The sequence below is a fragment of the Acidovorax sp. GW835-FHT14B10 genome (assembly GCF_058793725.1).
The window spans coordinates 1-93,302 of sequence record NZ_JBXAGC010000011.1; the positions used below are offsets into that span (position 1 = coordinate 1).

A 93,302-nucleotide genomic window follows, 5' to 3' on the forward strand; every position below is an offset into this window, starting at 1 on the left:
CCTTGGCCATCTGTCTGTCCTGCGCCGAGTGAAGGTCGGCTCAGGTTTGGAGTTTACTTAATTTACGGATAAATCCTTAGATCGTGAACACGTTCTGAGGGGCGGGGTGGCAAGTTGGTTCCCGGGCGTTTTCGGGGTAAAATCCCAGGTTGCGGTCGGGGGCACCACCAAAAGCAATAACACCCCAGCTCCCCCGGCTTTTCAACGACTACATCCTGAGAGATTGAAGTGCCATGGCGATCGTTGTCAACAAACCCCTCCCTGAATTTGAAGCCAACGCGACTGGTGGAATCAAGGTGTCCAACACCTCCCACCTCGGCCAGATTGTGATTCTGTACTTCTACCCCAAGGACAACACCCCTGGATGCACCACGGAAGCCATGCAGTTCCGTGACCGGTACAAGGACTTCGTCAAGGCGGGCGCAGCCGTTTTCGGCGTATCGCGCGACAACATGAAGTCGCACGACGAGTTCAAGGAAAAGCTGGAGCTGCCGTTTGAGCTGATCGCCGATACCGAAGAAAAGATGTGCCACATGTTCGGCGTGGTCAAGAACAAGATCATGTACGGCAAGAAGGTCAAGGGCATCGAGCGCAGCACCTTCCTGATCGGACCCGACGGCATTCTGCACAACGAATGGCGCGGTCTCAAGGTGCCGGGCCACGTGGACGAAGTGCTCAAGGCCGTCAAGACCATCAAGGCCCTGAAAAAGGCCGCCTGAAATCCACCGTTGCAAGCCCCCCCCAACACGGACTGCGGACGCCTTCCGCAATCCGACACGGTGAATGGGCATAATGGTTTGATGCTTCTGAAATCAGCAACGCTTTTTTCTTCCTCCAAAGCCGCCTTGGTCTCCAGGCGGCTTTTTGCTTTCTGAACACCCCACTGCCCGAGACCCCGCCACCATGCCCCTGCCCCCCGCCCCCAGCCGGCGCGCCGCCCTCCTCGCGCCTGAAGCCTACAAAGCAAGCGCCCGCCCCGTCGAAAACCAGCTTCCCGACGCAGAGACAACAGCCACCCCCGCCAGCCGGGGTGGACGCAAGAACCCACGCAACGATGCGGCGGCCATCGAAATGGGCACGGCCCCTGCCCTGATCCAGGTCGAGACCCGGTCACGCACGCTGGAACCTGCCCGCACGCCCGCCAAGGCCCCCGCACCCGCCGCGCGCAGCTCCGCCAGTACACGCGGCTCGCGCAGCCCCGGCAGCAAGACCACCGCCAGCGCGCCCGCAGCAGCCGGCGCTTCCCGCAGCAAAAAGGCAGCACCGCAGGGCCCTGCCAAGCTGTTCGTGCTGGACACCAACGTGCTGCTGCACGATCCGACCAGTCTGTTCCGCTTTGAGGAACACGACATCTTCCTGCCCATGATCGTGCTGGAAGAGCTGGATGGCCACAAGAAGGGCATGACCGAAGTGGCCCGCAACGGCCGCCAGACCAGCCGCACCCTGGATGCCCTGGCAGGCGTGCATGGCGCCGACATTGCGCACGGGCTCAAGCTCGACTCCACGGGCCAGCGCGCCGCAGGCGGCCACCTGTTCTTTCAGACGGCCCCGCTGGATTACAGCCTGCCCACCAGCCTGCCGCAAGGCAAGGCCGACAACCAGATCCTGGGCGTGGTGGAAGCGCTGCGCAAGCTGCACGCCCCGCGCGAAGTGGTGCTGGTATCCAAGGACATCAACATGCGCGTCAAGGCGCGCGCCCTGGGCCTGAACGCCGAGGACTACCAGAACGACAAGACGCTGGAAGACGGCGATCTGCTCTACTCTGGCGTACTGGCCCTGCCCCCCGACTTCTGGACCAAGAGCGGCAAGAACGTGGAAAGCTGGCAAAGCGGCGCGAACACCTATTACCGCATCGGCGGCCCCATCGTGCCGCAGTTGATGATCAACCAGTTTGTGTACTTCGAGGCTCCGGGCGAGCCCAGCATGTTTGCCCGGGTCAGCGAGATCCGCGAAAAAACAGCGGTGCTGCAGACGCTCAAGGACTATGGCTCGGCCAAGCATGCGGTGTGGGGCGTGACCACGCGCAACCGCGAGCAGAACTACGCCATGAATCTGCTCATGGACCCTGAGGTCGATTTCGTCACACTGACCGGCACGGCCGGCACCGGCAAGACCCTGCTGGCCCTGGCCGCGGGCCTCACGCAAGTGCTGGACGACCGCCGCTACACCGAAATCATCATGACCCGCGCCACCGTGAGCGTCGGTGAGGACATCGGCTTTCTGCCCGGCACCGAGGAAGAAAAGATGGGCCCCTGGATGGGCGCGCTCGACGACAACCTCGAATTCCTGGCCAAGGGCGATGGTGGCAACGCGGGAGAGTGGGGGCGCGCCGCCACCAACGAGCTCATCCGCAGCCGCATCAAGATCAAGAGCATGAACTTCATGCGCGGGCGCACCTTCCTGAACAAGTACGTGATCATCGACGAGGCGCAGAACCTGACGCCCAAGCAGATGAAGACGCTGATCACCCGTGCCGGCCCCGGCACCAAAATCATCTGCATGGGCAACCTTGCGCAGATCGACACGCCCTATCTCACCGAAGGCTCGTCGGGTCTGACCTACGCCGTGGACCGCTTCAAGGGCTGGCCGCACGGCGGCCACATCACGCTGGCGCGCGGCGAGCGCTCACGCCTGGCAGACTTTGCCAGCGAGGTGCTGTAGAGATGGCGGTGGGCTGGGTTGCCGCCCTCAAGCTGGTTCCCTGGGGCGACGTCCTGGAGGCAACGCCCCAGATTCTGCAGGCGGCCAAGAAGCTGCTGGGCACCACGCGCCAAAGCACTGCGGATGCCGCTGCAGGCAAACTGGCGGATGCGGACGGCGCAGCCGCTCCTCCGGTCGCCCTGCAACTGCAGCAATTGCGCGAGCGTGTGGTGCGGCTCGAACTGGAGCAGCAGGAATCGGCCCTGTTGATCCAGTCCCTGGCCGAACAGCATGCCCAGGTGGTGCAGGCGGTCGAGGCACTGCGCCTGCGCAACCGGCACCTCACGGCAGCCGTCGCAATACTGGGGACGTTGTGCGTGGGCCTGCTGGTGTGGGCACTGCGGCCATAGCATCGCCCGCAGCCGTAAATAGCTTCTATTTTGATAGCTGCTAGCGCTTACAGATCAAGTGCTAGCGGCTTTTTCATTAGAAGTCGTCGCCCGACCCCATCGCCAGGCTTTCGAAGCGCGTCTGCGACTTCTGGAAGAACAGCTTCACGGTGCCGGTGGGGCCATTGCGCTGCTTGCCGATGATGACCTCGGCCACGTTCGGCTCCTTGCTGTCCTTGTTGTAGTAGTCGTCGCGGTAGATGAACATGATGATGTCGGCATCCTGCTCGATGGCGCCCGACTCGCGCAAATCGCTCATCATGGGGCGCTTGTCGGTGCGCTGCTCCACCGAACGGTTGAGCTGCGACAGCGCGATCACCGGGCACTGCAGCTCCTTGGCCAGCATCTTCAGGCCGCGCGAGATTTCGCCCAGCTCGGTGGCCCGGTTCTCGCCCTGCGAGCCGCTGGAGCCGCTCATCAGCTGCAGATAGTCCACCACGATCAGGCCCAGCTTGCCGCACTGGCGCGCCAGGCGCCGCGCATTGGCGCGCAGCTCCGACGGCGTCAGGCCCGGTGTTTCGTCGATGTGCAGCGACACGGTGCGCAGTTTCTCGATGGCCTCGGTCAGGCGCGGCCATTCCTCATCCGAGAGCTTGCCGGTGCGCAGGTTGCCCTGGTTGATGCGGCCAATCGAGCCGACGATACGCACGGCCAGCTGCGCGGCGCCCATTTCCATCGAGAAAATGGCCACGGGCAGGCCTTCATTCAGCGCCACATGCTCGGCAATGTTCACGGCAAACGCCGTCTTGCCCATGGACGGGCGGGCCGCCAGCACCACCATGTCGCCCGCCTGCAGGCCCGAGGTCATGCGGTCGAGATCGATGAACCCGGTGGGCACGCCGGTGATGTCGTTCGGGTTGTCGGCCATCTCCTGCACCCGGTCGAGCAGATCCACCACCAGCGTGTCCATGGCCTGAAAGCCCTGCTTCATCCGCGAGCCTTCCTCGCCGATGTTGAAGATTTTCTGCTCGGCCTCGTCAAGGATCTTGTCGACCGGACGCCCCTGCGGGTTGAACGCATTGGTGGCGATCTCGTCGCTGGCGGTGACCAGCTTGCGCAGGATGGCGCGCTCGCGCACGATCTCGGCATAGCGGCGGATGTTGCTCGCGCTGGGCACATACTGCGCCAGATTGTTCAGGTACCCCAGGCCACCGATTTCCTCGGCCTTGCCCAGCCCCTGGAGCTGCTCGTACACCGTGATCACGTCGGCGGGCTTGCTGCCATTGATCAGGCCGCCGATGGCGGCATAGATCAGCTTGTGTTCGTAGCGATAAAAATCGCCGTCCTTGAGCAGATCGCCCACGCGGTCCCAGGCGTTGTTGTCCAGCAGCAGCCCGCCGAGCACACTCGATTCCGCCTCGATCGAGTGCGGTGGCACGCGCAACTGGGCAATTTCGCGATCCGGCAGGGGCGGAGCAAAACCGTGGTCTTCGAGCGGGGGAAAAACAGCGGACATGGGGTTCCTTGGGACAGGCGTTCAATGCTAGCGCAGAGCAGCCTGGCGGGATGGGGACAAGCCTGTGGATAACCAGGGGGCAGACTGTGGGTGGCCCTGTATGGGCGTACCGCACCAAAAACAAAAGCCGCCCAAGGGCGGCTTTTGCACAACGTCACGAAATGACGGTGGGGCGACGATCAGGCCGTTTCGCCGTAGACCGACACGTTGACTTCCACCACCACATCGGTGTGCAGAGCCACGCTGACAGCCGTTTCGCTGACAACCTTGATAGGGCCGTTGGGCAGACGAACCTGGGCCTTCACAACCTTGTAGCCTTGCTTGTTCAGCTCTTCGGCGATGTCGTGGTTGGTCACGGAACCAAACAGACGACCATCCACGCCCGCCTTTTGCGTCAGCTTGACGGTGGTACCGGCCAGCTTTTCGCCTTCAGCCTGGGCTTGTGCCAGCTTGGCAGCGGCTGCCTTTTCGAGTTCGGCGCGCTTGGCTTCGAACTCGGCCTTGTTGGCTTCGGTGGCGCGGCGTGCACGGCCCGAAGGGATCAGGAAGTTGCGGGCGTAGCCGTCTTTCACCTTGACGATTTCGCCGAGGTTGCCGAGGTTCACAACCTTGTCGAGCAGAATGATTTGCATGGGTTGTGCTCCTTAGATCTTGTGCTGGTCGCTGTAAGGCACCAGGGCCAGGAAGCGGGCGCGCTTGATGGCGGTGTTCAGCTGGCGCTGGAAAATGGCGCGCGTGCCGGTCAGGCGTGCGGGAATGATCTTGCCGTTTTCGGCGATGAAATCGCGCAGCGTATCGACATCCTTGTAGTCGATTTCTTCAACACCGGTCACCGTGAAGCGGCAAAAGCGCTTGCGCTTGAACAGCAGGGACTGGGTGTTGCGCTTTGGGCGCTTGTCTTTGTTGAACTTCTTGAACGTGGCCATTGCGGACCCCTTGAAAATTAATTTTGTTGAATATCCTGGATGTGGAGCACTGCGTTCTTGCCGTTGCGCGGTGTGGCCAGAAATCCATTGAAAGTCCAGAGACTTCCGATGTTTTGCCGGGCCAGACGCTCGGCCATTGCACCAAAGGCAACGGCTTTCATGGCAGCCTTGACGTCCCGGGGCTGGCCTGCTTCGGTTTGCTGGGACTCGTGTTCGAGTCGCAGGGTGATGGCAGGCAATCCAGCGGGTGTGTAGCGCAGGGCCTCGGCCTCAGCGATACAGGCGGTCAAGACAACGCGGTTTTCCACTCCCCTAGGGCTGGAAGATCAGCGGTCGTTGGCCGCTGCGTACTCGGCCTGGCTGACCTTGCGGGCTTCTTCGCGCTCGACGGTCTTCATCATCGAAGACGGGCTGGTCTCGGCCTTCTTCTTCTGAACCGTCAGATGGCGCAGCACGGCGTCGTTGAACTTGAAGGCGTGCTCCAGTTCAGCCATCACGGCCTGGTCGGCTTCGATGTTCACGCACAGGTAGTGGGCCTTGGCCAGCTTGTTGATCAGGTACGCCAGTTGACGGCGGCCCCAGTCTTCCACGCGGTGCACCTTGCCACCGCCAGCGGTGATCATGCCCTTGTAGCGCTCCAGCATGGCTGGAACTTGTTCGCTTTGATCCGGATGGATCAACAAAATGATTTCGTAATGACGCATGCATACTCCTTTTGGGTAAGACCACCCACTGCGTCTCGAAGTGGTGTGGCAAGGCAAAGCCGGCAATTATAACCAGCATGTTTGCGCTTGTACACTCCCGGCCTGATCCATGCGTTCCTTCGGTGTCCGTGGACACGGACAAAGCGTCCTGACGCTGCCGCAGGCCTTGAAATACGGCCCACCCGCCCCATCCTTGTCGCGTATCCGTACGTTTCATAAAAATTCCGACATGCCAGATAACAGCCAGCCATCTCCCCTCCCAAGCAATCCCGCTCCCGAAGAAGTCGAGGCCGCCATGGCCGCCAACGCTTCTGATGAAATGACCCGCCTGCAGGGCGAGCTGGCCGAACTCAAGGCCAAGAGCGCCGATCTGGCCGACCAGTTCCTGCGCGCCAAGGCCGAGGCAGAGAACGCCCGCCGCCGCGCGGAAGACGAAGTCTCCAAGGCCCGCAAGTTCGGCATCGAGAGCTTTGCCGAAAGCCTGCTGCCCGTCTGCGACAGCCTGGACGCCGCCCTAGCCATCCAGAACGCCACGGCCCAGCAACTGCGCGAAGGCTCCGACGCCACGCTGCGCCAGCTGCAAGCCGCCCTGGAACGCAACAAGGTGCAGGCCATCAACCCGGCCGCCGGCGACAAGTTCGATCCGCACCAGCACCAGGCCATCAGTGTGGTGCCGGCCGAGCAGGAGGCGAACACCGTGGTGGCCGTGCTGCAAAAAGGCTATGTGATCGCCGAGCGCGTGCTGCGCCCCGCCCTGGTGACCGTGGCCGCCGCCAAATAATTTCACGGAACCAACTTGAAGCCCTTCAAGTTATCCACAAGTTACTAGCTATCCAACCATTCCAACATTGCGGAGAAGAACATGGGAAAAATCATCGGTATCGACCTGGGCACCACCAACAGCTGCGTGTCCGTCATGGAAGGCAACACCACGCGCGTGATCGAGAACTCGGAAGGTGCCCGTACCACGCCGTCGATCGTTGCGTACCAGGAAGATGGTGAAGTGCTGGTGGGAGCCTCGGCCAAGCGCCAGGCCGTGACCAACCCCAAGAACACGCTGTACGCCATCAAGCGCCTGATCGGCCGCAAGTTCACCGAGAAGGAAGTGCAAAAGGACATCGACCTGATGCCCTACAAGATCACTGCCGCCGACAACGGCGATGCCTGGGTGGAAGTGCGCGGCAACAAGATCTCGGCCCAGCAGGTCAGCGCCGACATTCTGCGCAAGATGAAGAAGACCGCCGAAGATTACCTGGGTGAGCCCGTGACCGAGGCCGTGATCACCGTGCCCGCCTACTTCAACGACGCCCAGCGCCAGGCCACCAAGGACGCCGGCCGCATCGCCGGCCTGGAAGTCAAGCGCATCATCAACGAGCCCACCGCAGCAGCCCTGGCCTTCGGCCTGGACAAGCAGGAAAAGGGCGACCGCAAGATCGCCGTGTATGACCTCGGTGGCGGCACGTTCGACGTGTCCATCATCGAAATCGCTGACGTCGATGGCGAAAAGCAGTTCGAAGTGCTGTCGACCAACGGCGACACCTTCCTGGGTGGCGAGGACTTCGACCAGCGCATCATCGACTACATCATTGCCGAGTTCAAGAAAGAGCAAGGCGTTGACCTGTCCAAGGACGTGCTGGCCCTGCAGCGCCTGAAGGAAGCCGCCGAAAAGGCCAAGATCGAGCTGTCCAACAGCGCGCAGACCGACATCAACCTGCCCTACATCACGGCCGATGCCTCGGGCCCCAAGCACCTGAACATCAAGCTCACGCGTGCCAAGCTCGAAGCCCTGGTGGAAGAGCTGATCGAGCGCACCATCGCCCCCTGCCGCACCGCCATGAAGGACGCCGGCATCAGCGTTTCCGACATCAACGACGTGATCCTGGTCGGCGGCATGACGCGCATGCCCAAGGTGCAGGAGAAGGTCAAGGAATACTTCGGCAAGGAACCCCGCAAGGACGTGAACCCCGACGAGGCCGTGGCCGTGGGCGCGGCCATCCAGGGCCAGGTGCTGTCGGGCGACCGCAAGGACGTGCTGCTGCTGGACGTGACGCCATTGAGCCTGGGCATCGAGACCCTGGGCGGCGTGATGACCAAGATGATCACGAAGAACACGACCATCCCCACCAAGTTCGCGCAGACCTTCTCCACCGCCGACGACAACCAGCCGGCCGTGACCATCAAGGTCTACCAGGGCGAGCGCGAGATGGCCAGCGGCAACAAGCTGCTGGGCGAGTTCAACCTCGAAGGCATTCCACCTGCATCGCGCGGCACGCCGCAGATCGAGGTGTCGTTCGACATCGACGCCAACGGCATCCTGCACGTGGGCGCCAAGGACAAGGGCACGGGCAAGGAAAACAAGATCACCATCAAGGCCAACTCGGGCCTGTCGGAAGAAGAAATCCAGCAGATGGTCAAGGACGCCGAGCTCAACGCCGCCGACGACAAGAAAAAGCTCGAACTGATCCAGGCCCGCAACCAGGGCGAAGCCGCCGTGCACAGCGTGAACAAGAGCCTGGCCGAGCATGGCGACAAGCTCGATGCCGGCGAAAAGGAGGCGATCACCGCTGCGGTCAAGGCGCTGGAAGAAGTGCTCAAGGGCGAGGACAAGGACGCCATTGATGCCAAGACCACGGCGCTGATGGCCGCCAGCCAGAAGCTGGGCGAGAAAATGTACGCCGAATCCCAGGCGGGGCAGGCGGCCCAGGCAGCCGGTGGCGCGGACGCGGCAGGCGCATCGGCATCGTCGGACAAGCCCGCGGACGACGACAACGTGGTCGATGCCGAAGTGAAGGAAGTCAAGAAGGGCTAAAGCAGCCCTTGCTGAACCGAGCCGCCGCGCCGGCCCCTTTCCAGGGTGCCTGCGCGGCGTTCCTCTTCCAACCAGGCTGATTCATCCATGTCCAAAAGAGACTATTACGAGGTCCTCGGCGTTCCCAAGAACGCCTCCGAGGACGAAATCAAGAAGGCCTATCGCAAGCTGGCGATGAAGCACCACCCTGACCGCAACCAGGGGGATACCGCCAAGGGCGCCGAGGAGAAATTCAAGGAGGCCAAAGAAGCCTACGAGATGCTTTCCGATGCCCAGAAGCGCGCGGCCTACGACCAGTACGGCCATGCCGGCGTGGATCCGAACATGCGCGGCCCCGGCGGGCCTGGTGCGGAAGGGTTTGGCGGCTTTGCCGAGGCCTTCGGTGACATCTTCGGCGACATGTTCGGCCAGCAGGGCGGTCGCGGGCGTGGTGCGGGCGGCCGTCAGGTGTACCGCGGCAGCGATCTCAGCTACGCCATGGAAATCACCCTCGAAGAAGCCGCGCGCGGCAAGGATGCGCAGATCCGCATTCCGTCGTGGGAAAGCTGCGACACCTGCCATGGCAGCGGCGCCAAGCCTGGCACCAGCGCCAAGACCTGCACCACCTGCAGCGGAAGCGGCACAGTGCAGATGCGCCAGGGTTTCTTCAGCGTGCAGCAGACCTGCCCGCACTGCCGCGGCACGGGCAAGATCATTCCCGAGCCCTGCACGACCTGCCACGGCCAGGGCCAGCTCAAGAAGCAAAAGACGCTGGAAGTGAAGATCCCTGCCGGCATCGACGACGGCATGCGCATCCGCAGCACGGGCAACGGCGAGCCGGGCACCAACGGTGGGCCACCCGGTGACCTGTACATCGAGATCCGCCTGAAGAAGCACGACATCTTCGAGCGCGATGGCGACGACCTGCACTGCCAGGTTCCTGTGAGCTTCATCACGGCGGCACTCGGTGGCGAGATCGAGGTGCCCACCCTGGCCGGCAAGGCCGCCATCGACATCCCCGAAGGCACGCAGGCGGGCAAACAGTTCCGACTGCGCGGCAAGGGCATCAAGGGCGTGCGCGCCAGCTACCCCGGCGACCTGTACTGCCACATCGCGGTGGAAACACCCGTCAAGCTGACCGAGCACCAGCGCAAGCTGCTGCGCGAGCTGGAAGAATCGCTGAAGAAGGGTGGCGGCCGCCACTCGCCCAGCGGCGAGAGCTGGACCGACCGGTTGAAGAACTTCTTCAGCTGAACGCGTGGCGCCGCACCGGGCGCCGGCCATTGCACACCAGGCTGCCCCGCACCGCGCGGGGCAGCCTTTTTTCTGGCACCCGCGTTCCTGCTCGCGTCCCCGCAATCTTTGCCAGCGTACCTTGATCTGCATCACCTTCCGACCCGCTCCACCCCGAGAAGGCAGCCGCCGCAGGCCGCTACGATGGCAGCCATTGGCATGCATGGAGGATCGCAATGGAAGTCAACATCACCTTTCTGGGCGGCGCGGGCACCGTCACCGGCTCCAAATACCTGGTGCGCCACAACGGCCACAGCATGCTGGTCGATTGCGGCCTGTTCCAGGGCTACAAGCAGCTGCGCCTGCGCAACTGGCAACCCCTGCCCCTCACGCCCCACCAGATCGATGCGGTGGTGCTGACCCACGCGCACCTGGACCACAGCGGCTACCTGCCCCTGCTGGCACGCGATGGCTATACCAGGGCCATCCACTGCACGCCCGGCACGCGCGACCTGTGCGCCATCCTGCTGCCCGACAGCGGGCACCTGCAGGAAGAAGACGCCGCCTTCCTGAACCGCCACCAGCTCTCGCAGCACGCACCGGCGCTGCCGCTGTACACCCGGCTGGATGCGCAGCACTGCATGAAGCAGTTTCGCACCCACGCGTTCCACAAGGCCTTCGAGCCGATTCCCGGCTGGCGCGTGACCTTCACGCCGGCCGGGCATATCCTGGGCGCGGCCAGCGTGCTGCTGGAAGTGGGCGGGCGGCGCATCCTGTTCTCGGGCGATCTGGGCCGGCCCGATGACCTGCTCATGAACCCGCCCGAGGCTGCGCCACAGGCCGACACCGTGCTGGTCGAAGCCACCTACGGCGACCGCCAGCACCCGCAGGAAGACATCCTGCAAGAGCTGGCCCCCGCCCTGCAACGCCTGGCCCAGCGCGGTGGCGTGGCCGTGGTGCCGGTGTTTGCCGTGGGCCGGGCGCAGGCCGTGCTGCACGCCATCAACCTGCTCAAGAAGCAGGGGAGCGTTGCGCGGTCGCTGCCGGTGTTTCTGGACAGCCCCATGGCCGTGAGCACCACCGGGCTGTTCGCGCACCACACGGGTGAACACCGGCTGACCGCGCACGAGGCCGATGCCCTCGCGCACGGCGCCACCATGGTGCAGACCACCGACGAATCCAAGGCCCTGGCGCGCCGCCACGGGCCCATGGTGATCCTGTCGGCCAGCGGCATGGCCACGGGCGGGCGTGTGCTGCACCACCTGGCCCTGTATGCGGGCGACCACCGCAACATGGTCATCATCACCGGCTACCAGGCCCCGGGCACGCGCGGCGCGCGCATCGCCAGCGGCGAAAAGACCACGCGCATCCACGGGCAGGACATCGATGTGCGCGCCGAGGTGGTGCAGCTCACGTCTGCCTCGGCCCATGCCGACGCCAACCAGGCGCTGGCCTGGCTGCGCAGCATGGGGCACGCGCCCGACCGGGTGTTTGTGGTGCACGGCGAGATGGGCGCGGCCGACATGCTGCGCCAGCGCATTGAGCACGAGCTGCGCTGGCGCGCGACGGTGCCCGAGCATGGCAGCACGCTCCCGGCCTGAAGGCGTGGGATCAGCATCGCATCAAAAAGAGGGGCTGCCAGCTCCTCTTTTTGGTACAGCAGCCTTTTGCACGATGAATGCCATCGCATTCAGCGATGGCAGCAAACAATAATTGGGCTGAAAATACACAGTCTTCTCGAAACAAGAAGACTACACCCCCACCCCATGAAAAGCTCCGAGCGCAGTTTTGCGCGCCGTATCGACCTTACCTCGCTGCAACTGTTTGTGGCGGTGTGCGAGCTCGGCAGCATCGGCCGCGCGGCGGAGCGCGAGTTCATTGCCGCCTCGGCCGTCAGCAAGCGGCTGTCCGACCTGGAAACCGCCGTCGATACCGCCCTGCTCTACCGCCACAGCCGGGGTGTGACGCTCACGCCCGCCGGAGAAAGCCTGCTGCACCATGCGCGCACCGTGCTGTTTGGCCTGGAGCGCATGCAGGGCGAACTGAGCGAATACGCCGAAGGCGTGCGCGGCCATGTGCGCATGCACGCCAACATTTCGGCCATCGTGCAGTTTCTGCCCGAGGACCTGGGCGCTTTTGCGCGCGCCCACAGCCAGGTCAAGATTGACCTTCAGGAACACCTGAGCAGCGATGTGCTGCACGCCGTGCAGGAAGGCGCGGCCGACCTGGGCATTTGCAACACCGGTGGCCCCGCCGCCACCGATCTGCAAAGCCGCCCGTACCGCACCGACCGTCTGGTGCTGGTTGTGCCTGCAGCGCACGCCCTGTCTGGGCAAGAAGCTATCCATTTTGAAGATGTGCTGGACTGGGACATTGTCGGCCTGCATGCCAACAGCAGCATCAGCCTGGCCATGCGCGCTGCTGCTGCGTCGGCCGGCCGGCCCCTGCGCCAGCGCATCCAGGTCACCGGGCTCGACGCCATGTGCCGCATGATCGACAACGGCCTGGGCGTGGGCCTGCTGCCCGACCGGGCCTTTGCCCTCATGCAGGGGGTGGGCCGCCTGCAGGCCGTGCCCCTGGCCGACCCCTGGGCGCAGCGCGAACTGCGCCTGGTGGCCCGCGATTTCGACGCCCTGCCCGTGACGGCCCGGCTGCTCGTGGAGCATCTGACCCCCCCACGGGCGGCACTTTGACGCCCCCCTAAAATCCAACCACCCCACCCCGAGAAAAGAGACTGCCATGGGACGCACCCTGTATGACAAGATCTGGGACGAGCATGTCGTCCACACCGAAGAGGACGGCACCTCCATCCTCTATATCGACCGCCACCTGGTGCACGAAGTCACCAGCCCCCAGGCGTTTGAAGGCCTGCGCGAAGCGGGCCGCAAGGTGTGGCGCATGAGCTCCATCGTGGGCACGGCCGACCACAACACGCCCACCACGGGCTGGGAGCGTGGCTACGACGGCATTGCCGACCCCATCAGCAAGGAGCAGATCACCACGCTGAACGACAACATGGCGCAGATCACGCCAGCGGCGTTCTTCCCCTTCATGCACAAGCGCCAGGGCATCGTGCACGTCATCGGCCCCGAAAACGGCGCCACCCTGCCGGGCATGACCGTGGTCTGCGGCGACAGCCACACCAGCACGCATGGCGCGTTTGGTGCGCTGGCCCACGGCATCGGCACCAGCGAGGTCGAGCATGTAATGGCCACGCAGACACTGCTGGCCAAGAAGGCCAAGAACATGCTGGTGCAGGTGGACGGCAATTTGCCCAAGGGCGTGACCCCCAAGGACGTGGTGCTGGCCATCATCGGCAAGATCGGCACGGCGGGCGGCACGGGCTACACCATCGAGTTTGCAGGCTCGGTGTTCCGCGCCATGAGCATGGAAGGCCGCATGACCGTGTGCAACATGGCCATCGAAGGCGGCGCGCGCGCGGGCCTGGTGGCGGTGGACGACAAGACCATTGAATACGTCAAGGGCCGCCCCCTGTCGCCCACGGGCGTGGAATGGGACCAGGCCGTGGCCTACTGGAAGACGCTGCACTCGGATGCGGACGCGGTGTTCGACACCGTCATCAAGCTCGACGCCGCCACCATCGTGCCCCAAGTCACCTGGGGCACCTCGCCCGAGATGGTGCTGGGCGTGGACGCCCGCGTGCCCGATCCCGACAAGGAAAAAGACGCCAACAAGCGCGGCGCCATCGAGCGTGCGCTCACCTACATGGGCCTGCAACCGGGCAAGGCCATCAACGACATCACCATCGACAAGGTGTTCATCGGCTCGTGCACCAACAGCCGCATCGAAGACATGCGCGAAGCCGCCGCCGTGGTGAAGAACCTGGGCCGCAAGGTGGCCAGCAACGTCAAGCTGGCCATGGTGGTGCCCGGTTCGGGCCTGGTCAAGGAACAGGCAGAGCGCGAAGGCCTGGACAAGATCTTTGTCGCCGCAGGCTTTGAGTGGCGCGAGCCCGGCTGCAGCATGTGCTTGGCCATGAACGCCGACCGGCTGGAGCCCGGCGAGCGCTGCGCATCCACCAGCAACCGCAACTTCGAAGGCCGCCAGGGCGCCGGTGGCCGCACGCACCTGGTGAGCCCCGCCATGGCTGCAGCGGCTGCCGTGCACGGCCACTTCGTGGATATTCGCCAATTTGCCTGAAGGAGACCGCCATGAAGAAGATCGCCACCCTCATCGCCCTGTCCGCCGCTTTCCTGCTGGCCGGATGCAACACCGTCAAAGGCGTGGGCCAGGACATCGAACGCGCGGGCAGTGCCATCGAACGCGCCGCCAAGTAACAAAGAACGCCATGCAGAAATTCACTTTGCTCAAGGGGCTCGTCGCCCCCATGGACCGCGAGAACGTCGACACCGACGCCATCATCCCCAAGCAGTTCCTGAAGTCGATCAAGAAAACCGGCTTTGGCGTGAACCTGTTTGACGAATGGCGCTACCTGGACCACGGCGAGCCCGGCCAGGACCCCGCCAGCCGCCAACCCAACCCCGACTTCGTGCTGAACCAGCCGCGCTACCAAGGCGCCTCCATCCTGCTGGCGCGCAAGAATTTCGGCTGCGGATCCAGCCGCGAGCACGCGCCCTGGGCGCTGGACCAGTACGGCTTTCGCGCCGTGATCGCACCGAGCTTTGCCGACATCTTCTTCAACAACTGCTTCAAGAACGGCCTGCTGCCCATCGTGCTGCCCGAAGCCACGGTGGCCCAGCTGTTTGACGAAGTGGCCGCCTTCCCCGGCTACCAGCTCACCATCGACCTGGAGCGCCAGGTCATCGTGCGCCCCCAAGGCGAAGAGATCGCGTTCGAGGTGCAGGCCTTCCGCAAATACTGCCTGCTCAACGGTTTTGACGACATCGGCCTGACCCTGCGCCAGTCCGACAAGATCAAGGCCTTTGAAGCCCAGCGCCTGGCGACCAAGCCCTGGCTCGCACACACCATGGTGTCGTGATCCACCCAATTTCAACCCAATCGGCTGCTAGCGCTACATCCACATGCGCTAGCAGCCATCAAAAACAAAGCAAATTTCATGAAAATCGCAGTTCTACCGGGTGACGGCATTGGCACAGAAATCGTTTCTGAAGCCGTGAAGGTGCTCGAAGCCCTGGATCTCCCCTTCGAGATGGAATCCGCCCTGGTGGGCGGCGTGGCCTATGACGCCCACGGCCACCCCCTGCCCGAGTCCACCCTCCAGCTCGCCAAGGAAGCCGACGCCATCCTGTTCGGCGCCGTGGGCGACTGGAAATACGACAAGCTCGATCGCCCTCTGCGCCCCGAGCAGGCCATCCTGGGCCTGCGCAAGAACCTGGGTCTGTTTGCCAACTTCCGCCCCGCCATCTGCTATGAGCAGCTCGTGGGCGCATCGAGCCTCAAGCCCGAGCTGATTGCGGGCCTCGACATCCTCATCATCCGCGAACTGACCGGAGACATCTACTTCGGCCAGCCGCGCGGCCGCCGCACGGCGGTGGATGGCCACTTCCCCGGTGCCGAAGAAGCGTTTGACACCATGCGCTACAGCCGCCCCGAGATCGAGCGCATCGCCCACGTCGCCTTCCAGGCCGCGCGCAAGCGCAACAAGAAGGTCACCAGCGTGGACAAGGCCAATGTGCTGGAGACCTTCCAGTTCTGGAAGGACGTGATGACCGAAGTGGGCCAGCAATACCCCGACGTGGAACTGCAGCACATGTACGTGGACAACGCTGCCATGCAGCTCGTGAAGGCCCCCAAGGCGTTTGACGTGGTGGTCACCGGCAACATGTTTGGCGACATCCTGTCGGACGAAGCCTCCATGCTCACCGGTTCCATCGGCATGCTGCCCTCCGCATCGCTCAACAGCAAAAACCAGGGGCTGTACGAGCCCAGCCATGGCAGCGCCCCCGACATCGCGGGCAAGGGCGTGGCCAATCCGCTGGCCACCATCCTCTCGGCCGCGATGATGCTGCGCTTCAGCCTCAACCAGGAAGCCGCTGCCCAGCGCATCGAGGCGGCCGTGCAAAAGGTGCTGGCCCAGGGCCTGCGCACGCCCGACATCTACAGCGAAGGCACCACCAAGGTGGGCACGGCGCAAATGGGGGATGCGGTGGTGAAGGCACTGGACGACTGACGCACCGAGCGCAGTGCGCATCCGAAGAAAAAAGGCGGTCCTCAAAGACCGCTTTTTGCTTTCCGTCACTGCGCTATGGCTCTGGAAATTCAAAATGCGCCGCTTCAGCAGCCGACACCAGCGCCCGTGGCCATGGCGTCAGCCCCGCCCGAGGAAACGCGCTATGGTCTCATTGACAATCTGCGGGTGCGTGATCGGACCCATGTGCCCCAGGCCTTCGAACTCGACAACCTGTAGCTGCGGCAGGGTGTGCGTTAAAAGCCTTCCCACACCGCGGGACGATACCGGGGAATTCTTCCCGGTCATGTAGAGAACCGGAACATTCACCCTGGAAAATGCCGCAAGGGTTGTCGGCTCACAGAACAAGGCCTCGGCCCACCCGCGCACGTTGGCAACTGAAGCGGCAATGGGGCCTTTGCGTGGCTCAGGCGTCCGGGCCCAGGCGCCTTGCCCCATCCAGAAGTCGATAAAACATTCGGCTGCGCCGGCTGGATCATCCGCTTCAAGTGCCGCCGCAGCGTCGGCCACGGCACAGCGGATACCGTCGGCCTCATTGGGAGGAAGCGACTCGGCGTCGAGCAATGAAAACAGGGTCGGCTCATACAGGGCCAAGCGGCGGATTCGATGGGGTTGCGATACGGCCGCAACCAGCGCTACCGCAGCACCATACGAATGCGCAACCACGGAAAAGGGATCCCCCGCGCGCGCGAAGACCGGTTCGAGCAGCGCGACTTCGTCTTGAAGGCGAACGGGTTGGTTCGTGGGCCACGCGGGACTCTTGCCCGCACCGTACGAATCGGCGGCCAGCACGTGGAAACTCGGCGCAAGGGCTTCCATCAGAAGCCGCCACTGGTTCGAACTACTTGCGTTGGCGTGCAAACAGACGACCCCGGGGCCGGCGCCCGCCTCGCGAAAAAAGGGGGTTAGAGATGGCATGCCAACGCCTTAAGGGATGGAGGCTACCGCAAGGTTGACCACGAAACTGGCGGCGGGGTGCAACTTTCACGGGTGAGCGATTCTGGCACGAGACTCCACCGCGAGGCGCCCACCAGAAATGGCACGCCGCTCAAGGACGCCACACGCAGGGCCAGCCCGCCAGACCCTTTGTGCGCTGCGGCCGCGCGGAAGCCAGTCACGCGAAATCTGCTGTCCAGTACAATCTTGCGCTATGTTTGTCGCCCGCCCGTTCGCCCTGAACACAGCATCCGCCCCCCTGGCTGGTGTGGCTGCGCGCGCAATCACCACCAAAACCACGACCATTAAGGGCTGATCCAGCTCCGGTTCGTCGTGCGCCCTCCCTGGCCAGACGAGCCGGGGCAAAACAGCCAGGTCTGGCACTGTTTCTTACTTTGAAAGGGCGTTGAAATGAGCAAGTTGGTAGGTTTGGTCGGCTGGCGCGGCATGGTCGGCTCGGTGTTGATGGACCGCATGGTGCAGGAGAAGGATTTCGATCTGATCGAGCCCCTGTTCTTCTCCACCTCCAACGCCGGCGGCAAGGCCCCTGCACAAGCCAAGAACGAAGCCACGCTGCAGGATGCGTTCAACATCGACGCCCTCAAGCGCTGCGACATCATCCTCACCGCCCAGGGTGGCGACTACACCAACGCGGTGTATCCCAAGCTGCGCGCAGTCGGCTGGAATGGCCACTGGATCGACGCCGCATCCTCCCTGCGCATGGAGAAGAACGCGGTCATCGTGCTCGACCCGGTGAACATGCCCGTCATCAAGAACGCGCTGGCGAACGGCGGCAAGGACTGGATCGGCGGCAACTGCACCGTCAGCTGCATGCTGATGGGCGTGGGCGCGCTGTACAAGGCCGGCCTCGTCGAATGGATGAGCACCCAGACCTACCAGGCCGCCAGCGGCGGCGGCGCCCAGCACATGCGCGAGCTGCTCACGCAGTACGGCACGCTGAACGCCGAGGTCAAGGCCCTGCTGGACGACCCCAAGAGTGCCATCCTGGAGATCGACCGCAAGGTCATCGCCAAGCAGCGCAGCCTCACCGCCGCTGAAACCACCAATTTCGGCGTGCCGCTGGGTGGCAGCCTGATCCCCTGGATCGACAAGGACCTGGGCATCGGCAAGAGCCAGGACGAACCTGGCTGGGGTACATCCAAGGAAGAATGGAAGGGCATGGCCGAGACGAACAAGATCCTCGGCATGGGCGAAGGCTTCAACTCGGCCGCCATCCCGGTCGATGGCTTCTGCGTGCGCGTGGGCGCCATGCGCTGCCATAGCCAGGCCCTGACCTTCAAGCTCCGGAAGAACGTGCCCGTGGCCGACATCGAAGCCATGATTGCGGCCGACAACCAGTGGGTGAAGGTGGTACCCAACACCCGTGAGGCGACCATCCAGGACCTGACCCCCGTGGCCGTGACCGGCACCATGGCGATCCCCGTGGGCCGCATCCGCAAGCTGGCCATGGGCCCCGAGTACGTGGGCGCCTTCACTGTCGGCGATCAATTGCTGTGGGGCGCAGCAGAGCCTCTGCGCCGCATGTTGCGCATCCTCCTGAGCGCCTGACCAAGATCGATCCCGCAAGCGCGCACGGCCCTGCCGCTGCGCGCTTTTTCTTGTCCGCATGGCAAGAAACACCCGGTTACGCTACGTTGGCAATTGACAACAAGGGAATACGCCAAAACCGGGCACCAACACCCCGCACAAAGCTTCCACGCTACCCCAGCTTGTCAGTGCAAAACATTGATGCTATGGTGCTTTTTACATATTTGCACGCGCCGGGGCGGGATCAGACCATGCGAAGAACCACGCCGCTCGACCGGGCCGCACAACCACCACTTTTGATGGCACACATGCATCGTTGGAAATTTTCTGTCCTGGCCGCTGCGGCCGTCGCATTGACCGGCTTCTATGCCGACGATGCTTCTGCCTTCGCTCTGGGTCGCATCACGGTGCAGTCTGCTCTTGGTGAGCCGCTGCGCGCCGAAATCGAACTGCCCCAAATCACCCCGGAAGAGGCTGACACCCTGCGCGCCACCACCGCTTCGCCCGAAGTGTTTCGCGCCCAGGGCATGGAGTTCAATCCGGCGGTGACCAACCTGCGCGTGCAACTGCAGCGACGTGCCAATGGCACTGCCGTGTTGCGCCTGTCCAGTGACCGCCCCGTCAACGACCCCTTCGTTGACCTGGTTCTAGACGCCTCGTGGAGCAGTGGCCACATCGTGCGCAACTACACCATGCTGTTTGATCCCCCGGCATCGCGCCGCGCAGCACCCGCCGTGACCGCGGCAGCGCAAGCCTCGGCGCCCGCCGCTCAGGCGCAGGGCGGCTCTGCAGCGGCGACCGCACGCGCATCGGCTCCCGCTGCACCCCGCAGCACCGCTGCAACCGCCCCACGCCCAGCGCCTGCCAACGACGGTGTCACCGTTCAGGCGGGAGACACGGCTGGCCGCCTCGCCAATGCTTACCGCCCCGCCAGCGTATCGCTGGATCAGATGCTCGTGGCACTGCTGCGCGCCAACCCAGACGCCTTCATCCAGGGCAATGCCAACCGGCTCAAGGCCGGGGCTGTGCTGCAAATGCCTGACGAGGCTGCCGCACTGGCAACGCCGCCGGCCGAAGCCCGCCAGATTCTGGCGGCACAAAGCCGGGATTTCAACGCTTTCCGCCGCAGACTCGCTGCGGCAGCCCCCACGACCAAGGTGGCAGCCGCAGAGCGCTCTGCCAGCGGCACGGTCCAAACCCTCATCGAAGACAAGACACCCGCAACAGCAGCGCCTGACAAGCTGACCCTGTCCAAGGGGACCATCACGGGCCAGAAAGCGGCAGAAGACCAGCTGGCCAAGGACAAGCAAGCCAAGGAATCCTCGGCCCGGATGGCTGAACTGTCCAAGAACATCAACGAGTTGAACAAGCTCAGCGCGGCGTCTGCGCCAGCCGCCGAACCTGCAGCTGCTGCCTCCAGCACACCTGGCTCGGTTGCCGTGGCCACGCCGGCATCGCTGTCCAGCCAGCCAGCCGCCTCCGAGCCGGCGGCCAGCATGCCCGCTGCAGCCGAAGCGGCCGCCTCGGATCCGGCAGTGCCCGCAGAAACCGCCGCACCGGCCTCCGCTCCTGCACCAGCACCTGTGCCCAAACCCGCACCCGTGCCCATGCCAGCCGCCGAAACGAGCTTTCTTTCGGGCCTGATGGAAGACCCGCTGGTGCCTGCAGGGGGACTGCTCGCATTGATCGCCCTGGGGGGTTACGGTGCCTACCGCGTGGTCCAACGGCGCCGTGCCAATGCCGGTGTTGACAGCTCATTCATGGATAGCCGCGCACAACCCGACTCCTTTTTTGGCGCCACCGGCGGCCAGCAAGTGGACACGGCCAACAGCCAGATGACTACTGGCTCGTCCATGGCCTACTCCCCCAGCCAGCTGGATGCCGGCGGTGACGTGGATCCAGTGGCCGAAGCCGATGTGTACCTGGCATACGGCCGTGACCTCCAGGCCGAAGAAATCCTCAAGGAAGCGATTCGCCACAACCCGGCCCGCATATCGATACACGCCAAGCTGGCCGAGATTTACGCCAAACGGCAGGATCGCAAGGCCCTTGAGGCAGTGGCAGGTGACGTATTCAAGCTCACACAGGGCGAAGGCCCGGACTGGACGCGCGTGACCGAACTGGGGCGCGACCTGGACCAGGCAAACCCGCTGTACCAGCCTGGCGGTCGCCCTGGTGCACTAAATGGCAATGCCTTGGCCACGTCCGCTGCCACTGCGGCGAACACCGCGATGGCCGTTGCCTCCGCGGCAACAACGCTGCCACCCGATCTCGACCTGGACCTGGATCTGGATTTGCCCCAGGACGCACGGACCAAGGCACCAGCCGCCGCTGCCAACGAAATTGACACCGAATTGGCAGAATTTCCACAACTGGATCTGCCTACGTCCCCGCAGGCCGTTGAGTCAGCCGTGGCAGTAGCCCCTGCCATCGCGCCACCTCCCATGGCAGACCTGGATTTTCCAGCCACCGACGATGACCTCACCATGCTCACGTCCGGGGCCATACCGCCGACGACCAGCCTCCCGACAGACACCACCCCGCACATGGCCCCGATGGAGTTTGATCTGGGCGATCTGACGCTGGACTTGGGCGCACCGTCCAAACCCCTCACCGCCCCCGTGGCGGCAGCGGCACCCGCCTTGGCAGACAGCGGCGTCGACGCGGCTGCCGACGATCCCTTGACAACCAAACTGGCACTGGCACAGGAGTTCAATGCCATCGGCGATACCGACAGCGCCCGAACCCTGATCGAAGAAGTGGTCACCGAGTCCTCGGGAGCGCTCAAGGCCCGCGCCCAGCGGCTGCTGGCCGACCTGGGCTGATGCGCCCGGTCGATTCCACCGCACCGCATGACCCGGCCCCAGGCCACCTCTCCAGGGTGGCCATGGGAGTCGGCTACAACGGCCAGCGCTACAGCGGCTGGCAAAGCCAGCTGTCTGGCAACACCATCCAGGACCACCTCGAAGCGGCCCTGGGCCGCTTTGCTACGCAGCGGATCAGCACCCTGTGTGCGGGCCGCACCGATGCGGGGGTGCACGGTCTCATGCAGGTCGTCCACTTTGATACCCCTCTGCACCGCCCGGCGGCATCGTGGGTACGCGGCACCAACACCTTTCTGCCAGCGGATATCGCCGTGCAATGGGCCCAGCCAGTGCCCAATGGCTTTCATGCGCGCGGAAGCGCCATTGCACGGCGCTACGCCTATGTGCTGCTCCAGTCTCCCGTACGCCCCAGCGTCGATGCGGGCCGCGTGGGCTGGGTCTTTTACCCGCTCGACCACGCTGCCATGCAGCAGGCGGCGCAACAACTGCTAGGTGAACACGACTTCACCTCGTTCCGGGCTTCGGCTTGCCAGGCCAAGTCGCCCATCAAGACCCTGCAACGGATCGCCATCACCCGCACACCAGCCCACGGGGCAGAGCCGTCTGACGGCTTTGCGCCCTGCTACTGGCGTTTCGAGTTCGAAGCCAATGCTTTCCTGCACCACATGATCCGCAACATCATGGGCTGCCTGATCGCTGTGGGCCAGGGCAAGAAACCGCCGCAATGGATCGGTGCGGTGCTGCGCGCGCGCTCACGCAACGCGGCAGCGCCCACCTTTTCGCCCGACGGCCTGTATTTTCAAGGCCCGGTTTACGAACCCCATTGGGGCCTGCCCAGCCGCACGGCTGCGTATGATTGGCTGCCATGAGCAGTCTGCCGCCCGAAAAACCACCCATTCCCCCCTGCATTCGCACCCGCATCAAGATCTGCGGGCTGACACGCGAACAGGACGTTGACGCAGCGGTCGCCGCGGGGGTGGATGCCATCGGCTTCGTGATGTATCCAGCCAGTCCCCGGGCCGTCACCCCGCAAAGGGCTGCCGCGCTGGCCTCTCGCCTGCCCCCGTTCGTTACACCTGTGCTGCTGTTTGTCAACGATACTGCTTCCAATATCATAGCTACCAGCACTTTATTGGCGGGCGCCATCATTCAGTTTCATGGTGACGAATCCCCTGCGGATTGCCTGGCTGCCACCCTCGGGGGGGCCCGTCCGTTTCTGCGCGCTGCCCGCATTCCCCTTGGCGATGGTGCCGAACGCTTCGACCTCGTAAAATACGCACAGGATTTTTCACACGCCCAAGCCATCCTGCTCGACGCCCATGTCGACGGCTATGGCGGCGGCGGCAAGGCATTCAATTGGTCACTCCTTCCACCAAGCGTCAGCTCTCATCTCGTTTTGTCTGGTGGACTCACGCCTGCAAACGTGACCGATGGCATTTTGCAAGTCCGCCCGCGAGGCCTCTCGCTGGCGGTTGACGTCAGCTCCGGCGTCGAAGCCGATGGCCCCGATGGCAAACCCATCAAGGGCATCAAGGACGCCGAAAAAATCCAACGCTTCGTTGCCGCCGTGCGTGCGGCCGATGCCCAACTTGCAAAGATCCCCCCATGAGTTCCTACCAGCAACCTGATGCTTCCGGTCATTTCGGCCCCTACGGCGGCAGTTTTGTCAGCGAAACCCTGACCCATGCCATCCAGGAGCTGCGCGACGCCTACGCCCGCTACCAGAACGACCCCGAGTTTCTGGCCGAGTTCGAGTACGAACTCAAGCACTTCGTGGGCCGCCCCTCACCCATCTACCACGCAGCCCGCACCAGCCGCGAAATGGGCGGTGCGCAGATCTACCTCAAGCGCGAAGACCTGAACCACACCGGCGCGCACAAGATCAACAACGTGATCGGCCAGGCCATGCTGGCCAAGCGCATGGGCAAGCCGCGCGTGATTGCCGAAACGGGCGCCGGCCAGCACGGCGTGGCCACCGCCACCATCTGCGCGCGCTACGGCCTGGAATGCGTGGTGTACATGGGCAGCGAGGACGTCAAGCGCCAAAGCCCCAACGTCTACCGCATGAAGCTGCTGGGCGCCACCGTGGTGCCCGTGGAATCGGGCAGCAAGACACTGAAGGATGCACTGAACGAAGCCATGCGCGACTGGGTGGCCAATGTGGACAACACCTTCTACATCATCGGCACCGTGGCCGGGCCCCACCCCTACCCGATGATGGTGCGCGACTTTCAGAGCGTGATCGGCAAGGAATCCATCGAACAGATGCCCGCCATGCTGGCCGACCAGAAGCTGCCTGCCCGGCAACCCGATGTGGTGATTGCCTGCGTGGGCGGCGGCAGCAATGCCATGGGCATCTTCCACCCCTACATTCCGTTTGAGAACACCCGCCTGATTGGCGTGGAGGCGGCCGGAGAAGGACTGGAGTCGGGCAAGCACTCGGCCTCGCTGCAAAAAGGCAGCGCCGGGGTGCTGCATGGCAACCGCACCTTCATCCTGCAGGATGACAACGGCCAGATCACCGAAACCCACAGCATCAGCGCGGGCCTGGACTACCCCGGCGTGGGACCTGAGCACGCCTGGCTGCAGGAAATCGGCCGCGCCGAATATGTTGGCATCACCGACAAGGAAGCCCTGGAAGCGTTCCACTACCTGTGCCGCACCGAGGGCATCATCCCTGCGTTGGAGTCCAGCCATGCCGTGGCCTATGCCCTGAAGCTGGCCAAAACCATGCGCCCTGACCAATCCATCCTCGTGAACCTTTCGGGCCGGGGGGACAAGGACATCGGCACCGTGGCCGACCTGTCCGGCGAAGATTTTTATGACCGCCCCTCCATGCGCGGCCTGTCCGTCAAGGGCGCTGTGGGAGACGCCAAACCATGAGCCGCATCCAGACCACTTTCAACCAACTGCAAGCCCAGGGCCGCAAGGCGCTGATCCCCTACGTCACGGCCGGGTTCCCGTTTGCGGACATCACCCCCTCGCTCATGCACGGCATGGTGGAAGCCGGTGCCGACGTGATCGAGCTGGGCGTGCCGTTTTCCGACCCCATGGCCGACGGCCCGGTCATCCAGAAGGCGGGTGAAAAAGCCCTGGGCATGGGCGTTGGCATGGTACAGGTGCTGGACCATGTGCGCGAATTCCGCCAACGCAACACCACCACCCCCGTGGTGCTGATGGGCTACGCCAACCCGGTGGAGCGCTACGACCAAAAGCACGGCACGGCAGGGGCAGGAAGCGCCTTTGTGCGCGATGCCGCCGAGGCCGGGGTGGATGGCGTGCTCATCGTGGACTACCCGCCCGAGGAATGCGAGGCCTTTGCGGCCGATCTGCGCGCCCACGGCATGGACCTGATCTTTCTGCTGGCCCCCACCAGTACCGACGAGCGCATGGCCCAGGTGGCCCGCGTGGCCAGCGGCTATGTGTACTACGTCTCGCTGAAGGGTGTCACAGGCTCTGGCGCTTTGGACACGGCGGCCGTGGAGCAGATGCTGCCCCGCATCCGCCAGCATGTGCACATCCCGGTGGGTGTGGGCTTTGGCATCCGGGATGCCGCTACGGCGCAGGCGATCGGCCAAGTGGCCGATGCGGTAGTGATCGGCAGTCGCATCATCCAGCTGATTGAAGACCAGGAGCACGCCAAGGTGGTCCCCATCACGATCGACTTCCTGCGCGGTATCCGAAAAGCGCTCGACGCATAATAGAGGGCAACCCCCTGAGCGGCTTCGCCGCTTCCCCCTTCTCTCGCGCTGCGCGCGGGAAGGGGGACGCTCCCAGCGCTGCGGGGCGGCCCTTGCGCGGGAGCCCTGGTCTGGGCAGCGCCCGTTTCAAGGCCGCTCCGCAACTGGCCCATCTATACAGAGGAATACGCATGTCTTGGCTTGAAAAACTTCTGCCCTCCAAAATCCAGCAAACCGACCCCACCGAGCGCCGCCAGGTGCCCGAAGGGCTGTGGATCAAGTGCCCGAGCTGCGAAACGGTACTCTACAAGGCCGATCTGGAACAAAACCAGAACGTCTGCCTCCACTGCAGCCACCACCACCGCATCGGTGCACGCGCACGGCTGAATGCCTTCCTGGACCCCGAAGGCCGTTACGAAATCGGCCAGGAAGTTCTGCCGGTCGATGCACTCAAGTTCAAGGACAGCCGCAAATACCCCGAGCGCCTGAAAGAAGCGCTGGAACACACGGGCGAAACCGACGCCCTCATCGTCATGGGCGGTGCGGTCAAGAGCGTCAATGTGGTGGTCGCCTGCTTCGAGTTCGACTTCATGGGTGGCTCCATGGGCTCGGTGGTGGGGGAGCGCTTCGTGCGCGGCGTCGAAGCCGCCATTGAGCAAAAAGTGCCCTTCATCTGCTTTACCGCCACCGGGGGCGCGCGCATGCAGGAAGGCCTGCTCTCGCTCATGCAGATGGCCAAGACCAATGCGGCGCTGACCCACCTGGCCAAGAAAGGCCTGCCCTACATCAGCGTGCTGACCGATCCGACCATGGGCGGCGTGAGCGCCGGCTTCGCCTTCGTCGGCGACGTGGTGATCGCCGAGCCCAAGGCGCTGATCGGCTTTGCCGGCCCGCGCGTGATCGAGTCCACGGTGCGCGTGACCCTGCCCGAGGGCTTCCAGCGCGCAGAGTTCCTGCAGACCAAGGGCGCCGTCGATCTCATCTGCGACCGCCGCGAGCTGCGCAACACCGTGGCCAGCAGCCTGGCCATGCTGCAACGCCTGCCAGCCGACGCCGTTGTGTAAGCCGGCTCGGCGTCGGTTTTGCGTTGAAGCTATTAATTCAATAGCTTATAACGCTTACCCCGTCATCGCCAGCAGCCAATCATCTGCCAAAAAACCCGCTATTCACCCCTGCATGACGCCCGCCTGCAGGTGCCCCAGGACAATCATGGCAACCTGCAGCAGCACCAGCACGGCCAGCGGCGAAAGATCCACCCCACCGACCAGTGGAATGATGCGCTGAAACGGCCGCAGCACCGGTGCGCACAAACGCGCCACCACGCCGGCAATGGGCGAACGGGTCTGCATCCATGACATCACCGCATGGACAATCAGCAAACCGATCAGGCCCGAGATGGCCACCCGCACCAGGCCCAAAAGCGCCAGCCACGGCAGCCAGGCCCAGGCGGACCCCGCCCCCAAAATCAGCCACAGCAGAAAATACTGGACCAATTGCAACAACGCGGCCGCGACCAGGCTGGAGAGATCCCAGCGGCCCACCGGCGCAATCACGCGCCGCAGTGGCATGACCAGCCAGTCGGTGAGAGCAAACACCAGCCCGCCGATCGGATTCGAGAACGGGACCCGCTGCCACTGCATGTACAGACGCAACAGGCAGGCCCCGGTCAGCAGGCCACCGATGACATCGAGCAGGAAAGAGGCGATCTGGTAGAGCATGGATAGGACAAATTGGAGTGAATCGCGTGCGAAAGCGGACTGCGACATGGGATGATAGCGACCGCAGATCTCCGCCCATGACACAACCCCTCACCCTGTCATCCCTTCCGCTGTTTCCGCTCCATTCCGTGCTGTTTCCTGGCGGGGTGCTGGCGCTGCGCGTGTTCGAGGTGCGCTACCTTGACATGGTGCGCAAATGCCACCATGCCGGCGCCCCCTTTGGCGTCGTGGCGCTCACGCAGGGACACGAGGTCCGGCAGGCGGGTGCGCCAGAAGAAGGGTTCCACGACATCGGCACCCTGGCCGTGATCGAAAGAATCGACTCTCCACAGCCCGGGCTGATCACCCTGCTGTGCCGCGGCAGCCAGCGTTTTCGCATCACAGAGCGCAGCCATTTGCCCCATGGTCTGTGGATTGGCAATGTGGAGCAACTGGCCGCAGACCTGCCTGTGCCCATTCCCGACGATCTTCTGCCCACCGCGACCACTCTGGCCCAGGTGCTGGCATCCCTGCGCGAACGGGACACCGAGGCCGCCACGGCCATCCACCCCACCCCCGCACAGCTGGCCGACTGCGGCTGGGTTGCCAACCGCTGGTGCGAACTGCTGCCCATCCCCCTCCAACTCAAGCAGCAGCTGATGGAGCTGGATAATCCGCTGGTACGGCTGGAGCTGGTGGGGGATGTGCTGGAGCGCACCGGCATCGCCCCCCCATAGACGAATACCCGGGACCGCTGTTTATTGCGCCAAGTGAGGGAATGGTCACGCTCGGCAGCACACCATATACCGACATGATGTAACAGGCGTGTTGCCGGCACTGCCCGGATCCCGTCGATAGCCCATAAAATCAATGGTTTGGCTGGCATCGGCCCGTCCAGCCCTTTATTCACGCCCCGCATCCACGGCTCCTATGTCTGACCAGAACCACGCTCCAGCCCCCCAAGACGAAAACCAGCTCATCGCCGAGCGCCGCGACAAGCTGCGTGCCCTGCGCGAGGCCCATGCACAGGGCGGGGGCGTCACCTTCCCCAATGACTTCAAGCCGGCACACCACGCTGCCACGCTACAGGACCAGCACGCCAGCAAGGACGCGGCAGCGCTTGAAACCCACGCCGTTCATGTGAGCGTGGCCGGGCGCATGATGCTCAAGCGCGTGATGGGCAAGGCCAGCTTTGCCACGGTGCAAGATGGTTCGCTGGGCGAAACCGGCGGACGCATCCAGCTCTACATCACACGCGATGCGCTGGGCGAGGATCTTTACGCCGCTTTCAAACACTGGGACCTGGGCGACATCATCGGCGCCGAAGGCACGCTGATGAAGACCAAGACCGGCGAGCTGTCGGTCAAGGTGACCACCCTGCGCCTGCTGACCAAGAGCCTGCGCCCCATGCCGGACAAGTTCCACGGGGTGGCCGACCAGGAGGTCAAATACCGCCAGCGCTATGTCGACCTGATGACCGACGAGCAGGCGCGCAAGCGCTTCGTGGCGCGCAGCAAGGCCGTGAGCGGCATCCGCGACTTCATGGTGCAGCACGGCTTCCTGGAGGTCGAGACGCCGATGCTGCACCCGATCCCGGGCGGTGCCAATGCCAAGCCTTTCGTCACGCACCACAATGCGCTGGAACAGGAGATGTACCTGCGCATCGCGCCCGAGCTGTTTCTCAAACGCCTGCTGGTGGGCGGCTTCGAGCGCGTGTTCGAGATCAACCGCAACTTCCGCAACGAAGGCATCTCGGTGCGCCACAACCCCGAGTTCACCATGATGGAGTTCTACGCGGCCTACTGGAACTACCAGGACCTCATGGGCTTTACCGAGCAGCTCGTGCGCGACGCGGCCCTCAAGGCCACGGGTACGCTGCAGCTCAGCTACCAGGGCCGCGAGGTCGACCTGGCCCAGCCCTTTGCGCGCCTGACCATCCGCGAGGCCATCTTCCAGCACACCGAGGCTGGAGCCCATGTGGACGATGCGGCATGGCTCATCAGCGCCCTCAAGAAGCTGGGCATGTCGGAAGAAAAGAACCAGCTTTCCGGGCGCTCTCTGCCCAGCCTGCAGGTGCTCTACTTCGAGGAAACGGTGGAAGACAAGCTGTGGCAGCCCACTTTCATCATGGAGCACCCCACCGAGATCTCGCCGCTGGCCCGTGCCAACGACACGCGCCCCGAGGTCACCGAGCGCTTTGAGCTGTACATCACCGGCCGCGAATTCGGCAACGGCTTTTCCGAACTCAACGACGCCGAAGACCAGGCCGCGCGCTTTCACGCCCAGGTGGCCGCCAAGGACAGCGGCGACGACGAGGCCATGTACTACGACCACGACTTCGTGCGCGCGCTCGAATACGGCATGCCGCCCGCCGGCGGCTGCGGCATCGGCATCGACCGCCTGATGATGCTGCTGACCGACAGCCCCAGCATCCGCGATGTGATCCTGTTCCCAGCCCTGCGGCGCGAGTCCTGAAGCACCCCACCGCACCGCTCGATGGCCGTATCCCGATTGCAGCTGCTGAAGACCCACCTTCCCGAATGGGTGCAGGACTGGCTCGACGTCATTGTTCCGGGTGCGCAGATCCTGCTGATCCTCGTGGCCGCCTGGGCGCTGCAACGCCTGCTGCGCCGCGTTCTGGCCCGCGCGAGCGTGCGCTTCCAGTTTCCCGAGGAGCTCCTGGCTCCCATCAAGGGGCTGGTTCGCTGGACCATTGTGGCCAGCGCCTTGCTGCTGGTGCTGGAGCGGCTGGGCGTGTCAGCCACCGTGCTGTGGACGGCCTTCACCGGCTTTGCCACGGTGGGCGCCGTGGCGTTCTTTGCGGCCTGGAGCGTGCTGTCCAACCTGTTCTGTGCGCTGCTCATCTTCACCGCGCGGCCTTTTCGCGTGGGCGACTACATCGAGGTGCTGGACACCGCCGAGAAGTCCGGCGCCAAGGGGCGGGTGGTGGACATCAATCTGCTCTACACCACGCTGGAAGACCACAGCGCAACCCCAGGCCAGGCGGCCTGGCTGCAGATTCCGAACGCCCTGATCTTCCAGCGCGTGGTGCGCCGCTTCCAGGATGCGCCGCCACCGGATCCGGCCGCACCGGCGGAGCCCACCGCGGCCACCACCAGCCCGCCCGCCGCCTTGCCCGCCAGCGCCGCCCCAGCGCCGTAGTGCGGGCTCACATCCTCAAGGTATCAAGGCAGCAAATCCAGCGCCTGCAGATAGGCCGGCTGGTACATCAGATCGTCCCAGGCCTGCGGCAGGGTTTCGGGCAGCAAGGCCAGGCGGCGTGATTCGCTGTCCACGCTGGGCTGCCAGCGGCCCTGGGTGCGGGCCTCGTCCAGGCCGGCGAGGAGTTCGTCCACCGCCCGGCCATCGCCCACGCTCTGGTTGCACAGCAGCACCAGGTCGCAGCCCGCGGCCAGCGCTGCGATGGCCGCGTCGGTGTAGCTGACCACCTGGCCCTCGAGGCGGCGCGCACCTTCCATGCTGAGGTCGTCGCTGAAGATCGCACCGTCAAAGCGCATCTGGCGGCGCAGGATGTCCTGCAGCCAGCGCTGCGAGAAGCCCGCCGGCCGGCTGTCCACCTTGGGGTAGATCACATGGGCCGGCATCACGCTGGTGAGCGTGCTGCTGAGCCAGGGGTACGGCGCGGCGTCGTCGGCCAGGATGGCCTGGAGGCTGCGTTTGTCCACCGGCACCTCGGTGTGCGAGTCGGCCCGGACGAAGCCGTGGCCGGGAAAATGCTTGCCGCAGTTGGCCATGCCCGCCTGCAGCAGGCCATGCATGAGGCTCTTGGCCAGCAGCGCGACCACGCGCGGGTCGCGATGGAAGGAACGGTCTCCAATGACTCCACTCTCGCCCCAATCCAGGTCCAGCACGGGCGTGAAGCTGAAGTCCACGCCGCAGGCGCGCAACTCGGCGCCCAGCACATAGCCTGCCGCCGTGGCGGCGTTGGTGGCGCGCAATGCGCCGCTACCGGGCACGGCCTTGGCGCCCTTGCCGTCATTCATCCACAGCTCGCCCAAAGCGCGCATGGGCGGCAGGTGCGTGAAGCCATCGGTGCGAAAGCGCTGCACGCGGCCACCTTCGTGGTCCACGCAGATCAGCAGGTCATCGCGCACGGCCTTGATGCTGCTCGTGAGCTGCAGCAGCTGCGCGCGGTTTTCCCAGTTGCGGGCAAACAGGATGACGCCACCCGTGAGCGGGTGGGCCAAGCGGCGGCGGTCGTCGGCGCTGAGGGTGGTGCCAGCCACATCAAGGATGAGGGGTGCGTGTTCGGTCATCGGGCTTCCAATCGTCAATTTGCTACTTGAACCATAGCTGCTCGCGCTTCTTCAACAGACGCTACAGGGCTATATGGTTTGAATCGTCTCCACCACGCAAAAGCTGGCGGCGTAGTCGGTCTCGTCGGTCACGCTCAGGTGCGCCTGCAGGCCTTTGGCCTCAAACCACTCCTTGAGGGCGCCGTGCAGCACGATCACCGGCTGGCCGCTGGACAGAGACCCCACCTCACACGCGCGCCAGGTCATGGGCATGTGCATGCCCAGTCCGATGGCCTTGCTGAAGGCCTCCTTGGCGGAAAAGCGCGTGGCCAGGTAGCGCACGCCGCGCTCGGGCCACCGCGCGCTGCGCGCGCGCCAGGTGGCCAGCTCGCCATCGGCCAGCACCTTCTCGGCAAAACGATCGCCGTGGCGGGCCAGGCTGGCAGCGATGCGGCGCACATCGCAGATGTCGGTACCGATGCCGTAGATCATGGAGATGATGAATAAAATTGATATCTAGCGCTTATCTTTAAAGCGCTAACAGCTATCCAATCAGGAGTTTTTGATGGGCACGAAACCCGCCTCGATGCAGCCCAGGTACGCCTGCACCGTGGCGCCATAGCCCAGTTCCAGCGCGTCGGCGATGAGGGCGTGGCCAATCGAGACCTCCAGCACGCCGGGCACTTCGCGCACAAAGGCGGCAAGGTTGTCGCGGTTCAGGTCGTGGCCCGCATTCACACCCAGGCCTGCATCCAGCGCAGCCTGCGCCGCAGCCGCATAACGTTTCAGTTCGATGGATTGCTGCGGCGTGCCCCAAGCGGCGGCATAGGGCTCGGTGTACAGCTCCACGCGGTCGGCACCCACGGCCCTGGCGGCGGCCATCTGCTCAGGAACCGGGTCCATGAACAGGCTCACGCGCACGCCGAGGCTGCGGCATTCGGCGATCAGCGGCGCCAGGCGCTCGGCATCCTGCGGAAAACTCCAGCCGTGGTCGCTGGTGAACTGGTCTTCGCTGTCGGGCACAAAGGTGGCCTGGTGGGGGCGCACCTGGCGGATGAAGTCCATCAGGTTCTGCGACGGGTTGCCCTCGATGTTGTATTCGCGGCCCGGCCAGGCTTTCATCAGCGTGGCCAGCGCGAACACGTCCTGGCTGCGGATGTGCCGCTCATCGGGTCGCGGATGCACCGTGATGCCCTGCGCGCCCGCCTGCAGGCACAGCTCGGCCGCGCGCGTGACGCTGGGAATACCCAGGTGGCGTGTGTTGCGCACCAGGGCCACCTTGTTGAGGTTGACCGACAAGGCGGTGCGGTGCGGTGGGTGTGAAGGCATGTTCATAAAGACTGCAGGTCGATCATGAGCTGGCGGGTGCGCAGCGTGGGGCTGCCGCAATGGTATTGCAGCATGGCACGCAGCTGGGGTTTGAGTTCTGCGGCCACGGGGGCGCAGGCGCGCAAGGTGGCGGTGTAGCTGGCCGCATCATCGAGCGCACGCTGCAGGGCCTGCCACTGGCGGCCGGGCAGACCTGCGCGGTCGGCATCGGACGAAGCGCGCAAGCCGCCCTCGGGCACCAGCGTGTAGCGCGTTGTGGCCTGGAGAGGCGCAAACGTCATGGTCTGGGCATCCAGGCTGGGCAGCAGGCCGATCTCGCGCAACAGCAGCAGCTCGAAGCTGCGCAAAACCGGCTCCAGCGCATCGCCATGCTCGCTGGCCAGCACACGCACCACGCCCGCGTAGGCGTCGAACAGGGCAGCGTGCGGGTCGGCCCGGGCCAGCAGGCGCAGCAGCAATTCGTTGAGGTACAGGCCCGACAACAGCGCATCGCCCGTGGGCATCACATGGCCACCTACCCACTCGGCGCCCTTCAGGGTGTGGATGTCGGCAGTGCCGTCACCGGCCAGGGTGTAGGTCACCAGCAGCGGCTGCAACGGCAGCAGCACGGGACGGAAGTTGGAGCTGGGCTTCTTGGCCCCCTTGGCCACCAGTGCCACGCGCCCCTGGCGGCGGCAGAACACCTCCAGGATCAGGCTGGACTCGCTCCAGTCGTAGCTGTGCAGCACGAAGGCGGGTTCATCGGAAATACGCTTGGCGGCAGCCACGGAAGCCCGGGGTTATTCGTATCCAAAAGAGCGCACCCGCGCTTCATCGTCGGCCCAGCCCGAGCGCACCTTGACCCACAGCTCCAGGAACACCTTGGCGTCCATGAGCTTTTCCAGCTCCTGGCGGGCTTCGGTGCCGATGCGCTTCAGGCGCTCGCCCTTGTCGCCGATGACCATCATCTTGTGGTTGTCGCGCTCGACCACGATGGTGGCGGCGATCTTCACCAGGCGCTTGTGCGCCTTGCTGGCTTCTTCTTCGAACTTGTCGATGACCACGGTGGAGGTGTAGGGCAGCTCGTCGCCCGTGAAGCGGAACAGCTTCTCGCGCACGGTCTCGGAGGCCAGGAATTTTTCGCTGCGGTCGGTCAGCTCGTCTTCGGCATACCACCAGGCCTGCTCGGGCAGGTATTTGGCGCAGATGCCAAACATCCGCTCGATGTCGCCCTTGTTCTTGGCCGACATGGGCACGAACTCGGCAAACGGGTGGCGCTCCTGCATGCTCTTGAGCCAGGGCGCCAGCTCGGCACGGCGGTGCACCATGTCGAGCTTGTTGGCCACCAGCAGCGTGGGGATGCCGGGCTTGAACAGGCTCAAGACCTTGGCGTCGGCCAGCGTGAAGTGGCCGGCCTCGACCACGAAGAGGATCAGGTCCACATCGCCGATCGCGCCCATCACGGTCTTGTTCAGCGACTTGTTGAGCGCCGTGGCATGGCGGGTCTGGAAGCCCGGCGTGTCGACAAAGATGAACTGCGTCTGCTCGCGCGTGCGGATGCCGGTGATGCGGTGGCGCGTGGTCTGCGCCTTGCGCGAGGTGATGCTGATCTTCTGGCCCACCAGGGCATTGAGCAGCGTGGACTTGCCCACGTTGGGCTTGCCCACGATGGCAATCACGCCACAGCGCTGGCCCGGCACGGCGGCCGGCGCACCGGCGGCGGCCAGCATGGTTTCGAGGTCATCTTGCACGGGGACGCTTTCCGTACCCGTGCCGTCAGCTACATCTTTGGTAGCATCATTCATACATTCTTCGCTTTCAGTGTGGCCAGCATGGCGGCGGCGGCGGCCTGTTCGCCGGCACGGCGCGAACCGCCGATGCCACGTTCGGTCAAACCCAACTCGGTGATTTCACACTCCACGTCAAAGGTCTGGCGGTGCGCCGCCCCTACCGTGGCTACCACGCTGTAGTGCGGCAGCTTCATTTTGCGACCCTGGAGCCACTCCTGCAACGCGGTTTTGGGGTCCTTGGCGGCGGCCTGCATCTGGGGGTTGATCTCCACCCCCTGGAACAGGCGGTGCACCAGCGCTTCGGCGCTGGCGTAACCGGCATCCAGGTACACGGCGCCAATCAGTGCTTCGAGGGCGTCCGCCAGGATGGAGGGCCGTTGCTGGCCACCGGATTTGGACTCGCCCTCCCCCAGGCGCAGCACATCGGACACCTGCAGGCGCAGTGCCAGCTGGTGCAGGGTGTCCTGCTTGACAAGGTTGGCGCGCACGCGCGAAAGATCGCCCTCGGGCAGATCGCTCAGACGCTGGTACAGCAGGCTGGCCACGGCCAGATTGAGCACCGAGTCTCCGAGAAACTCCAGGCGCTCGTTGTGGTCCGCCGAAAAACTGCGGTGCGTGACGGCGCGCTGCAGCAGCGAGGCGTTGGAGAACTGGTGCTGCAGACGACTCTGCAGCGCGAGAAGTGCCGGCTGCACCTAGTTGGTCTGCCCGTCAAAGCGATACACCAGGTAGGCGGGGCCTGCCAGGGGTATCTCGCGCTCATATTTGAAGGACACCACCACTTTCTCACCCCGCTTGGTGATTTCGAGGTCCGAACCCTTGATCGAATTGATGTCGTCAATGGCTGCGGCGCGGTCGAAGGCAGCACGAATCGCAGGCACGGTGCTTTCGGTCTTGGCCTTCTCGATGGCTTTTTTGGCGGCGACGTATTCCAGAAAGATCGGAATGGACTGCCCGCCAATGGCAAAGGCAGCCACGGCAAACAGACCGACAAAGATCAGCCCGAAAAACGACAGACCGCGCTGGCGCGACCGGCTGGCCGTGCGATGCATGCTCATGCTTTTACTCCCTCGTTGTCCTGTGTCTGGTGTCTTCAATGGAACGCACCAATCCGCTTGAGGTTGCCAAAATTCATCCAGACAAAGAATGCCTTGCCGACGATGTTGGCCTCTGGCACAAAACCCCAATAGCGTGAATCCAGCGAATTATCGCGGTTGTCGCCCATCATGAAATAGTGCCCCTGCGGCACCTTGCACACGACCCCTTCCACGCTGTAGCGGCAGTTCTCGCGGTAGGTGAAATTGCTGGCACCCTGCACAAAGGCGGGAACGTCGGGGTTGTTCAGCAGCCGGTGCGGCTGGCCACCCAGCTGCTCTTCGTACTGCTTGAAGTAGCGCATGGCGTCTTCATCCAAGAAATCGGGCATGGCCATGGTTTCCACCGGCTTGCCATTCACGGTCAGGCGCTTGTTGAGGTAGGCCACCTCATCGCCGGGCACGCCCACCACGCGCTTGATGTAATCCAGGCTGGGCTGTGGCGGATAGCGAAACACCATCACATCACCACGCGCTGGTGGCGTGCCTTCGGTCACTTTGGTGTGGATCACGGGCAGCCGGACGCCGTAGGTGAACTTGTTGACCAGAATGAGGTCGCCCACCAGCAGGGTCGGAATCATGGAGCCGGACGGAATCTTGAAGGGCTCGAACAGAAACGAGCGCAACAGGAACACCGCGGCGATCACGGGGAACAGGCCGGCCGTCCAGTCCAGCCACCAGGGCTGCATCAGGATGCGCCCCTTGGCCTCCTGCACGTCCATGTCCACCTTCTGGATGCCCATGCGGTCGAGTTCCGCGCGGCGCTGCACGGCCGCATCCTCGATGGCCTGGGCCGCGCGGCGCCGGCGCGGCAGGAAAACCAGGCGCTCCGCCAGCCAGTAGGCCCCGGTGACCACGGTGGCCAGGAACAGCAGCAAGGCAAAGTTGCCCTCGATGGCCCCCACATACCAGGCGCCCACATAGCCCACAAAGGCAGCAAGCACCATCGAAGTCAGAATTTGCATGAACTGCATCAATCTTCCACCTGCAAAATGGCGAGGAATGCCTCCTGGGGCACCTCGACCGAGCCAATCTGTTTCATGCGCTTCTTGCCCGCCTTCTGCTTTTCAAGCAGCTTGCGTTTGCGGCTGACGTCGCCGCCGTAGCATTTTGCCAGCACGTTCTTGCGCAGGGCCTTGATGGTTTCGCGCGCAATGATGTTGGCGCCAATGGCCGCCTGGATGGCCACGTCGTACATCTGGCGGCTGATGATTTCGCGCATCTTGGCCACCACGGCGCGGCCACGGTACTGCGACTGCGAGCGGTGCACGATGATGGACAGCGCGTCCACCTTGTCGCCGTTGAGCAGGATATCGACCTTCACCACATCCGAGGCGCGGTACTCCTTGAACTCGTAGTCCATCGAGGCATAGCCGCGCGACACCGATTTGAGCTTGTCGAAGAAGTCGAGCACGATCTCACCGAGCGGCATCTCGTAGGTCAGCATGACCTGGCGCCCGTGGTACGCCATGTTCATCTGCACACCGCGCTTCTGGTTGGCCAGCGTCATCACCGGGCCCACGTAGTCCTGGGGCATGTACAGGTGCACGGTGACGATGGGCTCGCGGATTTCTTCCAGGCGCCCCTGGTCGGGCATCTTGGACGGGTTCTCGACCATGATGACTTCACCATCGGCCCGCACCACCTGGTAGACCACGCTGGGCGCGGTGGTGATGAGGTCCTGGTCGAACTCGCGCTCGAGGCGCTCCTGCACGATCTCCATGTGCAGGAGGCCCAGGAAGCCGCAGCGGAAACCAAAGCCCAGCGCCTGGCTGACTTCGGGCTCGTAATGCAGCGATGCGTCATTGAGCTTGAGCTTTTCGAGTGCATCGCGCAGCGAGTCGTACTCGCTGGCTTCGGTGGGGTACAGCCCGGCAAACACCTGGGGCTGGATTTCCTTGAAGCCGGGCAACGCCTCGGCCGCAGGGCCTGCATTGTTGGGCAGCTTCTTTTCGAGCGTGATGGTGTCGCCCACCTTGGCCGCCTGCAGTTCCTTGATGCCGGCGATGATGTAGCCCACCTGGCCGGCATCGAGCGAGTTGCGCGGCTCGTTGGCGGGCGTGAACACTCCCAGGTTGTCGGCGTTGTACACCGCGCCACTGGCCATCATCTTGATGCGCTCGCCCTTGAGCAGGCTGCCATCGACCACGCGCACCAGCATCACCACGCCCACATAGCTGTCGAACCAGCTGTCGATGATCATCGCGCGCAGGGGGCCCGTGGCGTTGCCCTTGGGCGCGGGCACCTTGGCAACGATGGCCTCGAGGATCTCGTCAATGCCCATGCCGGTCTTGGCAGAACACGGGATGGCATCGGTGGCGTCGATACCGATCACATCCTCGATCTCGGCCTTGGCATTGTCGGGATCGGCATTGGGCAGATCCATCTTGTTGAGCACCGGCACCACCTCCACACCGAGGTCGAGCGCCGTGTAGCAATTGGCCACGGTCTGTGCCTCCACGCCTTGCGAGGCGTCGACCACCAGCAAGGCGCCTTCGCACGCGGACAGTGAACGGCTCACTTCATAGGAGAAGTCCACATGCCCCGGCGTGTCGATCAGATTGAGGTTGTAGACCTGCCCGTCTTGCGCCTTGTAGTGCAACGCAGCGGTCTGCGCCTTGATGGTGATCCCGCGCTCTTTCTCGATGTCCATCGAGTCAAGTACCTGCGCCTCCATGTCGCGATCGGCAAGCCCGCCGCACCGCTGGATCAGGCGATCGGCCAACGTCGATTTGCCATGGTCGATGTGGGCAATGATGGAAAAATTTCTGATGTGTTTCATCAACGGGAAACGTCAAGTAATTGAATTGAAACGGCGCGGACAAGAAAAAAGGGCGCGTCGAATGGCGACGCGCCCTGAACCAACAATCATTGGCAACTGCGAAGGTTGGAGCTTCATTGTAGGCAAAAAGCCCGCACCAATGACCTCACCTCCCCACATCCGAGGCACGTTGCCGCAGTGCAACAAGCATTTTACACACAGCTTATTCACAGCAGGTATCCGAACAACATGGGACAACTTGTGGGTTAGCTGTGGATCAGCTGTGCATGCGTCATCTTCATTCCACCATATGACCGCAGCGTCGGCTGATATGTCGATATGTGTTGAACAGAAGCCTGCATTCTATCCAATATGATCGATGGAGAGAACGACAAAGTTAGCGTGAACTAACATCAATTTGGCAAAAAAAAGGAAGCCTGAGCACCCTCACCGGCCATTCCAGACACAGGAAATCCCGAACAAATGTCTGGGACTTCTCTGCCGGTGTGCAGTCAGCGCAACCTCAACGCGGGTTCATTTGGCTGGGCGGATCAGGGCGTATTGGGCCCATTCTCCGCGCCGGTACAGCACATTGATGGGCTTGCTCTTGTCCACCTTGGCGAGGGCCGCCTCGAAATCCTTGACTCCGCTGATTTCGGTGTTCGCGATGGAAAGGATGATGTCGCCTTCGCGCAGGCCGGCACGGGCAGCGGCATCGGTGGCCGCATTCACCACCACGCCACCGCGGATCTTCAGTTCTTTCTTCTGTGCGTCGGTCAGCGGGCTCACGGACAATCCCACCAGCTGCGCAGCCGCCGAGGCCTTGGGCTTTTCTTCCCGCTCGGCGGTTTTGCTGGCCGGCTTGTCGCCCTCGATCTCCGCGATGGTGATACCCAGGTCCTTGGCGCTGCCACGGCGGAACACCGTGACCGAGCTTTTCGTTCCAGGCTTGGTATTGCCCACCATGCGTGGAAGATCCGCGAGCTTGTCGATGGGTTTGCCGTCAAACCGGGTAATGATGTCCCCGGCCTCGATGCCCGCCTTGTCGGCCGGAGAGCCCGCCTCCACGCCCGTCACCAGGGCACCCGATGCCTTGCCCAGGCCAATCGATTCGGCGACATCCTTGGTGACCTGCCCCACCTGGACGCCAATGCGCCCGCGCGTGACCCGGCCCGTTGCACGCAACTGATCGCTCACGCGGATGGCCTCGTCCATGGGAATGGCAAACGAGATGCCCATGAAACCACCCGACCGCGAATAGATCTGGCTGTTGATCCCCACCACCTCGCCGCGCATGTTGATCAGCGGACCGCCCGAGTTGCCGGGGTTGATGGCCACGTCGGTCTGGATGAATGGCAGGTAGTCCCCCGTGTCCCGCTGCTTGGCGCTCACGATGCCGGCAGTGACCGTGCTCTCCAGGCCAAACGGTGAACCGATCGCCATCACCCATTCGCCCACCTTCAGGCGGCTGACATCCCCCACCTTCACGGCGGGAAGCCCGGTGGCTTCGATCTTGACCACGGCCACATCGGTGCGCTTGTCCGCCCCCACGATCTTGGCCTTGAACTCCCGCTTGTCGGTCAGGGTCACGATGACCTCATCAGCCCCGTCCACCACATGCGCATTGGTCATCACATAACCGTCGGCAGTGAGGATGAACCCCGACCCCACGCCCCGAGGTTGCTCCTCTTCGGGCTGAGGGCGCTGGGGACGCTGCTGCCGTGGCATGTTGGGAATGGGCACACCAAACCGCTTGAAGAACTCCAGCATGTCCTCGTCCATGCCGTTCGTGTTGGCGCGGGCCGACACCTTCTCGGAAGTCCGGATGTTCACCACCGAAGGCCCCACCTGCTCCACCAGTTCGGTGAAATCCGGCAAGCCGCGCGACACAGCAGTTTGCGCATGGGCTGCACCATGGGGCACAGCCACCAGACTTGCCGCACCCATCAGCACACCTGCCAGTGCATAGGAGTGCAGTCTTTTCCAATCGATCCTGAGCATCATCGGCCTTTCTTCCATTGTGGCAATCGTTACGAACAGAGGTTGTATGCCTGTGAAGGAAACCCGTGTGACTTGGTTCCCCGCACCGCACGCTCCGCCCTTTCCAGCAGGTGCTGCTCCGGCACTGTCAGCGCGATGCCCCTGGTTTCGGGCAATGGCGGGAACGGGCAGGACGCACCACACATGTCCTGGTGGGCAATTTTTGACAGGGGCAGGAAGGTGCGCTCCACCGCATTGCGACGCCTCCCCCGGGCGAACAGAATCACACCGCCAGGGTATCAGCGGGCAGGCGCCTCAAAAGTGGCATTGCGAAGAAACCCTGCAGGCATCTGCAATGCAGAGGTGTTTCCAAATTGTCGGTGTGCGGCCAGCAGTTCATCCAGCCGCGGATCGCGAATCATGACCTGTTGCCCATCGTTTCCCGCGACGGAAACCACGGGTGCCACCGGCTGGGCTGGGGCTGGGGCTGCGGCCAACTGTGCGCCAGAAGATGGCGTCCCTTGCAACCCTGCCAGGGAACTCCAGCCAATGGCCGCCACAGCGGCCAACGAGGCGAATCCAGCCGCCATCTTCCAACGGAACACCGATGCATTGGCGGCAACCGCCGTTTCTGCGCGCACGACCTGCTCCACCGCAGGTGCGGCTTCGGGCAGACGCCCGTGCATGGGCTCTTGCGCCAACTGCTCTCGAACGCGCATGACCATCGAATGATGGCCTTGCTGGTGCAGCGCCAGCTCCGGCGAACGCAGGACATCCCCCACCAGATGGTAGAGCTGCCAGGTGGCCTGGCCCTCGGCCTGCGCAGCGAACTCCAAGGCCTGCGCCAACTCGTCGCCCTGTAATTGCCCGTCGGCCAACGCCGACAACTGTTCGCGATTCATCCAATCTGTGGTCATAGCATCACCTGCCCATCTCGTCCTTAACCCAAGCACCCGCGCTTGCACGCGAATCCCAAAGAAACTGCATCACCAGCGCTTGCCCGACTGGTTCTCCAGCAACGGGCGCACGCGCGCGGAAATCGCCTCGCGCGCCCGAAAAATCCGTGACCGCACTGTTCCGATGGGGCATTCCATCGCTGCGGCGATCTCTTCGTATGTCAAGCCTTCTATCTCACGCAAGGTCACGGCTTGCCGCAGATCCTCCGGCAAAGCCTCCATGGCAGCGTTCACAGCCGCCGCAATTTCCTGGGCCGCAAGAATGGTTTCGGGCGTTTCTTCGGAAGTTAGTTCATGTCCCAGGCGGGAAGTTTCATCTTCTTCATCACTGCCCCGCAAGGCGTTTTCCGAGATGACAGGATTGCGCTTCATGTCCATCAGCGCCTTTTTGGCGGTGTTCACGGCAATCCGGTACAGCCAGGTATAAAACTGCGCGTCGCCCCGAAACTGGTGCAATGCCCGGTAGGCGCGGATGAAGGTTTCCTGGGCGATATCAGGGACGAGGTCGGTATCGCGCACCATGCGGCCAATCAGACGCTCAATACGCCTCTGGTATTTGATGACCAGCAATTCGTAGGCACGCTGGTCACCCGCAACCGTACGTTCCACCAGTTGGAGGTCGCTGTCTGCGGAGTCGGTGGGGAGTGTTACGGTCATTGTCACTTTGAATTTACGCGTCCGTACGGCGCGCTGCGGCAGGTTCACCAGCCCCTGGGGCATCCGGCCTGGGGCGCGAATATACCGCACGCCGCAGATCGCCCCATCGGTCGGAAGCGCTCTGGCGTTCAAGCCACAGCCAGGTGCTGCGTCCATCGGGGCCATCCAGGCAAACCCAGAGCTGACTCTGGAGATCCAGCCGCACCCAGAGAGATCCCTCGAGTGGATGTGCCGACCTGTCCCGCTGGTCGATCTCCAGGCGCCATTGCAAACCATCCCACTGCAGCTGCCCGCGAACGCGGTGCTGCCAGAAATGCCATACCGCACCCGCAGCGCACAACCAGAAAAAAAGGGCCACGGACAGCCGCGCCACCGAGTGACCAGCCCCCTGCAGGAGCCAGTTCAACAAAGCAGCACCGCCCACACCCAGCAGGGCCAGCAATCCCCAAAGCAACACCAGCCCCCGTCCGACGGGATATTGAACCGGTGGTGCAGAAAAATGGGACGAAGCGCGGCGCATGGTCAGCGCCACTCGACAGGATACTGGCAAGCAAACCGACCCCGCGGATGGGCCGCGACCGCCACTTTCACGGCTGTCACCAACAAGGCCTGGCGACAGCAAGCGGCATCAAATGCGCTTGAAGACCAGCGTGCCGTTGGTCCCACCAAAGCCAAAGTTGTTCTTGATGGCCACGTCCATCCGCATGTCACGCGCCGTGTTCGCGCAAAAGTCCAGGTCGCATTCAGGATCCTGGTTGAAGAGGTTGATCGTCGGCGGCACCTTCTGGTGGTGCAGCGCCAGCACGGTGAACACACTTTCAATCCCACCCGCGCCACCGAGCAGGTGACCCGTCATGGACTTGGTGGAGCTGACCACGGTCTTGTAGGCATGTGCACCCAAGGCTGCCTTGATGGCGTTGGTCTCGTTGAGATCGCCCAGCGGTGTGGACGTGCCATGCGCGTTGAGATAGTCGACCTGATCGGGGTTGATGCCCGCATTGTGCATGGCGCTCAGCATGGCGCGGCGTGGACCGTCCATGTTGGGAGCGGTCATGTGGCCGGCATCGGCACTCATGCCAAAGCCGCTCAGTTCGGCATAGATTTTGGCTCCGCGCGCCTTGGCATGCTCGTACTCTTCGAGCACCATGACACCGGCGCCCTCGCCCAGCACAAAACCGTCACGGTCTTTGTCCCAGGGACGCGAAGCCGTCTGGGGATCGTCATTGCGCGTGGACAGTGCGCGCATGGCGGCAAAGCCCCCTACGCCCAGGGGAGATACGGTGGATTCGGTGCCACCCGCCACGGCCACATCGGCATCGCCGTATTCGATCATGCGCCCCGCCTGGCCTATGCAGTGCAGGCCCGTCGTACAGGCGGTCACCACCGACAGGTTGGGCCCCTTGAAACCAAACCGCATGGAAACATGCCCTGCCACCATGTTGATGATGGAAGCGGGCACAAAAAATGGGGTGATGCGCCGAGGTCCCCGGCTGGCCAGCTCAGCATGGGTGTTCTCGATCAGCGGCAGGCCGCCGATACCCGAGCCGATCACGCAGGCGATGCGTGTGGCCAGGTCGTCGTGCAGCGCCTCCCCTGTGGGCAAGCCTGCGTCCTGCACCGCCTGGGCCGCCGCAGCGATGCCGAAATGGATGAAAGCGTCCATCGCGCGCGCATCCTTGGCGCTGATGTACGACTCCAGATCAAATCCCTTGACCTCGCCTGCAATCTTGCAGGAGAAGTTCGACGTATCGAACTTGGTGATGAGATCAATGCCGGACTTGCCGGCCAGGACGTTGGCCCAGGAATCCGCCACCGTGTTACCCACGGGACTGACACACCCCAGGCCGGTCACGACAACGCGACGACGGCTCATGCGTAAAACCTCTGCTGATCGCTCAAGTCAGGCACTGAAAGCCCGCTCAGGCCTTCTGGTGGGTGTTGGCGTAGTCGATGGCGTTCTGCACCGTCGTGATCTTCTCTGCATCTTCGTCAGGGATCTCGATGCCGAATTCGTCTTCGAGTGCCATCACGAGTTCGACGGTATCCAGGGAGTCAGCGCCGAGGTCGGCCACAAAGGCTTTTTCGTTGGTGACCTGGGACTCTTCAACGCCGAGTTGTTCAGCAATGATTTTTTTGACGCGTGCTTCGATATCGCTCATGGTTTCCCTCTGGGGGTTGTGAATAGATCCGCGATTCTAGCCGCTTGAGGAAAACCCCCAAGTCGACCCGTCGCACGGATGAACCGACGTTAACTCTCAATAATTACATGTACATGCCGCCATTGACGTGCAATTCCTGGCCCGTCACATAGCCTGCCTCGCGCGATGCCAGGTAGGCGACCGCATGGGCGATGTCGGCAGGCTTGCCCATGCAGCCCAATGGGATCTGTGCGTTGAGGGCTTTCTGCTGCTCTTCGGGCAGGCTGGCCGTCATGTCGGTTTCGATGAAACCCGGTGCCACGCAGTTGACCGTGATGCTGCGGCTGCCCAGTTCACGGGCCAGCGCGCGCGTCATGCCGGCCACACCGGCCTTGGCGGCCGCATAGTTGGCCTGCCCCGGGTTGCCCGATGCACCCACCACGCTCGTGATGCTGATGATGCGCCCGAAGCGCTGCTTCATCATGGGACGAATGGCGGCACGGCTCACGCGGAAGACCGCCTTGAGATTGGTGTCCAGCACGGCATCCCAGTCGTCATCCTTCATGCGCATGGCCAGGGTGTCGCGCGTGATGCCGGCATTGTTCACCAGCACATGCAGCCCGCCTTGCTGCTTGACGATGGAGTCCATCAGCGCCTCGATGGCCGCGCCATCGTTGACGTTCAGATTGGCACCCCGGCAGCCCGGGTAGGCCGAAAGGGCCTGGCTGATGCGCCCGGCGCCTTCATCGGTGGTGGCGGTACCCACCACCTGGTAGCCGCGCGCGGCAAGCTCCAGCGCAATCGCCGCGCCAATGCCGCGCGATGCGCCGGTCACCAGCGCCACTTGCGCTTCAGATGCAGATTGCGTCATGCCAACAACTCCCGGGTTTCGGCCAATGTAGCCGGATCAAACAGTGCCGCGCCGACCAGTTCGGGGTCGATGCGCTTGGTCAGGCCCGCCAGCACCTTGCCGGGGCCGCATTCAATGAGGTGGGTGATGCCGCGCGCCTTGAGCGCCTGCACGCACTCCACCCAGCGCACCGGGCCGAAGGCCTGGCGGTACAGCGCGTCCCGAATGGCATCCGCGTCTTTTTGCACGGCCACGTCCACATTGTTGAGCACCGGAATCTGCGGTGCGCCCAGCACCACATCGGCCAGCGCCATGCGCAGCTTCTCTGCGGCAGGCTTCATCAGGCTGGAATGGAACGGCGCCGACACGGGCAGTGGCAACGCACGCTTGGCACCCGCCGCCTTGAGCAGCTCGCAGGCCTTGTCGACACCCGCCTTGGTGCCGGCGATCACGGTCTGGACCGGATCGTTGAAATTCACGGCCTCGACCACTTCGGCCGATCCCGCACCAAAGGATGCCGCCGCCTCGGAGCAACCAGCGATGACACGGGCGGCCTCCATGCCCAGAATGGCCGCCATCGCCCCTGTGCCTACCGGCACGGCCTCCTGCATGGCAGCAGCGCGCAGACGCACCAGCGGTGCCGCCTGCGCCAGTGTCAGCACGCCCGCAGCCACCAGCGCCGAATACTCACCCAGCGAATGCCCGGCCACGGCCAGCGGCGTGGCTCCGCCCTCGGCGCGCCAGACGCGCCACGCGGCCACCCCGGCCACCAGCATGACCGGCTGCGTGTTGGTCGTCAGGGCCAGCGCCTCCTTGGGACCTTCGTGAATCAACCGGCCCAGGTCTTCACCCAGGGCATCGGAGGCTTCTTGCAGCGTCTGGGCCACCACCGGGTGATCGCCCCAGGCGTCCAGCATGCCCACGGACTGCGAGCCCTGCCCCGGAAAGACAAATGCAAAAGATTTCATACCACTAGATATTTATAAGACATATGCCCCAAGCGCTTATCTATCAAGCGCAAGCAGCTACAACTTCAGGAGTACAGCGCCCCAGGTGAAACCGCCCCCCACGCCTTCGAGCAGCAGGGTTTCGCCCTTCTGGACCTGGCCCGTGCGCACCCCATGGTCCAGCGCCAGCGGAATGGAAGCCGCAGACGTGTTGCCATGCTGGTCCACCGTCACCACCACCTTGTCCATGGACAGCTTCAGTTTCCGGGCCGTGCTCTGCATGATGCGGATGTTGGCCTGGTGTGGAATCAGCCAGTCGATGTCGGCATCGGTCAGGTTCGCCTTGGCCAAGGTGGCGCGGGCGGCCTTGTCCAGCAAACCCACCGCTAGCTTGAACACGGCCTGGCCGTCCATCTTCAGCAGCGGATGGCCCAGCACCTCGCCGCCCGAGACGCCGCCCGGCACACACAGGATATCGACATACCGGCCATCGGCATGGAGTTCGCTGGCCAGGATGCCGGGCGTATCCGACGCCTCCAGCACCACCGCGCCCGCGCCGTCGCCAAACAGCACACAGGTCGTGCGGTCCTGGAAATCCAGAATGCGGCTGAAGACCTCGGCCCCCACCACCAGCGCACGCCTGGCGGCTCCGCTCTGGATCATGGCATCGGCCACCGTGAGGGCATAGACAAAACCGCTGCACACGGCCTGCACGTCAAACGCAGGACAACCGTTGGCGCCCAGCTTGTTTTGCAATATGCAGGCCGTCGAGGGGAACACCATGTCCGGCGTGGAAGTGGCAACGATGATCAGGTCGATGTCCTGCGGCTGGCAGCCGGCAGCCTCCAGCGCCTTGCGCGCAGCCTCCAGGGCCAGATCGCTGCTGGTCACGTCGGGGGCGGCGAAGTGGCGCGCCCGGATTCCGGTGCGCTCCACAATCCATTCGTCCGAGGTCTGGATACCGCTCTGCGCCAGTTCGGCCACCAGATCGGCGTTGGTCACGCGGCGCGGCGGCAGGTAGCTGCCGGTGCCGGTAATGCGGGAATAGCGTCTCATCAATGTGTTGTCGCCGCGGCACCGGACATTGGCTGGGCATTGGCAGGCGCCAGCAGGGGCGCCGCATGCGCAATCCGGGTCCGGACACGATCGAGCAGGTTGTTGCGGGCTGCATCATACGCCCGGTTCAACGCCTGCTCGAAGGCCATGGCATCCGCCGACCCATGGCTCTTGAACACCAGCCCCCGCAGGCCCAACAGCGCCGCGCCGTTGTAGCGACGGTAGTCCATGCGATTCATCAGCGCTTTCAGCACGGGATAGGCGACGATGGCAGCAGCTTTTGTCAGGATATTGCGCGAAAACTCCTGCTTGAGCCCACTCACCACCATGGTCGCCACACCTTCGCTGGCCTTCAGGGCCACGTTGCCCACAAAACCGTCACACACCACGATGTCCACGGTTCCCTTGAAGATGTCGTTGCCCTCGACATTGCCATAAAAATTCAGATCACCCGAATTGGCAGCAGATCGAAGAAGTTCGCCCGCTTTTTTGATAACTTCACTACCCTTGATGATCTCTTCACCAATATTGAGCAGCCCCACGGTCGGCTCATCAACCTCTTTCAGCACGGAGACCAGCGCAGAGCCCATGACAGCAAACTGCAGCAGATGTTCGGCCGAGCAGTCCACATTGGCCCCCAAGTCGAGCACCGTGGTGGCGCCGCCCTGGCCATTGGGCATCTGCGTGGCGATGGCCGGACGGTCTATGCCATCGAGCGTCTTGAGGATGTAACGGGCAATGGCCATCAAGGCCCCCGTATTGCCGGCGGAAACCGCAGCGGCCGCCGTGCCGTCCTTCACCTGCTGGATGGCAACGCGCATGGACGAGTCCTTCTTGCGGCGCAGTGCGATCTCCACCGGGTCGTCCATGGCGACCACTTCGGAGGCCGCCACCAAGGTGGCACGCTCATGCGAGAACGACTGCAGGCTGTCCTTCAGACCGACCAGCAGCAGATGGGCATCGGGATGATGTTGGAGGAACTGACGGCACGCCGCGAGCGTGACGCGGGGGCCATGGTCGCCCCCCATGCAGTCAACAGCCAGTGTGATCATGGGCGACTTGTCCGGCCAGCAAGGCTGGTCGAAAGATAAAGGCAATGGTCAAAACAAAGGCCCGTGGCTACAGCAAAAGTAGCAACGGGCCTTGCGGGGAAGGCTGAGGTCAGGCTTCAGACTTGTTCTTCAGCACCTGGCGACCACGGTAGAAGCCGTTGGGGCTGATATGGTGGCGCAGATGCGTTTCACCGGTGGTCGGCTCCACGGCAATGCCCGGCACGTTCAGGGCATTGTGCGAGCGGTGCATGCCGCGCTTGGAAGGGGACTTTTTGTTTTGCTGAACGGCCATGATGGCTCCTGGTCTTGAATAGGGTTGGTAAAAACGCGATCAGCCCATTAAAGACACGAGGGGATTCGCGTGAAGCCCTCGATTATATCCCAAACGCCAATTATTGTCCCTTTTCTTCTTTGCGCAGGCGCGCCAGCGCAGCAAAGGGATTGGGTTTTTCGGCGCTGGCGGCCTCGAAATCGTCGTCGCTGGAGGCCAGCGGCACGGCCGTGGGGCATTCATCGTGCCGAGGCACCACGGGCAGGGCCATCAGCAGTTCATCCTCGATGAGCTCGCGCAGGTCGAACTCGCGGCTCAGTGCCAGCAGATCCTCCTCGCTCTCGTCGTCCAGCGCCTCGGCCGTGGCCTCATCGGCCACGAAGCGAAATGAGCGCTCCACAGCCAAGGGCACATCCACCGGCGTCAGGCACCGCTGGCACTCCATGGGAAAGGTCGCCTGCACCTGCACATGCAACCACACCTGCACGATGCCACCCAGCGCGGTGCGCAACTCGCCAGTGGCCGTCCAGTCCACGCGCAGATCAGGGTGCAGGCTCTTGGCCTCCTGGGACAGCCGCTCGTATTTCAGCAGCGAATCGTGCCCGGACAGCTGCCCGCCCGCCTGCGCGAAAGCCTTGACATCGAGCCGGTCGGGGGAGAATTCCTTGGTCATGGCGGCAGTGTAAGAGAATCGGCCGATGCATCCATCCCACACCCCGCAACGCCCACTGGTATTGGGCTCGACATCGCGCTACCGCCATGGGCTGCTGTCGCGGCTGAACCTGCCTTTCACGGTGACAGCCCCCGACGTGGACGAGTCCCCGCTGGCTGGCGAAACACCCCGCGCCCTGGCCTTGCGCCTGGCGCTGGCCAAGGCCCACGCAGTGGCCCGTCAGCACCCGCAGGCAGTGGTGATCGGCTCCGACCAGGTCGCCGACCTGGGCGGCCACCCGCTGGGCAAGCCAGGCACGCACGAACGTGCGGTGGCCCAGCTGCGCCAGATGCGCGGCCAGACCGTGATTTTTCAAACAGCCGTGGCCGTGGTCTGCGCCGCCACCGGGTTCGAGCAGGTGGACCTGGCACCGGTCGAGGTGCGCTTTCGCCACTTGTCGGACGATGAAATCGAGCGCTACCTGCGCGCCGAAGAGCCCTACGACTGCGCCGGCAGCGCCAAAAGCGAAGGCCTGGGCATTGCACTGCTCGACGCCATCGTGAACGACGATCCCACCGCCCTGATCGGCCTGCCACTGATCCGCACCTGCCGCATGCTGCGCGCCGCGGGCCTGGTGTTGCCATGAGCACACGCACCACACCCCCGGCAGAGGCGCCAAGTTACGCCGCCACCCACGGTACGCTGTACCTGGTGCCCGCGCCGCTCGATTTCGGCTGCGACACCCAGGCGCCCCTGCAGAATGCCCTGCCCGACGGCACCCTGAAAACGGCCGCCCGCCTGACGCACTGGATCTGCGAAAACGCCAAGAGCACGCGCGCCTACCTCAAGCGCATCGAGCCCCTGCACCCGCTGACCGCCTCGCTGCAACAGCAAACCATCACCGAGCTGCCGCGCGAGGTCCACAAGAAAGGCGACCACGGCGGCAAGGGTTCGACCCCGTTCGACGCCCGGCCGTTGCTGGCCGCCGCCCTGGTGGGGCATGACATGGGCCTGATCAGCGAAGCGGGCATGCCCGCCGTGGCGGACCCGGGCTCGTCGGTGGTGCGCGCGGCGCACGACCTGGGCATCCCGGTGGTGCCGCTGGTGGGCCCTGTCTCGCTGCTGCTGGCGCTGGCCGCCAGCGGCCTGAACGGCCAGAATTTCGCCTTCACCGGCTACCTGCCGCAAGACGCGCAGGAGCGCACCCAGCGCATCCGCGAGCTGGAATCGCTGGCACTCAAGACGGGGCAGACGCAGCTCTTCATCGAAACACCTTACCGCAACGCGGCGCTGTGGCAGGCCCTGGTGCAGACACTGCAGCCGCACACCAGGCTGGCACTGGCGGGGGGGCTGACCCTGCCCCAGGTGCAGATCCGCAGCCAGCTGGTGCGCCAGTGGCGCCAGCAGGCGATACCTACGGACAATCGCACGCCGGTGGTGTTTGCCTTTGGTCGCTAAGAGGCCGCAGGATTTTGCTATGGATTAATAGCAAGCAAGGATTGCCGAGCGTAAACGCCGGCTCGTTTCCCCACCTGTTCGCCAACTCTGCCGCACGCCCCGAACAAACACTCGGGGGCTGCAATATTCAACGCAATTGCGGAGCGGCAGTGGTGGCCAGGGCCTTGGCCGCGCCCACGCCCATCGCCGCGCCAAAACGCTTGGCCAGGCGCTCGGCCACGTTTTCACGGCGGGTGTAGTCAATGATGTCTTCGGCCTTGACCACTTCGCGCGCCACGAAGTCGAGGCTGCCCAGTTTGTCGGCCAGGCCCATCTCGATGGCCTGCTGGCCCGTCCAGAACAGGCCGCTGAAGGTTTCGGGCGTGGGCTTGAGGCGGTCACCCCGGCCGGCCTTCACGACGCTGATGAATTGCTGGTGGATCTGGTCGAGCATGGTGAGGGCGTAGGCACGCTGCTTTTCGGTCTGCGGACTGAACGGATCCAGGAAACCCTTGTTCTCGCCTGCGGTGAGCAGGCGGCGCTCCACGCCCAGTTTCTCCATGGTGCCGGTAAAGCCGAAGCCATCCATCAGCACGCCGATGCTGCCGACGATGCTGGCCTTGTCGACAAAGATCTCGTCGGCAGCCGCCGCGATGTAATAGGCAGCCGAGGCGCAGGTCTCTTCCACCACGGCATACACGGGTTTGTTGTACTTGGCCTTCAGGCGCACGATCTCGTCGTTGATGATGCCCGCCTGCACCGGGCTGCCGCCGGGCGAATTGATCAGCAACACCAGCGCCTGCGAGCCCTCGTCCTCCAGGGCGCTGCGCATGGCCGCCACCACCAGCTCGGCGCTGGCTTCGGCGCCCGAAGCGATTTCGCCCTTGATGTCCACCACGGCGGTGTGGGGCGCCGACTTGCTGGGGCCGGCGGTGCTCTGGTACAGGGCCGCCCAGGCCAACAGCAGCGCCAACAATATCCAGGTCAGGCGAAAGAAAATCTTCCAGCGGCGGGCACTGCGCTGCTCGCTGAGGGCAGCGAAGGCCAGCTTTTCCAGCGTGGCCCGTTCCCAGCCAGGCTCACGCGATGCATCGCTCACTTTCGCTTCCGGATTGGTAGCTGCTTGCGCCCACAGATCGGTCGCTTGCGATGGATTTTTCCCAGAACCTGTGGGTTCGATGCGGGTGGTGTCGGTCATGGGTCAGAACTCAACGGGTTGCAGGTTGTAGGCAGTATGCCAGTGCACCACCCCGTCCACTTCGGACAGGGTGATCTTGACCAGCCCACCGCGGCAGGGACCGCCCGCGCAGGCGCCGGTGTCCGGCCGGTAGGCCGCGCCATGGGTGGCACACAGCAGCCACTGGCCGGTGTCATCAAAAAAACGGTTGGGCTGGTAGTCCATCTCCATGGCCACATGGGTGCAGCGATTCAGGAAGGCATGGGGCCGCCCCTCGAAGCGGATGGCAAAGGCCCGGCAGGTCTGCCCGGCGTACACCACATCAAAGGGCACGGCCAGGTGGCGCTCCTGGAGATCCACGCTGCGGCACAGCGCAATGGCGACGGAATCAGCGGTGCTCATGGACGGCAGGCAAGCAAGGATCTCGCAACGGCAGGCCCCTCAGGCGTTGGTCAGCAACCAGTCGTGCAGCTCACGCACCGAGTGGGCCACATGCAGGGGATTCAGCACCTCAAAGGCTTCAGGTTCGTGGGCACCGTAGCTCACGCCCACGCTGGCGCATCCGGCCGACAGCGCCATCTGCAGGTCGTGGGTGGTGTCGCCAACCATGAGCAGGCGCTCGGGTGCCACATCCAGCTCGGCCATCAGCTCCTGCAGCATCAGGGGATGGGGTTTGCCAGCGGTTTCATCGGCGGTGCGGGAGCTGTCGAACACGCCCTTGAGCTGCACGGAGTGCAGCGCCTCGTCCAGGCCCCGGCGGCTTTTGCCGGTGGCCACGGCCAGCAGGTGGCCCTGCGCCCGCAAATCGGCCAGCAGCGGCAGTACGCCGGCAAAAAGGTTCAGGTCGTCCTGGTGCTGCAGGTAGTGGAAACGGTAGCGGCTGCCCAGCTCGGGGTATTTTTCGGGCGGAACATCGGGTGCCGCATGGGCCAGCGCCTGCGTGAGCGCCATCCCGATCACATAGGCGGCAGCCTGGTCGGTGGGCACGGTGCCGCCCACGTCGCGCACCGCCTCCTGGATGCTGCGCACGATGATGGCGGTGGAATCAAACAGGGTGCCATCCCAGTCAAAAGCGATCAGGTCAAAGCGGCGCGGGCGGGTGGTGGGACGCATGGGGCAATCAGGCGGAGGGAACAAATTCGGCCAGTTCCGGCGGCAGTTCAGCGTTCAGCAGCACGCGTTCGCCGGTGGCCGGGTGCGTGAACTGTAACCGCCAGGCATGAAGGAACATGCGCCGCATACCCAGTTTCTGCAGGCGCTTGTTCAGGTCAAAGTCGCCATATTTGTCGTCCCCCACGATGGGATGGCCTTGGGCTGCCAGGTGCACGCGGATCTGGTGGGTGCGACCGGTCTTGATGGTCACCTCCAGCAGGCTCATGGCGGGCAGGCCCTGCGCCGCGCGGGCGGGCAGCGTCTGCCGCACCTTGACCAGCGTGATGGAGCGCATGCCGTCGGGGTCATCGGCCGTGGTCACACGCACCCGGCGCTCGCCGTCGGCCTGCAGGTATTTGTGCAACGGCTGGTCGATCACCTTCTTGTTGTGTGCCCAGGCCCCCGTCACCAGCGCCAGATAGGTCTTGCCAGTTTCACGTTCGCGGAACTGGTCTTGCAGGTGAGTGAGCGCTGACCGCTTCTTGGCCACCAGCAAAATGCCCGAGGTCTCGCGGTCGAGCCGGTGCACCAATTCCAGAAATCGGGCCTGCGGCCGTGCCTGGCGCAGTTGCTCGATCACGCCAAAGCTCACCCCGCTGCCGCCATGCACGGCCACGCCGGCGGGCTTGTCCAGGGCGATCAGGTGCTCGTCTTCGAGCAGGATGGGAAATTCGCGCGCCGGCGCGGGCCGCTCGGCTTTTTCGGCGACCTTGTCGGAAATGCGCACGGGCGGCAGGCGCACCACATCGCCCACCTCCACGCGGGTGTCGGCGTTGACACGGCCCTTGTTGATGCGCACTTCCCCACTGCGGATGATGCGATAGACATGGGTTTTGGGCACGCCTTTGAGCTGGCGCAGCAGGAAATTGTCGAGGCGCTGGCCAGCGGAGTCTTCGTCGACCTCCACCAGGCGTGCCGCAGGAGCGGGAGCGCCGGGAGTACGGTCGGATGGTGGTTTGCCCCCTATAATGTGTTTCACCTGCGCGTCAATATGTAAGTGGTTGATTTGTCTGGAGTTTAGTCCACACAGCCCTTGCATTTGCGCAGGCAGGTCGATGCCAGCGGGCGTTGTACCGGCAGATTGCAGGCCAGATGCCTGCAGTGGCCTGTACACCGTGCAGCGGGCTGACAAATTGAAACACTGATACGGAATCCTCCAAGCTGGCAGATTCGCCCCACCAGGGCGCAATCTGCCAGCGGATCGAAGCGAGCATGTGGTTGCTGATGGCATGGATATTGACTCTCTGGCGGTGGCGCTTGCCCCCGCTTTTGGGCGTCATATTGCCTATAGCGCGCAGCCTGCCTGCGCACACAGCTATTATTTCAATAGCAAAACTGCGCACAATCCCACTCGCCCCCATCCACCCGCCCTTGCCGCCCCCGTTGAGCTAGCGCTCGACGGCACTGCGTCATCCCCGGCAATTCCCTTCGTTTCAATGCGTCAGTCCAGGCATTTACAGCTCCGATAGAGCTTGTTTTTGGTTTGGAACTGCGGGTGGCAGCCCGCGCAGCCCTGTTGGCTGCGCCGCTGCCCTCCGTAAAACACGCAAAGGAATCGCATCATGAAGCGGATGCTCATCAACGCCACGCAGCCCGAAGAACGGCGCCTGGCCATCGTCGACGGACAAAAGCTCCTCGACTACGAAATCGAAATCGAAGGGCGCGAGCAGCGCAAGGGAAACATCTACAAGGCCGTCGTCACGCGCGTCGAGCCTTCGCTGGAAGCCTGCTTCGTCGACTACGGCGAAGACCGCCATGGCTTTCTGCCGTTCAAGGAAATCTCGCGCAGCTACTTCGCCGCGGGTGTCTCGCCCAGCCAGGCGCGCATCAATGAAGTGATCAAGGAAGGCCAGGAACTGCTGGTCCAGGTCGAGAAGGAAGAGCGTGGCAACAAGGGCGCGGCCCTGACCACCTTCGTCTCGCTGGCCGGCCGTTATGTGGTGCTGATGCCCAACAACCCCCGCGGTGGTGGCGTTTCGCGCCGCATCGAGGGCGAGGACCGCGCCGAGCTCAAGGAGGCGATGGACCAGCTCGAATACCCGAACGGGATGAGCATCATTGCCCGCACCGCCGGCATCGGCCGCAGCGCGCCCGAACTGCAGTGGGACCTGAACTACCTGCTGAAATTGTGGAATGCCATCGACGGCGCCGCCAAGGGCGGCAAGGGCGCCTTCCTGATCTACCAGGAATCGAGCCTCGTCATCCGCGCGATCCGCGACTACTTCAACAACGACATCGGTGACATCCTCATCGATACCGACGACATCTACGAGCAGGCGCAGCAGTTCATGGCGCATGTCATGCCCGAACATGCCGCCCGCGTGAAGCGCTACCGCGACGACGCCGCCCTGTTCAGCCGCTTCCAGATCGAGCACCAGATCGAATCGGCCTACGCCCGCACCGTGCAACTGCCCTCGGGCGGCGCCATCGTGATCGACCACACCGAAGCGCTGGTCAGCGTGGACGTGAACTCCGCCCGCGCCATCAAGGGCGGCGACATCGAGGAAACCGCCACCCGCACCAACCTGGAAGCCGCCGACGAAGTGGCCCGCCAGATGCGCCTGCGCGACCTGGGCGGCCTGATCGTGATCGACTTCATCGACATGGAAGAGTCGAAGAACCGCCGCGAAGTGGAAAACCGCCTGCGCGACGCACTGCGCCAGGACCGCGCCCGCGTGCAGTTCGGCACCATCAGCAAGTTCGGCCTGATGGAAATGAGCCGCCAGCGCCTGAAGCCAGCCCTCTCCGAAGGCTCGTCCATCCCCTGCCCCCGTTGCGGCGGCTCGGGTCACATCCGCGACACCGAATCCTCGGCCCTGCAGATCCTGCGTATCATCCAGGAAGAGTCCATGAAGGACAACACGGCCGCCGTGCACTGCCAGGTGCCGGTGGAAGTGGCCTCGTTCCTGCTGAACGAAAAGCGCACCGAGATCGCCAAGATCGAACTCAAGCAGCGCGTGGCCGTGCTGATGGTGCCCAACAAGACGCTGGAAACCCCCAACTACCGCCTGGAACGCCTCAAGCACGACGACCCACGCCTGGACCACATCGAAGCCAGCTACAAGCTCGCCGAAGAAGTGGAAGACCCCATGGCCGTGACGCGCCGCTCGCAAGAGCCGACCAACAAGCAAACCCCTGTGATCAAGGGTGTGCTGCCTGACGCGCCAGCCCCCGTGGCCGAACCGCGCGAGCCCCGCCCCGAAGTCGCCGCGCGCCCACCGCGCGCCGGCCAGCGCCCTGCCACTGCCGCCCCGGCACAAGCCGCCGCCCCCGCTGCTGCGAAGCCTCAGGAACAGGGCTTCTTCGGCTGGCTCAAGAGCCTGTTTGGCATGGGTGACAGCCCGGCACCCGCGCCGGTGGTGGCCCCCGCTTCTGCCGCTGCACCCGCTGAAGCCGGCACGCGCGGTGAACCCCGCCGCGAAGGTCGCAACGGCGAAGGCCGCGGCCGCCGTGGTGGCCGCGATGGCAACCGGGACGGCCAGCGCGACGGAGCACCCCGTGACGGCAACCGCGAAGGCACCGGCGAAGGCCGTGGCCGCCGCAGTGAGCGCTCGGCCGAAGGCCGGGCACCGCGCGATGGCGAAGGCCGTCCGCCCCGTGGCGAAGGAGAAGGCCGCAATGGACGCGAAGGCCGTGAAAGCCGTGAGGGCGGCCGAGGCCGCCGCGATGCCGAGCCCCGCAACAACGCCACCGCTGCCGACACCGACAACACCGCCGCCCAGACCGCCATCCAGGCGCAGGTGACCGGTCCGGACGGCAATGGCGCCGAAGCGGCCGGCAACCCGCCCCGTGGCGAGCGCGGCCCCCGCCGTGAGCGCGGCGAAGGCCAGGGTCGCCGGGAACGTGGCGAGCGTACCCCCCGCGCGGCCGAAGCCCCGCGAGACACCGGCGTCCCCGCCGCCGACTTTGTGGATACCACCCCGCTGGCATCGCTGCCCGATCTGGACCTGACCGGCAACGACACCGCCCCGGCCAGCGACGAGCGCCGCGAGCGCCGCTCGCGCGACCGTTATGGCCGCGACCGGCGTGAGCGCGGGGAGCGCGCTCCCCGCGACACCGTGGAGCCGACGGCCCCCGCACGGATGGAGTCGGATTCGTCGGCCGCAGTGGCTGCCCCGGCCGCCGAAGCCCAGCCAGAGCCCGCACGCCGCAGCTACTTTGACACTGCCCCGGCAGTCCAGGCACCGGCACAGGAACCCGCACCCGTCCCCGCACCGACGCTGACGCCTGCGCCAGTCCCCGCAGCGCCAGCACCCATGGCCGCCGCGCCCGCGCCTGCACCGGTGGCCGTACCCGCACCGGTGGCGGCACCGGTCCCTGCTGCAGCGCCTGCCACCCAAGGCATGCCACGCGTCCAGGGCTTCACGCTGCCGCTCGATGCCCTGCAGCAGGTGGCTGCCGCATCCGGATTGCAGTGGGTGAACTCGGATGCAGAAAAGATCGCCGCCGTGCAGGCAGCAATTGCAGCCGAGCCACAGCCCATCCGTGTGCCACGCGAGCGTCCGCCCGCCGTGGTGCTGGACGAAGGCCCGCTGGTGCTGGTGGAAACCCGCCGCGACCTGTCGGCCATGACGCTGCCTTTTGAGCAGCCCCCGGCTGCCTGATGCAGTAACCAAGAAGGAAGGCGGCCCAGGCCGCCTTCTTTCATTGGGGTCCCTTGTGCCTCTGTCTGCTCTTTTTTATTGACCGCCTTCCTTTCCGAGATCCCCGGACCACCACGCCCCACCATGCTGTTCCTGCTGTCTCCCGCCAAATCGCTCGACTACGCAACACCTCTGCCCGCGGATCTGCCGCACACCCTGCCGCAGTTCGTGCCGCAGTCTGCGCAGCTGATCGAGGTGCTGCGCCAGAAATCGCCCCAGGACATCGCGTCGCTGATGGGCCTGAGCGACACGCTTGCCGCCCTGAACGTGGCGCGCTACGAAGTCTGGCAACCGAAATTCACCGCCACCAACGCGCGCCAGGCGCTGCTGGCCTTCAACGGCGACGTGTACGAAGGCCTGCAGGCCCGCACACTCACTGCGCCCGACCTGGACTGGGCGCAGCGCCACCTGGCCATCCTCAGTGGCCTGTATGGCGTGTTGCGACCGCTCGACTGGATGCAGCCCTACCGGCTGGAGATGGGCACGCGCCTGGTCACCGATGCGGGCAGCAACCTCTACCAGTTCTGGGGCCGCCAGATTGCCGAGCACCTCAACCACCGCCTGCAATCCGACACCACGCCCGTGCTGGTCAACCTGGCCTCGCAGGAGTATTTCAAGGCCGTGGACCGCAAGGCGCTCAAGGCGCGCGTCATCGAATGCGTGTTCGAGGACTGGAAAGGCGGTGCCTACAAGATCATCAGCTTTTATGCCAAGCGCGCGCGCGGACTGATGGCGCGCCATGCCATCACGCAGCGCATGGCCACCCCGCACCAGCTGCAGGCATTCGATCTGGAAGGCTACGCATTCGCTGCGGCCTCTTCCGAACCCGAGCGCCTGGTGTTCCGGCGCAAGACCGCGTCCACCGCGTAAATCCGCACGAAACCCTGCCCCTGTTGAACGACCGCCATGGCATCGCGTTCTGACCAGCACCCGCACACCACCGCTGCAAGCCCCCAGCGCCGCAGCGCCGCACGGCAGGCCATCACACCCGAGCTGCGCCGCTGGATCAGGGCCCAGGCCCAGGCCGGCCACGCGGCACCCGCGATGCTGCAGTCCCTGCGCGATGCGGGCTGGAACGAGGCATTGGCCGCCGATGTGCTGGAGATCACGCTGCAGGAACACCTCGACGCCATGGCCACCCCCAAGGGCCCGCCGGCCGCGCCACGGGTACCCGAACCCTGGCTGCATGACTCCCCTGTCCTGGTGGATTGCGGCGACCGCACCGCGCATGTGCTGCTGACCATGGCCCAGCCGCGCATCGTGGTGTTTGGCCACCTGCTCTCGCCCGAAGAGTGCGACGCCCTGATCGCTGGCGCCGCGCCGCGCATGGCCCGCTCGCTCACGGTGGCCACGCAGACGGGCGGCGAGGAAGTCAACGACGACCGCACCAGTGATGGCATGTTCTTCCAGCGTGGCGAGAGCCCGCTGATAGCGCGCATCGAAGCACGCATTGCCCGCCTGCTGCACTGGCCCGTCGAGAATGGCGAGGGCCTGCAGGTGCTGCACTACCGCCCCGGGGCCGAATACAAGCCGCATTACGACTATTTCGACCCCCGCGAGCCCGGCACCTCCACCATCGTGCGGCGTGGCGGGCAGCGCGTGGGCACGCTGGTGATGTACCTGAACACGCCCGAAAAAGGCGGCGCCACCACCTTTCCGGAAGCGCAGATCGAGGTGGCGCCGCAGCGCGGCAACGCCGTGTTCTTCAGCTACGCGCGCCCCGACCCGTCCACCCGCACGCTGCATGGCGGCGCGCCGGTGATCGCGGGCGACAAGTGGATCGCCACCAAGTGGCTGCGCGAACGGGAATTCAAGTAAGAACAGGTTGCAGTGCTTATAGATAAAGCGCTAACAGCTATTGATTCAATAAATAGCACAAGGATTCACCATGACCACACCGGAACAATCCCAGCTGGGCAAGGCATCGGCGTACGCCGACCAGTACGACACCTCGTTGCTGTTTCCCATACCGCGCGCGGGCAAGCGTGCCGAGATCGGCATTGCGGGCGCAGCGCCCTTCTTCGGGGCCGACCTGTGGACGGCATTCGAGCTGTCGTGGCTGAATGCGCGCGGCAAACCGCAGGTGGCGCTGGCACACATCACCGTGCCCTGCGAAACGCCCAACATCGTCGAAAGCAAGTCGTTCAAGCTCTACCTCAACAGCTTCAACAACACGCGCTTTGCCGACGCAGCCGAGGTGCAGGCGCGCATCCGCGCCGACATCAGCGAAGCCGTGTGGCGCGGCGCCGAGCACCCGGCCACCGTGGGGGTCAAGCTGCTGCTGCCCGAGCTGTTCGACCGCGAGCCCGTGCACGAACTCGATGGCCTGAGCCTGGACCGCCTGGATGTGGAATGCACGCGCTACCAGCCCGCCCCCGAGCTGCTGACCGCAGCGCTGGGCGAAGCCCCGGTGTCCGAGGTGCTCACCAGCAACCTGCTCAAGAGCAACTGCCTCGTGACCGGCCAGCCCGACTGGGGCAGCGTGCAGATTGCCTACAGCGGCCCGCAGATCCACCAGGAAGGGCTGCTGCAGTACCTGGTGAGCTTTCGCAACCACAACGAATTCCACGAACAGTGCGTGGAGCGCATCTTCATGGACATCTGGACGCGCTGCCAACCCATCAAGCTCACGGTGTATGCCCGCTACACGCGCCGCGGCGGCCTGGACATCAACCCGCTGCGCACCAGCCATCCGCAGGGCCTGCCGAGCAACGTGCGCACGGCGCGCCAGTAAGCGCCTGTTTACGATCTCGCAGGGGATCGCGTGGGAGATCGTCAACAGACTCTAAACGTCATCCCGGCACATCGATCCAGTCGCACCGCAAGGTGTGGTGCAAGTGCGCACGCGTGCGCCAAGTCACATACAGGCTGGGTGCAAAAATGCCGATCAGGCACACCGGCACGGTGCACGGATCGCCCAAGGTGCAGATGGGGAACCAGCCCACCCAGCCCAGCACCCATAGCGTCAGCACCAGGTCCCACAGGTGGTACTCCAGCGGGTGGTCTGCCTTGTGCGCAACATGCCACTGCTTGATGCGTTGCAGCTCGTTCAGGGTCACGGTGATCTCCCGAAAAACGGGAAAATCACTGTAAGTTTTTTGTAAGAATTCGTCAAGAAATACCGCTGACCTCCCGGCGCAGGGTATGCATTTCATGGCGTTGTCCGGCCTGCCGCACCTCGGCCGGCTTGGTGCGCACCGACAGCCAGGCGCGCGGCTTGCCGTTTTCCATGGTGGACGGGACGTTGGCCCGCACCTCGTAGATACCGCCGTCCTTGCGGCGGTTTTTCACCCGCCCGGCGCAGGAGTGGCCGTGCCCGACGGTGGAGCGCAGCAGGGTCAAAACAGCGGCGCGGTGTGCGGATCTGCCTTGCGCGCGGGGCGGGTGCTGGCGGCAACGGGCTCGCCGCCTGCCAGCGGGTGCTCGGACAGGCGCACCAGCGCGCCCACCCGCACGCCCAGCAGCCGCAGACGACGGTCCAGCGGCACGCGCTTGAGGCACAGCCCGGCCACGCGGCGGATGGTGGCCGCGTCGTGCGTGGGTTCCGCAATGGTCTGGTCGCGCGTGGCAATCCTGAAGTCGTCATAGCGCAGCTTGATGCCAATGGTTTTACCCACGTAGCCCTTGCGCTGCAGGTCCTCGGCCACACGCTGGCACAGGTCGGTGAAGATGCGCGAGAGCTCGGCCTTGTCGCGCACGGCGTGCAGGTCGCGCTCGAACGTGGTCTCGCGGCTCATGCTCACGGGCTCGCTCTCGGTCACCACGGGGCTGTCGTCCTGGCCCCAGGCCACGCGGTGCATCCAGGCGCCGGTCGATTGGCCGAAATGGCCCATCAGCCATTGCGCATCCTGTGCCGCCAGCTGGCCGATGGTCTCGATACCCAGCCGCGCCAGTTTTTCGCCCGCCTTGGGGCCGATGCCGTTGATCTTGCGCACATGCAGTGGCCAGATGCGGGCTTGCAGGTCCTCTGCGTAAACGATGGAGATCCCGTTGGGCTTGTGGAACTCGCTGGCCATCTTGGCCAGCAGGCGGTTGGGCGCCACGCCGATCGAGCAGGTCAGGCCCGTGGCGTCGAAAATGCTTTTCTGGATGAGGCGGGCCAGCACACGCCCGCCCTCGCGCTGGCCTCCGGGCACATCGGTGAAGTCGATATAGACCTCGTCCACGCCCCGGTCCTGCATCACCGGCGCGATCTCGGTGATGGTGCGCTTGAACAGGCGCGAGTATTTGCGCACCTCGTCAAAGTCCACCGGCAGCACGATGGCCTGAGGGCACAGCCGCGCGGCCTTCATCATGCCCATGGCCGAGCCCACGCCAAACTGCCGCGCGGCATAGGTGGCGGTGGTGATCACACCCCGGCCCACGTAATCCTTGAGCAACGGGAAATCGGCCACGGGAATAAAGCGCGGCTCACGCGGCCCCGTGCCATCGGGGCTTTGCAGCAGCCAATCGTCCACCTTGCGCCGCCCACCGCCAATCACCACCGGCAGGCCCTTGAGCTGCGGGTAGCGCAGCAACTCGACGGAGGCAAAGAACGCATCCATGTCGAGATGGGCGATGCGGCGCAGCTTGCCGCCTGAGGCAGGCTGTGCGGGCGGAAGTTCGGCAGGCAAATCGGTCTCGGCGGCGGTCACACCCGGTATTGTGCGCGGCGGCTTGCCATCCAGGGCCTTGCGATCACCCCGCCACTGCCTGGAGCACTACCGCCGGCCACGCGCCACACGCTCCCCCACCCCGATGAAGGCCAGCATCAGCAACCCCGTAATTGCCCGACGTCCGCTACTGCTTGGCGAGCGCTGCGCTGCGAATGCCCTGCAGTGTACCGGTGGGCGTGATGGCCTCCGGGTCGATCAGGCAGTGCAGCACGCTCGGCAGGCCACTGGCACGCGCGCGGGCCAGGGCGGGGGCGAAATCTGCGGTGCGCTCCACACGCTCGCCGTGGCCGCCGAAGGCCTGGGCATAGGCCTTGAAGTCGGGGTTCTTGAGCTGTGTGGCGCTGATGCGGCCGGGGTACTCGCGCTCCTGGTGCATGCGAATGGTGCCGTACATGGCATTGTCCAGCAGCACCACGATGAGGGGCAGGCCGTATTGCACGGCGGTGGCGAACTCCTGGCCGTGCATGAGGAAGTCGCCATCACCCGCAAACACCAGCACCTCGCGCTGCGGCCACAGGCGCTTGCCGCCCACACCGGCGGGCAGGCCGTAGCCCATGGAACCGCTGGTGGGCGCCAGTTGGCTCGCATAGGTGGTGAACGGCCAGAAGCGGTGCACCCAGGTGGCGAAGTTGCCCGCGCCGTTGCAGAAGATGGCGTCGGCCGGTAGCACGTCCTTCAGATGCTGCATCACCTGGCCCATCTGCAAGTCACCGGGGATGCGGATGGGTGCCGGGTCGCTCCAGGCCAAATACTCCGCGTGAGCGGCTTCGGTGTGTGCCTTCCAGGGCACACCGGCCGTGGGGCGCACCGCATTCAGCGCCGCAGTGAATGCCTGCGGTGTGGCGTGGATGGCCTGTGTGGGGCGATAGAGCTTGCCCAGCTCATCGGCGTCAGCATGAATATGCACGAAGGACTGCGCAGGCGTGGGAATGCCGAACAGCTCATAGCCCTGCGAGGGCACTTCAGACAGGCGCCCGCCCGCCACCAGCACCAGGTCCGACGCCTGGATGCGCGCCAGCAGCTTGGGGTTCACGCCCAGGCCCAGGTCGCCGCCGTAGCACGCGTGTGTGGCTGGAAACAACATCTGGCGGCGGAACGAGCAGTACACCGGCAACGACCACGCCTCAGCGAACGCGGTGAACTCGCGAACGGCCTGCTCGGACCAGCGGCTGCCGCCCAGAATCGCCACAGGGCTCTTCGCAGCTTGCAGGCGCTGAAAAAGCTCGGCCATCTGTACGGCGCCGGGGTGCGTCTCCGTCACCTGGTAAGGCGATGCATCGGCCACCGCAGCGGCTTCGGTCAGCATGTCCTCCGGCAGTGCCACCACCACAGGGCCGGGGCGGCCGGAGGTGGCCACATGGAAGGCGCGCGAGACCAGCTCGGGCACGCGCGCCGGATCGTCGATCTGCACCACCCACTTGGCCATGGTGCCGAACACGGCGCTGTAGTCGAGCTCCTGAAACGCCTCGCGCCCCATGGCGCCGCGCGCCACCTGGCCCACGAACAAGATCATGGGGGTCGAGTCCTGGTGCGCAATGTGAATGCCTGCCGAAGCATTGGTGGCACCCGGCCCGCGCGTCACAAAGCAGATGCCGGGCTGGCCGGTGAGCTTGCCCTGCGCCTCGGCCATCATGGCCGCGCCGCCCTCCTGGCGGCACACGGTGACGGCAATCTGCGCATCGTGCAGGGCGTCGAGCACGGCCAGGTAGCTTTCGCCGGGCACGCAAAAGAGCTGCCTCACGCCGTGGGTGATGAGCTGCTGCACCAGTATCTGGCCGCCGGTGCGAGGGGTAAGGGAGGTCGTGTTCATATCAGCGGTATCGGATCAAAAATTCAGAACAGTGCCCGGCAGGCGCGCTGGATGCGCGCGCAGGCTTCTTGCAAGTCGGCGGTAGATGCAGCGTACGAGATGCGGAAGTATGGCGCCAGCCCCAGCACGCCGCCGGGCACCACGGCGACATGGTGCTCACGCAGCAGGTAGGCGCAGAAGTCGGCATCGGTGCGCAGCAGCATGCCGCCGGGCGTGGTGCGGCCCAGCACGCCTTCGCAACTGGCAAAGGTGTAGAAAGCGCCCTCGGGCACGCGGCAGCGCAGTCCTGGCGATGTATTGAGCGACGCCACCACCAGATCGCGCCGCGCCTGAAACGTGCGGCAGCGCGCGGCCACCACGTCCTGCGGGCCGGTCAGCGCCGCCACGGCCGCCGCCTGGCTGATGGACGAGGGGCACGACGTGGCCTGGCTCTGCACCACGGCCATGGCCGCGATGAGTGCCTTGGGGCCTGCGCCATAGCCCAGGCGCCAGCCCGTCATGGCATAGGCCTTGGAGATGCCGTTCACCGTCAGCGTGCGCTCGCGCAGCGCAGGCCGCACGGCGGCCGGCGTGGCAAACGCGCGGCCGTCGTACAGGATGTGTTCGTAGATATCGTCCGCCAGCAGCCACACCCGCGGGTGGCGCTCCACCACCTCCAGCACGGGGCGCAATTGCTCGGCGCTGTAGGCCGCGCCGCTGGGGTTGGACGGCGAGTTGATGAACACCCAGCGCGTGCGCGGCGTGATGGCAGCCTCCAGCTGCTCGGGCGTGACGCGAAAGCCATTGGCCTCGGTACAGGGCACGACAACGGGCACGCCCCCCGCAATCAACACCATGTCGGCGTACGAGGTCCAGTACGGCGCGGGCAGGATCACCTCGTCACCGGGGTTCACCGTGGCCATCAGCGCGTTGTAGAGGATCTGCTTGGCACCGGCACCGGCGGTGATCTCATTGAGCGCAAAGCTGAGCCCGTTGTCATGCTGGAACTTGTGCTGGATGGCGGCCTTGAGTTCGGCCGTGCCATCCAGCACCGTGTAGTGCGTCTCCCCCCGCGCCATGGCCTGCTGCGCGGCCTCCAGGATGTAGTCCGGCGTGTCGAAGTCCGGCTCGCCCAGGCCCAGCACGATCACGGGCTGGCCCTGGCGCTTGAGCTGGTTGGCTTCTTGCGTCAGGCGCACGATTTCCGAGACGCCGATGGCGCCCAGGCGGTCGGCTGCGCGGAAGGCCGTGGCGGGGATGGACGCGTTCATTGCTGGTAAGTCTCCAGGGGTTTGTCGTTGGGGGCGGCAAACAGCTGGCGCAGCATGGTGCCCAGCGGCAGGTTCAGGCTCACTTTCTTGGGCGGAATGGGGGCCACGAACCACTTGGTGTAGATCTTTTCCATCTCGCCGCTTTGCATGAACTTGGTGAGCACGCCGTCTACCGCCGCCTTGAAAGTGGGGTCGTCCTTGCGGAACAGCAGGGCAATGGGCTCGGCGCCCAGGGGCTCGCCCACGATGCGGTAGGCCGATGGGTCCTTGGAGTTGGCAATCATCCCGGCCAGCAGGTTGTCGTCCAACACAAAGGCGTCGGCGCGGCCGGATTCCAGCAGCATGAAGCTCTCGTGGTGGTCCTTGCCCAGCACCGTCTTGATGGGGGCGCCCAGCGTGCGCTCTTGCCTGCGCAGCAGCTGCACGGCGGTTGTACCCGTGGAGGCCGCAATGGTGCGGTTGCCCAATTGGCTGATGGATTTGAGGTCCGAATCCTTGCGCACGGCCATGCGCACTTCACTCACGTAGGTGGTCACGGCAAAGGCCACCTGCTGCTGGCGCGCGGTGTTGTTGGTGGTGGGGCCGCAGCCAATGTCCAGCGTGCCGTTTTGCACCAGGGGCAAGGTGTTCTGCGCGGTCACGGCAATGTATTCGAGCTTGGCCTGGGGCACGATTTCCTTGAGCACGCGCTCGCACAACTCGACGTGGTAGCCCACGTACTTCTCGTTGGCGCCCAGCGCATAGGCCATGGGCGGCGAAGTCTCGCGCACGCCCAGCACCACCTTGCCCGATGCCTTGATCTTGTCGAGCGTGCTGGTGCCAGGGGCCTGGGCATGCGCGGGGGCCAATGCCGTGCACGCGAATGCCAGACCTGCGGCAAGCGCAGTGAGCGTTGCCTTGCGGAAAGATGCCATGTCGTTGTCTCCTTGTGTGTTGTGGATGGCAGGTTGAGAAAAGCGGAACTCAGATCACGTTCTTTTCGCGCAGCGGCTGGTGGCGCGCAATGCGCTCGATGGACAGCGGCGACAAGTCCAGGCTCTGGTAGCGGCCGGTCAGAATCCATTCGGCCAGGCCGCGCCCCACAGCCGGGCACTGCTGCAGGCCATGGCCCGAGAAGCCGTTGGCAAACACCAGGTTGTCGCAAGCGGTGTGCGGGCCCAGCAACGCGTTGTGGTCAAAGGTGTTCATCTCGTAGTAGCCCGCCCAGGCGCCCTGCATGCGCAGTGCCTCAAAGCCGAGAATGCGCTCGGCCAGCGTGGGCCAGATGTGGTCCTCGAACGCGGCGTACTCGGGCTCCAGCGGGGCAAAGTCGGCATCGTTTTCTGGCGCGGGGGTAAAGCCGCAGATAAAGCCCTTGCCCTCCGGTCGCAGCCAGATGCCGCTGGTGTCGATCAGCAGTGGGCAGCCCGGCAGCGCGGCAGGGCTGGCGAGGTTGAACACCGTGCGGCGCTTGCCGACCACGGGCAGGTCAATGCCCGCCCAGCCGGCAATAGCAGCTGCCCAGGGACCTCCGGCGTTCACGGCGCAGCGACAGGGCAGCACGGCACCGCTGTGCAGGCGCACCGCGTTCACATGCAACACGCCGTCACTGGCCGCCGTGTCCAGCCCCACGGCCTCATCGGCCACGTAGCGCACGCCCTGGCTCTGCGCCTTCTTGCGCAGGGCCGTGAGCAGCAGATACCCATCGAACCAGCCCTCGCCCGACAGGCCCAGCGAGCCCAGCACCACATCCTGCAGCGCCAGCCATGGAAAGCGCTCGGCCAGTTGCTGCGGGCCCAGCAGCGCCACATCGGCACCGTGCTGCTTTTGCAGTGCATGGTTCTCGCGCAACGTGGCCTCACCGGCCTGGGTGGCCAGGTACAGGTAGCCACCTTCGTGCAGACCAATATCAGGCACGTCGCCATGGCACGCCAGCAGCTGGCCCACGTTGCGCAGAAAACCGATGCCAAACGCCGATATCTGGATGTTGATGTCGGTGGAAAACTGCTGGCGGATGGAGCTGGCCGACAGCGCGGAGGATGCCCGCGCGTAGGTCGGATCGCGCTCGACCACCACCACTTCACAGCCCGGCTGCTGCAGCGTGAGGAAGTACGCAATCGCGCTGCCAATGACGCCACCGCCAATGATGACGATGGGGTGTGAGGCCTTAACGGTCAACATGGGCGGTGCCAGCAGCGCGTGGGTTACACGTCAAACGTAACGCCCTGCGCCAGCGGCAGTGCGGTGGAGTAGTTGATGGTGTTGGTGGCACGGCGCATGTAGGCCTTCCAGCTGTCCGAGCCCGCTTCACGCCCACCGCCGGTTTCCTTCTCGCCGCCAAACGCGCCGCCAATCTCGGCACCGCTGGGCCCGATGTTCACGTTGGCGATGCCGCAGTCCGAACCGGCGGCCGACATGAACAGCTCGGCCTCGCGCACGTTGAGCGTGAAGATCGACGACGACAGGCCTGCACCCACGGCGTTGTTCATGGCAATGGCTTCGTCGATGGTGCGGTAGCGCACCACGTACAGGATGGGCGCAAAGGTCTCGTGCAGCGCGGGGCCTTCGTGTTTTTGCAGCTCCACCAGCGCGGGGCGCACGTAGTAGGCATCCGCACCACCCACACCTTCCACGCGGCCACCGCCGTGTACCGTGGCGCCCAGCGCGCGGCTTTGCTCCAGCGCCTTGTGCATGCCGTCAAATGCAGCGCGGTCGATCAGCGGGCCCACCAGCGTGCCGGGCGCGCGCGGGTCACCCACCTGCACATTGGCATACACCTTGGCCAGTTGGGGCACCAGTTGGTCGTACACGCTCTCGTGCACAAACAGGCGGCGCAGCGTGGTGCAGCGCTGGCCCGCCGTGCCCATGGCGGCGAACGCAATGCCGCGCAGGGCCAGGTCCAGATCCGCCGTGGGTGCCACGATGGCCGCATTGTTGCCCCCCAGTTCCAGAATGCCGCGTGCAAAACGCGCTGCCAGGCGCGGCCCGACCGCGCGGCCCATGGCGGTGGAGCCCGTGGCCGACAGCACGGGCACGCGGGCGTCATCCACCAGCACTTCGCCAATGTCGCGCTGGCCCACGATCAGCTCCAGCAGGCCCGCGGGCGCATCGCTTCCAAACCGCGCCATCGCACGCTGCGCAATGGCGTGCGTGGCCAGGGCGGTGAGCGGGGTTTTCTCGGACGGTTTCCACACCACCGAATCACCGCACACCAACGCCAGCGCCGCGTTCCACGACCACACAGCCACCGGGAAGTTGAAGGCCGAAATCACGCCGCACACGCCCAGCGGGTGCCAAGTTTCCATCATGCGGTGGCCCGGGCGCTCGGTGGCCATCGTCAGGCCGTACAGCTGGCGCGACAGGCCCACGGCAAAGTCGCAGATGTCGATCATCTCCTGCACCTCGCCCAGGCCTTCGGACGGAATCTTGCCCGCCTCGATGCTCACCAGCAGGCCCAGGTCCGCCTTGGCGGCGCGCAGCTCTTCGCCCAGCAGGCGCACCAGCTCGCCCCGGCGCGGTGCGGGCACATTGCGCCACGCCTGGAAGGCCGCATGTGCGCGGCCGATGGCGGCGGTGGCGTCGGCAGGGCTGTGCTGCAGCACCTGGGCCAGCACCTCGCCCGTGATGGGTGAGCGCGCAGCCAGCGTGCCTCCCGTGTAGGCCGCACGGGGCACGCCCAGGCGCTGCAGCAGTTGATCGGCTTTGGACACCAGGGAAGCGGCGGTAAGGGTTGCAGGCATGGCGGCTCGCAAAAGTGAAAAGGGTGTGGAGAAACACAACAGCGCAAGAGAACCCACGCCATGAATGCACCAATATCCGCCAATACCGCCCCAATGGATAGCAAAAAAATGGAACTACTTCATCACAATGGAGAATGAAGTGCCTGAAATTGCAGCGCTGCTCGCGCATACCCTGTATGCGCTGTAACGCAAACCAGTGCACAGACTGCCAACACCCATCATTCCCCCAACGCATGATCCACGCATGACCCTGCTGCGCCGCACCTTCCTGCCCTCCACCGCCGATCTGCTGGCCTTTGAGGCCGCGGCGCGCCACCAGAGCGTGTCCCGCGCGGCCGAGGAACTGCACCTCACGCAAAGCGCCGTGTCGCGCCAGATCCGCCAGCTCGAAGAGCAGATCGGCACCGCCCTCTTCCACCGCGTGCGCCAACGCATGGTGCTGACGGACGCGGGCCGCGTCTATGCCGCCGACGTGCAAAACGTGCTGCAGCAACTGTCGGCCAGCACGCAAAAAGCCATGGCTTTCTCCAGCGCCGACGGCCTGCTCAACCTGGCCGTGCTGCCCACGCTGGGTACGCGCTGGCTCATCCCGCGGCTGGGTGGGTTCATGGCGCTGCACCCCGAGGCCATGGTCAACTTCTCGGCCCGCACCGAGCCCTTTGACTTTGCGGGCACGCCGTTTGACGCGGCCATCCACTTCGGCGCACCGCACTGGGCCGGCGCCGTGTGCGAATACCTGATGCACGAAGAAACCGTGCCCGTGTGCAGCCCCAGCTACCGCGACCGCCACGACATCCGCACTCCGCAGGACTTGACCCGCGTGGTGCTGCTGCAGCAAAGCACCCGCCCCACGCAATGGGCCGAATGGTTCGCGCTGGTGGGCGCCCCCACCGCCTTGGCCCTGCGCGGCCCCCAGTCCGAACACTTCTCCATGATCGCCCAGGCCGCGGTCTCCCACCTGGGCGCGGCGCTGTTGCCGCGCTTTCTGATCGAGCAGGAACTGGCGGCGGGGAGTCTGGTGGAGCTGTCGGACCAGGTGCTGACGAGCACCGATGCGTATTACCTGGTCTACCCCGAGGCGCGGGCGCAGACGCCGTTGGTGAAGGCGTTCAGGGATTGGGCGGTAGGCGAGTGTGCGGGGCAGCGACAGGGGTGAGGGCAATAGATGCCAGCAAGGAACAACCATTGCCATGGCGTCGAGGAACTCGCGCTTGCGGGTGCGCTTGATGGTGTTGCTCAGGCCAGGCTACCTTGCTTCATGCGCTTATTGTCTTGGCTTCAGGCCTGTTCAATCACATCGCACAGAGATCCGAGGCGTGGTGGGGCGCCGCACGGGGGCACTGAAGGACTCTGCCTACTCGCCCGCGCTGCGCGCGAGCAAGATCCTGTGGACGCGTGCCACGCTCAAGGCCTGGTTGCATCGGTGGCGGCCACCCGATGATGCACCGGCCTGGACTCAGGCGATGGGATAGGTGCCAGGCAGCAGGATGCCACGGTCCACCGTATCGATGTCCGTATGGCCGCAGAACGCCATGGTGATATCGAGCTCTTTTTGAATGATCTCCAGCGCCCGGGTTACGCCCGCCTCGCCGTAGGCGCCCAGGCCATACAGAAAGCTGCGGCCGATCAGCGTGCCGCGCGCGCCCAGAGCGCGGGCCTTGAGCACGTCCTGGCCACTGCGGATACCGCCGTCCATCCACACCTCGATGTCCTTGCCCACCGCCTCGGCAATGGCCGGCAGCGCGGCAATCGACGAGGGCGCACCGTCGAGCTGGCGGCCGCCGTGGTTGCTGACGATGAGCGCGTCGGCCCCGCTGTTGGCCGCCAGGCGCGCGTCTTCGGCGTCCATGATGCCCTTGAGGATCAGCTTGCCGCCCCAGCGCTTCTTGATCCACTCCACGTCGCCCCAGTTGAGCTGCGGATCGAACTGCTCGGCCGTCCAGGACGACAGGGAAGACAGGTCGCCCACGCCCTTGGCATGGCCCACGATGTTGCCGAAACTGCGCCGCTTCGTGCCCAGCATGCCCAGGCACCAGTGCGGCTTGGTGGCCAGGTTGATGAGGTTCGTGAGCGTGGGCTTCGGCGGCGACGAGAGGCCGTTCTTGATGTCCTTGTGGCGCTGGCCGAGGATCTGCAGATCGAGCGTGAGCTGCAGCGCCGAGCAGCCGGCGGCCTTGGCGCGGTCGATCAGGCGTTCAATGAAATCGCGGTCGCGCATGACATACAGCTGGAACCAGAAACCGGGGCCGGCATGCTGGGCCACGTCTTCGATGGAGCAGATGCTCATGGTCGAGAGCGTGAACGGTATGCCGAACGCCCTGGCCGCGCGCGCGCCCAGAATTTCGCCATCGGCATGCTGCATGCCGGTGAGGCCCGTGGGCGCAATCGCCACCGGCATGGCCACGTCCTGGCCGATCATGGTGGTGCGGGTGCTGCGCCCTTCCATGTTCACAGCCACGCGCTGGCGCAGCTTGATGCCCTGGAAATCGGCGGTATTGGAGCGGTAGGTGCCCTCGGTGTACGAGCCTGAATCGGCATAGTCATAGAACATGCGCGGCACGCGGCGCTGGGCAATGACACGCAGGTCTTCGATGCAGGTGATTTTGGACAGATTGGGCACGCGGACACTCCAGGTAACAGATGGGTTGGTGTCGAATGGTAGGCCGCGGCGCATGCCAGGGCCATCAAATTTATTTGCGCGGCCTTGCAACAAATTTCGCGCCAGCAAGCCAGCGGCGCGGCACCTCAGCACAAAATTTCCTAAAAACGACCTCCAGCGCTTGTACAGCAAGCGCTAAAAGCGCTTACTGAAGGAGCAAACTGGCGCAGTCCCGCTTTCTTGCGCCACCCGCACGGGCTCGGCATCCGCGCCCGCATGCAGGCGAAACTGCCGCCGGCCTCCGTGAGGCGCTGCGCGATCTGCACCAGCAATTCGTCGCTCCCGTCGTGGCCCAGCGTATCGTTGACCTGCTTGAAGCCATCGAGATCGATGCACATCACGGCATTGCCAATGGCCTTGAGCGTCAGGTGCATGCGCTCTTTTTCTTCGAACAGCGCGTCTTCCATGCGCTTGCGCTCGGCGATGTCGGTCACCCGCACAAAGATGCCGCGCACCTGATCGGACGCCTGGCCAAATCACTCCACATAGGCATGGCTGGCAAAGCGGTTGTGCAGGTTGCGGTCCCAGTGGGAAGAGACAGACAGGCGCACAAGGGGTCTGCGCACCGTGCGCCCGCCCGGGCCCTGGCGCCAGTCACCAGCCAGTCACCATCGAGCAGGCCCGCCAGCTGCATGGCGAGGGTGCTGGCGCCGTGCGTGCACTGGTTCCACAGGTTGCCCCAGGCAGCGGCCGATGCGGCACGCCAATCGCCGCATTGCAGGCGCTTACGAGAACCGCGGCACCTGCCTGCATCGCACGCCCAGGGCTTCTGGCGCCTTGCGCGGGCCGACGAGGGCGTGAAGGGCCGCGTTCGCGCCGCCTATTGCGGCACAAACCCGCTGGCCTTGATGATCTGGCGCCAGGTGTCGGTGTAGGCGTTTTCGCGCGCGGCCAGTTGCTGCGGCGTCATGAAGCCCACCGTGAGGCCCATGGCGGTGAGGCGCTCGCGCACCTCGGGTTCGCCCACCACCTTGGCCAGCGCCACGGCGAACTGGTTGAGGAGTTTCTGCGACGTCCCGACCGGGGCATAGAAGCCGTAATACGGCAGGTCGGCAAAGCCCTTGAGGCCCAGTTCGTCCAACGTGGGCACCTGGGGCATGGCCGCCTGGCGCTTGGTGCCCAGCACCGCCACCACCCGCAGCTTGCCGGCCTTGTGGTTTTCCATGAAATCCTGCACCGAGCCCACGCCCGCGCCAATCTGGTTGCCCAGCATGTCGGCCATCATGGGTGCCGCACCCCGGTAGGCTGCCGACACCAGATCGAGCCGGAATTTCTCGCCCACCAGCTTCACCAGAAATTCTGGCGTGGAGGCCGGCGCCGGAATGCCCACGGTGCCCTTGCCGCCACCCTGCGTACGCACCCATTGCACGTATTCGTCAAAGTTTTTGGCCGGGGTGCCGCCCGACACGGCAAAGGCATTCACAAAGGTGGCAAAGCCGGCCACGGGCACGAAGTCATGGTCGGGCTGGTAGCCGGGGGTTTTCACCACCAGCGGCAGGATGGAGATGGTGTGGTCGTGCGTCAGAAACACCGTGCTGCCGTCGGGCGGCGAAGCCTTGAGCACCTGCGCGGCAATCTGCCCGCCGGCGCCGGGCCGGTTTTCCACCACCACCGGCACGCCCAGCGCGTCCTTGAGCCGTTCGGACAGCGTGCGCGCAATGGCATCGGTGCCGCCGCCCGGCGGGAAGCCCACCAAAATGCGCACCGGCTTGGCCGGCTGGGCCAGGGCGGTGGACAGGGCCAGCGCCGCCGCCAGGGCGGCCAGGCCGCGCAGGGCAAGCGGCATCAGGGTGCGACGCAAAGTCATATCCAACTCCTCAGGAAAATACCGGGCGGAGAACGCGGCAAGACGGGATGGAGCGCAGGATGCACCTGGCTTCACGCGCGCTCAAATGCTATTGAATAAAGAGCATATTGCGCAATACCCCAGAGCGCCAGCGCCACATGTCATTCAAAAACCGGTCATGCAGCCAGGCGTGCCTGGTGGCGGGCGATCTGCGCACGCACCTGCGCAGGCGCAGTGCCACCCAGCGTGTTGCGCGCATTGAGCGAACCGCGCAGGCTCAAGCACTCGTACACATCCTTTTCGATCTGCGGGTGAAAGCCCTGCAGCACGGCCAGGGGCAGCTCCGACAGGTCGCAGGCGTGGGTGGTGGCGGCCTTCACGGCATGGGCCACGGTTTCGTGGGCATCGCGGAACGGCAGGCCCTTCTTCACCAGGTAGTCGGCCAGGTCGGTGGCGGTGGCGTAGCCCTTGAGCGCGGCCTGCTCCATGGCGGTCGCGTTGACGGTGATGCCGCCCTCTTTCTTGCCCGTGGCGGGGTTGGGTTGGCCACCCACCATTTCGGCAAAGATGCGCAACGTGTCCTTGAGCGTATCCACGGTGTCGAACAGCGGCTCCTTGTCTTCCTGGTTGTCCTTGTTGTAGGCCAGGGGCTGGCCCTTCATCAGGGTGATCAGTCCCATGAGGTGGCCGACCACGCGGCCGGTCTTGCCGCGTGCGAGCTCGGGCACGTCGGGGTTCTTCTTCTGCGGCATGATCGAACTGCCGGTCGTGAAGCGGTCGGCGATCTTGATGAAGCCGAAGTTCTGGCTCATCCAGATGATGAGTTCCTCGGACAGGCGGCTCACATGCACCATGCACAGGCTGGCGGCGGCGGTGAACTCGATGGCGAAGTCGCGGTCGCTCACGGCGTCCAGGCTGTTCTGGCACACGCCGTCCATGCCCAGGGTACGCGCCACGCGCTCCCGGTCCAGCGGGTAGGTGGTGCCGGCCAGGGCCGCGCTGCCCAGGGGCAGCACGTTGGTACGGCGGCGCACATCGGCCATGCGCTCGGCGTCGCGCTGGAACATTTCCACATAGGCCAGCATGTGGTGACCAAAGCTCACGGGCTGCGCCACCTGCAGGTGGGTGAAGCCGGGCAGGATCACCTCGACGTTCTGCGCGGCCACATCGACCAGCGCCACCTGCAGCGCTTTCAGCAGATCGCCAATCAGGTCGATCTCGCCGCGCAGCCACAGGCGCACGTCGGTGGCCACCTGGTCGTTGCGGCTGCGGCCGGTGTGCAGGCGCTTGCCGGCATCGCCCACCAGCTGCGTCAGGCGCGCCTCGATGTTCAGGTGCACGTCTTCGAGGTCGAGTTTCCATTCGAAGGCGCCGGATTCGATTTCCTCTTTGATCTGCGCCATGCCGCGCTGAATACTGGCGTGGTCGTCAGCGCTGATGATGCCCTGCACGGCCAGCATGTCGGCATGCGCGAGGCTGCCCGCGATGTCGGCCTGCCACAGGCGCTTGTCGAAGAACACGCTGGAGGTGTAGCGCTTGACCAGATCGCTCATGGGCTCGGAAAACAGCGCCGACCAGGCCTGGGCCTTGGTGTCGAGCTGGTTGTGGGAGGGGGTCGTGGCTTGGCTGGTGGGCATGGCAGGGCAATAATCCGGTGGAACTGACACCCGGAACACCCGGATGCCGCAATGCAAAACAAGCAAATTTTATCGACCCAGCCCCTGGACCTGGAATTGGCGCCCGCAAAGCCGCGCCTGCTGGGCAAAGTGCAGCGGGCGCTGGTGTTCGATGCCTGCCATGTGGGCGTGGTGCTGCGCGCCGTGCTGTTTGTGGAAATCGTGCTCGGCGTGGGCGCCATGTATGGCGCCAGCACACCGCTGGAGTGGCTGGCCCGCGTGTCGCTGCTCACCAGCGGCGCCCTGCCCGCCACGCTGGTCTGGCTGATTGCCGCCTGCAGCCTTAAGACCCTGCTGCAGCGCCTGGACACGAACGGGCAATTTGCGGCGGGCGTGGCGCTGGGCACCCTGGCGGGGCTGTATGCCTGCGCCATGCTGGCCCTGGTGGGCATGGCGGAGCAGCCGCCCTGGCTGGCCAGCGCGGCCAGCGGCGCACTGCTGTCGGCGGCGCTGGTGGCCGCCCTGGTGATGCGCGCGCGCGGGCGCACCCCGGCGGCCACCACGGCGCGCCTGACCGAGCTGCAGTCGCGCATCCGGCCGCACTTTCTGTTCAACACCCTCAACAGCGCCATCGCCCTGGTGCGCGAAGAGCCGGCCAAGGCCGAATCGCTGCTCGAAGACCTGAGCGATCTGTTCCGCCATGCGCTGGTCGAGCAAAGCGAATCGGTCACGCTGGCCGAAGAAATCACGCTCGCGCGGCGCTACCTGGCCATCGAGGAAGTGCGCTTTTGCCAACGCCTGCAGGTGCAATGGAACCTGGACCCGCGCACCGACAACGCCCGCCTGCCCCCCCTGCTGCTGCAGCCGCTGGTGGAAAACGCCGTCAAGCACGGCGTGGAGCCCAGCGCCCGCGGCGGCAAGCTGCGCGTGCTGACCGAGCTGCGCGGCAGCCGCGTGGTGGTGCGCATCACCAATACCCTGCCCTCCACGGAAGGCAAAAACGGCGAGGGCGACGACACCGCCACCAGGGGCCACGGCATTGCGCTCGACAATGTGCGCGCCCGCCTGGCGCTGCTGCACGATGTGCAGGGCGCGTTCAGCGCGGGCGTGCAGGATGGCCTGTACCAGGTGCGCATCACCCTGCCGGCCACCGGCGTACCCCAGCGCACCGCGCCTGCCCAGGCAGCCCGAACCCCCACCCCGCGCCGCTCCCCTCCATGAACACCCTCATCGTTGACGACGAAGCCCTGGCCCGCGGCCGACTGCGCACCCTGCTGGGCGATTGCCAGGACACCGTGCCATGCACCGTGGGCGAAGCAGCCAACACGGGCGAGGCCCTGGCGCAGCTCACCCCCACTGGCGGGCGGGCGTTCGATCTGGTGCTGCTGGACATCCACATGCCCGGCCAGGACGGCCTGTGCCTGGCCCACGCCCTGCAGGCGCTGGCACACCCCCCGGCCGTGGTGTTCGTAACCGCCCACACCGACCACGCCGTGAGCGCGTTCGAACTCGACGCCGTGGACTACCTCACCAAGCCCGTGCGGCGCGAACGCCTGCTGCAGGCCCTGGCCAAGGCCCGGCGCAACAGCCGCAGCCCCGCACCGGCGGCAGCGCCCGGCGTTCCAGAAGGCGAAACCCTGCTGATACAGGACCGGGGCCGCACCGAGCGTCTGTCGCTGGCCGAGGTGCTGTATTTCAAGGCCGAGCAGAAATACGTGACCGTGCGCACCGCCACGCGCAGCTACATCATGGATGGCTCGCTGAGCGAACTGGAGACCAAGTTCGCCCCGCGCTACCTGCGCATCCACCGCAACGCGCTGGTGGCGCGCCGCGCCGTGCGCGCGCTGGAGAAACACTACGACCCCGAAGAGGGTGAGGGCTGGGCCGTGCGCCTGCAGGGGCTGGCCGAGCTGCTCATGGTGTCGCGGCGCCAGGTGGCCGCAGTACGCGAGGAACTGGCGGGTTGAATGCAGATGCGCCAGGCGGCACGCCTCGTGGGCGCGCCGCCTGGCGCGTGCGCCGGATGGGTGCAGTCGAACCCATCCAGGTGCGGCCGGTGTGCGTCACATCTTGCGCGACAGATCCCACATGGCGTCGACCAGCAGGTCGATGTCGCGCGCGTCGTGCCACAGGTGCGTCGAGACGCGCACGCCGTAATGGTCGGCCACCGCGCCGATGACGGAGAAGTTCGCACTGCGGATCACGAAACCCTGCGGGTAATCGCTGAGCATGCGGGCCACGAAGGTGCTGGACTTCTGCGCATTCATCACATCGTCCTTGTTCTGGAACGGATTGAACGAGGTGAGGGCCGAGAGCAGCTTGGGGTCGTCCTTGGGTGAATACAGCGCATCCACCCCCCAGCGCTCGGCAATTTTCTCTTTCAGGTAGGACGCCAGCGTGAGATCGTAGGTCTCGATCTTCTTGCGGCCAATGCTGTCCCACTGCGCGCAGGCCTGCACCAGCGCCTGGAACATGGGCGTATGCACGCTGCCACACGAGGTGACGGACGCCGCGACGTCGTAGGTTTCCTTGCTGGTGGTCGTGCGCTCGAGCGCCTGGTAGGCGCTGGTGTGGACCGGATACCACTTGGGCAGCGGCAGCGGGTTCGAGGCCCGGATCTTGTTGCGCACGATCAGGATGCCCGTGGAGCTCGGCCCGCACTGCCACTTGTGGCCGGCACCCGACATGAAATCCATGCCCAGCTCGCCATAGTTGTAAGCCATCATACCCGACAGGTGGGCGCCATCGACGATGCTGATGAGCCCGTGCGCCTTCACCACCTCCATGAGGTCGGCAATGGGCAGCATGGTGCCGGTCTTGTAGGTGGGAGAGGACCACATCATGGCGCGCACGCGCTTGCCCGCGGCCTTGAGCGCGCGCACGCGCTCGTCGAACAGGCTCACGTAGGTGGCGGCGGTCTGCTGGTTGCCCACGGGCAGCGCGATGCGCGAAACCTCGATGCCATAGCGGTCCTGGGCGATCTTGAGCGGCGTGTCGCCACCACCATGCTCGTGGTTGGTGGTGACGACCACGTCGCCCGCCTTCCAGTCGATGCCCAGGATGGCGTGGCACATGCCCGAGGATGTATTGGCCGAGAAGGCCAGCTCATCGGGGTCCACGCCAAAGCCGGGCGCCACCTGCCTGCGCAGGTCGAGCAGATTGCTGTAGCCATTGCCCGAATCGGCGGCCTTCTTGCGGTTCTCGGTATCAAACACGTCCAGCACCAGCTTGGGCATGGAGCCGGCGGTGCCGATGTTCATGTAGGTCTTTTCGGGCTTGAGCGTGAACATGTTCTGTACGCCAGTCCAGAAAGCCTCGTCTTTCATAAGCTGCTCGCGCAGGGCTTCGGACACGGTGGCGGCGCCACTGCTGCCGCAGGCCGCCAGCGGACCCAGGGCGGCCGCTCCGGCGCCATAGCCCAGAATGCGCAGGAAATCCCGCCGCTTGGATGTCCAGCGGCGGGAATCGTCCCCCCCGTCAAGAGGCATGCCTGCGGCCGCGGGGGCCGCCATCACTGAGGTGTTTTCTTTCACGGTGACTCCTGTCGAGGTGGGGGTTCAGCGGCGGCCGACGATGGCAGCGATTTCGATCTTCACGTCGCGCGGCAAGCGCGCAACCTCCACGGTGGCGCGGGCCGGCGCCGCACTGCGGAAATATTCGCCATACACCTTGTTCATGGCGGCGAATTCATTGAGATCTTTCATGTAGACCGAAGTGGCCAGCACGTCCTCATAGGACAGCCCCTGCGAGCGGAGCTTGGCGCCAATGAAATCCAGCACGGCGCGGGTCTGCTCCTCGATGGTGGTTCCGTTCACGGCCGTGCCCGCGGCGTTCAGCGGCAGCACCCCTGAAAAATAGATGGTGTTGCCATGCGACACCATCTGCGAATAGGGTCCGATCGCCGGATAGATCTGCGTGGTGGACAGCACTTCGCGCTTGCCCGGCGCAGCGCAACCCACCAGGGCCACCGCCAGCATGCCGCCGCCGAGGGCCGCTGCCAGACGCCGCATTTTTCGAATATCCATGGTTATTCCTCCGAAAGAACCCAACACCTGCGAATACCCTAAATACCGGGAATCAAACTCCAATCCGATATTCAAAAATACCGCAGCACTCGAGACGACCTGGTTCTTCGCACGGTGCTCTACCAAGGTCGCTTCTCGGAGAAATTCTAGGAAGCGGTTCCACGAAAAGATAATCGCTTTTTCCCCTACGCAACACTACGCAGACCGCCGCCCAAACGCACCAGATCGCACGGACCGGATGCCTCTGCCCACGCTCTCTGGTCGTCGCCGCCTCCCCTGTGCAAACGCAGGCAGTACGTCACTACTGGCGGCCAGCCGCGGCGCCTGTAGCGCACCCATCCGGCAGGCGGTGGCTGGCCACCAACGGGCAAAGGACCGCCCCATGCAAACCGGTCCCGCCACGCCCTCTCCAGAGCTTTCAGCCAATCAATCCATTGATTCATTGAATGGCCCCAAAAAACGCAGACTGTCCATCAAAAAATGCCATCCTGGATTTTCACAGGCCGCATCGGCCACCATTACCCGCGTTGGTGAATAAGCGTTCAACCACAGCCGATACCTGCACCGGAATTTCGCCGCGCGCATCCAGTGTGCAATGCATTCCGTCCCTGCGAAGCGTTGGGCCATGGGAACAAATCCCATTGACAAAAATCAAGACCAACCCATAGTTGGGGGCCCCCTCCTCACCTGCCCATGCAACTCCGGCTGAAAATCACGCTCCTGTCTGTGGTGCCCATCGTGGTCGCGCTGGGCTTGGTCGCGGTGACGGTGCAGCACCAGACCCTGAAGCTGGCGCACCAGGAGCGGGAACTGGTGGAGTCGGCCTATCTGCACAACAAGGAAACCGAGCTGCGGCATTACGTGCAACTGGCCCACAGTGCGTTGGCGCGCATCGTGAACAATGGCGATGCCCTGCAGGTCCAGCAGCGGCAGGCACTGGCCATGCTGGCGCAGATGCAGTTCGGGCAGGACGGCTATTTCTTCGTCTACGACAAGGACGGCAAGGTGCTGCTCGATGCCCGGCAGATGGGCCTGCAAGGCGTGGACCTGTGCGACCCCGACAGCCCCAATGGCGCATTGCCCGCACGCCTCATCCTCGACACGGCCCGCAATGGAGGGGGCCTGGTGCGCTACAGCTGGCAAAAACCCTCGTCCCAGCTCATGGTGCCCAAGCTGGGCTACGTGGCGTCGGTGCCCGGCTGGGACTGGGCCGTGGGCACGGGCCTGTACCTCGACGATGTACACAATGCTTTGCGCAAGATCGATGAAGGCGCCCAGGAGAACATCGCCGGCACGCGCTGGCGCATCTACGGCATCGCGGCCCTGTGCATCGTGCTGATCGGCGTGGCCGGGCTGGCGCTGAACCTGAGTGACCACCGCGTCTCCAGCGCCAAGCTGCGCCGGCTGGCCCAGCGGGTGGTGCATTCGCAGGAAGAAGAGCGCGTGCGCGTGGCGCGCGAGCTGCACGACGGTGTGGTGCAGGTGCTGGTGTCGTCCAAATTCATGTTGGAAACGGCCCAATCGCAGCTGCCCACGCCAGGCACACAGGATCCGCCAGCCCCGCGCCGCATGCTGGACCAGGGGCTGGAGCGGCTCAACCATGCACTGCTCGAGATCCGGCGCGTGTCGCACGCCCTGCGCCCGGCCTTGCTCGACGACCTGGGCCTGGCCCCTGCGCTCGCGCTCATGAGCCAGCAGGTGCAAAACCAGGGCGTGTTCGACATGCGCTTCGCATCGCGAGGCCAGGCACTGCCATTGCCCACCAGCCACAGCACGGCGCTGTTCCGCGTGGTACAGGAGGCCGTCACGAATGCGCAAATCCATGCGCAAGCTGCCCGGGTGGAGGTGGTGCTGCAATTCCAGCGCCGCCGCGTGACGCTGCAGGTGCGCGACGATGGCCGGGGCTTTGACGTGCGGCGCGTGCAACGCGACGGCCAGAACGGCATCGGCCTGCGCAACATGCGCGAGCGCATCGAAGGCCTGGGCGGCGAGTTTTCCATTGCCTCGGACCCGAGCGGCACCCGCATCGTGGCCGTGCTCGACCTCGCCGCGCAGGGCCGCACCGCGCCTGCATCCGCGTCCACACCCACCGACGATTTCGACGCTTCGCAGATGGCCGCATGACCCTTCCGATCCGCATTCTTCTCGTGGATGATCACCCTCTGGTGCGCGACGGCGTGCGCATGCGGCTGGAGGCCACCGGGCGCATCTGCGTTGCCGGCGAAGCCGCCAGCGTGGGCGAATCGCTGCCGCTGGCGCATGCCCTTGCTCCCGACATCGTGCTGACCGACATCCGCATGCCTGCCGCCAGCGGCATCCACCTCGCGGCCCTGTTTCGCGAACAGTTCCCGCTTGTGCGCGTGCTGGTGCTGTCCATGCACGACGATGCCGAGTACGTGCGCCGCGCGGTGTCGCTGGGCGCGCGCGGCTACGTGCTCAAGGATGCACCCGCGCAACAGCTCATTGAGGCCATCGAGACGGTGCATCGGGGGGAGTGCTATTTCAGCCCGGGCCTGGAGCAGTTGCTGGACGACGCGGGCAGCGTGGCGCGCTCCAACCGCTCGCTCACGCCGCGCGAGGCGAGCGTGCTGCAATGGGTGTCGGAGGGACGCTCGAACAAGGAAATCGCCGCATTGATGGGCACCTCGGTGCGCACCGTCGAGACCCACCGGCTCCACCTGCGACGCAAGCTGCGCATCGATGGGCAGGCGGCGCTCATGAAGTATGCGGTGGACCATGCCGACCTCACTCATGACCCGCTGCATACGGAGCCCGCAGCGCTGCTCGATCTACCAGCGCTTGGCATCGCCCCGCCAGGGCAGCACGCGCAATGCGCGCCGGGCACCTGAACTCACTGAGCCTCCCTCCCCCACTCGACGCGACGGCGATCAGTGGACGTGCGCCGCCCCACTCACCAGCATGACCAGCCCCATGCCCACCAGTAGCCAGACGATCTGGGTCAGCGTTTCGGGCGCCGAGAGGCGCTTTTGCAGCTGCGGAATCAGATCGGCCAGGGCCACATAGACAAAGCTGCTCGACGCCACGACCAGAAAATACGGCAGCCAGTCGTGCAGCTGCCCCACCAGGAAATACCCCACCAGCCCGCCCAGCGCCGTGACGGCACCGGCCAGCGACACCTTGACCAGCGCCATGCGCCGGTTGGGGCTGGTCTGGCGCAGCACCACGAGGTCACCCATGTGGTGGGGCACCTCGTGGGCCAGCACGGAAAACGCGGCAATCACCCCCAGCCGCATATCGGCCATGAAGGCAGAGGCAATCAGGATGCCGTCGCCAAAGCAATGCACGCTGTCACCGGTGAGCACGGCCCAGCCCCCGGCCTTGGAACCATGGTGGTGGGAATGATCATGGGAATGGGCTTGGTCATGGTCATGCCTCTGCTGCACGGCCACTGCATGATCGTGCCCTGTCGTGCCATGCCCGTTGGCAGGCAGCGCCCCATGGTTGTGCTCGTGGCCGTGGTGCCACAGCTCGGCCTTGTCGAGCAGAAAGAAAAACACCAGGCCCACCAGCAGCGTGGCGAACAGGTCGTGGGCGTCCACATGGCTTTCAAACGCCTCGGGCAGCAGGTGCATGAAGGCCGTTGCCAGCAAGGCGCCCGCCGCCAGGCTGAGCAGGCGCTGCGGCCCCACGCTGCCGCCACCGCCTCGCAGCCCTGCGCCCATGAGCAGCGCTGCCACCCATACGCTACCGATACCTGCCGCCAGGGTGGCCAAAATGATTGCTGCCAAAGTCATAGCTGTTTGCGCTTTTTGTATATGCCCCAGGGGCATTTTTTGATCAAGATCCGGTGCCTGATGCACCCCGAAAGAAGCCCCCCCCCCCGCTGCGGCCGGGGCGGCTGGTGCGCGGTAGTCGGCATGCAACGTGTGCGGCGCGCCGGGGTACACCACGAACTGCGAAACCCTGGCGACGGCCATGCCGCCGGCCAAGGCAATTTTCATCTTAGCAACCGTGTCAAGAGGGATGCCGGTGTTTTTTCACCGCCAAGGCGAGGATTGGCGAAAACCCAGGCAGCGGCCCAGGGCAAATGGGGCCTGCGCCCCCGCGCGGGCATGGCCGGGCAAAAAATCGCAAACCGGTCTATTGTCAAACCCTTCGCAGTTTTCGGGGGTCGCACCATGCACATCCTTCTCACCGGCTCCACCGGTTTCATCGGCCACACCCTGCAAGCGGCGCTGCAGCGCGCGGGCCACACCGTGCGCGGCGGTGTGTCGCCACGCCAGCGCACACTGCAGCCCGGCCAGGTGCCCATGGACTTTGCCCACGACACCACGGCTGCCGCCTGGCTGCCGCGCCTGGCGGGCATCGACGCCGTGGTCAACGCCGTGGGCGTGCTGCGCGACACGCGCGAGCGCCCCATCGACGCCGTGATGCGCGACACCGCCATCGCCCTGTTTGACGCCTGCGCCCAGGCCGGCGTGCAGCGCGTGGTGCAGATCTCGGCGCTGGGCATCGCAGGCAGTGCCACGCGCTATGCCCAGACCAAGCTGGCGGCCGAGGCGCATTTGAAAGGCCTGGCAGCACAGAACAAACTGCGCCCCGCCATCCTGCGGCCCAGTATCGTGTTTGGCAAAGGCGGCGCCAGCAGTGCGCTATTCATGAACCTGGCGCGCCTGCCGGTGGCGCTGTTCCCCGGCCCAGTGCTGGACGCGCGCGTGCAGCCCGTTTCGGTGCACGACCTGGCCGACGCCGTGGTCGCGCTGCTCGGCCCGGCGCTTCAGCAGACCGGCACCATCGAATGCACCGGCCCCGAGGCCCTGACCATGGGCGACTTCATCGCCAGCCTGCGCCAGCAACTGGGCCACCGCGCCGCCACCGTGCTGCGCCTGCCCGAGCCGCTGACGCACTTAAGCGCGCGCCTGGGCGACGCGGTGCCGCAATCACCCTGGTGCAGCGAAACCCTGGCCATGCTGGGCAGCGACAACGTAGGCAACCCGGCGGTGTTCGAGCAATTGCTGGGAAGAAAAGGCGTGCATTACAGCCAGCTGGTGGCCACGGCGTGGCGCTGAGGCGGCACCCCCTAGATTCAGGCCAAATCGGCCTCTGGCGCTTTCTGGATAAGCGCCATCAACTACCAACCCAATAGCCCATCAAAAGACCCCCAGCACCAACCCCGTCGCCAGCGCCTCACCCAGCGCCCGGCAGCGCGCCAGGTCTTCCTCCCCAATCTGCTTGGGCGCCAGGATGGCCTCGGGCGTTTGCGCGTGGGTGCACACGATCAGCGGCTCGGCCACGGCCTTGAGGCGCCAGCCGGTGGCAATGCGCGCGATCTGGCGCGCCGCGTTGCTGCCATCACTGCCCGCACAAACCAGGCTGGCGTAGGGACGGCCGTTGACCTGGTCGAGCACGGCGTAATAGCTGCGGTCAAAAAAATCCTTGAGCTGCCCGCTCATCGCCGCCAGATTCTCGGGCGTGGCAAACACATAGCCCTGGGCCGCCAGCACATCGGCAGGCCCGGCCTGGGCGGCATGCAGCAGGCGCACCTCACAGCCCGCTTCGGCGGCGGCACCGGCGCGCGCCGCTTCGGCCATCTGCCGCGTGCCACCCGTGAGCGAGTGGTAAACGATCAACAGGGTCTTGGCTGCGCTCATGAGGAGATTAAAGAGACATCGACGTCCGCTGCGCCATGGCGGCACGCCAGCGCAGCAGGTGCGGGTGCTGCTCGCCGGGCTTTTGCTTGACGACGCGCGCAAAGTCCACCGCCACCACGGCCGTGATGTCGGCCACGCTGAAGCGGTCGGCGGCCACAAAGTCGCGGCCCTCCAGGCGTTCGTTCAGCAGCGTGAAGAACTGCGCCACGCGCAGCAGCCCGCGCTCGGCCAGCGCGGGGATTTGCGGGTAGTTCACCGCGCCTGGCAGCGCCCGGTTGGCCATGGCGGGAGCGCTGTTGCGCAGCGCCTCGGCAATGGCCAGCAGGCCCTCGAACTCCACGCGCCAGTTCCAGCTGGCGATCTCGGCCTTTTCCGCGGGCGTCTCGCCCAGCAGCGGCGGGTTGGGATAGCGCGCTTCCAGGTACGCCGCAATGGCCGCGTTGTCGGTCAGCAGCAAACCATCGTCGGTGCGCAGGGCGGGCACCGTGCACTGCGGGTTGATGCGCCGATAGGCCTCGCCCAGCTGTTCGCCGCTGCGCAGGTCCACCGGCACGGTATCGTGGGCAACGCCTTTTTCGGCCAGCAGGATGCGGGCCCGGCGCGGGCTGGGCGCCGTGGCGCAGTCGTACAGGGTGATCATGGCAACTTCTCCTTCAGGGCGTTCAAACGGCAGGCGCCAGCTTGTCCTGGGTCTTGGTGTCGAAATCGCCGGCGTCATGGCGCTCATGCAACTGGCTGGCCGGCTCGCCCCAGGTGCGGTTGACCTTGCGGCCACGCTGCACGGCCGGGCGCTTGGCAATCTGGTCGGCCCAGCGCACCACATGGGTGTATTCCTGCACCTGCAGAAATTCACCCGCCTCGTAAAGCTGGCCCTTGGCCAGCGCGCCATACCACGGCCAGGCCGCAATATCGGCCACCGTGTAGGCATCGCCCGCCAGGTATTCGTGCGCGGCCAGGCGCTGGTTGAGCACATCCATCTGGCGCTTGACCTCCATGGCGTAGCGGTTGATGGGGTACTCGTACTTCTCGGGCGCATACGCATAAAAGTGCCCGAACCCGCCGCCCAGAAACGGCGCACTGCCCATCTGCCAGAACAGCCACGACAGGCACTCGGCCCGCCGGGCGGTCTCCTTGGGCACAAAGGCGCCAAACTTTTCCGCCAGGTACAGCAGGATGGCGCCGGACTCGAACACCCGCACCGGGTTGGCACCATCGCTGCGGTCCATCAGCGCCGGAATCTTCGAGTTGGGGTTCACGGCGACGAAACCGCTGCTGAACTGCGCGCCTTCCTGAATGGGCACCAGCCAGGCGTCGTACTCGGCACCGCCGTGGCCCAGCGCCAGCAGCTCTTCCAGCATGACAGTCACCTTGACGCCGTTGGGCGTGGCGAGCGAATACAGCTGCAGCGGGTGGCGGCCCACCGGCAGCTCCTTGTCGTGCGTGGCGCCGGCGATGGGGCGGTTGATGCTGGCGAATTTGCCGCCGCTTTCCTTGTTCCACTGCCAGATGGCGGGTGGGGTGTAGGGGGTGGTGTCAGGCATGCAGGGACTCCGAGGAGAAGGCTGGTGGGAACGGTGGCTGGATGGCCCGTGGCTGGATGAGTTTACCGATGCGGTTTGCGATCCGCTTTCCCTGCATCCCTACTTCCTCATCCGAAAAGCTGTCTGGCGTGCTCCGAAGCCTGTGGTGTCCAGTGGAAGGGCGGCTATTCCAGTCCTGCGATCAATGAAAGCGGGCGGGTGAGGTGATCGATTGGGGCAAGGCACTCCCTCACCCCCACCACCGCACCACCCCCGCTGCTACCGCCCCCAGCACCACCACCAGCAAAAACGGCAGGCGCAGCCACAAAGCCAGCGCGGCCACGGCCAGGGCTGCCAGCCGCGCATCCAGCACCAAAGCGGTACCTGAAGCAAAAGTGTTCATCACCGTCAGCGCCGACAGCAGGGCCACGGTGATGGCGCCCGCCACGCGGGCCATGCGGGGGTTTTGCAGCCAGCGGGCGGGCACGGCGTAGCCCGCGAGTTTGGTGAGGTAGGTGACGGCACAGGCCAGCACGATGGCGGTCCAGAGCGTCATGGCGCGCCCTCCCCTCGGACGGGCGGCGCATCCGGGCTGCGCACCCACCAGCCCCAGGCGGCACCCACCACGGCGGCCAGCAAAATGGGCAGGCCGGGCGGCAGCAGCGGCACGGCCAGGGCGGTGGCCACGCCGCACACCACGGCCAGCGCCACGGGTTCGCGCTGTTTCAGGCGCGGCCACAGCAGGGCCAGAAAGGCAGCCACGGCAGCACCGTCCAGGCCCCAGCGGCGCGGGTCGCCCAGGGCGTCGCCCAGCACGGCACCGAGCAGGGTGAACAGGTTCCAGAGCACAAACACGCCGACGCCCGCCGTCCAGAAGCCGCGCCGCTGCTCCGCAGGTTCGGTTGGACCCGAGGCCGTGGCAGCGGATTCGTCGATGGTGAGCTGCGCGGCCACGGCCTTGCGCCAGCCGGTGGGGGCAATCATGCCGTTCAGCTGCATGCCATAGACGGCGTTGCGCACGCCCAGCAGCGCGGCGGCGCCCAGCGCGGCAGAACCCGCGCCGCCGCCCGCGATGACGCCGATGAAGGCGAACTGCGAGCCGCCGGTGAACATGAGCAGGCTCAGCGCCATGGCCTGCCATACCGTGAGGCCGGCCGCCACGGCCAGCGCGCCAAACGAGATGCCGTAGAGCCCCGTGGCGGCGGAAATCGACAGGCCCATGCGGATGGCGGGGGTCCAGGTGGCGGGGCGCAGGGTGGGCGGGGGAGATTGCATCTGCTTCTGGTTTGAGCGCTGGTGGCGCTTGCTGGATAAGCGCTGGAGACTAAAAATACTTAAAAATCTGTAGGACGACTGGTGAATGGTTGGATGCCTGGGGGCTTGGGGGCTTGGGGGCTTGGTAATGCCCCCCTGCCTGCGTCGTGACCTGACCCCTTTGCCTGCGCCGTGTCGGTTCCTGCGCTGGGGCTCAATGCGCCTTGTCCCAGTTGGGCCCCACGCCCACCTCGGCCAGCAGGGGCACCTTGAGATCGGCCACGCCGGCCATCAGGCGCGGGATGTGGCTTTTGAGCCAGTCCACCTCGCCCTCGGGCAGCTCGAACACGAGTTCGTCGTGCACCTGCAGGATCATTTTGATGGCGGGCTTTTCAGCGTCCAGCACCTGCTGCACCTTCACCATGGCCATCTTGATGAGGTCGGCCGCCGTACCCTGCATGGGCGCGTTGATGGCCGCGCGCTCGGCGCCGGCGCGGCGCGGGCCGTTGGGCGAGTTGATTTCGGGCAGGTACAGGCGGCGGCCAAACACTGTTTCGACATAGCCCATGGACTTGGCGGCGGCCTTGGTGCCGTCCATGTACTGCTTGACGCCGGGGTAGCGCTGGAAGTAGCGGTCGATGTAGGCGGCGGCGGCCTTGGTTTCGATGCCCAGGTTCTTGGCGAGACCAAAGCTGCTCATGCCGTAGATCAGGCCGAAGTTGATGACCTTGGCGTAGCGGCGCTGCTCGCTGGTGACCTGGCCCACCTCCACGCCGAACACCTCGGCCGCGGTGGCGCGGTGCACGTCCAGCCCGGCGTGGAAGGCATGCAGCAGCGCGTGGTCGCCGCTGAGGTGGGCCATGATGCGCAGCTCGATCTGGCTGTAGTCGGCGCTGGCGATCACGCAGCCCGTGGGGGCCACGAAGGCTTCGCGGATGCGCCGGCCCTCGGCCGTGCGGATGGGGATGTTCTGCAGGTTGGGGTCGTTGCTCGACAGGCGGCCGGTGACGGCCACGGCCTGCGCGTAGTGCGTGTGCACGCGGCCGGTGCGTGGCAGCGCCAGTTGGGCGAGCTTGTCGGTGTAGGTGCCCTTGAGCTTGACCAGGCTGCGGTGCTCCAGCAGCTTGGCGGGCAGGGGGTAGTCCTCCGCGAGCTTTTCCAGCACCTCCTCGTCGGTGCTGCGCGCGCCGGTGGCGGTTTTCTTCACCACGGGCATGCCCAGCTTGTCGAAGAAGATTTCGCCCAGCTGCTTGGGGCTGCTGAGGTTGAAGGGCTGGCCCGCGATGGCGTAGGCCTCGGTTTCCAACTGCACGATGCGCTGGCCCAGCTCGTGGCTTTGCGCGGCCAGCGTGGGGGCATCAATCAGCACGCCGTTGCGCTCGATACGGTAGAGCGCCTCGCTGCTGGCGATTTCCAGTTCGTAGATGGCGCGCAGCTTGTCGTCGGCCTGCAGCAGCGGCCACAGCGCGTGGTGCACGTCCAGCGTCTGGTCGGAGTCTTCGCACGAGTAGGCCGCGGCCTTGTCCACGGGCACCTGGGCAAACGGAATCTGGTGCGCGCCCTTGCCGCACAGGTCGTCGTAACTGATGCCGGTACGGCCCGTGTGGCGCTCGGCCAGGCTGGTGAGGTTGTGCGGCTTGTGCACTTCGAGCACGTAGCTTTGCAGCATGGTGTCGTGCACATAGCCTTGCACCTCGATGCCGTGGTTGGCAAAGACATGGCGGTCGTACTTGATGTGCTGGCCGAGCTTGTGGCACTTGGCATCTTGCAGCCAGGGCTGGAGGCGCGCCAGCACCTCGGCCAGCGGCAATTGCGCGGGCGCATCGGGCCCGGCATGGGCCAGCGGAATGTAGGCCGCCTCGCCGGGCTGCACACTGAACGAGATGCCGACGATTTCGGCGCGCATTTCGTCGAGCGAAGTGGTTTCGGTGTCCAGCGCCACCAGCTCGGCTTTCATCAGGCGCTGCAGCCAGTGGTCCAAGTCGGTCCAGTTGAGGATGGTGTCGTACACCACCGCGCGTTGCTGCGCGGCCTCGGCCACGGGGCTGGCGGAGTGGTCGGCGAACAGGTCGCCACTTTCGCCCGGCATGGCGACCACGGGAACGGGGGCCGCGGCCGGCACATCGCCCCCCAGGGCACGCGCCAGGCCCTTGAAGCCGTATTGTTCGTAGAAGTCCTTGAGCCGGGGCGTGTCGGGCATGCCGATGGTGATGGCATCCAGCCGGGGCAGGCCCTCGACCCAGCCGTCGAGGTCGCAGTCGGTCTTGATGGTCAGCAGCTGGCGGCCCGTGGGCAACCAGCCGAGCGCCTTGCGCAGGTTCTCGCCGGCCACGCCCTTGATCTTGTCGGCGCTCTGCACCACGGCGTCAAGCGAGCCATATTCCTGCAGCCACTTGGCCGCCGTCTTGGGACCGACCTTTTCCACGCCGGGCACGTTGTCCACCTGGTCGCCCACCAGGGTCTGAAAATCCACCATCAGCCGCGCGGGCACGCCGAATTCGGCCTCCACGCCGGCCAGGTCGCGGCGCTTGCCGTTCATGGTGTCGATGATGGTGATGTGTTCGTTCACCAGCTGCGCCAGGTCCTTGTCGCCGCTGCTCACGATCACCTCGATGCCCTGGCGCGCGGCCGTCACGGCCAGGGTTCCGATCACGTCGTCGGCCTCCACGCCGGGCACGTCCAGCACCGTCCAGCCCAGCAGGCGCACCACCTCGTGGATGGGCGGGATCTGTGCACGCAGGTCGTCCGGCATGGGGCTGCGCTGCTGCTTGTAGGCGGGGTAGATGGCGTCGCGGAAGGTCGGGCCCTTGGCGTCGAACACGCAGGCGGCGTAGTCGGCATGCACCTCCTTGCGCAGGGCCTGCATCATGTTGATCATGCCGCGGATGGCGCCCGTGGCGGGGCTGGCCGGGTCGCCCGGCACAGCACGCAGGTCGGGCATGGCATGGAAGGCGCGGTAGAGATAGCTGGAGCCATCCACCAGCAGCAGGGTCTTTTTGTCGCTCATGCGGCGATTGTCACAGCAAGCCGCTGCCAGCGGGCGCCCACGCGCACCGGCATGCCCCGGCCCTCGGCGCAGGGCATGAAAACCGGCAAAATAGCCCCCTTCCCAGGCACGGCGCCGTGCCGCAAGGCTGCGGCGGCGTCTTCACTGAAAAAGGTCAACCCATGAAAAAACTGCTGGCGTTGCTGGTCGGCGCGGCGTGCACGCTGGCAATGGCGGACACGGAATTCAAGAACGTTCCGGTGCCGCTGCAAAAGGCACTGCGCGGGAACACGCTCAAGACGGTGCAACTGGACAACGGCGTGCTGCGGCTGCAAATGGACAAGCCGGCCGTCACCGAACTGGTGTACGCAACCTTCGTCTTCCACAACATCTGCGCCGAGCAATGGCACAACCCGGAGCAGTTCGCCCAACTGGCCCTGAAGCGGGTGGAACTGCTCAACGCCAGCGGCGCCCAGGGCTTCGCCTTTGACGCCCGGGGCGATGTCTGCGAGCAGATGGGGCAGCTGGGCAAGAACTTCCGCACCTTCATCGGCCAGCGTACCGTGCCGTGCGAGGCCGGCACCTGCCCCCAACATCCCTGAGCGGTTTTCCGGCAACACTCCGGCGCGCTTGCCACGGGTTGGCAGCCGTGCGGAAACAAAAAGAACTATCCCCGCTGGGCGGCACCGGGCGATGCGCTGCCTTGCCGGCACGCCCCGCCTACAATGGCGCCATGCGCGCTGTTCACCTCTTTTTGCTGCTGGGCCTGACCACCAGCCCCCTGCTGGCCCAGACCACCCCTTCGATTACCCCTCAAGGCAATGCAGACAAGCGCGAGCAGCTCCCAAATCCAGAGAAACTGGACGGCCGCAAGAACCAGCGCACCGAACGCATTCGCGTGGAAGACGAGGGCAGCCGCGTGGACGAACTGCGCGTGGGCGGCCAGACCCAGAGCATCACCGTGCAACCCAAGACGGGCGACATGCCCGAATACGAAGTGCAGTCCCCCGACGGAGCGCGCAGCCGGGCCGGCAGCCGCAACGGCGCCGAAACCAACACCGCCCCGCGCGTCTGGAACGTCATCAAGTTCTGACACGGCGCGCTGGCTGCCCCCTCTTTCCTCTTTTTATCCCGTATCTGCGCTGAGCGATGGCCGTTTTTACCGAAGTCTCGACGAATGAGGCGCGCGAACTGCTGCGCCGTTTGCATCTGGGTGACCTGGTGGCGCTGCGCGGCATCGAGGGTGGCATCGAGAACACCAACTACTTTCTCACCAGCGACCAGGGCGAATTCGTGCTCACGCTGTTCGAACGCCTCACCGCCGAGCAGCTGCCGTTCTACCTGCATCTGATGAAGCACCTGGCCCACCACGGCATGCCGGTGCCCGACCCGCAAGCCGACCAGAACGGCGACATCCTGCACACCGTGTGCGGCAAGCCTGCGGCCGTGGTGAACAAGCTGCGCGGCAAGAGCCAGCTGCTGCCGCAGCCCGTGCACTGCGCGGCCGTGGGCACCCTGCTGGCGCGCATGCACCTGGCGGGGCGCGATTTTGACCGGCACCAGCCCAACCTGCGCGGCCTGCCCTGGTGGAATGAAACCGTGCCCGTGGTGCTGCCCCACATCGGCCCGCAGCAGGCGGCCTTGCTGCGCTCCGAACTGGCCTACCAGAACCATGTGGCCGCATCGTCGGCCTACGCGGCGCTGCCGCGCGGCCCGGTGCATGCCGACCTGTTCCGCGACAACGTGATGTTCGATGGCGAAGAACTCACGGGCTGCTTCGACTTTTATTTCGCGGGCGTGGACACCTGGCTGTTCGACCTGGCCGTCTGCCTGAACGACTGGTGCATCGACTTGGCACAGGGCGCCCATGACGCCACCCGCGCCGCCCGCATGCTCGACGCCTACCAAGCCGAGCGCCCCCTGACGGCAGCCGAACGCGGGCTGCTGCCCGCCATGCTGCGGGCGGGCGCCCTGCGTTTCTGGATTTCGCGGCTGTGGGATTTCTACCTGCCGCGCGAGGCAGCGATGCTCACCCCGCACGACCCCACGCATTTCGAACGCGTTCTGCAAGACCGCATTGCGCACCCGGTGCATGCCTGAACCCCTTCAACCCGGAGGCCTTTGGGGGCGCTGGGTTAAATTCACCGGTGCTGCCCCGCCACCCCGGGTGCCGGGCCCTCTCCTGATTGTCACCCCCTCCCCATGAAACTCCACATCGTCCCCGCACGCACCGGCCTGGAATGGGTCAAGCTTGGTATCCGGGCGTTCTGGCGGCAACCCATGGCGCTCGCGGCCCTGTTCTTCATGACCATGGCCGCCATGTCCCTGGCCACCATGATTCCGCTGATCGGCCCCGCCGTGGCGCTGGCCCTGCTGCCCTCGGCCACGCTGGCCATGATGGTGGCCGCCGCCGAGGCCGTGCAGGGCCGCTTTCCCACGCCTGCCGTACTGCTGGTGGCCTTTCGCACCGGGCGCCAGCGCCTGCGCGACATGCTGGTGCTCGGCGCGCTGTATGCGCTAGGGTTTCTCGGGGTGATGGGCCTTTCGGCGCTGGTCGACGGCGGCCAGTTCGCGCAGGTGTACCTGGGCGGCGCCCCCCTCAGCCGCGAGATGGCCGAGACGCCTGCCTTCCAGGGCGCCATGTGGCTGTCCATGCTGCTGTACCTGCCGTTGTCCTTGCTGTTCTGGCACGCGCCAGGCCTGGTGCACTGGCATGGCGTGCCGCCGGTGAAAAGCCTGTTCTTCAGCATCGTGGCCTGCCTGCGTAATTTTGGTGCCTTTATGGTCTATGGGCTCGCATGGATGGGCGTGTTTCTGCTGGGCGGCCTGGTGGTCAGCCTGGTAGCGGGCCTGCTGGCCGTGGGCGGCCTCACCGCCGTGGTGGGCGGCATCATGGTCGGCACGGCCATGATGATGGCGGCCATGTTCTTCACGTCCGTGGTGTTCACGTTCCGCGACTGTTTTGAGCCGCCCGAAAAATCCGGGCCGCAGGCACTGCACAGCCAAGCGTCCGACTCCGCGCCGGGGCCTGACGGCACGGCGTGACAAGTGCCGGGCAACGCAGCCTGCCGTCGTATTGCCCCTCTCCGCGGGGAAACCCACGCTCCGTGACGGCCATGCGCGTGCCACCCGCACCTCCGAGCCCCACCGAACGCTTGCCAGCGCCCGCGCCGCAATAAAAAAGCCCGCCGGCCTGGGTTTGCCAGCCATCTGGCAAACCC

90 protein-coding genes and 1 pseudogene are annotated in these 93,302 nt (G+C 65.1%); 39 read left to right on the forward strand and 52 right to left on the reverse strand.

Annotated features, from left to right (window positions below):
- The first annotated feature begins 233 nt into the window (after positions 1–233).
- The 3 genes from AC1Q5S_RS10135 (at position 234) to AC1Q5S_RS10145 (ending at position 3,050) form a co-directional block, all read left to right on the forward strand.
- Complete coding sequence (locus tag AC1Q5S_RS10135; RefSeq protein WP_026436445.1) at positions 234–719, forward strand: peroxiredoxin; 486 nt, start codon at positions 234–236, stop codon at positions 717–719.
- Between the two features lie 184 nt (positions 720–903).
- Positions 904–2,661, forward strand: a complete 1,758-nt coding sequence (locus tag AC1Q5S_RS10140; RefSeq protein WP_492238814.1) for a PhoH family protein — start codon at positions 904–906, stop codon at positions 2,659–2,661.
- A gap of 2 nt (positions 2,662–2,663) precedes the next feature.
- Positions 2,664–3,050: a hypothetical protein gene (locus AC1Q5S_RS10145; RefSeq protein WP_422205426.1), complete on the forward strand. Its 387-nt coding sequence runs from the start codon at positions 2,664–2,666 to the stop codon at positions 3,048–3,050.
- A 76-nt stretch (positions 3,051–3,126) separates the two neighbouring features.
- Here AC1Q5S_RS10145 and dnaB read toward each other — a convergent pair whose 3' ends face one another.
- The 5 genes from dnaB to rpsF form a co-directional block, all read right to left on the reverse strand.
- Positions 3,127–4,545, reverse strand: coding sequence for a replicative DNA helicase (gene dnaB, locus AC1Q5S_RS10150; protein WP_092697133.1), 1,419 nt, complete (start codon positions 4,543–4,545; stop codon positions 3,127–3,129).
- Positions 4,546–4,724: 179 nt separating this feature from the next.
- Positions 4,725–5,177: a 50S ribosomal protein L9 gene (gene rplI, locus AC1Q5S_RS10155; protein ID WP_026436441.1), complete on the reverse strand. Its 453-nt coding sequence runs from the start codon at positions 5,175–5,177 to the stop codon at positions 4,725–4,727.
- Positions 5,178–5,189: 12 nt separating this feature from the next.
- Entirely contained in the window at positions 5,190–5,471 is a 282-nt protein-coding gene (gene rpsR, locus AC1Q5S_RS10160; protein ID WP_005795932.1) for a 30S ribosomal protein S18, read from the reverse strand.
- A 17-nt stretch (positions 5,472–5,488) separates the two neighbouring features.
- Positions 5,489–5,779 carry a primosomal replication protein N gene (gene priB / locus AC1Q5S_RS10165; RefSeq protein ID WP_303837016.1) on the reverse strand — a complete coding sequence of 97 codons (291 nt, stop codon included), beginning with the start codon at positions 5,777–5,779 and terminating at the stop codon, positions 5,489–5,491.
- Positions 5,780–5,797: 18 nt separating this feature from the next.
- Complete coding sequence (gene rpsF, locus AC1Q5S_RS10170) at positions 5,798–6,175, reverse strand: 30S ribosomal protein S6 (RefSeq protein ID WP_422205430.1); 378 nt, start codon at positions 6,173–6,175, stop codon at positions 5,798–5,800.
- A 229-nt stretch (positions 6,176–6,404) separates the two neighbouring features.
- Between rpsF and grpE the strand changes: the two genes are divergently transcribed.
- The 9 genes from grpE (at position 6,405) to leuB (ending at position 16,308) form a co-directional block, all read left to right on the forward strand.
- Entirely contained in the window at positions 6,405–6,956 is a 552-nt protein-coding gene (gene grpE, locus AC1Q5S_RS10175; protein WP_303837013.1) for a nucleotide exchange factor GrpE, read from the forward strand.
- 81 nt (positions 6,957–7,037) lie between these two features.
- Positions 7,038–8,984 carry a molecular chaperone DnaK gene (gene dnaK / locus AC1Q5S_RS10180; RefSeq protein ID WP_422205432.1) on the forward strand — a complete coding sequence of 649 codons (1,947 nt, stop codon included), beginning with the start codon at positions 7,038–7,040 and terminating at the stop codon, positions 8,982–8,984.
- A gap of 87 nt (positions 8,985–9,071) precedes the next feature.
- Positions 9,072–10,217, forward strand: coding sequence for a molecular chaperone DnaJ (gene dnaJ, locus AC1Q5S_RS10185; RefSeq protein ID WP_303837949.1), 1,146 nt, complete (start codon positions 9,072–9,074; stop codon positions 10,215–10,217).
- A gap of 215 nt (positions 10,218–10,432) precedes the next feature.
- Positions 10,433–11,797, forward strand: coding sequence for an MBL fold metallo-hydrolase (locus tag AC1Q5S_RS10190; protein WP_492238815.1), 1,365 nt, complete (start codon positions 10,433–10,435; stop codon positions 11,795–11,797).
- A gap of 165 nt (positions 11,798–11,962) precedes the next feature.
- Positions 11,963–12,889, forward strand: a complete 927-nt coding sequence (locus tag AC1Q5S_RS10195) for a LysR family transcriptional regulator (RefSeq protein ID WP_492238816.1) — start codon at positions 11,963–11,965, stop codon at positions 12,887–12,889.
- Between the two features lie 46 nt (positions 12,890–12,935).
- Positions 12,936–14,357, forward strand: a complete 1,422-nt coding sequence (gene leuC / locus AC1Q5S_RS10200) for a 3-isopropylmalate dehydratase large subunit (protein ID WP_303837943.1) — start codon at positions 12,936–12,938, stop codon at positions 14,355–14,357.
- An 11-nt stretch (positions 14,358–14,368) separates the two neighbouring features.
- Positions 14,369–14,494 carry an entericidin A/B family lipoprotein gene (locus tag AC1Q5S_RS10205; RefSeq protein WP_026436433.1) on the forward strand — a complete coding sequence of 42 codons (126 nt, stop codon included), beginning with the start codon at positions 14,369–14,371 and terminating at the stop codon, positions 14,492–14,494.
- 11 nt (positions 14,495–14,505) lie between these two features.
- Entirely contained in the window at positions 14,506–15,156 is a 651-nt protein-coding gene (gene leuD, locus AC1Q5S_RS10210; protein WP_303837941.1) for a 3-isopropylmalate dehydratase small subunit, read from the forward strand.
- A 78-nt stretch (positions 15,157–15,234) separates the two neighbouring features.
- The gene (gene leuB / locus AC1Q5S_RS10215) at positions 15,235–16,308 is read left to right on the forward strand and encodes a 3-isopropylmalate dehydrogenase (RefSeq protein WP_422205436.1); all 1,074 of its coding nucleotides are present in this window, start codon (positions 15,235–15,237) and stop codon (positions 16,306–16,308) included.
- 138 nt (positions 16,309–16,446) lie between these two features.
- Here the strand turns inward: leuB and AC1Q5S_RS10220 are convergent, their stop codons facing one another.
- On the reverse strand, positions 16,447–17,244 hold the full coding sequence (locus tag AC1Q5S_RS10220; protein WP_303837881.1) for an alpha/beta fold hydrolase: 798 nt from the start codon (positions 17,242–17,244) through the stop codon (positions 16,447–16,449).
- Between the two features lie 429 nt (positions 17,245–17,673).
- Between AC1Q5S_RS10220 and asd the strand changes: the two genes are divergently transcribed.
- The 7 genes and pseudogenes from asd (at position 17,674) to accD (ending at position 26,379) form a co-directional block, all read left to right on the forward strand.
- Positions 17,674–18,831 (forward strand): aspartate-semialdehyde dehydrogenase, encoded by a 1,158-nt coding sequence (asd, locus tag AC1Q5S_RS10225; RefSeq protein ID WP_492238817.1) that lies wholly within the window; start codon positions 17,674–17,676, stop codon positions 18,829–18,831.
- A 287-nt stretch (positions 18,832–19,118) separates the two neighbouring features.
- The gene (locus AC1Q5S_RS10230; protein WP_492238818.1) at positions 19,119–21,635 is read left to right on the forward strand and encodes a motility hub landmark protein FimV; all 2,517 of its coding nucleotides are present in this window, start codon (positions 19,119–19,121) and stop codon (positions 21,633–21,635) included.
- Positions 21,635–22,504 carry a tRNA pseudouridine(38-40) synthase TruA gene (truA, locus tag AC1Q5S_RS10235; RefSeq protein ID WP_303837886.1) on the forward strand — a complete coding sequence of 290 codons (870 nt, stop codon included), beginning with the start codon at positions 21,635–21,637 and terminating at the stop codon, positions 22,502–22,504. Before AC1Q5S_RS10230 ends, truA begins: the two co-directional genes overlap by 1 nt.
- Positions 22,501–23,263 (forward strand): annotated as a pseudogene (locus tag AC1Q5S_RS10240) (phosphoribosylanthranilate isomerase). The gene truA and the pseudogene AC1Q5S_RS10240 overlap by 4 nt, the downstream one beginning before the upstream one ends.
- Positions 23,241–24,518, forward strand: coding sequence for a tryptophan synthase subunit beta (gene trpB / locus AC1Q5S_RS10245; protein ID WP_303836464.1), 1,278 nt, complete (start codon positions 23,241–23,243; stop codon positions 24,516–24,518). Before AC1Q5S_RS10240 ends, trpB begins: the two are co-directional and overlap by 23 nt.
- A complete protein-coding gene (trpA, locus tag AC1Q5S_RS10250) occupies positions 24,515–25,336 on the forward strand; it encodes a tryptophan synthase subunit alpha (protein WP_303836462.1) in 822 nt (273 codons plus the stop codon). The genes trpB and trpA overlap by 4 nt, the downstream gene beginning before the upstream one ends.
- A 170-nt stretch (positions 25,337–25,506) precedes the next feature.
- Complete coding sequence (gene accD / locus AC1Q5S_RS10255; protein ID WP_492238819.1) at positions 25,507–26,379, forward strand: acetyl-CoA carboxylase, carboxyltransferase subunit beta; 873 nt, start codon at positions 25,507–25,509, stop codon at positions 26,377–26,379.
- A 102-nt stretch (positions 26,380–26,481) separates the two neighbouring features.
- Here accD and AC1Q5S_RS10260 read toward each other — a convergent pair whose 3' ends face one another.
- A complete protein-coding gene (locus AC1Q5S_RS10260) occupies positions 26,482–27,033 on the reverse strand; it encodes a YggT family protein (RefSeq protein ID WP_303836458.1) in 552 nt (183 codons plus the stop codon).
- A 77-nt stretch (positions 27,034–27,110) separates the two neighbouring features.
- Here AC1Q5S_RS10260 and AC1Q5S_RS10265 point away from each other — a divergent pair, with 77 nt between their 5' ends.
- The 3 genes from AC1Q5S_RS10265 (at position 27,111) to AC1Q5S_RS10275 (ending at position 30,174) form a co-directional block, all read left to right on the forward strand.
- A complete protein-coding gene (locus AC1Q5S_RS10265) occupies positions 27,111–27,749 on the forward strand; it encodes an LON peptidase substrate-binding domain-containing protein (protein ID WP_303836456.1) in 639 nt (212 codons plus the stop codon).
- A 193-nt stretch (positions 27,750–27,942) separates the two neighbouring features.
- A complete protein-coding gene (gene lysS, locus AC1Q5S_RS10270; protein ID WP_303836454.1) occupies positions 27,943–29,487 on the forward strand; it encodes a lysine--tRNA ligase in 1,545 nt (514 codons plus the stop codon).
- A gap of 21 nt (positions 29,488–29,508) precedes the next feature.
- On the forward strand, positions 29,509–30,174 hold the full coding sequence (locus AC1Q5S_RS10275; RefSeq protein WP_492238820.1) for a mechanosensitive ion channel family protein: 666 nt from the start codon (positions 29,509–29,511) through the stop codon (positions 30,172–30,174).
- Between the two features lie 23 nt (positions 30,175–30,197).
- On the opposite strand, the gene nagZ is transcribed toward AC1Q5S_RS10275, so the two are convergent.
- The 20 genes from nagZ to AC1Q5S_RS10375 form a co-directional block, all read right to left on the reverse strand.
- Positions 30,198–31,289, reverse strand: a complete 1,092-nt coding sequence (gene nagZ / locus AC1Q5S_RS10280) for a beta-N-acetylhexosaminidase (protein ID WP_492238821.1) — start codon at positions 31,287–31,289, stop codon at positions 30,198–30,200.
- 69 nt (positions 31,290–31,358) lie between these two features.
- Positions 31,359–31,760: a holo-ACP synthase gene (acpS, locus tag AC1Q5S_RS10285; RefSeq protein ID WP_422203137.1), complete on the reverse strand. Its 402-nt coding sequence runs from the start codon at positions 31,758–31,760 to the stop codon at positions 31,359–31,361.
- Between the two features lie 60 nt (positions 31,761–31,820).
- On the reverse strand, positions 31,821–32,603 hold the full coding sequence (locus tag AC1Q5S_RS10290; protein WP_303836448.1) for a pyridoxine 5'-phosphate synthase: 783 nt from the start codon (positions 32,601–32,603) through the stop codon (positions 31,821–31,823).
- Positions 32,600–33,364, reverse strand: a complete 765-nt coding sequence (gene recO, locus AC1Q5S_RS10295) for a DNA repair protein RecO (RefSeq protein ID WP_492238822.1) — start codon at positions 33,362–33,364, stop codon at positions 32,600–32,602. The genes AC1Q5S_RS10290 and recO overlap by 4 nt, the downstream gene beginning before the upstream one ends.
- A 12-nt stretch (positions 33,365–33,376) precedes the next feature.
- The gene (era, locus tag AC1Q5S_RS10300) at positions 33,377–34,381 is read right to left on the reverse strand and encodes a GTPase Era (protein ID WP_303836445.1); all 1,005 of its coding nucleotides are present in this window, start codon (positions 34,379–34,381) and stop codon (positions 33,377–33,379) included.
- Complete coding sequence (rnc, locus tag AC1Q5S_RS10305; RefSeq protein ID WP_092697145.1) at positions 34,378–35,061, reverse strand: ribonuclease III; 684 nt, start codon at positions 35,059–35,061, stop codon at positions 34,378–34,380. The genes era and rnc overlap by 4 nt, the downstream gene beginning before the upstream one ends.
- Complete coding sequence (locus tag AC1Q5S_RS10310; protein ID WP_492238823.1) at positions 35,062–35,424, reverse strand: DUF4845 domain-containing protein; 363 nt, start codon at positions 35,422–35,424, stop codon at positions 35,062–35,064.
- A 35-nt stretch (positions 35,425–35,459) separates the two neighbouring features.
- Entirely contained in the window at positions 35,460–36,434 is a 975-nt protein-coding gene (lepB, locus tag AC1Q5S_RS10315) for a signal peptidase I (protein WP_422203132.1), read from the reverse strand.
- Complete coding sequence (gene lepA, locus AC1Q5S_RS10320; RefSeq protein ID WP_303836438.1) at positions 36,434–38,242, reverse strand: translation elongation factor 4; 1,809 nt, start codon at positions 38,240–38,242, stop codon at positions 36,434–36,436. The genes lepB and lepA overlap by 1 nt, the downstream gene beginning before the upstream one ends.
- 513 nt (positions 38,243–38,755) lie before the next feature.
- A complete protein-coding gene (locus AC1Q5S_RS10325) occupies positions 38,756–40,168 on the reverse strand; it encodes a DegQ family serine endoprotease (RefSeq protein WP_422203151.1) in 1,413 nt (470 codons plus the stop codon).
- Between the two features lie 332 nt (positions 40,169–40,500).
- On the reverse strand, positions 40,501–41,118 hold the full coding sequence (locus AC1Q5S_RS10330; RefSeq protein ID WP_303836437.1) for a sigma-E factor negative regulatory protein: 618 nt from the start codon (positions 41,116–41,118) through the stop codon (positions 40,501–40,503).
- Between the two features lie 69 nt (positions 41,119–41,187).
- Positions 41,188–41,814: an RNA polymerase sigma factor RpoE gene (gene rpoE / locus AC1Q5S_RS10335; RefSeq protein ID WP_303836468.1), complete on the reverse strand. Its 627-nt coding sequence runs from the start codon at positions 41,812–41,814 to the stop codon at positions 41,188–41,190.
- A gap of 628 nt (positions 41,815–42,442) precedes the next feature.
- Entirely contained in the window at positions 42,443–43,687 is a 1,245-nt protein-coding gene (fabF, locus tag AC1Q5S_RS10340) for a beta-ketoacyl-ACP synthase II (RefSeq protein WP_422203129.1), read from the reverse strand.
- A gap of 46 nt (positions 43,688–43,733) precedes the next feature.
- A complete protein-coding gene (gene acpP, locus AC1Q5S_RS10345; protein ID WP_003058049.1) occupies positions 43,734–43,973 on the reverse strand; it encodes an acyl carrier protein in 240 nt (79 codons plus the stop codon).
- Positions 43,974–44,076: 103 nt separating this feature from the next.
- Entirely contained in the window at positions 44,077–44,823 is a 747-nt protein-coding gene (gene fabG, locus AC1Q5S_RS10350) for a 3-oxoacyl-ACP reductase FabG (protein ID WP_303836433.1), read from the reverse strand.
- Entirely contained in the window at positions 44,820–45,770 is a 951-nt protein-coding gene (fabD, locus tag AC1Q5S_RS10355; protein ID WP_422203126.1) for an ACP S-malonyltransferase, read from the reverse strand. Before fabD ends, fabG begins: the two co-directional genes overlap by 4 nt.
- A 57-nt stretch (positions 45,771–45,827) precedes the next feature.
- On the reverse strand, positions 45,828–46,805 hold the full coding sequence (locus tag AC1Q5S_RS10360; RefSeq protein WP_422203124.1) for a beta-ketoacyl-ACP synthase III: 978 nt from the start codon (positions 46,803–46,805) through the stop codon (positions 45,828–45,830).
- Positions 46,805–47,857, reverse strand: coding sequence for a phosphate acyltransferase PlsX (plsX, locus tag AC1Q5S_RS10365; RefSeq protein ID WP_492238824.1), 1,053 nt, complete (start codon positions 47,855–47,857; stop codon positions 46,805–46,807). The genes AC1Q5S_RS10360 and plsX overlap by 1 nt, the downstream gene beginning before the upstream one ends.
- 109 nt (positions 47,858–47,966) lie before the next feature.
- On the reverse strand, positions 47,967–48,149 hold the full coding sequence (rpmF, locus tag AC1Q5S_RS10370; protein ID WP_005794249.1) for a 50S ribosomal protein L32: 183 nt from the start codon (positions 48,147–48,149) through the stop codon (positions 47,967–47,969).
- Positions 48,150–48,249: 100 nt separating this feature from the next.
- On the reverse strand, positions 48,250–48,801 hold the full coding sequence (locus AC1Q5S_RS10375) for a YceD family protein (protein WP_303838380.1): 552 nt from the start codon (positions 48,799–48,801) through the stop codon (positions 48,250–48,252).
- A gap of 25 nt (positions 48,802–48,826) precedes the next feature.
- On the opposite strand from AC1Q5S_RS10375, the gene AC1Q5S_RS10380 reads away from it, so the two are divergent.
- Together AC1Q5S_RS10380 and AC1Q5S_RS10385 are read left to right on the forward strand one after the other, a co-directional pair.
- Positions 48,827–49,426, forward strand: a complete 600-nt coding sequence (locus AC1Q5S_RS10380) for a Maf family nucleotide pyrophosphatase (protein ID WP_492238825.1) — start codon at positions 48,827–48,829, stop codon at positions 49,424–49,426.
- Positions 49,423–50,238 (forward strand): SAM-dependent methyltransferase, encoded by an 816-nt coding sequence (locus AC1Q5S_RS10385; RefSeq protein WP_303835826.1) that lies wholly within the window; start codon positions 49,423–49,425, stop codon positions 50,236–50,238. Before AC1Q5S_RS10380 ends, AC1Q5S_RS10385 begins: the two co-directional genes overlap by 4 nt.
- 127 nt (positions 50,239–50,365) lie before the next feature.
- On the opposite strand, the gene AC1Q5S_RS10390 is transcribed toward AC1Q5S_RS10385, so the two are convergent.
- Genes AC1Q5S_RS10390 through AC1Q5S_RS10405 form a run of 4 tightly spaced genes read right to left on the reverse strand, consistent with a single transcriptional unit; the run spans position 50,366 to position 53,525 of the window.
- Positions 50,366–51,415: a S49 family peptidase gene (locus AC1Q5S_RS10390; protein WP_303835828.1), complete on the reverse strand. Its 1,050-nt coding sequence runs from the start codon at positions 51,413–51,415 to the stop codon at positions 50,366–50,368.
- Between the two features lie 3 nt (positions 51,416–51,418).
- Positions 51,419–51,796 (reverse strand): Rieske (2Fe-2S) protein, encoded by a 378-nt coding sequence (locus AC1Q5S_RS10395; RefSeq protein WP_303835830.1) that lies wholly within the window; start codon positions 51,794–51,796, stop codon positions 51,419–51,421.
- A gap of 39 nt (positions 51,797–51,835) precedes the next feature.
- Complete coding sequence (locus AC1Q5S_RS10400) at positions 51,836–52,507, reverse strand: HAD family hydrolase (protein ID WP_303835832.1); 672 nt, start codon at positions 52,505–52,507, stop codon at positions 51,836–51,838.
- 7 nt (positions 52,508–52,514) lie between these two features.
- A complete protein-coding gene (locus tag AC1Q5S_RS10405) occupies positions 52,515–53,525 on the reverse strand; it encodes an RluA family pseudouridine synthase (RefSeq protein WP_303835833.1) in 1,011 nt (336 codons plus the stop codon).
- 583 nt (positions 53,526–54,108) lie between these two features.
- On the opposite strand from AC1Q5S_RS10405, the gene AC1Q5S_RS10410 reads away from it, so the two are divergent.
- The 4 genes from AC1Q5S_RS10410 to queF all read left to right on the forward strand — a co-directional run bounded on the left by AC1Q5S_RS10410 (position 54,109) and on the right by queF (position 59,923).
- A complete protein-coding gene (locus AC1Q5S_RS10410) occupies positions 54,109–57,150 on the forward strand; it encodes an Rne/Rng family ribonuclease (RefSeq protein WP_303835835.1) in 3,042 nt (1,013 codons plus the stop codon).
- Between the two features lie 123 nt (positions 57,151–57,273).
- Positions 57,274–58,059: a peroxide stress protein YaaA gene (gene yaaA / locus AC1Q5S_RS10415; protein WP_303835837.1), complete on the forward strand. Its 786-nt coding sequence runs from the start codon at positions 57,274–57,276 to the stop codon at positions 58,057–58,059.
- A gap of 36 nt (positions 58,060–58,095) precedes the next feature.
- Positions 58,096–59,007 carry a 2OG-Fe(II) oxygenase gene (locus tag AC1Q5S_RS10420; RefSeq protein WP_492238826.1) on the forward strand — a complete coding sequence of 304 codons (912 nt, stop codon included), beginning with the start codon at positions 58,096–58,098 and terminating at the stop codon, positions 59,005–59,007.
- 70 nt (positions 59,008–59,077) lie between these two features.
- A complete protein-coding gene (queF, locus tag AC1Q5S_RS10425) occupies positions 59,078–59,923 on the forward strand; it encodes an NADPH-dependent 7-cyano-7-deazaguanine reductase QueF (protein WP_422205135.1) in 846 nt (281 codons plus the stop codon).
- A 58-nt stretch (positions 59,924–59,981) separates the two neighbouring features.
- Here queF and AC1Q5S_RS10430 read toward each other — a convergent pair whose 3' ends face one another.
- From AC1Q5S_RS10430 to amaB, 8 genes are all read right to left on the reverse strand, one after another.
- A complete protein-coding gene (locus tag AC1Q5S_RS10430; protein ID WP_303835842.1) occupies positions 59,982–60,248 on the reverse strand; it encodes a hypothetical protein in 267 nt (88 codons plus the stop codon).
- Between the two features lie 52 nt (positions 60,249–60,300).
- Positions 60,301–60,531, reverse strand: a complete 231-nt coding sequence (locus tag AC1Q5S_RS10435; protein WP_303835844.1) for a hypothetical protein — start codon at positions 60,529–60,531, stop codon at positions 60,301–60,303.
- A complete protein-coding gene (locus AC1Q5S_RS10440) occupies positions 60,528–61,733 on the reverse strand; it encodes a Y-family DNA polymerase (RefSeq protein ID WP_303835874.1) in 1,206 nt (401 codons plus the stop codon). Before AC1Q5S_RS10440 ends, AC1Q5S_RS10435 begins: the two co-directional genes overlap by 4 nt.
- Before the next feature lie 235 nt (positions 61,734–61,968).
- Positions 61,969–63,654: a thiamine pyrophosphate-binding protein gene (locus tag AC1Q5S_RS10445; RefSeq protein WP_492238827.1), complete on the reverse strand. Its 1,686-nt coding sequence runs from the start codon at positions 63,652–63,654 to the stop codon at positions 61,969–61,971.
- 23 nt (positions 63,655–63,677) lie between these two features.
- Positions 63,678–64,904 (reverse strand): pyridoxal phosphate-dependent aminotransferase, encoded by a 1,227-nt coding sequence (locus tag AC1Q5S_RS10450; protein WP_303835853.1) that lies wholly within the window; start codon positions 64,902–64,904, stop codon positions 63,678–63,680.
- Positions 64,901–65,818: an amino acid ABC transporter substrate-binding protein gene (locus tag AC1Q5S_RS10455; protein WP_303835855.1), complete on the reverse strand. Its 918-nt coding sequence runs from the start codon at positions 65,816–65,818 to the stop codon at positions 64,901–64,903. The genes AC1Q5S_RS10450 and AC1Q5S_RS10455 overlap by 4 nt, the downstream gene beginning before the upstream one ends.
- Before the next feature lie 49 nt (positions 65,819–65,867).
- A complete protein-coding gene (locus AC1Q5S_RS10460) occupies positions 65,868–67,064 on the reverse strand; it encodes an NAD(P)/FAD-dependent oxidoreductase (RefSeq protein WP_492238828.1) in 1,197 nt (398 codons plus the stop codon).
- A 23-nt stretch (positions 67,065–67,087) separates the two neighbouring features.
- A complete protein-coding gene (amaB, locus tag AC1Q5S_RS10465) occupies positions 67,088–68,623 on the reverse strand; it encodes an L-piperidine-6-carboxylate dehydrogenase (RefSeq protein WP_492238829.1) in 1,536 nt (511 codons plus the stop codon).
- Between the two features lie 244 nt (positions 68,624–68,867).
- Between amaB and AC1Q5S_RS10470 the strand changes: the two genes are divergently transcribed.
- A complete protein-coding gene (locus tag AC1Q5S_RS10470) occupies positions 68,868–69,779 on the forward strand; it encodes a LysR family transcriptional regulator (protein ID WP_303835861.1) in 912 nt (303 codons plus the stop codon).
- A gap of 300 nt (positions 69,780–70,079) precedes the next feature.
- On the opposite strand, the gene AC1Q5S_RS10475 is transcribed toward AC1Q5S_RS10470, so the two are convergent.
- The 4 genes from AC1Q5S_RS10475 to argH form a co-directional block, all read right to left on the reverse strand.
- Positions 70,080–71,243 (reverse strand): alpha-hydroxy acid oxidase, encoded by a 1,164-nt coding sequence (locus AC1Q5S_RS10475; RefSeq protein WP_492238830.1) that lies wholly within the window; start codon positions 71,241–71,243, stop codon positions 70,080–70,082.
- Positions 71,244–71,383: 140 nt separating this feature from the next.
- Positions 71,384–71,716, reverse strand: coding sequence for a diguanylate cyclase domain-containing protein (locus AC1Q5S_RS10480; protein WP_369693255.1), 333 nt, complete (start codon positions 71,714–71,716; stop codon positions 71,384–71,386).
- Positions 71,717–72,102: 386 nt separating this feature from the next.
- Positions 72,103–73,089 (reverse strand): Bug family tripartite tricarboxylate transporter substrate binding protein, encoded by a 987-nt coding sequence (locus AC1Q5S_RS10485; RefSeq protein WP_303835865.1) that lies wholly within the window; start codon positions 73,087–73,089, stop codon positions 72,103–72,105.
- 155 nt (positions 73,090–73,244) lie between these two features.
- Positions 73,245–74,705, reverse strand: a complete 1,461-nt coding sequence (argH, locus tag AC1Q5S_RS10490) for an argininosuccinate lyase (protein WP_303835867.1) — start codon at positions 74,703–74,705, stop codon at positions 73,245–73,247.
- A 51-nt stretch (positions 74,706–74,756) separates the two neighbouring features.
- Between argH and AC1Q5S_RS10495 the strand changes: the two genes are divergently transcribed.
- Positions 74,757–75,905: a sensor histidine kinase gene (locus AC1Q5S_RS10495; RefSeq protein ID WP_303835869.1), complete on the forward strand. Its 1,149-nt coding sequence runs from the start codon at positions 74,757–74,759 to the stop codon at positions 75,903–75,905.
- On the forward strand, positions 75,902–76,651 hold the full coding sequence (locus AC1Q5S_RS10500) for a LytR/AlgR family response regulator transcription factor (protein WP_492238831.1): 750 nt from the start codon (positions 75,902–75,904) through the stop codon (positions 76,649–76,651). Before AC1Q5S_RS10495 ends, AC1Q5S_RS10500 begins: the two co-directional genes overlap by 4 nt.
- A 96-nt stretch (positions 76,652–76,747) precedes the next feature.
- On the opposite strand, the gene AC1Q5S_RS10505 is transcribed toward AC1Q5S_RS10500, so the two are convergent.
- A complete protein-coding gene (locus tag AC1Q5S_RS10505; RefSeq protein ID WP_492238854.1) occupies positions 76,748–78,196 on the reverse strand; it encodes an aminotransferase class V-fold PLP-dependent enzyme in 1,449 nt (482 codons plus the stop codon).
- A gap of 45 nt (positions 78,197–78,241) precedes the next feature.
- Positions 78,242–78,709, reverse strand: a complete 468-nt coding sequence (locus AC1Q5S_RS10510) for a Rid family detoxifying hydrolase (protein WP_303838289.1) — start codon at positions 78,707–78,709, stop codon at positions 78,242–78,244.
- 382 nt (positions 78,710–79,091) lie between these two features.
- Here AC1Q5S_RS10510 and AC1Q5S_RS10515 point away from each other — a divergent pair, with 382 nt between their 5' ends.
- From AC1Q5S_RS10515 to AC1Q5S_RS10525, 3 genes are all read left to right on the forward strand, one after another.
- Positions 79,092–79,247: a hypothetical protein gene (locus tag AC1Q5S_RS10515; RefSeq protein ID WP_303838292.1), complete on the forward strand. Its 156-nt coding sequence runs from the start codon at positions 79,092–79,094 to the stop codon at positions 79,245–79,247.
- 155 nt (positions 79,248–79,402) lie between these two features.
- Positions 79,403–80,833 carry a cache domain-containing protein gene (locus AC1Q5S_RS10520; protein ID WP_492238832.1) on the forward strand — a complete coding sequence of 477 codons (1,431 nt, stop codon included), beginning with the start codon at positions 79,403–79,405 and terminating at the stop codon, positions 80,831–80,833.
- On the forward strand, positions 80,830–81,558 hold the full coding sequence (locus AC1Q5S_RS10525) for a response regulator (protein WP_303837968.1): 729 nt from the start codon (positions 80,830–80,832) through the stop codon (positions 81,556–81,558). The genes AC1Q5S_RS10520 and AC1Q5S_RS10525 overlap by 4 nt, the downstream gene beginning before the upstream one ends.
- A gap of 39 nt (positions 81,559–81,597) precedes the next feature.
- Here AC1Q5S_RS10525 and AC1Q5S_RS10530 read toward each other — a convergent pair whose 3' ends face one another.
- On the reverse strand, positions 81,598–82,464 hold the full coding sequence (locus AC1Q5S_RS10530) for a ZIP family metal transporter (RefSeq protein ID WP_303837970.1): 867 nt from the start codon (positions 82,462–82,464) through the stop codon (positions 81,598–81,600).
- A gap of 384 nt (positions 82,465–82,848) precedes the next feature.
- Here AC1Q5S_RS10530 and AC1Q5S_RS10535 point away from each other — a divergent pair, with 384 nt between their 5' ends.
- Positions 82,849–83,739 (forward strand): NAD-dependent epimerase/dehydratase family protein, encoded by an 891-nt coding sequence (locus AC1Q5S_RS10535; protein ID WP_303837971.1) that lies wholly within the window; start codon positions 82,849–82,851, stop codon positions 83,737–83,739.
- An 81-nt stretch (positions 83,740–83,820) separates the two neighbouring features.
- Here the strand turns inward: AC1Q5S_RS10535 and AC1Q5S_RS10540 are convergent, their stop codons facing one another.
- The 6 genes from AC1Q5S_RS10540 to polA form a co-directional block, all read right to left on the reverse strand.
- On the reverse strand, positions 83,821–84,321 hold the full coding sequence (locus tag AC1Q5S_RS10540; RefSeq protein ID WP_303837972.1) for a flavodoxin family protein: 501 nt from the start codon (positions 84,319–84,321) through the stop codon (positions 83,821–83,823).
- 7 nt (positions 84,322–84,328) lie between these two features.
- Positions 84,329–84,961 (reverse strand): glutathione S-transferase family protein, encoded by a 633-nt coding sequence (locus tag AC1Q5S_RS10545; RefSeq protein WP_303837974.1) that lies wholly within the window; start codon positions 84,959–84,961, stop codon positions 84,329–84,331.
- A 22-nt stretch (positions 84,962–84,983) separates the two neighbouring features.
- Complete coding sequence (yghU, locus tag AC1Q5S_RS10550; protein WP_303837976.1) at positions 84,984–85,862, reverse strand: glutathione-dependent disulfide-bond oxidoreductase; 879 nt, start codon at positions 85,860–85,862, stop codon at positions 84,984–84,986.
- A 229-nt stretch (positions 85,863–86,091) separates the two neighbouring features.
- A complete protein-coding gene (locus AC1Q5S_RS10555) occupies positions 86,092–86,397 on the reverse strand; it encodes an AzlD domain-containing protein (protein ID WP_303837978.1) in 306 nt (101 codons plus the stop codon).
- Entirely contained in the window at positions 86,394–87,116 is a 723-nt protein-coding gene (locus tag AC1Q5S_RS10560) for an AzlC family ABC transporter permease (protein ID WP_492238833.1), read from the reverse strand. Before AC1Q5S_RS10560 ends, AC1Q5S_RS10555 begins: the two co-directional genes overlap by 4 nt.
- 193 nt (positions 87,117–87,309) lie before the next feature.
- Positions 87,310–90,102 carry a DNA polymerase I gene (gene polA / locus AC1Q5S_RS10565; protein ID WP_303837841.1) on the reverse strand — a complete coding sequence of 931 codons (2,793 nt, stop codon included), beginning with the start codon at positions 90,100–90,102 and terminating at the stop codon, positions 87,310–87,312.
- Positions 90,103–90,263: 161 nt separating this feature from the next.
- Between polA and AC1Q5S_RS10570 the strand changes: the two genes are divergently transcribed.
- From AC1Q5S_RS10570 to AC1Q5S_RS10585, 4 genes are all read left to right on the forward strand, one after another.
- Positions 90,264–90,683: a hypothetical protein gene (locus AC1Q5S_RS10570; RefSeq protein WP_492238834.1), complete on the forward strand. Its 420-nt coding sequence runs from the start codon at positions 90,264–90,266 to the stop codon at positions 90,681–90,683.
- A gap of 131 nt (positions 90,684–90,814) precedes the next feature.
- Complete coding sequence (locus AC1Q5S_RS10575) at positions 90,815–91,174, forward strand: hypothetical protein (RefSeq protein ID WP_492238835.1); 360 nt, start codon at positions 90,815–90,817, stop codon at positions 91,172–91,174.
- A 56-nt stretch (positions 91,175–91,230) separates the two neighbouring features.
- Positions 91,231–92,181: a homoserine kinase gene (locus AC1Q5S_RS10580; protein ID WP_303837846.1), complete on the forward strand. Its 951-nt coding sequence runs from the start codon at positions 91,231–91,233 to the stop codon at positions 92,179–92,181.
- 102 nt (positions 92,182–92,283) lie between these two features.
- Positions 92,284–93,126, forward strand: coding sequence for a BPSS1780 family membrane protein (locus tag AC1Q5S_RS10585; protein ID WP_422205102.1), 843 nt, complete (start codon positions 92,284–92,286; stop codon positions 93,124–93,126).
- Positions 93,127–93,302: the final 176 nt, after the last annotated feature.

Coding starts and splice junctions, on each gene's coding strand:
- trpA (WP_303836462.1), top strand. CDS start 24,515: ATGAGCCGCATCCAGACCACTTTCAACCAACTGCAAGCCCAGGGCCGC.
- AC1Q5S_RS10500 (WP_492238831.1), top strand. CDS start 75,902: ATGAACACCCTCATCGTTGACGACGAAGCCCTGGCCCGCGGCCGACTG.
- AC1Q5S_RS10395 (WP_303835830.1), bottom strand. CDS start 51,796: ATGAGCACCGCTGATTCCGTCGCCATTGCGCTGTGCCGCAGCGTGGAT.
- polA (WP_303837841.1), bottom strand. CDS start 90,102: ATGAGCGACAAAAAGACCCTGCTGCTGGTGGATGGCTCCAGCTATCTC.
- rplI (WP_026436441.1), bottom strand. CDS start 5,177: ATGCAAATCATTCTGCTCGACAAGGTTGTGAACCTCGGCAACCTCGGC.
- argH (WP_303835867.1), bottom strand. CDS start 74,705: ATGCCCACCAGCCAAGCCACGACCCCCTCCCACAACCAGCTCGACACC.
- AC1Q5S_RS10485 (WP_303835865.1), bottom strand. CDS start 73,089: ATGACTTTGCGTCGCACCCTGATGCCGCTTGCCCTGCGCGGCCTGGCC.
- AC1Q5S_RS10450 (WP_303835853.1), bottom strand. CDS start 64,904: ATGAACGCGTCCATCCCCGCCACGGCCTTCCGCGCAGCCGACCGCCTG.
- lepA (WP_303836438.1), bottom strand. CDS start 38,242: ATGAAACACATCAGAAATTTTTCCATCATTGCCCACATCGACCATGGC.
- AC1Q5S_RS10455 (WP_303835855.1), bottom strand. CDS start 65,818: ATGGCATCTTTCCGCAAGGCAACGCTCACTGCGCTTGCCGCAGGTCTG.
- AC1Q5S_RS10545 (WP_303837974.1), bottom strand. CDS start 84,961: ATGATCACCCTGTACGACTGCGCCACGGCGCCCAGCCCGCGCCGGGCC.
- dnaJ (WP_303837949.1), top strand. CDS start 9,072: ATGTCCAAAAGAGACTATTACGAGGTCCTCGGCGTTCCCAAGAACGCC.
- AC1Q5S_RS10575 (WP_492238835.1), top strand. CDS start 90,815: ATGCGCGCTGTTCACCTCTTTTTGCTGCTGGGCCTGACCACCAGCCCC.
- AC1Q5S_RS10390 (WP_303835828.1), bottom strand. CDS start 51,415: ATGACCGACACCACCCGCATCGAACCCACAGGTTCTGGGAAAAATCCA.
- AC1Q5S_RS10140 (WP_492238814.1), top strand. CDS start 904: ATGCCCCTGCCCCCCGCCCCCAGCCGGCGCGCCGCCCTCCTCGCGCCT.
- era (WP_303836445.1), bottom strand. CDS start 34,381: ATGAATGATGCTACCAAAGATGTAGCTGACGGCACGGGTACGGAAAGC.
- AC1Q5S_RS10190 (WP_492238815.1), top strand. CDS start 10,433: ATGGAAGTCAACATCACCTTTCTGGGCGGCGCGGGCACCGTCACCGGC.
- AC1Q5S_RS10385 (WP_303835826.1), top strand. CDS start 49,423: ATGAGCACACGCACCACACCCCCGGCAGAGGCGCCAAGTTACGCCGCC.
- AC1Q5S_RS10520 (WP_492238832.1), top strand. CDS start 79,403: ATGCAACTCCGGCTGAAAATCACGCTCCTGTCTGTGGTGCCCATCGTG.
- AC1Q5S_RS10290 (WP_303836448.1), bottom strand. CDS start 32,603: ATGAACATGCCTTCACACCCACCGCACCGCACCGCCTTGTCGGTCAAC.
- accD (WP_492238819.1), top strand. CDS start 25,507: ATGTCTTGGCTTGAAAAACTTCTGCCCTCCAAAATCCAGCAAACCGAC.
- AC1Q5S_RS10555 (WP_303837978.1), bottom strand. CDS start 86,397: ATGACGCTCTGGACCGCCATCGTGCTGGCCTGTGCCGTCACCTACCTC.
- lepB (WP_422203132.1), bottom strand. CDS start 36,434: ATGCAGTTCATGCAAATTCTGACTTCGATGGTGCTTGCTGCCTTTGTG.
- trpB (WP_303836464.1), top strand. CDS start 23,241: ATGAGTTCCTACCAGCAACCTGATGCTTCCGGTCATTTCGGCCCCTAC.
- dnaK (WP_422205432.1), top strand. CDS start 7,038: ATGGGAAAAATCATCGGTATCGACCTGGGCACCACCAACAGCTGCGTG.
- acpP (WP_003058049.1), bottom strand. CDS start 43,973: ATGAGCGATATCGAAGCACGCGTCAAAAAAATCATTGCTGAACAACTC.
- AC1Q5S_RS10505 (WP_492238854.1), bottom strand. CDS start 78,196: ATGGCGGCCCCCGCGGCCGCAGGCATGCCTCTTGACGGGGGGGACGAT.
- AC1Q5S_RS10470 (WP_303835861.1), top strand. CDS start 68,868: ATGACCCTGCTGCGCCGCACCTTCCTGCCCTCCACCGCCGATCTGCTG.
- AC1Q5S_RS10220 (WP_303837881.1), bottom strand. CDS start 17,244: ATGCCATCTCTAACCCCCTTTTTTCGCGAGGCGGGCGCCGGCCCCGGG.
- AC1Q5S_RS10400 (WP_303835832.1), bottom strand. CDS start 52,507: ATGCGTCCCACCACCCGCCCGCGCCGCTTTGACCTGATCGCTTTTGAC.
- AC1Q5S_RS10445 (WP_492238827.1), bottom strand. CDS start 63,654: ATGAACACGACCTCCCTTACCCCTCGCACCGGCGGCCAGATACTGGTG.
- fabF (WP_422203129.1), bottom strand. CDS start 43,687: ATGAGCCGTCGTCGCGTTGTCGTGACCGGCCTGGGGTGTGTCAGTCCC.
- queF (WP_422205135.1), top strand. CDS start 59,078: ATGACCACACCGGAACAATCCCAGCTGGGCAAGGCATCGGCGTACGCC.
- grpE (WP_303837013.1), top strand. CDS start 6,405: ATGCCAGATAACAGCCAGCCATCTCCCCTCCCAAGCAATCCCGCTCCC.
- AC1Q5S_RS10495 (WP_303835869.1), top strand. CDS start 74,757: ATGCAAAACAAGCAAATTTTATCGACCCAGCCCCTGGACCTGGAATTG.
- AC1Q5S_RS10585 (WP_422205102.1), top strand. CDS start 92,284: ATGAAACTCCACATCGTCCCCGCACGCACCGGCCTGGAATGGGTCAAG.
- acpS (WP_422203137.1), bottom strand. CDS start 31,760: ATGATCTACGGCATCGGTACCGACATCTGCGATGTGCGCCGCATCGCT.
- AC1Q5S_RS10310 (WP_492238823.1), bottom strand. CDS start 35,424: ATGAGCATGCATCGCACGGCCAGCCGGTCGCGCCAGCGCGGTCTGTCG.
- AC1Q5S_RS10275 (WP_492238820.1), top strand. CDS start 29,509: ATGGCCGTATCCCGATTGCAGCTGCTGAAGACCCACCTTCCCGAATGG.
- amaB (WP_492238829.1), bottom strand. CDS start 68,623: ATGCCTGCAACCCTTACCGCCGCTTCCCTGGTGTCCAAAGCCGATCAA.
- AC1Q5S_RS10380 (WP_492238825.1), top strand. CDS start 48,827: ATGCATCCATCCCACACCCCGCAACGCCCACTGGTATTGGGCTCGACA.
- asd (WP_492238817.1), top strand. CDS start 17,674: ATGAGCAAGTTGGTAGGTTTGGTCGGCTGGCGCGGCATGGTCGGCTCG.
- AC1Q5S_RS10530 (WP_303837970.1), bottom strand. CDS start 82,464: ATGACTTTGGCAGCAATCATTTTGGCCACCCTGGCGGCAGGTATCGGT.
- fabD (WP_422203126.1), bottom strand. CDS start 45,770: ATGAAATCTTTTGCATTTGTCTTTCCGGGGCAGGGCTCGCAGTCCGTG.
- AC1Q5S_RS10375 (WP_303838380.1), bottom strand. CDS start 48,801: ATGACCAAGGAATTCTCCCCCGACCGGCTCGATGTCAAGGCTTTCGCG.
- AC1Q5S_RS10440 (WP_303835874.1), bottom strand. CDS start 61,733: ATGGATGCGTTCTTTGCCTCCGTCGAGTTGCTGCGCTACCCGCAGCTC.
- AC1Q5S_RS10515 (WP_303838292.1), top strand. CDS start 79,092: ATGCAAACCGGTCCCGCCACGCCCTCTCCAGAGCTTTCAGCCAATCAA.
- fabG (WP_303836433.1), bottom strand. CDS start 44,823: ATGACGCAATCTGCATCTGAAGCGCAAGTGGCGCTGGTGACCGGCGCA.
- AC1Q5S_RS10205 (WP_026436433.1), top strand. CDS start 14,369: ATGAAGAAGATCGCCACCCTCATCGCCCTGTCCGCCGCTTTCCTGCTG.
- leuD (WP_303837941.1), top strand. CDS start 14,506: ATGCAGAAATTCACTTTGCTCAAGGGGCTCGTCGCCCCCATGGACCGC.
- truA (WP_303837886.1), top strand. CDS start 21,635: ATGCGCCCGGTCGATTCCACCGCACCGCATGACCCGGCCCCAGGCCAC.
- AC1Q5S_RS10540 (WP_303837972.1), bottom strand. CDS start 84,321: ATGAGCGCAGCCAAGACCCTGTTGATCGTTTACCACTCGCTCACGGGT.
- dnaB (WP_092697133.1), bottom strand. CDS start 4,545: ATGTCCGCTGTTTTTCCCCCGCTCGAAGACCACGGTTTTGCTCCGCCC.
- yghU (WP_303837976.1), bottom strand. CDS start 85,862: ATGCCTGACACCACCCCCTACACCCCACCCGCCATCTGGCAGTGGAAC.
- AC1Q5S_RS10525 (WP_303837968.1), top strand. CDS start 80,830: ATGACCCTTCCGATCCGCATTCTTCTCGTGGATGATCACCCTCTGGTG.
- AC1Q5S_RS10460 (WP_492238828.1), bottom strand. CDS start 67,064: ATGTTGACCGTTAAGGCCTCACACCCCATCGTCATCATTGGCGGTGGC.
- leuC (WP_303837943.1), top strand. CDS start 12,936: ATGGGACGCACCCTGTATGACAAGATCTGGGACGAGCATGTCGTCCAC.
- rpoE (WP_303836468.1), bottom strand. CDS start 41,814: ATGACCGTAACACTCCCCACCGACTCCGCAGACAGCGACCTCCAACTG.
- leuB (WP_422205436.1), top strand. CDS start 15,235: ATGAAAATCGCAGTTCTACCGGGTGACGGCATTGGCACAGAAATCGTT.
- AC1Q5S_RS10230 (WP_492238818.1), top strand. CDS start 19,119: ATGCATCGTTGGAAATTTTCTGTCCTGGCCGCTGCGGCCGTCGCATTG.
- AC1Q5S_RS10535 (WP_303837971.1), top strand. CDS start 82,849: ATGCACATCCTTCTCACCGGCTCCACCGGTTTCATCGGCCACACCCTG.
- rpsR (WP_005795932.1), bottom strand. CDS start 5,471: ATGGCCACGTTCAAGAAGTTCAACAAAGACAAGCGCCCAAAGCGCAAC.
- yaaA (WP_303835837.1), top strand. CDS start 57,274: ATGCTGTTCCTGCTGTCTCCCGCCAAATCGCTCGACTACGCAACACCT.
- AC1Q5S_RS10330 (WP_303836437.1), bottom strand. CDS start 41,118: ATGACCACAGATTGGATGAATCGCGAACAGTTGTCGGCGTTGGCCGAC.
- AC1Q5S_RS10135 (WP_026436445.1), top strand. CDS start 234: ATGGCGATCGTTGTCAACAAACCCCTCCCTGAATTTGAAGCCAACGCG.
- rpsF (WP_422205430.1), bottom strand. CDS start 6,175: ATGCGTCATTACGAAATCATTTTGTTGATCCATCCGGATCAAAGCGAA.
- nagZ (WP_492238821.1), bottom strand. CDS start 31,289: ATGACCGAACACGCACCCCTCATCCTTGATGTGGCTGGCACCACCCTC.
- AC1Q5S_RS10195 (WP_492238816.1), top strand. CDS start 11,963: ATGAAAAGCTCCGAGCGCAGTTTTGCGCGCCGTATCGACCTTACCTCG.
- AC1Q5S_RS10265 (WP_303836456.1), top strand. CDS start 27,111: ATGACACAACCCCTCACCCTGTCATCCCTTCCGCTGTTTCCGCTCCAT.
- plsX (WP_492238824.1), bottom strand. CDS start 47,857: ATGATCACACTGGCTGTTGACTGCATGGGGGGCGACCATGGCCCCCGC.
- AC1Q5S_RS10420 (WP_492238826.1), top strand. CDS start 58,096: ATGGCATCGCGTTCTGACCAGCACCCGCACACCACCGCTGCAAGCCCC.
- AC1Q5S_RS10360 (WP_422203124.1), bottom strand. CDS start 46,805: ATGAGACGCTATTCCCGCATTACCGGCACCGGCAGCTACCTGCCGCCG.
- AC1Q5S_RS10580 (WP_303837846.1), top strand. CDS start 91,231: ATGGCCGTTTTTACCGAAGTCTCGACGAATGAGGCGCGCGAACTGCTG.
- lysS (WP_303836454.1), top strand. CDS start 27,943: ATGTCTGACCAGAACCACGCTCCAGCCCCCCAAGACGAAAACCAGCTC.
- rpmF (WP_005794249.1), bottom strand. CDS start 48,149: ATGGCCGTTCAGCAAAACAAAAAGTCCCCTTCCAAGCGCGGCATGCAC.
- AC1Q5S_RS10410 (WP_303835835.1), top strand. CDS start 54,109: ATGAAGCGGATGCTCATCAACGCCACGCAGCCCGAAGAACGGCGCCTG.
- AC1Q5S_RS10325 (WP_422203151.1), bottom strand. CDS start 40,168: ATGGGTGCGGCAAGTCTGGTGGCTGTGCCCCATGGTGCAGCCCATGCG.
- AC1Q5S_RS10560 (WP_492238833.1), bottom strand. CDS start 87,116: ATGCAATCTCCCCCGCCCACCCTGCGCCCCGCCACCTGGACCCCCGCC.
- AC1Q5S_RS10260 (WP_303836458.1), bottom strand. CDS start 27,033: ATGCTCTACCAGATCGCCTCTTTCCTGCTCGATGTCATCGGTGGCCTG.
- AC1Q5S_RS10145 (WP_422205426.1), top strand. CDS start 2,664: ATGGCGGTGGGCTGGGTTGCCGCCCTCAAGCTGGTTCCCTGGGGCGAC.
- AC1Q5S_RS10510 (WP_303838289.1), bottom strand. CDS start 78,709: ATGGATATTCGAAAAATGCGGCGTCTGGCAGCGGCCCTCGGCGGCGGC.
- AC1Q5S_RS10570 (WP_492238834.1), top strand. CDS start 90,264: ATGAAAAAACTGCTGGCGTTGCTGGTCGGCGCGGCGTGCACGCTGGCA.